At 74.3% G+C, this 112,253-nt stretch carries 107 protein-coding genes, 3 tRNA genes and 1 pseudogene (1 of these 111 running past the window's edge); 46 read left to right on the top strand and 65 right to left on the bottom strand.

The window, feature by feature from the left end:
• The 16 genes and pseudogenes from QP090_RS30325 to QP090_RS30250 all read right to left on the bottom strand — a co-directional run.
• Positions 1–209 carry the 5' portion of a phosphatase PAP2 family protein gene (locus QP090_RS30325; protein WP_285942931.1) on the bottom strand. It extends 616 nt beyond the left edge of the window, so the window shows 209 of its 825 coding nt (coding positions 1–209); its start codon is at positions 207–209; its stop codon lies beyond the left edge, outside the window.
• A gap of 92 nt (positions 210–301) precedes the next feature.
• Positions 302–466, bottom strand: a complete 165-nt coding sequence (locus tag QP090_RS30320) for a hypothetical protein (protein WP_285942930.1) — start codon at positions 464–466, stop codon at positions 302–304.
• Positions 466–633, bottom strand: a complete 168-nt coding sequence (locus tag QP090_RS30315; RefSeq protein ID WP_285942929.1) for a hypothetical protein — start codon at positions 631–633, stop codon at positions 466–468. Before QP090_RS30315 ends, QP090_RS30320 begins: the two co-directional genes overlap by 1 nt.
• 180 nt (positions 634–813) lie before the next feature.
• Entirely contained in the window at positions 814–1,428 is a 615-nt protein-coding gene (locus tag QP090_RS30310; RefSeq protein WP_285942928.1) for a TetR/AcrR family transcriptional regulator, read from the bottom strand.
• A 241-nt stretch (positions 1,429–1,669) separates the two neighbouring features.
• Positions 1,670–2,251, bottom strand: coding sequence for a protein kinase domain-containing protein (locus tag QP090_RS30305; RefSeq protein ID WP_285943824.1), 582 nt, complete (start codon positions 2,249–2,251; stop codon positions 1,670–1,672).
• Complete coding sequence (locus QP090_RS30300) at positions 2,176–2,739, bottom strand: serine/threonine-protein kinase (RefSeq protein ID WP_285942927.1); 564 nt, start codon at positions 2,737–2,739, stop codon at positions 2,176–2,178. Before QP090_RS30300 ends, QP090_RS30305 begins: the two co-directional genes overlap by 76 nt.
• Before the next feature lie 40 nt (positions 2,740–2,779).
• Positions 2,780–3,937: a 4-hydroxybenzoate 3-monooxygenase gene (locus QP090_RS30295; RefSeq protein ID WP_285942926.1), complete on the bottom strand. Its 1,158-nt coding sequence runs from the start codon at positions 3,935–3,937 to the stop codon at positions 2,780–2,782.
• A 76-nt stretch (positions 3,938–4,013) separates the two neighbouring features.
• Positions 4,014–4,826, bottom strand: coding sequence for an IclR family transcriptional regulator (locus QP090_RS30290; RefSeq protein WP_285942925.1), 813 nt, complete (start codon positions 4,824–4,826; stop codon positions 4,014–4,016).
• 14 nt (positions 4,827–4,840) lie between these two features.
• Positions 4,841–5,203, bottom strand: a pseudogene (gene pcaC, locus QP090_RS30285) (4-carboxymuconolactone decarboxylase); the annotation flags it as partial.
• 110 nt (positions 5,204–5,313) lie between these two features.
• Entirely contained in the window at positions 5,314–6,078 is a 765-nt protein-coding gene (locus tag QP090_RS30280) for an alpha/beta fold hydrolase (RefSeq protein ID WP_285942924.1), read from the bottom strand.
• On the bottom strand, positions 6,075–7,256 hold the full coding sequence (gene pcaB / locus QP090_RS30275) for a 3-carboxy-cis,cis-muconate cycloisomerase (protein ID WP_285942923.1): 1,182 nt from the start codon (positions 7,254–7,256) through the stop codon (positions 6,075–6,077). Before pcaB ends, QP090_RS30280 begins: the two co-directional genes overlap by 4 nt.
• Complete coding sequence (pcaG, locus tag QP090_RS30270; RefSeq protein ID WP_285942922.1) at positions 7,246–7,806, bottom strand: protocatechuate 3,4-dioxygenase subunit alpha; 561 nt, start codon at positions 7,804–7,806, stop codon at positions 7,246–7,248. The genes pcaB and pcaG overlap by 11 nt, the downstream gene beginning before the upstream one ends.
• A gap of 1 nt (position 7,807) precedes the next feature.
• Positions 7,808–8,473: a protocatechuate 3,4-dioxygenase subunit beta gene (gene pcaH, locus QP090_RS30265; protein ID WP_285942921.1), complete on the bottom strand. Its 666-nt coding sequence runs from the start codon at positions 8,471–8,473 to the stop codon at positions 7,808–7,810.
• Positions 8,470–9,120, bottom strand: a complete 651-nt coding sequence (locus QP090_RS30260) for a 3-oxoacid CoA-transferase subunit B (protein WP_285942920.1) — start codon at positions 9,118–9,120, stop codon at positions 8,470–8,472. The genes pcaH and QP090_RS30260 overlap by 4 nt, the downstream gene beginning before the upstream one ends.
• Positions 9,120–9,893: a CoA transferase subunit A gene (locus tag QP090_RS30255; protein ID WP_285942919.1), complete on the bottom strand. Its 774-nt coding sequence runs from the start codon at positions 9,891–9,893 to the stop codon at positions 9,120–9,122. Before QP090_RS30255 ends, QP090_RS30260 begins: the two co-directional genes overlap by 1 nt.
• Before the next feature lie 99 nt (positions 9,894–9,992).
• Positions 9,993–10,919 (bottom strand): RNA polymerase subunit sigma-70, encoded by a 927-nt coding sequence (locus tag QP090_RS30250; protein WP_285942918.1) that lies wholly within the window; start codon positions 10,917–10,919, stop codon positions 9,993–9,995.
• A gap of 317 nt (positions 10,920–11,236) precedes the next feature.
• Between QP090_RS30250 and QP090_RS30245 the strand changes: the two genes are divergently transcribed.
• A complete protein-coding gene (locus QP090_RS30245; protein WP_285942917.1) occupies positions 11,237–11,800 on the top strand; it encodes a universal stress protein in 564 nt (187 codons plus the stop codon).
• Positions 11,801–11,826: 26 nt separating this feature from the next.
• On the top strand, positions 11,827–12,474 hold the full coding sequence (locus tag QP090_RS30240; RefSeq protein ID WP_285942916.1) for an adenylate kinase family protein: 648 nt from the start codon (positions 11,827–11,829) through the stop codon (positions 12,472–12,474).
• Positions 12,475–12,511: 37 nt separating this feature from the next.
• On the opposite strand, the gene QP090_RS30235 is transcribed toward QP090_RS30240, so the two are convergent.
• The 4 genes from QP090_RS30235 to QP090_RS30220 form a co-directional block, all read right to left on the bottom strand.
• Entirely contained in the window at positions 12,512–12,844 is a 333-nt protein-coding gene (locus QP090_RS30235) for a cupin domain-containing protein (RefSeq protein WP_285942915.1), read from the bottom strand.
• Positions 12,845–12,975: 131 nt separating this feature from the next.
• Positions 12,976–14,052 carry an acyl-CoA dehydrogenase family protein gene (locus QP090_RS30230; protein ID WP_285942914.1) on the bottom strand — a complete coding sequence of 359 codons (1,077 nt, stop codon included), beginning with the start codon at positions 14,050–14,052 and terminating at the stop codon, positions 12,976–12,978.
• Entirely contained in the window at positions 14,049–15,242 is a 1,194-nt protein-coding gene (locus tag QP090_RS30225; RefSeq protein WP_285942913.1) for an acyl-CoA dehydrogenase family protein, read from the bottom strand. Before QP090_RS30225 ends, QP090_RS30230 begins: the two co-directional genes overlap by 4 nt.
• A 159-nt stretch (positions 15,243–15,401) precedes the next feature.
• A complete protein-coding gene (locus QP090_RS30220; RefSeq protein ID WP_285942912.1) occupies positions 15,402–15,803 on the bottom strand; it encodes a nuclear transport factor 2 family protein in 402 nt (133 codons plus the stop codon).
• A gap of 96 nt (positions 15,804–15,899) precedes the next feature.
• Here QP090_RS30220 and QP090_RS30215 point away from each other — a divergent pair, with 96 nt between their 5' ends.
• Positions 15,900–16,448 carry a TetR/AcrR family transcriptional regulator gene (locus QP090_RS30215; protein ID WP_285942911.1) on the top strand — a complete coding sequence of 183 codons (549 nt, stop codon included), beginning with the start codon at positions 15,900–15,902 and terminating at the stop codon, positions 16,446–16,448.
• 104 nt (positions 16,449–16,552) lie between these two features.
• Here the strand turns inward: QP090_RS30215 and QP090_RS30210 are convergent, their stop codons facing one another.
• The 3 genes from QP090_RS30210 to QP090_RS30200 all read right to left on the bottom strand — a co-directional run bounded on the left by QP090_RS30210 (position 16,553) and on the right by QP090_RS30200 (position 20,890).
• Positions 16,553–17,455, bottom strand: coding sequence for a DNA-3-methyladenine glycosylase family protein (locus QP090_RS30210; protein WP_285942910.1), 903 nt, complete (start codon positions 17,453–17,455; stop codon positions 16,553–16,555).
• Positions 17,456–17,486: 31 nt separating this feature from the next.
• Positions 17,487–19,595 carry a HelD family protein gene (locus tag QP090_RS30205; RefSeq protein WP_285942909.1) on the bottom strand — a complete coding sequence of 703 codons (2,109 nt, stop codon included), beginning with the start codon at positions 19,593–19,595 and terminating at the stop codon, positions 17,487–17,489.
• Positions 19,596–19,849: 254 nt separating this feature from the next.
• On the bottom strand, positions 19,850–20,890 hold the full coding sequence (locus QP090_RS30200; RefSeq protein ID WP_285942908.1) for an NAD(P)-dependent oxidoreductase: 1,041 nt from the start codon (positions 20,888–20,890) through the stop codon (positions 19,850–19,852).
• 78 nt (positions 20,891–20,968) lie between these two features.
• Here QP090_RS30200 and QP090_RS30195 point away from each other — a divergent pair, with 78 nt between their 5' ends.
• The 6 genes from QP090_RS30195 (at position 20,969) to QP090_RS30170 (ending at position 27,514) form a co-directional block, all read left to right on the top strand.
• On the top strand, positions 20,969–22,309 hold the full coding sequence (locus QP090_RS30195; protein ID WP_285942907.1) for a xylulokinase: 1,341 nt from the start codon (positions 20,969–20,971) through the stop codon (positions 22,307–22,309).
• A 150-nt stretch (positions 22,310–22,459) separates the two neighbouring features.
• The gene (locus tag QP090_RS30190; RefSeq protein WP_285942906.1) at positions 22,460–23,314 is read left to right on the top strand and encodes an ATP-binding cassette domain-containing protein; all 855 of its coding nucleotides are present in this window, start codon (positions 22,460–22,462) and stop codon (positions 23,312–23,314) included.
• 102 nt (positions 23,315–23,416) lie between these two features.
• The gene (locus tag QP090_RS30185) at positions 23,417–24,004 is read left to right on the top strand and encodes a TetR/AcrR family transcriptional regulator (RefSeq protein ID WP_285942905.1); all 588 of its coding nucleotides are present in this window, start codon (positions 23,417–23,419) and stop codon (positions 24,002–24,004) included.
• Between the two features lie 170 nt (positions 24,005–24,174).
• Positions 24,175–25,683 (top strand): RtcB family protein, encoded by a 1,509-nt coding sequence (locus QP090_RS30180; protein ID WP_285942904.1) that lies wholly within the window; start codon positions 24,175–24,177, stop codon positions 25,681–25,683.
• A gap of 76 nt (positions 25,684–25,759) precedes the next feature.
• Entirely contained in the window at positions 25,760–26,941 is a 1,182-nt protein-coding gene (locus QP090_RS30175; protein WP_285942903.1) for an acyl-CoA dehydrogenase family protein, read from the top strand.
• A gap of 138 nt (positions 26,942–27,079) precedes the next feature.
• Positions 27,080–27,514 (top strand): SRPBCC family protein, encoded by a 435-nt coding sequence (locus QP090_RS30170; protein WP_285942902.1) that lies wholly within the window; start codon positions 27,080–27,082, stop codon positions 27,512–27,514.
• Between the two features lie 79 nt (positions 27,515–27,593).
• On the opposite strand, the gene QP090_RS30165 is transcribed toward QP090_RS30170, so the two are convergent.
• Genes QP090_RS30165 through QP090_RS30155 form a run of 3 tightly spaced genes read right to left on the bottom strand, consistent with a single transcriptional unit; the run spans position 27,594 to position 30,161 of the window.
• A complete protein-coding gene (locus QP090_RS30165; RefSeq protein WP_285942901.1) occupies positions 27,594–28,400 on the bottom strand; it encodes an enoyl-CoA hydratase/isomerase family protein in 807 nt (268 codons plus the stop codon).
• Positions 28,397–29,395, bottom strand: a complete 999-nt coding sequence (locus tag QP090_RS30160) for an alpha/beta hydrolase (RefSeq protein WP_285942900.1) — start codon at positions 29,393–29,395, stop codon at positions 28,397–28,399. The genes QP090_RS30165 and QP090_RS30160 overlap by 4 nt, the downstream gene beginning before the upstream one ends.
• 13 nt (positions 29,396–29,408) lie before the next feature.
• A complete protein-coding gene (locus tag QP090_RS30155) occupies positions 29,409–30,161 on the bottom strand; it encodes a gamma-glutamyl-gamma-aminobutyrate hydrolase family protein (RefSeq protein WP_285942899.1) in 753 nt (250 codons plus the stop codon).
• A gap of 647 nt (positions 30,162–30,808) precedes the next feature.
• Between QP090_RS30155 and QP090_RS30150 the strand changes: the two genes are divergently transcribed.
• Positions 30,809–31,948: a globin domain-containing protein gene (locus QP090_RS30150; RefSeq protein WP_285942898.1), complete on the top strand. Its 1,140-nt coding sequence runs from the start codon at positions 30,809–30,811 to the stop codon at positions 31,946–31,948.
• Between the two features lie 52 nt (positions 31,949–32,000).
• Here the strand turns inward: QP090_RS30150 and QP090_RS30145 are convergent, their stop codons facing one another.
• Positions 32,001–32,801: a helix-turn-helix domain-containing protein gene (locus QP090_RS30145; protein WP_285943823.1), complete on the bottom strand. Its 801-nt coding sequence runs from the start codon at positions 32,799–32,801 to the stop codon at positions 32,001–32,003.
• Positions 32,802–33,189: 388 nt separating this feature from the next.
• Between QP090_RS30145 and QP090_RS30140 the strand changes: the two genes are divergently transcribed.
• Together QP090_RS30140 and QP090_RS30135 are read left to right on the top strand one after the other, a co-directional pair.
• Entirely contained in the window at positions 33,190–33,747 is a 558-nt protein-coding gene (locus QP090_RS30140; RefSeq protein ID WP_285942897.1) for an SMI1/KNR4 family protein, read from the top strand.
• A 70-nt stretch (positions 33,748–33,817) separates the two neighbouring features.
• Positions 33,818–34,678, top strand: coding sequence for a hypothetical protein (locus tag QP090_RS30135; RefSeq protein ID WP_285942896.1), 861 nt, complete (start codon positions 33,818–33,820; stop codon positions 34,676–34,678).
• Here QP090_RS30135 and QP090_RS30130 read toward each other — a convergent pair.
• Entirely contained in the window at positions 34,656–35,390 is a 735-nt protein-coding gene (locus tag QP090_RS30130; protein ID WP_285942895.1) for a dienelactone hydrolase family protein, read from the bottom strand. The two genes, QP090_RS30135 and QP090_RS30130, sit on opposite strands and share 23 nt — an antisense overlap.
• 304 nt (positions 35,391–35,694) lie before the next feature.
• On the opposite strand from QP090_RS30130, the gene QP090_RS30125 reads away from it, so the two are divergent.
• Complete coding sequence (locus tag QP090_RS30125; protein ID WP_285942894.1) at positions 35,695–37,536, top strand: C69 family dipeptidase; 1,842 nt, start codon at positions 35,695–35,697, stop codon at positions 37,534–37,536.
• An 89-nt stretch (positions 37,537–37,625) separates the two neighbouring features.
• Here QP090_RS30125 and thyX read toward each other — a convergent pair whose 3' ends face one another.
• Together thyX and add are read right to left on the bottom strand one after the other, a co-directional pair.
• The gene (thyX, locus tag QP090_RS30120; RefSeq protein ID WP_285942893.1) at positions 37,626–38,357 is read right to left on the bottom strand and encodes an FAD-dependent thymidylate synthase; all 732 of its coding nucleotides are present in this window, start codon (positions 38,355–38,357) and stop codon (positions 37,626–37,628) included.
• Between the two features lie 100 nt (positions 38,358–38,457).
• On the bottom strand, positions 38,458–39,483 hold the full coding sequence (gene add, locus QP090_RS30115; RefSeq protein WP_285942892.1) for an adenosine deaminase: 1,026 nt from the start codon (positions 39,481–39,483) through the stop codon (positions 38,458–38,460).
• Positions 39,484–39,562: 79 nt separating this feature from the next.
• Between add and QP090_RS30110 the strand changes: the two genes are divergently transcribed.
• A complete protein-coding gene (locus QP090_RS30110) occupies positions 39,563–40,525 on the top strand; it encodes a helix-turn-helix transcriptional regulator (protein WP_285942891.1) in 963 nt (320 codons plus the stop codon).
• Here QP090_RS30110 and QP090_RS30105 read toward each other — a convergent pair.
• Both QP090_RS30105 and QP090_RS30100 read right to left on the bottom strand, forming a co-directional pair.
• Positions 40,516–40,764 carry a hypothetical protein gene (locus tag QP090_RS30105; protein ID WP_432763091.1) on the bottom strand — a complete coding sequence of 83 codons (249 nt, stop codon included), beginning with the start codon at positions 40,762–40,764 and terminating at the stop codon, positions 40,516–40,518. The genes QP090_RS30110 and QP090_RS30105 overlap by 10 nt on opposite strands.
• 260 nt (positions 40,765–41,024) lie before the next feature.
• A complete protein-coding gene (locus QP090_RS30100) occupies positions 41,025–43,220 on the bottom strand; it encodes an anthranilate synthase component I (RefSeq protein ID WP_285942890.1) in 2,196 nt (731 codons plus the stop codon).
• A 285-nt stretch (positions 43,221–43,505) separates the two neighbouring features.
• Between QP090_RS30100 and QP090_RS30095 the strand changes: the two genes are divergently transcribed.
• From QP090_RS30095 to QP090_RS30075, 5 genes are all read left to right on the top strand, one after another.
• Entirely contained in the window at positions 43,506–44,063 is a 558-nt protein-coding gene (locus tag QP090_RS30095) for a VOC family protein (protein ID WP_285942889.1), read from the top strand.
• A gap of 161 nt (positions 44,064–44,224) precedes the next feature.
• Positions 44,225–44,506 (top strand): DUF3311 domain-containing protein, encoded by a 282-nt coding sequence (locus QP090_RS30090; protein WP_285942888.1) that lies wholly within the window; start codon positions 44,225–44,227, stop codon positions 44,504–44,506.
• Between the two features lie 4 nt (positions 44,507–44,510).
• Entirely contained in the window at positions 44,511–46,121 is a 1,611-nt protein-coding gene (gene mctP, locus QP090_RS30085) for a monocarboxylate uptake permease MctP (protein WP_285942887.1), read from the top strand.
• Positions 46,122–46,328: 207 nt separating this feature from the next.
• Positions 46,329–46,820: a hypothetical protein gene (locus tag QP090_RS30080; RefSeq protein WP_285942886.1), complete on the top strand. Its 492-nt coding sequence runs from the start codon at positions 46,329–46,331 to the stop codon at positions 46,818–46,820.
• Entirely contained in the window at positions 46,807–47,424 is a 618-nt protein-coding gene (locus tag QP090_RS30075) for a class F sortase (protein ID WP_285942885.1), read from the top strand. The genes QP090_RS30080 and QP090_RS30075 overlap by 14 nt, the downstream gene beginning before the upstream one ends.
• Before the next feature lie 14 nt (positions 47,425–47,438).
• On the opposite strand, the gene QP090_RS30070 is transcribed toward QP090_RS30075, so the two are convergent.
• Complete coding sequence (locus QP090_RS30070; protein ID WP_285942884.1) at positions 47,439–47,885, bottom strand: phosphomannose isomerase type II C-terminal cupin domain; 447 nt, start codon at positions 47,883–47,885, stop codon at positions 47,439–47,441.
• Entirely contained in the window at positions 47,882–48,523 is a 642-nt protein-coding gene (locus tag QP090_RS30065; protein ID WP_285942883.1) for a TetR family transcriptional regulator, read from the bottom strand. Before QP090_RS30065 ends, QP090_RS30070 begins: the two co-directional genes overlap by 4 nt.
• Positions 48,524–48,756: 233 nt before the next feature.
• On the opposite strand from QP090_RS30065, the gene QP090_RS30060 reads away from it, so the two are divergent.
• The 3 genes from QP090_RS30060 (at position 48,757) to QP090_RS30050 (ending at position 51,381) form a co-directional block, all read left to right on the top strand.
• Complete coding sequence (locus QP090_RS30060) at positions 48,757–49,260, top strand: acyl-CoA thioesterase (RefSeq protein ID WP_285942882.1); 504 nt, start codon at positions 48,757–48,759, stop codon at positions 49,258–49,260.
• Positions 49,261–49,354: 94 nt separating this feature from the next.
• On the top strand, positions 49,355–50,854 hold the full coding sequence (locus QP090_RS30055) for an APC family permease (protein WP_285942881.1): 1,500 nt from the start codon (positions 49,355–49,357) through the stop codon (positions 50,852–50,854).
• 86 nt (positions 50,855–50,940) lie between these two features.
• Entirely contained in the window at positions 50,941–51,381 is a 441-nt protein-coding gene (locus QP090_RS30050) for a DUF4132 domain-containing protein (RefSeq protein ID WP_285942880.1), read from the top strand.
• Between the two features lie 132 nt (positions 51,382–51,513).
• Here the strand turns inward: QP090_RS30050 and QP090_RS30045 are convergent, their stop codons facing one another.
• From QP090_RS30045 to QP090_RS30030, 4 genes are all read right to left on the bottom strand, one after another.
• The gene (locus tag QP090_RS30045) at positions 51,514–54,861 is read right to left on the bottom strand and encodes a DUF4132 domain-containing protein (protein ID WP_285942879.1); all 3,348 of its coding nucleotides are present in this window, start codon (positions 54,859–54,861) and stop codon (positions 51,514–51,516) included.
• Between the two features lie 318 nt (positions 54,862–55,179).
• A complete protein-coding gene (locus QP090_RS30040; RefSeq protein WP_285942878.1) occupies positions 55,180–56,409 on the bottom strand; it encodes an acyl-CoA dehydrogenase family protein in 1,230 nt (409 codons plus the stop codon).
• Between the two features lie 148 nt (positions 56,410–56,557).
• Positions 56,558–57,532 (bottom strand): glucosyl-3-phosphoglycerate synthase, encoded by a 975-nt coding sequence (locus tag QP090_RS30035; RefSeq protein WP_285942877.1) that lies wholly within the window; start codon positions 57,530–57,532, stop codon positions 56,558–56,560.
• Between the two features lie 136 nt (positions 57,533–57,668).
• Entirely contained in the window at positions 57,669–59,105 is a 1,437-nt protein-coding gene (locus QP090_RS30030) for an XRE family transcriptional regulator (protein ID WP_285942876.1), read from the bottom strand.
• 147 nt (positions 59,106–59,252) lie between these two features.
• On the opposite strand from QP090_RS30030, the gene aceA reads away from it, so the two are divergent.
• The 5 genes from aceA to QP090_RS30005 all read left to right on the top strand — a co-directional run bounded on the left by aceA (position 59,253) and on the right by QP090_RS30005 (position 65,150).
• Positions 59,253–60,536 carry an isocitrate lyase gene (aceA, locus tag QP090_RS30025; RefSeq protein WP_285942875.1) on the top strand — a complete coding sequence of 428 codons (1,284 nt, stop codon included), beginning with the start codon at positions 59,253–59,255 and terminating at the stop codon, positions 60,534–60,536.
• Between the two features lie 339 nt (positions 60,537–60,875).
• Positions 60,876–62,378, top strand: a complete 1,503-nt coding sequence (locus QP090_RS30020) for a M1 family metallopeptidase (protein ID WP_285942874.1) — start codon at positions 60,876–60,878, stop codon at positions 62,376–62,378.
• Positions 62,379–62,481: 103 nt separating this feature from the next.
• Positions 62,482–63,270: an ABC transporter permease gene (locus tag QP090_RS30015; RefSeq protein ID WP_285942873.1), complete on the top strand. Its 789-nt coding sequence runs from the start codon at positions 62,482–62,484 to the stop codon at positions 63,268–63,270.
• An 88-nt stretch (positions 63,271–63,358) separates the two neighbouring features.
• Positions 63,359–64,144, top strand: a complete 786-nt coding sequence (locus QP090_RS30010; protein WP_285943822.1) for an ABC transporter permease — start codon at positions 63,359–63,361, stop codon at positions 64,142–64,144.
• A gap of 7 nt (positions 64,145–64,151) precedes the next feature.
• Positions 64,152–65,150: an ABC transporter ATP-binding protein gene (locus QP090_RS30005; RefSeq protein ID WP_432763090.1), complete on the top strand. Its 999-nt coding sequence runs from the start codon at positions 64,152–64,154 to the stop codon at positions 65,148–65,150.
• Here the strand turns inward: QP090_RS30005 and QP090_RS30000 are convergent.
• Both QP090_RS30000 and QP090_RS29995 read right to left on the bottom strand, forming a co-directional pair.
• Positions 65,099–65,764 carry a response regulator gene (locus tag QP090_RS30000; protein WP_285942872.1) on the bottom strand — a complete coding sequence of 222 codons (666 nt, stop codon included), beginning with the start codon at positions 65,762–65,764 and terminating at the stop codon, positions 65,099–65,101. The genes QP090_RS30005 and QP090_RS30000 overlap by 52 nt on opposite strands.
• Positions 65,761–67,404: a sensor histidine kinase gene (locus QP090_RS29995; RefSeq protein WP_285942871.1), complete on the bottom strand. Its 1,644-nt coding sequence runs from the start codon at positions 67,402–67,404 to the stop codon at positions 65,761–65,763. The genes QP090_RS30000 and QP090_RS29995 overlap by 4 nt, the downstream gene beginning before the upstream one ends.
• A 159-nt stretch (positions 67,405–67,563) precedes the next feature.
• Here QP090_RS29995 and QP090_RS29990 point away from each other — a divergent pair, with 159 nt between their 5' ends.
• Genes QP090_RS29990 through QP090_RS29980 form a run of 3 tightly spaced genes read left to right on the top strand, consistent with a single transcriptional unit; the run spans position 67,564 to position 70,450 of the window.
• Positions 67,564–68,388, top strand: a complete 825-nt coding sequence (locus tag QP090_RS29990; protein WP_285942870.1) for an ABC transporter ATP-binding protein — start codon at positions 67,564–67,566, stop codon at positions 68,386–68,388.
• Positions 68,378–69,334, top strand: coding sequence for an ABC transporter permease (locus QP090_RS29985; RefSeq protein WP_285942869.1), 957 nt, complete (start codon positions 68,378–68,380; stop codon positions 69,332–69,334). The genes QP090_RS29990 and QP090_RS29985 overlap by 11 nt, the downstream gene beginning before the upstream one ends.
• A 27-nt stretch (positions 69,335–69,361) precedes the next feature.
• On the top strand, positions 69,362–70,450 hold the full coding sequence (locus tag QP090_RS29980) for an ABC transporter substrate-binding protein (protein WP_285942868.1): 1,089 nt from the start codon (positions 69,362–69,364) through the stop codon (positions 70,448–70,450).
• Between the two features lie 76 nt (positions 70,451–70,526).
• On the opposite strand, the gene QP090_RS29975 is transcribed toward QP090_RS29980, so the two are convergent.
• The gene (locus tag QP090_RS29975) at positions 70,527–70,997 is read right to left on the bottom strand and encodes a hypothetical protein (protein ID WP_285942867.1); all 471 of its coding nucleotides are present in this window, start codon (positions 70,995–70,997) and stop codon (positions 70,527–70,529) included.
• Between the two features lie 209 nt (positions 70,998–71,206).
• Here QP090_RS29975 and QP090_RS29970 point away from each other — a divergent pair, with 209 nt between their 5' ends.
• Positions 71,207–73,297 carry a DUF6077 domain-containing protein gene (locus QP090_RS29970; RefSeq protein ID WP_285942866.1) on the top strand — a complete coding sequence of 697 codons (2,091 nt, stop codon included), beginning with the start codon at positions 71,207–71,209 and terminating at the stop codon, positions 73,295–73,297.
• Between the two features lie 103 nt (positions 73,298–73,400).
• Here the strand turns inward: QP090_RS29970 and QP090_RS29965 are convergent, their stop codons facing one another.
• Complete coding sequence (locus tag QP090_RS29965) at positions 73,401–74,822, bottom strand: alpha/beta fold hydrolase (protein ID WP_285942865.1); 1,422 nt, start codon at positions 74,820–74,822, stop codon at positions 73,401–73,403.
• A 283-nt stretch (positions 74,823–75,105) separates the two neighbouring features.
• On the opposite strand from QP090_RS29965, the gene QP090_RS29960 reads away from it, so the two are divergent.
• Entirely contained in the window at positions 75,106–76,512 is a 1,407-nt protein-coding gene (locus tag QP090_RS29960) for an aldehyde dehydrogenase family protein (protein WP_285942864.1), read from the top strand.
• 227 nt (positions 76,513–76,739) lie between these two features.
• Positions 76,740–77,489 carry a hypothetical protein gene (locus QP090_RS29955; RefSeq protein WP_285942863.1) on the top strand — a complete coding sequence of 250 codons (750 nt, stop codon included), beginning with the start codon at positions 76,740–76,742 and terminating at the stop codon, positions 77,487–77,489.
• Between the two features lie 9 nt (positions 77,490–77,498).
• Here the strand turns inward: QP090_RS29955 and QP090_RS29950 are convergent, their stop codons facing one another.
• From QP090_RS29950 to QP090_RS29935, 4 genes are read right to left on the bottom strand one after another with little or no spacing between them, the layout of a single operon-like run.
• The gene (locus tag QP090_RS29950) at positions 77,499–78,191 is read right to left on the bottom strand and encodes a hypothetical protein (protein WP_285942862.1); all 693 of its coding nucleotides are present in this window, start codon (positions 78,189–78,191) and stop codon (positions 77,499–77,501) included.
• Position 78,192: 1 nt separating this feature from the next.
• Positions 78,193–78,522 carry a DMT family transporter gene (locus QP090_RS29945; protein WP_285942861.1) on the bottom strand — a complete coding sequence of 110 codons (330 nt, stop codon included), beginning with the start codon at positions 78,520–78,522 and terminating at the stop codon, positions 78,193–78,195.
• 10 nt (positions 78,523–78,532) lie between these two features.
• Complete coding sequence (locus QP090_RS29940) at positions 78,533–79,408, bottom strand: LLM class flavin-dependent oxidoreductase (RefSeq protein WP_285942860.1); 876 nt, start codon at positions 79,406–79,408, stop codon at positions 78,533–78,535.
• Positions 79,409–79,458: 50 nt separating this feature from the next.
• Complete coding sequence (locus QP090_RS29935; protein ID WP_285942859.1) at positions 79,459–80,637, bottom strand: helix-turn-helix domain-containing protein; 1,179 nt, start codon at positions 80,635–80,637, stop codon at positions 79,459–79,461.
• A 127-nt stretch (positions 80,638–80,764) separates the two neighbouring features.
• On the opposite strand from QP090_RS29935, the gene QP090_RS29930 reads away from it, so the two are divergent.
• A complete protein-coding gene (locus tag QP090_RS29930; RefSeq protein ID WP_285942858.1) occupies positions 80,765–81,559 on the top strand; it encodes a class II aldolase/adducin family protein in 795 nt (264 codons plus the stop codon).
• Positions 81,560–81,668: 109 nt separating this feature from the next.
• Here QP090_RS29930 and QP090_RS29925 read toward each other — a convergent pair whose 3' ends face one another.
• Together QP090_RS29925 and QP090_RS29920 are read right to left on the bottom strand one after the other, a co-directional pair.
• The gene (locus QP090_RS29925) at positions 81,669–83,144 is read right to left on the bottom strand and encodes an ATP-binding protein (protein WP_285942857.1); all 1,476 of its coding nucleotides are present in this window, start codon (positions 83,142–83,144) and stop codon (positions 81,669–81,671) included.
• Positions 83,141–84,787: an NAD(P)/FAD-dependent oxidoreductase gene (locus tag QP090_RS29920; RefSeq protein ID WP_285942856.1), complete on the bottom strand. Its 1,647-nt coding sequence runs from the start codon at positions 84,785–84,787 to the stop codon at positions 83,141–83,143. Before QP090_RS29920 ends, QP090_RS29925 begins: the two co-directional genes overlap by 4 nt.
• A gap of 117 nt (positions 84,788–84,904) precedes the next feature.
• On the opposite strand from QP090_RS29920, the gene QP090_RS29915 reads away from it, so the two are divergent.
• A complete protein-coding gene (locus tag QP090_RS29915) occupies positions 84,905–85,957 on the top strand; it encodes a Gfo/Idh/MocA family oxidoreductase (protein ID WP_285942855.1) in 1,053 nt (350 codons plus the stop codon).
• Between the two features lie 129 nt (positions 85,958–86,086).
• On the opposite strand, the gene QP090_RS29910 is transcribed toward QP090_RS29915, so the two are convergent.
• From QP090_RS29910 to QP090_RS29865, 10 genes are all read right to left on the bottom strand, one after another.
• On the bottom strand, positions 86,087–87,130 hold the full coding sequence (locus QP090_RS29910; RefSeq protein WP_285942854.1) for a coiled-coil domain-containing protein: 1,044 nt from the start codon (positions 87,128–87,130) through the stop codon (positions 86,087–86,089).
• Positions 87,131–87,332: 202 nt separating this feature from the next.
• Complete coding sequence (locus QP090_RS29905) at positions 87,333–87,773, bottom strand: HNH endonuclease (protein WP_285942853.1); 441 nt, start codon at positions 87,771–87,773, stop codon at positions 87,333–87,335.
• Between the two features lie 26 nt (positions 87,774–87,799).
• Positions 87,800–87,870 (bottom strand) — tRNA-Asn (locus tag QP090_RS29900).
• Positions 87,871–88,018: 148 nt separating this feature from the next.
• Positions 88,019–88,462 carry a hypothetical protein gene (locus QP090_RS29895; RefSeq protein ID WP_285942852.1) on the bottom strand — a complete coding sequence of 148 codons (444 nt, stop codon included), beginning with the start codon at positions 88,460–88,462 and terminating at the stop codon, positions 88,019–88,021.
• A 129-nt stretch (positions 88,463–88,591) separates the two neighbouring features.
• Positions 88,592–89,044: a hypothetical protein gene (locus QP090_RS29890; protein WP_285942851.1), complete on the bottom strand. Its 453-nt coding sequence runs from the start codon at positions 89,042–89,044 to the stop codon at positions 88,592–88,594.
• Positions 89,045–89,217: 173 nt separating this feature from the next.
• Entirely contained in the window at positions 89,218–90,354 is a 1,137-nt protein-coding gene (locus QP090_RS29885; protein ID WP_285942850.1) for a serine/threonine-protein kinase, read from the bottom strand.
• Between the two features lie 32 nt (positions 90,355–90,386).
• Positions 90,387–91,379 carry a GNAT family N-acetyltransferase gene (locus QP090_RS29880; protein ID WP_285942849.1) on the bottom strand — a complete coding sequence of 331 codons (993 nt, stop codon included), beginning with the start codon at positions 91,377–91,379 and terminating at the stop codon, positions 90,387–90,389.
• 79 nt (positions 91,380–91,458) lie between these two features.
• Positions 91,459–92,436 carry a methylmalonyl Co-A mutase-associated GTPase MeaB gene (gene meaB / locus QP090_RS29875; RefSeq protein ID WP_285942848.1) on the bottom strand — a complete coding sequence of 326 codons (978 nt, stop codon included), beginning with the start codon at positions 92,434–92,436 and terminating at the stop codon, positions 91,459–91,461.
• A complete protein-coding gene (scpA, locus tag QP090_RS29870) occupies positions 92,433–94,646 on the bottom strand; it encodes a methylmalonyl-CoA mutase (protein WP_285942847.1) in 2,214 nt (737 codons plus the stop codon). The genes meaB and scpA overlap by 4 nt, the downstream gene beginning before the upstream one ends.
• Positions 94,646–96,463, bottom strand: a complete 1,818-nt coding sequence (locus QP090_RS29865) for a methylmalonyl-CoA mutase subunit beta (RefSeq protein ID WP_285942846.1) — start codon at positions 96,461–96,463, stop codon at positions 94,646–94,648. The genes scpA and QP090_RS29865 overlap by 1 nt, the downstream gene beginning before the upstream one ends.
• A 137-nt stretch (positions 96,464–96,600) precedes the next feature.
• On the opposite strand from QP090_RS29865, the gene QP090_RS29860 reads away from it, so the two are divergent.
• The 5 genes from QP090_RS29860 to QP090_RS29840 all read left to right on the top strand — a co-directional run bounded on the left by QP090_RS29860 (position 96,601) and on the right by QP090_RS29840 (position 100,188).
• A complete protein-coding gene (locus QP090_RS29860) occupies positions 96,601–97,779 on the top strand; it encodes an acyl-CoA dehydrogenase family protein (RefSeq protein ID WP_285942845.1) in 1,179 nt (392 codons plus the stop codon).
• A 138-nt stretch (positions 97,780–97,917) separates the two neighbouring features.
• Complete coding sequence (locus QP090_RS29855) at positions 97,918–98,127, top strand: HGxxPAAW family protein (protein ID WP_285942844.1); 210 nt, start codon at positions 97,918–97,920, stop codon at positions 98,125–98,127.
• Entirely contained in the window at positions 98,127–98,309 is a 183-nt protein-coding gene (locus QP090_RS29850; protein ID WP_285943820.1) for a hypothetical protein, read from the top strand. The genes QP090_RS29855 and QP090_RS29850 overlap by 1 nt, the downstream gene beginning before the upstream one ends.
• A 31-nt stretch (positions 98,310–98,340) precedes the next feature.
• Positions 98,341–98,766: an ester cyclase gene (locus QP090_RS29845; protein WP_285942843.1), complete on the top strand. Its 426-nt coding sequence runs from the start codon at positions 98,341–98,343 to the stop codon at positions 98,764–98,766.
• A gap of 321 nt (positions 98,767–99,087) precedes the next feature.
• Positions 99,088–100,188 (top strand): carboxylate-amine ligase, encoded by a 1,101-nt coding sequence (locus QP090_RS29840; RefSeq protein WP_285942842.1) that lies wholly within the window; start codon positions 99,088–99,090, stop codon positions 100,186–100,188.
• On the opposite strand, the gene QP090_RS29835 is transcribed toward QP090_RS29840, so the two are convergent.
• Entirely contained in the window at positions 100,116–101,129 is a 1,014-nt protein-coding gene (locus QP090_RS29835) for a DMT family transporter (RefSeq protein WP_285942841.1), read from the bottom strand. The genes QP090_RS29840 and QP090_RS29835 overlap by 73 nt on opposite strands.
• 80 nt (positions 101,130–101,209) lie before the next feature.
• On the opposite strand from QP090_RS29835, the gene QP090_RS29830 reads away from it, so the two are divergent.
• Entirely contained in the window at positions 101,210–102,121 is a 912-nt protein-coding gene (locus QP090_RS29830) for a LysR family transcriptional regulator (RefSeq protein WP_285943819.1), read from the top strand.
• Between the two features lie 107 nt (positions 102,122–102,228).
• Entirely contained in the window at positions 102,229–102,684 is a 456-nt protein-coding gene (locus tag QP090_RS29825; protein ID WP_285942840.1) for a protein kinase family protein, read from the top strand.
• Between the two features lie 78 nt (positions 102,685–102,762).
• Here the strand turns inward: QP090_RS29825 and QP090_RS29820 are convergent.
• The 3 genes from QP090_RS29820 to QP090_RS29810 form a co-directional block, all read right to left on the bottom strand.
• Positions 102,763–102,836 (bottom strand) — tRNA-Thr (locus QP090_RS29820).
• Positions 102,837–102,858: 22 nt separating this feature from the next.
• A tRNA-Gln gene (locus QP090_RS29815) sits at positions 102,859–102,929 on the bottom strand.
• A 64-nt stretch (positions 102,930–102,993) separates the two neighbouring features.
• On the bottom strand, positions 102,994–103,542 hold the full coding sequence (locus QP090_RS29810) for a CGNR zinc finger domain-containing protein (protein WP_285942839.1): 549 nt from the start codon (positions 103,540–103,542) through the stop codon (positions 102,994–102,996).
• Between the two features lie 77 nt (positions 103,543–103,619).
• Here QP090_RS29810 and QP090_RS29805 point away from each other — a divergent pair, with 77 nt between their 5' ends.
• Complete coding sequence (locus QP090_RS29805) at positions 103,620–104,855, top strand: MFS transporter (RefSeq protein WP_285942838.1); 1,236 nt, start codon at positions 103,620–103,622, stop codon at positions 104,853–104,855.
• A 61-nt stretch (positions 104,856–104,916) separates the two neighbouring features.
• Here the strand turns inward: QP090_RS29805 and ligA are convergent, their stop codons facing one another.
• The gene (ligA, locus tag QP090_RS29800; RefSeq protein ID WP_285942837.1) at positions 104,917–107,118 is read right to left on the bottom strand and encodes an NAD-dependent DNA ligase LigA; all 2,202 of its coding nucleotides are present in this window, start codon (positions 107,116–107,118) and stop codon (positions 104,917–104,919) included.
• A 139-nt stretch (positions 107,119–107,257) separates the two neighbouring features.
• Between ligA and QP090_RS29795 the strand changes: the two genes are divergently transcribed.
• Both QP090_RS29795 and QP090_RS29790 read left to right on the top strand, forming a co-directional pair.
• Positions 107,258–108,472 (top strand): PucR family transcriptional regulator, encoded by a 1,215-nt coding sequence (locus QP090_RS29795; protein WP_285942836.1) that lies wholly within the window; start codon positions 107,258–107,260, stop codon positions 108,470–108,472.
• Positions 108,473–108,590: 118 nt separating this feature from the next.
• Positions 108,591–109,226: a hypothetical protein gene (locus QP090_RS29790; RefSeq protein WP_285942835.1), complete on the top strand. Its 636-nt coding sequence runs from the start codon at positions 108,591–108,593 to the stop codon at positions 109,224–109,226.
• A 36-nt stretch (positions 109,227–109,262) separates the two neighbouring features.
• Here the strand turns inward: QP090_RS29790 and QP090_RS29785 are convergent, their stop codons facing one another.
• Positions 109,263–111,140, bottom strand: a complete 1,878-nt coding sequence (locus QP090_RS29785; protein ID WP_285942834.1) for a CASTOR/POLLUX-related putative ion channel — start codon at positions 111,138–111,140, stop codon at positions 109,263–109,265.
• Between the two features lie 38 nt (positions 111,141–111,178).
• Here QP090_RS29785 and QP090_RS37575 point away from each other — a divergent pair, with 38 nt between their 5' ends.
• Complete coding sequence (locus QP090_RS37575; protein ID WP_349666520.1) at positions 111,179–111,520, top strand: SDR family oxidoreductase; 342 nt, start codon at positions 111,179–111,181, stop codon at positions 111,518–111,520.
• On the opposite strand, the gene QP090_RS29775 is transcribed toward QP090_RS37575, so the two are convergent.
• Entirely contained in the window at positions 111,489–112,070 is a 582-nt protein-coding gene (locus tag QP090_RS29775; protein ID WP_285942833.1) for a hypothetical protein, read from the bottom strand. The genes QP090_RS37575 and QP090_RS29775 overlap by 32 nt on opposite strands.
• Between the last annotated feature and the right edge of the window lie 183 nt (positions 112,071–112,253).

Below are 112,253 nucleotides of genomic sequence, written 5' to 3'. Positions count from 1 at the left end.
CAGACCCGGTGCGCGTTCCCGAACGCCTCGCCGACCCGTCCGGTCGCCGCCAGCCGGCCCAGCTTGTAGACGCAGAACAGCACGGTGATCAGCAGCAGCTCCCGGACCGGCCGCGGCCGGGGCCGCCGGCCGGGACCGCCGTCCGGCCGCACCGGCCCGGCGGGGCGGCCCGGTCTCCGGAGCCGGGGCGGCTGCTGGAGCAGGTTCATGTGCGGTCCTTCGGGGGGTGGGCACCGCGGGGGGCGGTGCGGAGGGGGGTGGTCCCCGGACCGCCCGTCCTCGGCGGGCGGCCCGGGTTCGTTCAGCGGGCGCGGGTGTCCTCCAGTTCTCGTTCCCCGTCCGGGCGGGGAACGCTCTCGCCGTCGCCGAGCAGATGCCGCAGCCTCTCACCCTCGACGTCGACGTCGGGCAGGATCTTGGCGAGCGGGGACGGCAGCCACCACGCGGCCCGCCCGAAGAGCGCCATCACCGCCGCCCGGGGATGGAGAAGTCGCTGGAGGTCGGGCCCTTGAGCGCGGCGGCGCCGACGCCCATGAGCACCAGCAGCCCCACCCAGAGCAGGGCGACGAGCCTGCGCCGCCGGAAGGAGAACCGGCCGAGCCGGTAGAGGAAGGTGGCCAAGAGAGAACCCATCGATGCAGGGAACGCCGGGAGGCGGCCGGAGCGGTCACTAGGGCGCGCGAGACTCGCCGCGCGACCTGGCGGGTCGCCGGGCTGCGGTCACGGGAGGTCCCGTGAGCCCCGCGGTGGGGGTGGGATGCCGCCTTGGAGGGGCCGGCGCACGGCCGGCGGCGGGCCGGCGCCGGACGCGGGTCAGGCGGGACGCGGATCGGGCGGCGGGAGCCCGGCGCGGAGCTGCGCGAACGCGGAGTCGATCAGCTCGGGCAGGTCGGCGCCGGTCCCGCCGTTCACCCGGGCCTCGGCGACGACGCGCAGCGTCACCGCCACCACCCCGGCGAGCAGGTGCGGGTAGAGGTCCCGCCCGGCGTCGGTGCCGGTGCGGTCCGCGATCACCTCGGCGATCTGCCGCTGGATCTCGCCGAGCCCGCCGAGCTGGCGGGCCAGCAGCGCCGGCTCGTCCTTGATCACGCGCAGCAGCGCGAGGGTCTCCTCGCGGGGGCCGGACGGCAGGCCGGCGCCCAGCACCGCGCGCAGCGACGTCCAGACCGGCTCGGCGGCCGGCCGGGCCCGCAGCGCGTCGATCAGGTCGCGGGCGCCGTCGGTCAGCGGGGAGACGATCGCCTCTTCCTTGCCCGCGAAGTAGTTGTGGAAGGTGCGCGGCGAGACGCCCGCCTCGGCGGCGATGCCCTCGACCGTCACGCCCGCGGCACCGTGCCGGATCGCCAGGCGCAGCGCGGCCCGGCTCAGCGCCTCGCGGGTCGCGGCCTTCTTCCGTTCGCGCAGACCGAGGCCGGTCTCCACGGTCATCGGGGCTCCACGGTCATGAAGACCACCGTAGACCAAACTTGCACAACCCGCAAAATTTCAGGCGCTGCCATATTGGGTGATGTGCATCTCATCCCGGTCCGGGCCCGATGGCCGCCGGCCGGTCAGCAGGCCACCGGCGGGCTCTCCCTCCCGGTGCCCTGGTAGGCGCCCTGGAACTGGAACCCGGGCAGCGCCCGGTACGTGCCGCGCGCGGGCTTGGCCGTCACCTGGTACGTGCAGGTCAGGCTGGCGCAGCGCGATGAGACCCAGCGGCGTTCTGCTGGCCGAGCATCTTGACGGGTGCCGGGGGCGACGGCATGAGGGCCGGACTGGCGGCGGCAGGGGTGTCAGGTGTGGCGGGCGGAGCGAGCGCGGGCGCTGAAGCAGGTGCGGAGGCGGAGGCGGGTACGGGTGCGGACGCCGGTGCGCCGGTCGTGGCGGCCTCCGGCACCACCGGCGGCGGGACGAGCGCGAACGGGGCCGTCCGGGCGGCCGTCGCGATGTCGAGCAGGCGGTGGCCGAGCGCGAGCGCGGCGGGACGGGCGGCGGGGTGCTTGGCGAGGCACTCCTCGATGAGCGGCCACAGCCCGTCCGGGAGGCCGGGCACCGGCTCGGGCTCCGCGCTCAGATGGCCCCGCATCACGGCTCCCGGATGGTCGCCGCGGAAGGGCAGCTCTCCCGCCACCAGCTCGTACAGCGTGACCCCGGCGGCATACACGTCGGCGGCCGGGGTGACCGGCTCTCCGCTCAGCACCTCGGGCGCCAGGAAGGCGGGCGTGCCCGCGATGGCGCCCGCCGCGGTGACGGTGGTCTCGTCGAGGATGCGGGCGACGCCGAAGTCGGCGAGCCGGACCGGCGAGGTGCCGGCCCGGCATGGTCGAGCAGCACGTTGGCGGGCTTGAGGTCGCGGTGCACCGTGTCGGCGGCGTGCACCGCCGCGAGCGCCGTGCACACCTGCGCGACCAGCCAGGCCGCCTCGGCGGCGGGCAGCCGCCCGCCCCGGCGGCGCCGGTAGGCCCGCAGGTCCTCGCCCGGCACCAGGTCCATCACCAGCGCGAGCCGGTCGCCCTCCACGATCATGTCGTGCACCGCGACCACGTTGGCGTGCCTGACCCGCAGCAGCGCGGTCCGCTCCCGGACGAACCGGGTCAGCGCCGCCGGGTTCCCGGCCAGTTCCGGACGGAGCAGCTTGATCGCGTAGGCGGTGCCGGTGCGGGTGTCGCGGCCCCGCCACACCACTCCCATGCCGCCCTCGCCGAGCCGTTCCTCCAGCACGTACCGGCTCCCCAGCGGAAGCCCGTCGTCGGTCATCCGGTGGCCCCTTCTCCCCGTCCGAGGGGAGCCTAGACCACTACGTCAGGGGCAATCCGGTGTAATTCTCGGCCAGTGACGCCGCCGCGGCCGGGGAGGACGCCACGTAGTCCAGGTGCGACCGCTGGAGCCTCCGGGCGAAGTCGTCCGCCTGCGGGTCGGTGTGCAGCAGCGTCGTCATCCAGTACGAGAAGTGCTCGGCGCGCCAGACGCGCCGCAGGCAGGTGGCCGAGTAGGAGTCGAGCAGCGCCTCGGAGCCGGAGGCGTACCGCTCGGTGAGCGCGCGGGCCAGCACGGTCACGTCGGAGACCGCCAGGTTGAGGCCCTTGGCGCCGGTCGGCGGGACGATGTGCGCGGCGTCGCCGGCCAGGAACAGCCGGTCGTGCCGCATCGGCTCGGCGACGAAGCTGCGCATCGGGGTGATCGACCGGTCGGTGATCGGCCCCTCGTCCAGCGTCCAGCCGTCGCCGGTGCCGAGCCGGACCGCCAGCTCGTCCCAGATCCGCGCGTCCGGCCAGGCCGCGATCTCCTCGTCCGGCGCGACCTGGAGGTAGAGCCGGCTCACTGCGGGCGAGCGCAGGCTGTGCAGCGCGAACCCGCGGTCGTGGTGGGCGTAGATCAGCTCGCCCGTGGACGGCGGGACGTCGGCGAGGATCCCCAGCCACGCGAACGGGTACTCGCGCGAGAACGTGCGGACCCCCGGCACCGCCGGGCGGCCCACCCCGTGGAAGCCGTCGCAGCCGGCGATGTAGTCGCAGTCCAGGGTGTGCGTCCGGCCGTCCTGCCGGTAGGTCACGCTCGGGCCGGACGGGTCGATCTCCACCGCCCGCGCCCCGAACCGGACGTCGCCGCCGTCCGCGAGCCGCAGTGCGACCAGGTCCTTGACGATCTCGGTCTGCGCGTAGACGGTCACCGTGCGGCCGGTCAGGTCGGTGAGCGGGATACGGTGCCCGGCGCCGCCGAACCGCAGCTCCAGGCCGTGGTGCACGAGGCCCTCGCGGTCGAGGCGCTCGCCCGCGCCGCAGCCGCGCAGCACGTCGGTCGTGCCCTGCTCCAGCATCCCGGCGCGCTGCCGGTGCTCGACGTAGGCCCGGTCGCGGCCCTCCAGCACCACCGACGCGATCCCCTGCCGGTGCAGCAGCCGGGACAGCAGCAGGCCGGCCGGGCCTCCCCCGACGATCGCGACCTGGGTGCGCATGGCGCCTCCTCCTGCTCGCTCTCCCCCGCCGGCTCCGGCCGGCTCCCGCCGAATCGTCCCGCGCGCCGGCGCGGCCTCAGGAGCCGGTCTTCCGCTCAGCGGAAGGCTCGTCGGGGCGTCCGGCCGAGCCGCCCCGCCAGTGCGCCGCCACGTCGCGGGAGAGGGCGCGCGCGGCGGTGGTCAGGGGCGGCAGCAGCCGCCGCACGTCGGCGCTGCGGGTCCGCGCCACCAGCGACAGCGCGGCGGCCACCCGGCCGGACGCGTCGAACACCGGGGCCGCGACCGAGGCCGCGCCGAGCGTCATTTCGTCGCGGGTCACCGCGAAGCCGGTGCGGCGGACCTGCTCCAGGGAGCGGCGCAGCTCGGCCGGGTCGGTGACGGTGCGGGCCGAGTGCCGGTCCAGACCCCCGGCGAGGACGGCCTCGCGGACCGCCTCGGGCGCGTACGCGAGCAGCACCTTGCCGACGCCGGTGGCGTGCAGCGGCAGCGACGCGCCGACCTGGGTGACGACCGGGACCGAGCGGGTGCCGCGCAGCCGCTCGACGAACAGCGCCCGCCCGTCGCGCAGCACGGCGAGCTGCACGTTGTCGTGCGTCGCCTCGTAGAGGTCCTCCATGTGCGGCAGGGCCAGCTCGCGCAGCCCGGTGACCGCCGGGGCCTGGCTGCCGATCCGCCACAGCCGGGTCCCGATGCGGTACGTACCGTCCGGCACCCGCTCCAGGAAGCCGCCCGCGGCCAGCTCGCCGACCAGCCGGTGCCCGGTCGCGAGCGGCAGCCCGGCCCGGCGGCAGATCTCGCTGAGGTTGAGCCGCACCCCGCCGGCGGCGAAGGCGTCCAGGATCGCCATCACCTTGCCCGCGACGCTGATCGGCCGCGCCCGCTCCGCCATGTTCCTCCCGGTCCTCACTCCTGCTCGGCAAGTACCCGCTGGGCGACGGCGAACGCGGAATTGGCGGCGGGGACCCCGCAGTAGATCGCGGTCTGGAGCAGGACCTCCTTGATCTCGTCCTCGGTGAGGCCGTTGCGGAGCGCGGCGCGCACGTGCATGGCCAGCTCGCCCTCGTGGCCCCCGGCGACCAGGGCGGTGAGCGTGATGCAGCTCCGGGTGCGGCGGTCCAGGCCCGGCCGGGTCCAGATCTCGCCCCACGCGTACCGGGTGATGAGGTCCTGGAAGTCGGCGGTGAACCCGGTGGTGCCCGCCGCGGCCCGGTCGACGTGCGCGCCGCCGAGCACCTCGCGCCGCACCACCAGTCCCGCCGCGTGCCGCCGCCGGTCGCCCTCGGCGAGGGCGTCCGCCCGCCCGGCCGCGTCCACCCGCCCGGCCGCGTCCGCCCGCTCGCCCGTGTCCGCCCGCTCGCCCGTGTCCAGCTCGTCGCTCATCGGTGGAGTCCCTTCCAGGTCAGGTCCAGGTGCCCGGTGATCGCGTCGGTGACCGGGCCGGGGCGCTCGGCGCTCGCCAGGTGGCCCGCGGCGCCGATGACGACCAGCCGGGCGCCGGGGATGCCCGCGGCCAGCACGTCGGCATGGGCTCCGCGCGGCGTCGCGACGTCCTCGGCCCCGGCGACGACCAGCGCCGGCGCGGTGATCTCGCCGAGGCGGGCGGTGACATCGAACCGGGCGAGCGCCTCGCAGCAGCCGGCGTAGCCCTCGGGGTCCACCGCGCGCAGCATCGCGACGTAGGGCCCGGCACCGGTGAAGCCGGGGGTGAACCAGCGCCCGGCGGCCGTGCCGGCGATCGGCCCGAGGCCCTCGCGGCGGACGAGCGCGGCCCGCTCGAGCCAGGGCTCCGGCGGCCCGAAGTGCGAGGACGTGCAGCACAGGACCAGGCTGCCCACCCGGCCGGGCGCGGCCAGGGCGAGGGCCTGGCCCACGGCCCCGCCGAGCGACACCCCGGCGCAGGCGGCCCGGCCGATCCCGTACCGGTCGAGGAGGCCCGCCACCCCGGCGGCGAGGTCCTCGACGGTGAACGGCCCGGCGGGCGGGGGCGCACCTCCGTGGCCGGGCAGCTCGTACCGCAGGGTCCGCCAGCGGGCGAGCGCGGGCAGCTGGGGGTTCCAGAGGGCCGAGGTGGTGCCCAGGGAGGGCCCGAGGACCAGGACGGGCGCGTCCTCGGGGCCGTCGAAACGGTGCTTCAAGATCATGCGCGGATCCTTCGGTACGCCTCGTACGCGGCCAGGGCGCGGTCGGTCATGGCGGGGGCGGCGCCGACGCCGGGGTCGCCGGGCAGGACGTCGAGCAGGGCGCCGAGGTTGGCGGCCATCCGCCCGGCGTCGGCCTCCAGGCCGTCCAGCATCTCGGCGGCGGTCTCGGCGGCGCCGCCGGTGAGGCGCAGGCACTCGCGGAGCGGCTGCCATTCGGCGTGCCATTCGCCCGCGGGCCGCTCGTGCGGCGCGGACATCGAGGCGAACAGGACCTGGGCGTAGGCGGGGACCTGGAGCGCCGCCGACCGGACCATGGTGGCCAGCGCCGGGTTGCGCTTGTGCGGCATCGCCGACGAGCCGCCCCGGCCGGGCGCCGCGGGCTCGGCCACCTCGGCGACCTCGCTCTGCGCGAGCAGCACCACGTCGGTGGCGACCTTGCCGAGCGCGCCCGCGGTCAGCGCGAGCGCCGAGCCCAGCCCGGCGACCGGCGTGCGGCGGGTGTGCCAGGGCAGCACCGGCCGGTCCAGGCCGGTCTCGGCGGCGTACGCGGCGAGCAGGTCCAGGCCGAGGTCGCCGAAGCCGTCCAGGGTGCCGGCGGCGCCGCCGAGCTGGACCGGCAGGGCGAGGCCGGCGAGCGCGTCGCGCGCGTCCAGGACGCCGAGGAGCCACCCGGCGGCCTTCGCGCCGAACGTGGTGGGCAGCGCCTGCCGGCCCAGGGTGCGTCCCGCCATCGGGGTGCCGCGGTGGTGCGCCGCGATCCCGGCCAGCGCGTCCAGTGCCCGGTCGAGCCGGGCGAGGACGACGCGCCTGGTCCGGGCCGCGACGAGCATGGCGCCGGTGTCGACGATGTCCTGGCTGGTGGCGCCCCGGTGCGCGTGCTCGCCCGCCGGGCCGGCCAGCCGCCGCAGGTCGGCCAGCAGCGGGACCACCGGGTTGGCCGCGCCGCGCGCCCGGCGGGCCAGGGCGGGCAGGTCGAAGCGGTCGGCGCGGGCCGCCTCGGTGATCGCCGCGGCGGCGTCCGCGGGGACGATCCCGAGCCGGGCCTGGGCGCGGGCGAGCGCGGCCTCGGCGTCCAGCATCGCCTGGAGCCACGCCAGGTCGCCGGTCGCCGCCTCGGCGCCCGTCCCGGCCCGGACCGGGGACAGCAGCCCCACGTCCGGCGAAGCCTCAGAATCCAAGGAAGACCGTCTCCCCTTCACCCTGGAGGTGGATGTCAAAACGGTACGCCCCGCCGTCCTCACGCTCGGCGACAAGGGTGCCCCGGCGGGCGGCCGGGACCGCCGCGAGCAGCGGGTCGCCCGCGTGGACAGCGCCGTCCTCGGGGAAGTACAGCCGGGTGAAGACCGGCTTGAGCAGGCCCCGGGCGAAGACCAGCACCGCGATGAAGGGGGCCGCGCCGCCCCCGCCGGCGGCGCCGGGCTTGACGGTGTCGAACCAGTAGTGGCCGTCCGGGCTGGTCGCGCACCGGCCGAAGCCGGAGAAGCCGTGCCCGGCGCGGCGCAGCCCGCCGGGGCGGCGCGGGACCTCGCCGTCCTCGTCGGCCTGCCAGATCTCGACGAGCGCGTCCGGGACGGCGGTGCCCGCACCGTCGAGGACGCGGCCGTGCACCCGGATCGCGCCGGGCCGCCAGCCGGGGACGACCTCGGGCCCGGTCTCGTACGGCAGCGCGTGCGCGAAGAAGGGGCCGACGGTCTGCGAGGGCGTGGCCCGCAGGTGCGGAGCGGTCATCTCATGCCTCCGTCGGGGTGTCGCCGAGGACGATGTCCCACTGGTAGCCGAGCGCCCACTCGGGCTCGGTGGCGTCCAGGTCGAACCGCGAGACCAGCAGGTCGCGGTCGTCCTGCTCGGGGATCGACCGGAGGATCGGGTCATGGGCGAAGAGCGGGTCGCCCGGGAAGTACATCTGCGTGACCAGGCGCTGCGCGAACGCGGTGCCGAACACCGAGAAGTGGATGTGCGCCGGGCGCCAGGCGTTGCGGTGGTTGCGCCACGGGTAGGCGCCGGGCTTGATCGTGACGAAGCGGTAGCGGCCCTCGCCGTCGGTGAGGCAGCGCCCCGCGCCGGTGAAGTTCGGGTCGAGCGGCGCGGGGTGCCGGTCGCCGCCGTGCGCGTACCGTCCGGCGGCGTTGGCCTGCCACACCTCGACCAGCGCGCCGCGCACCGGGCGGCCCGAGCCGTCCAGCAGCCGGCCGGTCACGATGATCCGCTCGCCGAGCGGCTCGCCGGGGTGCCGCCCGGTCAGGTCGGCGTCCAGCGCGCCGAGTTCCTCGTGCCCGAAGACCGGGGAGGTCAGCTCGACGCTGTCGGGCCCGAGCACGGGCATCACCGGCTCGTGCGCGGGGGCGCGCAGAACGGTGCTCCGGTAGCCCGGGTACAGGTAGGGCGGGTGGCTCATGCGGGGCCCCCCTCGGCCGGGACGGCCACGGCCGCCCCGGTGGCGGTGCGGACCTCGGCGGCGGTGACGCCGGGCGCGGTCTCGCTCAGGACCAGGCCGTCCGGGGTGACGTCCAGGACGCCGAGGTCGGTGATGATCCGGTCGACGCAGCCGGTCCCGGTCAGCGGCAGCGCGCAGCTCTCGACGATCTTGGGCGAGCCGTCCCGGGCGGTGTGGCCCATCACCACGATCACCCGGCGGGCACCGTGGACCAGGTCCATCGCGCCGCCCATCCCCTTGATCATCTTTCCGGGGACCGACCAGTTGGCCAGGTCGCCGCGGGCCGAGACCTCCATCGCGCCGAGCACCGCGATGTCGATGTGGCCGCCGCGGATCATGCCGAACGACAGCGCGGAGTCGAAGCAGGACGCGCCCGGCAGGACCGTCACCGTCTCCTTCCCCGCGTTGATCAGGTCGGGGTCGACCTCGTCCTCGCCGGGGTAGGGGCCGACGCCCAGCACGCCGTTCTCGGCGTGCAGGACCACGTGCCGGCCCTCGGGCACGTATCCGGGGATCAGCGTCGGGAGCCCGATGCCGAGGTTGACGTAGGCGCCGTCGGGAAGCTCGGCCGCCGCACGGGCCGCGATCTCGTTCCTGGACCAGGCCATCAGGACCGCTCCCCTCCCCGCGCCGTCACCGTGCGCTTCTCGACCGGCTTGTCGGCCGCCTGCGCGGGGGTCAGCTCGACCACGCGCTGGACGAACACGCCCGGCAGGTGCACCGCGTCGGGGTCGATCTCGCCGGGCTCGACCAGCCGCTCGACCTCGGCCAGCGTGACCCGGCCGGCCATCGCGCACAGCGGGTTGAAGTTGCGGGCGGCCCGGTCGAAGACCAGGTTGCCGTGCCGGTCGCCCAGGGCCGCGCGGACCAGGGCGACGTCGGTGGTGATGCCCTCCTCCAGCACGTGGCGGCGCCCGCCGAACTCGCGGACCTCCTTGGCCGGGGACGCGATCGCGACGGTGCCGTCCGGCGCGTACCGCCAGGGCAGCCCGCCGTCGGCGACCATCGTGCCGACGCCGGCGGGGGTGTAGAACGCGGGGATGCCCGCGCCGCCCGCGCGCAGCCGCTCGGCGAGGGTGCCCTGCGGCATCAGCTCGACCTCGATCTCGCCGGCCAGGTACTGCCGGGCGAACTCCTTGTTGTCGCCCACGTACGAGCCCATGGCGCGCGCGATCCGCCCGGCGGCGAGCAGCCGGCCGAGCCCCCGGCCGTCGAGCCCGCAGTTGTTGGAGACCACCCGCAGATCGCCGGTGCCCCGCTCGTACAGGGCGCCGATCAGCACCGCCGGCACCCCGCAGAGCCCGAAGCCCCCGACGGCCAGCGAGGCCCCGTCACCGATACCGGCGACGGCCTCCGCCGCCGAGGCCACGACCTTGTCCATGTGCCTCCCCATCCGCTCCCCGGCGCGCCCCGGTCACCGGGTCCGCCGATGACGCCAGCCTCCCAGCGGATCCGGCCGGCGCCGGGAGCGGGTTTCCGCTCAGTGGAAGGCCGGGCCGGGTTCCCGGGCCCGCTCGGGCCGCCCGGACGGCGCGAACGGCGCGGTGCCGGAGAACGCCGAGATGCGCGCGATGCCGTCGGTGGTGGCCCTGACCACCTGGAACCGGAACGGGCGGTGCACGCCGTCGTCGCCGCGCCGGGTCCGGGCGATCCGGCCGACGTGCGCGGCGCCCGCGTACCACTCGGGAAAGGGTGGCATCTCCCAGACCGCGTCCTTCTTGAACAGCTCGATCAGCGCGCCGATGTCGGCCGCCTCGAAGGCCGCGGCGTACCGGTCGAGGAGCTCGCGGCGGCGCGGGTCGGTGGGCTCGGTCAGCTCGTCGCGGGCCGGGGCGGCCCGCTCGAGCCGGGCGCGGGCCCGCTGCAACGCGCTGTTGACCGAGACGGTGGAGGTCCGCATCAGCCCGGCGACCTCGGCCGCCCGCCATTTGAGCACGTCCCGCAGGATGAGCACGACGCGCTGGTTGGGCGGCAGGAGCTGGAGGGCCGCGGCGAACGCCAGCCGGGTCGACTCGCGGGCGGCGACGATCGAGGCGGGATCGGCCGACTCGGAGGCCGGCACCGCGCCGGGCGCGGGCTCCGGCCAGGGCCCGCCGGGCGAGGCGACCGCGCGCCGCTCTGGCTCCTCGTCTGGCGCGCCGAGCCCGGACGGCAGGGGCCGGTGGCCGCGCTGGTGGATCGCGGTGAGGCACGCGTTGGTCGCGATGCGGTAGAGCCAGGTGCGCAGCGAGGAGCGGCCCTCGAAGCCGCCGTAGGACCGCCAGGCCCGCAGGTAGGTCTCCTGCACCAGGTCCTCGGCGTCGTGGATCGAGCCGAGCATCCGGTGGCAGTGGGCCAGCAGTTCCCGCCGGTAGGGATCGGCGAGGCGCTGGAAGTCATGGTCGCGGTCGATCGTGCTGTTCACCATGATTGATCACCTTCAGTCGCGCCTTTCGCCGAGCGGCGCCGCGGTCCGGAGTCACCCGTCCGACGGTAGGCCGCCCCACCGACAGAACCGGGGACGCATCCCCATCATAGGCTCTGACCTGCGACTCCACCCGATCGGCAGACACGCCGGAGGCGCCGCGGGCCCCGCGCGGACGGCCGTTCGACCGGCGCCGGGCCCCGTCGGAACGCGACCTTCGGGAAACCTGGCGTCCTCCGGCGCGAAAGACTTCCGTAGGAACGGGTATGCCTGCACTCTGGACTGCACATCATCGGTGGCAAGGACCCTCGGGAGGGAATGTGATCGCGAGACCGGAGGGCGGCCCGCGCGTGGTCGTGGGGGTCGACGACTCCGCCGGCGCGCGCTGCGCCCTGTCCTGGGGGATCGGCGAGGCCCGGCTCCGGCGGCTGCCGATGCTGGTGGTGCACGCCGCGCCGCTGCCCCCGCACGTGTCGGCGGCCGGGCAGCTCGGCTGCGGGGTCACCGAGGCGCTGCGCGGCGCGGGCGCCGAGCTGATCGCGCGGCTGCTCGCCGAGGTGTCGGACGGGCCGCCGGACGGCGTCGAGCTGAGCGCGCTCGCCCTGGTCGGCGAGCCGGGCGCCACCCTGGTCCGGCTCGCCGGCGACGACGACCTCCTGGTCGTCGGGCACGGCTCCCGGGGCCCGCTGTCGCGGCTCGTCCGGCCCTCGGTGCGGCTGCACTGCGCGCGGCGCGCCCAGGCCACCCTGGTGTGCGTCCGGCCGCCGTCGCTGGACGCACTGCTGGAATCGCTCGCCGCGCAGGACCGGCCCCCGGATCCGGGGCCCGACCCCGACCGGCCGCGCCTGCGGCGGATCGGGCGGCGGCCGAGGCACTCCCGGTAAGATCGTCCCCTGGCTGGGGGGCGGTCATGCGCAAATACGTCATCGTCGGAGTGCAGGGCAGCGGGAAGGGCACGCAGTCGCTGCTGCTCGCCCGCGACCTGGACCTGGTGCACATCAGCGTGGGCGACGTCTTCCGCTGGCACGTGCAGAACCGCACCAAGCTCGGCGCCCTGGTCCGCCGGACGATGGCGGCGGGCGAGCTGGTCGGCGACGACCTGGCCGAGCGCGTGGTGCGCGAGCGGCTGGACCAGCACGACTGGAACCACGGCTTCGTCATCGACGGCTTCCCGCGCAACCGCAGGCAGGCGGAGTTCTTCCTGGAGAGCTACGACATCGACGGCGTCATCCACCTCGACCTGCCGGACGCGGAGGTGCGCCGCCGCGTGCTGGCCCGGCGGCTGTGCTCGGGCTGCGGCCTCGACTACAACCTCATCGCGCACCGCCCCGAGCGCGAGGGGCGCTGCGACGTGTGCGGCGGCGAGCTGGTCAGCCGCGAGGACGACTCCGAGGAGGTCCTCGCCGAACGCCTCCGGCTGCACCACGAGAAGACCGATCCCGTGCTGGAGCTGTTCCGGGGCAAGGAGTTCGTGGTCACCGTGGACGCGCGGGCGGGCGTCGACCAGGTGCAGCAGGCCATCAGGGAGCGGCTCGGCCTCCCGCCCCACCGCCCCTGACCCCGACCGCCGCCGATCACGGCCACGGGTCACGGGGTCACGGGAGCTTCGCCACGGTGAGCAGGACGGCGGAGTCCTCCAGCGCCTCCAGCGAGTGCCGCGACGCCGGGGCGACGATCAGGTCGCCGGCCCGCCCCTCCCAGGAGTCCTCCCCCGCGTCGAGGCGCACCCGGCCGCGCAGCACGTGGACCGTCGCCTCGCCGGGGTTCTCGTGCTCGGCGAGGCGACGGCCGGACGCCAGCGCGATGACGGTCTGCCTGAGCACGTTCTCGTGCCCCCCGTGGACGGTGCCGGAGCTGCGCCCGGCACCCTCCTCCGCCGCCTTCTTCAGGTGCTCCCGCGCCAGCGCGTCCAGAGATACTTTCCGCATGTCATCGACCATCTCAGAAGCCGTCCGGAGATTCGGCAAAGCGAGCACCAGCGGATGGCCATCCGGCCGCCCCGCCCGCGGGCCCGGGCTCGCGGGCGGGGCCGGCGGACGCGCCGTCGCCCGGACCCGGGTCAGGCCGGGGGCAGGTCCAGCAGCACCGCGAGCGCGGCGCGGTGCCGGTCGGGTGTGCCGAGCGCGATCGCGTCGCTCTTGGCCCGCTTGAGATACAGGTGCGCGGGATGCTCCCAGGTGAAGCCGATCCCGCCGTGCATCTGGACGCACTCCTCCGCGGCCTGCACCGCGACCGCCGAGCAGTGCGCCTGCGCGACGGCCACCGCGACGGCGGTGTCGGGGTCGCCGTCCGCGACGCACGCCACGGCGTAGCGGGCCACGGCGCGGGCCTGGGTGATCGCCGTCCACAGGTCGGCGAGCCGGTGCTTGAGCCCCTGGTACGAGCCGACCGGACGGCCGAACTGGTAGCGGGTCTTGAGGTGGGCGACCGTGAGGTCCAGGCACCGTTCGGCCAGCCCGAGCTGCTCGGAGGCGAGCAGCGCGGCGCCCGTGGTGAGCGCGGCCTCCACCGCGGCCGTGCCGCCGGCCACCCGCCGGGCGGGCGCGGCGGAGAACGTGAGGTCGCACAGCCTGCGCGTCATGTCGAGCGAGATCACCGGCGTGCGCTCGGCGGCGGCGGCGTCGACCGCGTACAGCCCGTCCGGGGCGGGCACCAGCAGCACGTCGGCGGCGGCGCCGTCGGCCACGCTGCCCACCCGCCCGGTCAGCGTCCCGTCCGCGGCCCGGACGGCCCCCGTCGCCGGCCCGCCCGGCGCGGTGCTCAGCGGGACCGCGAGCACCGCGATCCGGTCGCCGGAGGCCACCTCGGCGAGCAGCTCGCGCTCCCCGGCGGCCAGCAGCGCCGCCGTCGCGAGCACCGCGCTGGTCAGGAACGGGACGGGCGCGACGGCCCGGCCGAGCTCCTCCATCACCACGGCGGCCTCCCGCCAGGTGGCGCCCGCGCCGCCGAGCTCCTCGGGCACCGGCAGCCCGGCGCAGCCGAGCCGGACCGCGACCGCGCCCCACAGCGCGGCGTCGTACGGCTCGTCCCGCTCGGTGCCGGCGAGCACCTCGCCCCAGGGAGCCTTGTCGTCGAGCATCCCGCGGACGCCGGCGCGGAGGTCGTCCTCGACCTCGCTGTACAGCAGGTCGCTCATCTGGGGAGGTCCTTCCACGGCACGTCCTTGTCGACCCGGATCTCGCCCGGCAGGCCGAGCACGCGCTCGGCGATGATGTTCCGCAGGATCTCCGAGGTGCCGCCCTCGATGGAGTTGCCCTTGGCCCGCAGGTAGCGGTAGCCGGGCGAACGGTGGGTGAAGTCGACCGCGCTCGGACGGCGCATCGTCCAGTCGTCGTAGCGCAGCCCGTCCTCGCCGAGCAGTTCCAGCTCCAGCCCGGACACCTCCTGGTTGAGCCGGGCGAAGGCGAGCTTGGCGGCCGACCCCTCCGGTCCGGGCTGGCCCGCGGTGAGCGCCTGGCGCAGCCGCTCGCCGGTGAGCCGGGCCGCCTCGGTCTCCACCCACAGCCGCATCAGGTCGCCGTGCAGCCCGGCGGTGCGCAGCTCGGGCCGGTCCCGCCACAGCCCGGCGACGACGCCGATCATGCCGCTCTCGCGCGGGGCGGCGGCGCCGCCGATGGCGACCCGCTCGTTCATCAGCGTGGTGGTGGCGACCCGCCAGCCGTCGCCGACCGCGCCGAGCCGGTGCTCGTCGGGGATCCGCACGTCGGTGAGGAACACCTCGTTGAACTCGGCCTCGCCGGTGGCCTGCCGCAGCGGGCGGACCTCGACGCCGGGCGCGGTCATGTCGCAGACGAAGTAGGTCATGCCGCGGTGCTTGGGCACGTCCGGGTCGGTGCGGGTGACCAGGATCGCCCAGCGCGCCTCGTGGGCCATCGAGGTCCACACCTTCTGCCCGTTGACCGTCCAGCCGTCGCCGTCCGGCACCGCGCGGGTGCCGAGCGCGGCGAGGTCGGACCCGGCGCCGGGCTCGCTGAAGAGCTGGCACCAGATCTCCTCGCCGGTCCACAGCGGGCGCAGGAAGCGCCGCTTCAGCTCCTCGGTGCCGAACGCCAGGATCGTCGGGGCGGCCATGCCGAGCCCGATGCCGTTGCGCTCGGGCCGGTTGGAGGGCGCCCCCGCCTCGGCGAACCGGCGGTCGACGGCGGGCTGGAGCGCGCGCGGGGCGCCGAGCCCACCGAGGCCCTCCGGGTAGTGGACCCAAGCCAGGCCGGCGGCGAACCTGGCCCGCAGGAACTCCAGCGGCTCGGCACCGGCGGGGTCGTGTGCGGCGAGGAACTCGCCGACCCGCCTGCCGAGCTCGTCGGCGTCGGGCGATGCAGTGCTCACAGGGCGGACCTCCGCGCGGGACGAGGGAGCGGCGGCGCGCCGCCGCGATGTTACATACCAACCGGTCGGTATGCGCCCACCCTAGGAACCCGCCGGCGAGCGAGTCAACATCGGCGCGCGCCGGGCCGTACCGGCGTCCCGCGTCGGAGGCACCGCCCGTCAGGCCAGTGCCGCGGCGAACGCCGCGTGGTGGGCGTAGTCGCGGGACTCGACGATCAGGCCGTCGCGGACCCTCATCACGAAGATGTTCGGAACGGTGAACGCGCGGCCGGTGGTGGTGACGCGGCCCGCGTACTCGAACTCGGCGACGATCACCTCCGGGTCGGCGGTCTCGTGCACCACGACGTTGCGCGCCCGGATCTCGATCGGCAGGTCGGGGACCTGCGCGAAGTGCTCGCGCAGCGCCGCGCGTCCGTTGAGGGGCGAGACGGGCTCGGCGAACGGGTGCACGACCACCGCGTCCTCGGCGTACAGGAGGGGCAGTTCGTCGGCGCGCTTCTCCGTGACGCCGTCGAGGAGCCGCTGAAAGACGGCGCGCGGGCTGGATGACGACTCGGACATGGAAGGACCTCCCGGGACTACAATCGGAGCAATCACTCCGGATAGCTCGAAGATACGGAGTGAGCACTCCGGTTGTCAAAAGGGGAGGTCGATCGGATGAACGGCAGGCCGCCGCGCGCGGACGCGCTGAGGAACCGCGCCAGGGTGCTGGAGGCGGCCGGCGCCGTCTTCGCCGAACGGGGCACCGCCGCGTCCACCGAGGAGGTCGCGCGGCGGGCGGGGGTGGGGATCGGCACGGTGTTCCGGCACTTCCCGACCAAGGAGTCGCTGCTGGAGGCGGCTCTGGCCGGGCTGATGGAGGAGCTGGCGGACCGGGCCCGCGCGCTGGAGGACGCCGCCGACCCCGGCGCGGCGTTCTTCGGCTTCTTCAGCGAGGTGGTGCGGCGGTCGGCGACCAAGAACGCGCTGTCCGGCGCGCTGGCCGAGGCCGGCGTCGACGCGCTGCGGGCCGGCGGCGAGGCGGGGCCCGCGCTGAAGCAGTCGCTCGGCACGCTGCTCGAACGCGCCCAGGGGGCCGGGGCGGTCCGGGCCGATGTCGGCGCCGCCGAGGTGATGGCGCTGCTCGCCGCCATGACCCACGCGGCCGGGCTCGGCGGCGGCACCGGGGCCCTGGCGGTCGTGTTCGACGGCCTCAAGGCCCCGTAAGCGGCAAGGCGGGCGCCCGGCGGGCGGGCAGGTCGGCGCCGGTCGGTCGGCGCCGACCGGTCAGCGGGCAGGTCGGCGCCGGTCGGTCAGCGGGCCGGCCGGCGTCAGTCGGCGACGCGCAGGTAGTGGGCCCAGTAGCCCTGCCACTCGCCGTACCCGTCAGCGATCTTCTGCATCTCGGCGTCGCTGAGCGTCCGGCCGTAGGCGTGCGCCGCGGCGGTGCGGAGCTGCTTCTCCAGCGGCATCTCGCGCATCCGGCCGAGACCCCGGATCAGGACGAACGTCGCCGACCACGGCCCGATCCCGGGCAGGCCGAGCAGATAGTCCCTGACCTCGTCGTAGGGGCCGTTCCGGAGGAACTCCTCATCGGAGTCGAGCCAGGCCCGGACGGTGCCGTGCAGGTAGCGGCCCTTGCGCTCGTTGCCGACCAGCTCGGCCATCCGGCCCGAGGACAGCGAGGCGAGCTGCTCGGCATCGGGGAAGGCGCCGTACTCCTCGCCGTCCAGGACGAGCCGGTCGTCGAACGCATCCGACAGGGCCCGCTTCTCCTTGGCCGCGACGGTCAGGGCGGTCCGCTGCGACAGGATCGCCCACACCACGTTCTCCAGCGGGGAGGCGAACTTGACCTGGTGGTAGCCGTACAGCCGGTCGATGACGGGCGCGAAATCCGGGTCGGCGCGGCCGATGGCGTAGAAGTCCTCCAGGTCGTCGTCCAGGCTGAGCTGGAAGCGCAGCCGGTCGGCGGCGGCGGCGATCTCCCCGGCGGTCAGCGGCCCGGACGCGTGCAGCGAGCAGGTCAGGCCGTCGCCCGCCGCGGCGAGGCGGGCGACGACGGTGCGCCCGCCGGCGCGCAGCGCCTTGGTGAGGGTCTCCCCCACCACGGTCTGCTCGCCGGCACTCGGCGCGAAGCCGTGCAGGAACCGCAGTGAGGCGCCGAAGTCGAACGGCGCGGTCGCGGGGAGCACGACGGGCTCGGTGAACCGGGCCTCGGCGACGGTGGCGGTCATGACGGCCTCCTCGGTAGCGGATCCGATCCTGTCAGGACGCGAGCTCGGTGGGCAGGTCGGCGTGGTGCAGCACGGTCAGGGCGGTGACGGCGCGGGTCAGCACGACGTACAGGCGGGCGAGGCCGCGCGCCTCCGCCGCGGCGATCGCGGCGGGCTCGGCGACGATCACCTGGTCGTACTCCAGGCCCTTGGCCAGGGTCGCCGGGACGACGAGCAGCCGCCCGGCGCCGTCGGACTCGGGCCCGAGCACCGCGTGCTCCAGCCCGGCGGCGGCCAGCGCCGCGGCGTAGGCCGCGGCCTCGGCGTCGGGCACGATCAGGCCGATCGAGCCCGGCCGCGCCAGTGCCTCGCGGGCGGCGCCGGCGGCGGCGCCGGCGAGGTCGGGGACGCGCCGCACGGTCAGGGCGCCCGTCCCGGCGCGCAGCGACCGGGGCGCCTCCAGCTCGGGCGCGACGTGCGGGAGCAGCCGGGCGGCGTAGTCGAGGACCGGGCCGGGCACGCGGAACCCCAGGGTCAGCTCGGTGACCTCGCCCTCCTGGCCGAGATGGCCGAGCACCTCGGTCCACGACCGCGCCGACCAGGGCGTGGTGCCCTGCGCGAGGTCGCCGAGGACGGTGGCCGAGCCGGTGCCGCAGCGGCGGCCGAGGGCGCGCAGCTGCATCGCCGACAGGTCCTGCGCCTCGTCCACGACGAGGTGCCCGAGGGACGGGGTGCGCTCGATGAGGTCGTTCAGCTCGTCGAGCAGGGCCCGGTCGGCGGCGGTCCAGCGGGCCGAGCGGTGCGAGCGGGGCGGCTTGGCCCACAGGAGCGCGGCCTGCTCGTCCTCGTCCAAGACGCCCCGGGCCGCGGCGCCCATCAGCTCCGGATCCGACAGCAGCCGGAAGAGCACCTGCTCGGCGGTGACCTTCGGCCACACCTGGTCGACCAGCGCCTTGACCGGCTTGGAGCGGACGACCTGGTCCTGGATCCGGTCGTCGGGCGCCCCGCCGCGCTGTTCCATCCGGACCAGGATCTGGTGCGCCAGCCGCTGCGCGAACGCGGCGCGGCCGTTGCCGTACCGGCCGCCGTTCTGGAGCGCGGCGGCGATCTCCCGCACCTCGTAGTCGGCGAGCCGGTAGCGGGCCGCGCCCCGGGCGACGACCAGGCCCTCCTCGGGCTTGCCGATCTGCCGCCACAGCGCCTTGCGGAGCACCTCTGCCATCCGCGCCCCGCCCTTGAGGGCGCCGAGTGCGGCGGGCTCGTCGGCGGCGGGCGCGCCGAGCAGGTCGTCGATGGTGGCCTGGTCGACGCGGACCTCGCCGAGCGCGGGCAGTACCGCGGAGATGTAGGCCAGGAACGCCCGGTTGGGGCCGACGATCAGCACGCCGGAGCGGGCCAGCCGCTCCCGGTGGGTGAACAGCAGGTACGCGGCGCGGTGCAGGCCGACCGCCGTCTTCCCGGTGCCGGGGGCGCCCTGTACGCAGACGGTGCGGGGCAGGTCGGCGCGGACGAGCTCGTCCTGCTCGGGCTGGATGGTGGCCACGATGTCGCGCATCGGCCCGGTGCGGGGCCGCTCGATCTCCTCGGTGAGGATGGCGGACGGGCCGAGCGCGCGGCCGTCGAGCGGCTCGTCCTCGAACGCGGTCAGCTCGCCGCCCTGGAAGCCGAACCGGCGGCGCCGCCGCCAGCCCATCGGGTCGGCCGGGCCCGCCTGGTAGAAGGCCCGCGACACCGGGGCGCGCCAGTCGAGCACGAGCGGGCGGCCCTCGTCGCCGTCGTGGACGTGCCGCCGCCCCACGTACATCGTCGGCGGCAGTTCGGCGTCATCGCCGGAGCCGGTGCCCATGCCGGCGCCCGTCCCGGTGCCGTCCTGGTCCATCCGGCCGAAGAACAGCGGGGTGCCGGGGTGGTCGGCGAGCGCCTCGATCCGCTGGTTCAGCAGCGACTCCAGGAACCGCCGGGAGACCCAGTCGGCCGCGGCGTCGGCGGACATGCCCTCGGCGTTCTCGCGCATCCGGCGCAGCGCGGCGCGGGACTCGGCCAGGTGCGCGCACTCCGCGGCGAGCGTGGCCGCGTCGTCGCCGGCCGTCTCGAGGACGGGATCGAGGGTGGGGGCGGGACCGGCCTCGGGCGGGGCGAGGGGCGGTGGTTCGGCGGGCATGCTCGCGGTCCTCCGGACGTGGTCGGTGGCGGCCAACCCGTCAGCTTAGCCCTTCTCCGCCGGTGGCGAGCGATCACCGCGATCGGGGCGGCGAGCACGGCCGGTACCGGGGGCGGACCGGCCGGGTGATCATCCGGTCACCGGGGGCCGCGCCTTGCCCGCCGTCCGCCCGCCATGCCAAGTTGTACGGATGGTGATGTTGAAAGCACGTTCCGCGACGTCCGCCGGCGCCGCTGCCCGGAGGCGGCCGTCACTCACGGGGCGATCACCTGGGCGGCGGGGACGGCCGTCGGGACGGAGCGTCCCCGGTCCTGGTCCAGCACCTCGGGATTGACGCAGTGGGCGGGCCTTTCGCCGCGCAGCAGCCGTTCCACGCCGTCCGCGACCATCGCGGCGTGGTTGGCCTCGACGTCGAACGCCGCGCCGCCGATGTGCGGGGTGAGCACCGCGCCGGGCAGCGCGGCCAGCGGGCCGGCCGGGTCGAGCCACTCCCCCTCGAAGTGGTCCAGGCCGGCTCCGGCGAGCCGTCCCGACTCCAGGACGGCGACCAGCGCGGCGGCGTCGTGCAGCTCGGCCCGCGCGGTGTTGAGGTACAGCGCGCCCTCCCGCATCGCCGCGAACTCCCGCTCGCCGATCATCCCGAGCGTCCCGGCGGTCAGCGCGGCGTGCATCGACACCACGTCGGCCACCGCGAGCAGCTCGTCCAGCCCGCAGGTCGCGTCCGCGGCGAACGGGTCGCAGGCCACCACCCGCATCCCGAGGCCCTCCATCCGCCACCGCACCGCCCGGCCGACCGCGCCCAGGCCGACGATGCCGAACGTCCGGCCCACGAGCTGCCAGCCGCGGTGCCGCTGGTACGGCAGCACGCCGCCGGCGTAGGCCGTCCCGGCGCGGACCTCCCGGTCGGCCGCGACGACCCCGCGCGCGGCGGCGAACAGCAGCCCCACGGTCAGCTCGGCGACGGCGTCGGCGTTGCGGCCCGGGGCGTGCAACACCGGGACGCCCCGGGCGGTGGCCGCGGCGACGTCCACGTTGCCGGGCGTGCCGCGGGTCGCGGCGATCACCCGCAGCGGGTGGTCGAGCACCGGCCCGGCGACCTCATCGGCCTCGGTCACCAGGATGCTCGCGCCGGTCTCGGCGAGCCTGCGGGCCAGGTCGGCGGCGGAGTACAGCCGGAAGGGCCGGTGCGCCGTCGCCGGGTCGTACACCACGTCGGCGATGCCCCGCAGCCGGTCCCAGCCCGGCCCCCGCATCGGTGCGAGCACCAGCGCCCGCGGCCTGTCCCGTCCGTTCACGCGCCCTCCCCGAGTCACCACCGGCGCCGCCGGCACCGCCGGCCCCCGGACCGATGATCACCTACCCCGGAGCAGCCGATGGCAACCGAGCTCACGGTCGGACTCGACGTCGGCACCACGGCCGTCAAGGCCGTGGCGGTCGACGCGGAGGGCATCGTGCGGGCCCGCGCGCGGGTGCCGCACGACCTCCTCGTCACCGCCGCGGGCACCTTCGAGCACGATCCGGCCGGGGCGTGGGGCGAGGGCCCGCGCGCCGCGCTGCGGGCGCTCGGCGAGCCGGGACGGACCGCGCGCGGCCTCGGGATCGCGGCGATGCTCCCCTCGATCGTGGCGGTGGACGACCGGCTGCGCCCGCTGTCGCCCGCGCCGCTGTACGGCGACCACCGCGCGATGAGCGGCGCCCGCGCACTCACCCCGCTCGCCTCCCGCGAGGGCGAGACGCTGCTGGCCTGGGTCGCGCGCGGCTGGCCGGACGCGTACGCCTACCTGCCCGCGCAGGCGTACGCGATGGCCGCGCTCGGCGCCGAGCCGGTGCTGGACGTGTTCGCGGCGATGGCCTTCTACCCGGCCTTCGACGGCGTGCGGTGGGATCCGGAGCGGCTGGCGCGGTTCGGCGCCGACGAGAAGCGGCTCCCGCCCGTCTCCGCGCAGCCCGGCCGCGCCGTGGGCCGGATCGGCGAGACGGTGGTGACGGCCGCGGGGGCCGACGTCCTGGCCGAGCAGCTCGCGGTGGACGTGGCGGAGCCCGGCGACGCGTTCGTCGCCTGCGGGACCACGCTGGTCACCTGGGCGGTCGCCGCCGCGCCGCACCCGGGAGCCCCCGGCCTGTGGACGCTGCCGCACCACCGGCCCGACCGCTGCCTGGTGGGCGGTCCGAGCAACGCGGGCGGCCTGTTCCTCGACTGGGCCGGGCGGCACCTGGCCGCGCCGCCGGAGGCGGAGCCCGATCCGGGGCGGGTCCCGGTGTGGCTGCCCTACGTCCGGGGCGAGCGGAGCCCGCTGCACCGTCCGGGGCTGCGCGCGTCCCTGCACGACCTCGACCTCACCCACGACGCCGGGGCGCTGCGCCGCGCCGCCTACGAGGCCAGCGGATTCGTCGTCCGGCACCATCTCGACCTGGCCGGGTGCACGCCGCGCCGCATCGTCGTCACCGGCGGCGGCGCCCGCGACCCCGCGTGGGCGCAGGCGCTCGCCGACTGCACGGACGCGGTGGTCGAGCGCGCGGCGGTGCCGGAGGGCGCCGCGCACGGGATGGCGTGGCTGGCGCGGATGGCGGCCGACCTGGAGACGTCGGTGGCCGACGCCCGCCACTGGTACCGGCCGGGCGGCCGGGTGGCCCCGCGTCCGGCCTGGGTCGACGCGTGCGCGGCCCGCTACGCCCGGTTCCGCGAGCTCAGCCGGGAGTGCGACCCCGGCTGATCCGCGCCGCACGGCGCTCGGCGGCGGCGCCGGGGCGGAGTGCCCGCGCTTGTTGATCGGCGATCCGCGCGTCAGTATCGTGAGGCCCCGCAGTGATCCACATCACAGCGGACCACGGGGGCCCCGCGCCGCCGGCGGAGGTGATGGACGGTGCCCGGCGATGAGCCCGCCCCAGGCCAGGGCCTGGTGGCCTCCGGAGTCACGGTCCGGTTCGGCGGCGTGACGGTCCTCGACGGCGCCGGGCTGGACGCGCCGCCCGCCACGGTCACCGGCCTGATCGGCCCCGACGGCGCGGGCAAGTCGACGTTCCTCGACGTCCTCGCCGGGCTGCGCCGCCCGTCCGGCGGCACCGTGCACCTCGGCGGCGCCGACGTGACCTCGGACTCCGCCGGCGAGCGCGCCCGCCGCGGCCTCGTCCGCACCCTCCCCCGGCCCGGGACGTTCGCGGAGTCCGGGGCGCTGACCGTGCGGGAGAGCGTTCAGGTCGCGGTGGAGATCCACGCGATGGCGCGCGGGACCCGGCGCCGGTGGCGCCGCACCGCGCGCCGCGAGTCGGGCGCGGGCACGGGCGCGGCGGCCGACGAGCTCCTCGCCCGCGTCGGGATCGCCGAGCACGCCGGGCGGCGGGCCGGCACCGTGCCCGCCGGGGTCGCGCGGCTCCTCGGGCTCGCCCGCGCCCTGGCCGCCGAGCCCGCCGTGCTGCTCCTGGACGAGCCGCTGGCGGGCCTGCCGGTGCCCGAGTCCCGGTCCCTGGAGGTGCTGCTCCGCGACCTGGCCGCCGAGGGGCCGGCCGTGCTGCTCGCCGAGCCCGACCTCGAACCGGTCATGGGCGTGTGCGACGTCCTCCACGTCCTGGACCACGGCAGGGTCGTCGTGTCGGGTCCCCCCGCGCTGGTCCGGTCCGATCCGCGCGCCGGGGACGCCCGTCCGGGAGCGGCGGCGCGGTCGCTGCCGGACCGGGGCGGCGCGCGCTCGCCCGACGGCGCCCGGTCTGGCGTTCGATAGTCGTCGCCGTGCCCGGTCCCGATGATAATGAGGTCCCGTGCTTGACAGGGGGTGCCCTCCCATGAGGCCATGCCCCCAGATGACCACCCGGAAGGACGACCCATGGGCACCGCGCACCGCACCCTGCGCGACACTCTGCTGGACGCCGCGTCCGAACTGATCGTCGAACGGGGCTACCGGGGCGTGCGGATGGTGGACGTCGCGCGGGCGGCGCGGGTGAGCAGGCAGACCGTCTACAACGAGTTCGGCGACAAGTGGGGGCTGGCGCAGGCCGTCGTGCTCCGCCACAACGAGCGCTACCTCGACGGCATCGACCGGGTGCTGTGCGAGCACCACGACCTCTTCTCGGCGGTGTCGGCGGCGGTGCTGTTCACGCTGGAGACCTCCGCCGACGACGCGCTCACCAAGATGGTGCTGACCGGCGCCGGCGGCGACGAGATGCTCCCGCTGCTGACCACCCGGGCCGAGCCGGTGCTGTTCACCGCCAGCGCCCGCATCGCCGAGCACGCCCTCGGCCAGTGGCCGGATCTGGATCCGGCGGCGTTCACCGAGATGGCCGACGCGGCGGTGCGGCTGACGATGAGCCATCTGATCCTGCCGGCGGGGCCGCCGGAGCAGATCGCGGCGTTCATCGCCCGGATGGTCACCCGCTATCTGGACATCCCGGAGAAATCCGATGGCGGCGGGTGAGCGCGCCCCGCTAAGCTGGAGATCACCTCGCGGCTGCTGAACCGGAGGTACCGCGGCGGGGCCGGGCCCCGCCGCCCCGTCCCGCCCGCCTCCCGCGGGCCGGGACCGTTTCGCCACGCCCCGTCCGGGCGCGCCCCGCCGTGCCCGCAGCAGCCACGAAGGACCCCCTCATGCCCGCACGCCAAGACCGCCGCCTGGTCCGTCTCGACGACCACTGGCTCTCCCTCCCCAACCCCTGGAACGTCCCCGTGGAGCTGTGCGCGGGCGAGGACGTCCCGCTGGAACCGGCCGCCGTGAGCGAGGCGCTGTCGGTCCTGGAGACCGCCGGCACGCTCGAACGGCTCGCCGAGGCCACCCCCGGCTACGACGGGCCGGCGCCGCGCCTCACCCGGGTCGCGCTCACGCCCGACTTCCACAAGGGCGCCGGCATTCCGATCGGCACGGTCGTGGAGACCGAGCACGCGCTGCTCCCGCAGGCCGTCGGCAACGACGTCAACTGCGGGATGCGGCTGGAGGTCACCTCCCTGACCGCCGACCGGGTCCGGCCCCGGCTGGACGCGCTCGAACGGCGGCTGCGGCACCTGTTCTTCGAGGGCGGCCGGCGGATCGCGCTCACCCCCGTCCAGCGCGAGGCGCTGCTCCGCGACGGGCTGCCGGGCCTGCTGCTCACGGGCGAGGCGTCCTGGCCGGGCCTCGGCCCGCACGACGCCGACGACGGCGTCGACCGCGTCCACGCGCCGTCGCATCCGGCCGGGAACGCCGACGCCTTCGCCGACTGGATCGGCAGTGCGGGCGGCGCGAGCCACGACAGCGTCATCGGCGGCATCGGCGGCGGCAACCACTTCGCCGAGCTCCAGTACGTCTCGCGGGTCCACGACGCCGCGGCGGCCCACGCCTGGGGGCTGGCCCCGGGGACGGTGGTGCTGATGGCCCACAGCGGCTCGCTGTCGCTCGGCCACCAGGCCAACGCCACCGCCCTGGACCGGCTGCGCGCGGGCTGGCCGGCCGGGCTGCCCCGGCCGCGCAACGGCATCCTGCCGTTCCTGTTCGACGAGCGTTCGGCGCGGGACCGCCGGGCCTACCTGGACGCGTTCGGCAACGCCGCCAACTTCGCCGTCGGCAACCGGTTCTTCCTCGCGCTCACGATGCGGGCCGGGCTCGCGGCCGAGTGCGGCGACCTGGCGTCGCGGCTGCTGTACGACGCCCCGCACAACCTGTTCTGGCGGGACGGCGACCGCGTGGTGCACCGCAAGGGCGCCACCCCGGCGGGCGGCCACGCGCGAATGGCGGACGGCCCGTACGCGATGTGGGGCGAGCCGGTCATCGTGCCCGGCTCCATGGGCGCGGCGAGCTTCGTGCTGCGCGGCCACGGCGACCCGCGCACCCTCTCCAGCGCCTGCCACGGCGCCGGGCGCCGGATCCCCCGGGGCGCGTCGGCGCGCGGCGGCGACGCCGAGCTGGACGCGTTCCTGCGGGAGTTCCGGGTGGTGACCCCGCTCGACCACCGCGACCCGATGACGGTCCGGCGGTCCGACGTCATGGCGGCGTGGCGCCGCGACCTCAAGCAGGAGGCGCCCTGGGCCTACAAGGACATCGGCCCGGTGGTGTCCAGCCTGCACGGCGGCGGGGTCGCCGCCCCGGTCGCGGAGCTGCGCCCCCTGCTGACGGTCAAGGGCTGACGGCGCGGCGGCGCGTGTCAGTGTCCACTTACTTCATCGGCTACGGTGGTCCGGACGACGTACGGAGGAGGCGCGGATGGACTTCGACCTGCCCGAGGGCGCGATCGCGGTGCGCGAGGGCGTGCGGGCGATCGCCGGGAAGTACGACCAGGACTACTGGAACCGGTGCGACGCCGAGAAGCGGTGGCCCGAGGAGGTCTGGCGCGAGCTGGTCCAGGGCGGCTGGCACAGCCTGGCCGTCCCCGAGGAGTACGGCGGCGCCGGCCAGGGGCTGCTGGAGCTGTCGGTGGCGCTGGAGGCGCTCGCGGCCGGCGGGGCGGGCGGCGCCGCCTCGTTCATGTACCTGCTCACCCCCGCGTTCGGCGGGCTGACCATCGCCCGGCACGGCACCGCCGAGCAGAAGCGCGCGTTCCTGCCCGGCATCGCCTCGGGAGAGATCGAGACCTGCTTCGCCGTCACCGAGCCGGACGCGGGCAGCAACGCCATCGACATCACCACCCGGGCCCGCCGGGACGGCGACGGGTTCGTGGTGGACGGCCAGAAGATCTGGATCTCCGGGGTGGAGCGCGCCGACCACCTGGTGCTGGTCGCCCGGACGGTCCCGGCCGCCGAGGCCCGCCCCCGCACCTCCGGGTTCACCGTGCTGCTGGTCGACGTCAAGGCGGCGGTCGCGGACGGCACGCTGGCCTACCGGCCGATCCCCAAGCTCGGCACCAACACCGTGGCCTCCAGCATGGTGTTCCTGGACGGCGTCCGGGTGCCCGCGGACCGGGTGCTCGGCGAGGTCGACCAGGGGTTCGCCGTCCTGTGGGACATCCTCAACCCCGAGCGGATCCTCGCGGCGGCCGGCGGCGTCGGGTTCGGCGAGCTGGCCCTGGACGTGGCGTGCGGGTACGCCCGCGAGCGCGCCCCGTTCGGCACGCCCATCGGCGCCAACCAGGCGGTCGCGTTCCCGCTCGCCAAGGCCAAGGCGCAGGTGGAGCTGGCCAGGCTGATGACCTACAAGGCCGCGTGGCTGTGGGACCGGGGCCGGCCGTGCGGATCGGAGGCCAATATCGCCAAGCTCACCGCGGCGGACGCGGCCTGGCAGGCCGCCGACCGCGCGTTCCAGACGCACGGCGGCATGGCCTACTCGCTGGAGTACCCGGTGGCGCGGATGTTCCGGGACGCGCGCATCGCCAAGAACATCCCGGTCGCCGAGGAGCTGGTGCTCGCGCACATCGCCCAGCACGAGCTGGGCCTGCCGCGGTCGTACTGAGCGGCGGCGGCGGAGGCACGGGCGCGGCCCGCCCACCCCGGCGCGGTCCACATCGTGATCATCCGGCTGTTGCCCGGACCGCCTCCCGGGGCCCAGCATGGAGCCGACACCGCCGCCCCGCAGCGCCGAGGAGAGCCCATGCCGAGGTCGTACGCCAGTACCGTGCTCGACGCCAGCGCCGAGGAGGTGTGGGCCTACCTGCGCGACTTCGGGAACCTCGCCGAGTGGGCGCCGGGCGTGCAGACCGGGCTGATCGAGGACGGCGGCCCGTCCGACCGGGTCGGGTGCGTGCGCAGGATCATCGGGCCGGGCGACTCGGTGTTCCGGGAACGGCTGAGCGGCATGGACGACGCCGACCGCTCCTACGCCTACGAGATCCTGGAATGCCCGCTGCCCGTCCGCGGCGCCCACGGGCGGCTCAGGGTCGCGCCCGTGACCGCCACCGGGCAGGCGTTCGTGGAGTGGTCGGCCGAGTTCTCCGCCGACGCGGGCGACGAGGAGGCGATGGGCAAGACGTTCACCCGCGGCATCTACGCCACCGGCCTGGAGGCGCTGCGCAAGCGCTTCGGCTGAACGCCCGCGCCCACGGCGACCGGGAACGACGCGCCCGCGGCCGGGGAAGGCCGCGGGCCCGCACGGCCCCGCGGCCGGCTCAGCCGAAGTCGGGGGCGCGCTTCTCGCGGATCGCGGCGACGCCCTCGCGCACGTCGGGCCCGGTGAACCCGAAGAACTCCATCGCCAGCGAGGCGTCGAAGGACGGGCCCGCCAGGCGCAGCCAGTTGTTGAGGGCGTGCTTGGTGAAGGAGATCGCCTCGGCGGCCCCGGCGGCGAGCCGTCCCGCGATCTCCAGTGCCCGCGCGTGCACCTCGTCGTCGTCCACGCACACGCTGACCAGGCCGATCCGTTCGGCCTCCGCACCGGTCAGGGCGTCGCAGAGCAGCAGGTAGTACTTGGCCTTGGCGAGGCCGCACAGCAGCGGCCACACGATCGCGGCGTGGTCGCCGGCGGCGACGCCCAGGCGGGTGTGCCCGTCGATGATCTTGGCGGTGCGGCCCGCCACCGAGATGTCGGCCAGCAGCGCGACCGCGAGCCCGGCGCCGACCGCCGGGCCCTGGATCGCGCTCACCACCGGCTTGGAGCACTCCAGCACGTTCATCACGATCGCGCGGGCCTCGCGCAGGATCCGGGCCCGGACCGCGTGGTCGGACATCATCTCCTCGATCATGGACAGGTCGCCGCCCGCGCTGAACGCGGCGCCCTCACCGCGCACCACCACGGCGCGCACCCGCGGGTCGGCGTCGGCGTCGCGCCAGATCTCGGCCAGCTCCCGGTGCCCGGTGGTGTCGACGGCGTTGAGCCGTCCCGGCGTGCTGATCGTGACGCGCAGCACCCGGGGCGCCGCGAAGTCGATCCTCAGCCGCTCGTACGCGTCGTACCGCGGGTCGCCGGTCTCGTTCATGCCGCGCCGCCCTCCTGGATGGGGGTTCCGAATGCCGTGCGCAATCGTCGCACGGCGAACCGCATCGCCTCGGCGCCGGCGTCGAAGATCTCCGGGAGCAGGAAGAACGAGTGCACCACCCCGTCGAAGCGGCGCAGCCGGACCGGGACCCCGGCGTCCGCCAGCCGCCGCGCGTACGCCTCGCCCTCGTCGCGCAGGATGTCGTACTCGGCGGTCACGACGGTGGCGGGCGCGAGGCCGGACAGGTCGGCCGCGCGCAGCGGGGCCAGCCGGGGGTCGGCCGGGTCGGCGGCACCCCGGTACAGGCCCATGAACCGCGCCATCGCGTCGGCGTCCAGTCCGTAGCCGGAGCCGAACGCGGACCAGCTCGCGGTGTCCATCGCGGTGTCGGTCACCGGGTACACCAGGAGCTGGTGCGCCAGCGCCACTCCCCGGTCGCGCGCCATCAGCGCGGCGGCGGCGGCCAGGTTGCCGCCCGCGCTGTCGCCCGCGACCGCCAGCGCCCCGGGGACGGCGCCGTAGCGCCCGGGGTCGGCCGCGACGGCCGCGAGGGCCGTCCACGCGTCGTCGACGGCTGCGGGGAACGGGTGCTCGGGGGCCAGCCGGTAGCCGACGTTCAGCACGGCGCAGCCGGCGCCCGCGGCGAGCTCGCGGCAGGCGGCGTCGACGTTGTCGACCCCGCCGAGCACCCAGCCGCCGCCGTGCAGGTAGACCAGCAGCGGGAGCGGCCCGGCCGCGGGGGGCTCGGGCCGGTAGAGACGGGCCGGGACGGCGGCGCCGTCCTCGCCCCGCACGCTCAGGTCGCGGACGCGCGGGAGCTCGCGCCGGTCCACCGGGAACACCGCGCCGATCCGGCGGCGCATCTCGTCGATCGAGGGCTCGGCGCCGGAGGCCGTCCCGGCCGCGCGGGCCCCGCCGGCGCCGCCGCCGTCCCCCAGGGCCGTCCACGAGCCGATCAGGTCCAGGAAGCGCGCGGCCTGCGGGTGCAGGGGCACGGCGGTCCCCCGGTCAGCGTCCGGCCGCTTCGGCCACCAGGGCCTCGAAGAGCCGCTTGTCCTCGCCCTCCTCGGGGTGCCACTGGACGCCCAGCCCGAACCGGTGCCCCTCGAGCTCCACCGCCTCGACGACCTGGTCGTCGGCCCAGGCCACGGGCGTCAGGCCCTTGCCGAGCCGGGTGACGGCCTGGTGGTGGTAGGTGGGCACCTCCGCCTCCGCGCCGAGGATCTTGCCGATCGCGCTGGTCGGGACGATCCGGACCGGGTGCGAGCCGATCATGCCGACGGCGGGCGCGTGCGCCTCGTGCCCGACCGTCTCGGGCAGGTGCTGGACGAGCGAGCCGCCGCGGGCCACGTTGAGCACCTGCATGCCCCGGCAGACCGCCAGGAACGGCAGGCCGGCCTCGACGACGGCGCGGACGAGCGCCAGCTCGAACCGGTCGCGCTGCGGCTGCGGCGGGCCGGTCTCAGGGTGCCGCTCGGCGCCGTACAGCTCGGGGTCGACGTCGCCGCCGCCGGCGAACAGGATGCCGTCCAGCCCGTTGACGAGCGCCGACAGCCCGCGCAGCCCGCCGGTCGGCGGCAGCATGACCGGGACGCCGCCCGCCCTCTCGACCGACCGTATGTACGGTGCTGGCAGGAGCGCGGCCTCGCGCACCCACGCCCCCCAGCGGGCCGGCTCCAGATACGTGGTGATGCCGATGAGCGGCGGCGCGTTCGTCGCGGCGGCGTGGGGGCCCGGAGCCCCGTGGTTCGCCTCTGGCATGCGTGGTTTCCCCTCTGCTGAGCACTGGCCACGGCTCGGTACCCGATGTGCGGTGATTCGCCACCTTTGCGGGGTCATCATTGCGCATGACCCGGCCCTTCCGACCGCCTCGCCCCTGGCCTCCCACCGGCCAGCCTGCCGCACGGGCCGGATCTCCGCAGGCCGAAGCCGGTGGACGGCGCCGCGCCGGATCCAAGCGATCAGGCGAATTCGCCTGACCATGAAGGGGGGCGGCCCCGGACCGGCCCGCGGCGGGCGGCCGGGCCGGGCGGCGGAGCCGGGACACGGAACATCCTCCGGGGTTGAGATTCCTCCTCCACCCCTGACCGGTGACGAACCGTTCCGTCAAGGCGGCCGAAACACCCCACCCGGCGCACCTGACCGGTGCAATTCCAATGTCGTGCTCGGGACGCACTCCCACCCTTCCCCAATACCGATCAGTATCCTAGCGCTTCGCGGCCGTTCTCATGATTACCGAGAATAATCGCCGATCACAGTCCGTGTCCACAACGGGGTGGATGTCGTGAATCGCTTGAGGACCAGCGGCTTTGGATGCGAGAATCTCACCGAGCCGGGCACTTCGCGGGCGTCACAAGGCGCCGGGGAACCTCAGTGTCGGCGACAAAAAGCCAGGGGGAGCTTGGCAAATGTCATTGGAACCCCGGATCGTCAAAGAGAGTCTCAGCCGTATCCAACCCGTCCAGGCGAAGGCGGCCCGCTATTTCTACGGCCGCCTGTTCGCGGAGAATCCGCGAATGCGCGCACTGTTCCCACCCGGGATGGACGTGCACCATGACCGGCTCTTCCAGGCGATCGGCGAGATCGTGGGGAGCCAGGACAGCCCCGAGACGCTCGCGGCCCACCTCGGGCGGCTCGGCCGGGCCCACCGCAGGTTCGGCGTCCAGCGCGAGCACTACGCGGCGTTCGGCACCGCGCTCGTCGCGACGCTGCGCGCGTTCAGCGACGAGTGGAGCACCGAGATCGAGACCGCCTGGACCGAGCTCTGCCGGTCCGCCGCCGACACGATGTCCACCGCGGCCGAACGCGACGCCGAGCGCGCCCCGCCCTGGTGGGTCGCCGAGGTCGTGGGGCACGACCGGCGCGCGCACGACCTGGCCGTGCTCACCCTGCGGCCCGGCTGCCCGCTGCCGTTCGTCGCGGGCCAGCACGTCACGGTGCAGACCTCCCGCTGGCCCCGGGTGTGGCGGCCCTACTCGATCGCCAACGCGCCCCGCCCCGACGGGACGCTCCGGCTGCACGTGCGGGCCGTCCCCGCGGGCTGGGTGAGCGGCGCGCTGGTCCGGCACACCCGGCCCGGCGACACCGTGCTGCTCGGCCCGGCGGCGGGCGGCATGACGCTCGACCCCGGCTCCGGCCGCGATCTGCTGCTGGTCGCGGGCGGCACCGGGCTGGCGCCGGCCAGGGCCCTGGCCGAGCAGGCCGCCCGGTCCGGAGCGGCGCGCGCGGTGCGCCTGCTGGTCGGCGCGCGCACCGGCGCCGGCCTGTACGACCTCCCCGGCCTGCGGGCGCTGGAGTCGGAGTGCCCGCGGCTGCGGGTGACCCCGGTGGTCTCCGGCGAGCCCGGCTACCCGGGCCTGCGCGGCGCCCTCCCGGACGTCCTGGACCGCTTCCCGGACCTGGCCGGGCACGACGTCCATGTGGCCGGGCCCGCCCCGATGGTCCGCGAGACGGTGACCGCCCTGCAACGGCTCGGGGTGCCGCTGGACCAGATCAGGCACGACCTCCTGGAGGCCGAGAGGAGGGCGGTGCCCGTCCTCTCGGCCTGACCGGCCCCGGTGGCGCCGCCGCGCGCGCGGCGCGCGGCGCCACCGGCCGGGGTCACCAGCCCGCGCGCTCGCGCAGGAAGGCGGTGGTCGCCGGGTCGGCCGGGTAGAACGACTCGATCGCCAGCTCCGCCAGCGTGATGTCGACCGGCGTCCCGAACGTCGCGATGGTACTGAAGAAGGACAGCTCCCGCCCGTCCAGCAGCATCCGCAGCGGCACGAAAACCTGGCCGCCCGGCGGGGGCACCGCCGCCTCACCGTCGGGACCGGGGTAGTCGCGCAGCTCCCGGTAGAGCTGCGCGAGCGCGGCATCGGCCGTCAGCGCCACGTGCCGCCGCACCCAGCTGATCATGTGCGCCCGCCACTCGCCCAGGTTCAGGATGTTCTTGGCCATCCCGTCCGGGTGCATGCTCAGCCGCAGCACGTTGAGCGGCGGCTCCAGCAGCTCGGCCGGGGCGCCCTCGATGAACAGCCCCGCCGCCGCGTTGCTGTCGACCAGGTTCCAGAACCGGTCCACCACCAGCGCCGGATAGGGCTCGTGCCCCTCCAGGACCTGCCGCAGCGCCGCGCGGACCGAGTCCATCCGCGGCTCCTCGATCGGCGTCTCGTCGTACACCGGCGCGAACCCGGCCGACACCAGCAGCAGGTTGCGGTCGCGCAGCGGCACCTCCAGGTGCTCGGCCAGCCGCAGCACCATCTCGCGGCTCGGCGCCGACCGCCCGGTCTCCACGAAGCTCAGGTGCCGGGTGGACACGTCGGCGTCCGAGGCCAGGTCGAGCTGGCTCAGCCTGCGCCGCTGCCGCCAGGCGCGGAGCTGGTCGCCGACGGGTCGAACATCGCTCAACGCGCTCGTCATGGTCGTCACCCGGCCGAAGCTACCCGAACCGACATCATGGCCACGATTACCTCACAGGTCATGACCGTCCACCCCGCATTATCCCGGAGGTCATGGACACCGAGCCTCGCGGTCGGCGGGGTGGGCCGGCCGCACCACCCGACGAGGTCCAAGACCAACTGCTTCCGGGGCTACGCGGCGGGGCAGGTCCGCGCAGCCTCCCGCCCTGCGCGTCGGACGCTCGTCGATCGTCGTCCAGACCGACCTGTTTCGCTGACCGGGACCGCAGGATCGCGCAGGTCACGCAGACGCAGGCGGACCTGCACCCTGAGCGGCGGCGCCGCTGTCGGACGCGGCTGGCATCATGCGGCCTTCTCGGCGGGCTGATCCGACAGGGGCGAGGTGGCGTATGGACCGCGACGAGTGGCGGCCGTTCCTCAAGCGCTGGAGCGAGGAGTGGATCGCCGGGCACGACCCCGAGCGCGACGCGCCGCTCGAGGCGGAGGTGGTGCGGGACGGGTGGCTCGGGTTCGCGCCCGCCCGGCCGGAGGAGATCGCTGCGGCCGAGGCCCGGCTCGGGCAGATGCTGCCGCCCTCGCTGCGGACGTTCCTGCTGGCGACCAACGGGTGGCGGAACGCCGGCAACTTCATCTACCGGCTCGCCGGCACCGCCGAGCTCGGCTGGCTCCGCGACATGGACGAGCACTGGATCGACGCCTACGGCGGCTACGAGGCGGGTGATGTCACCGACCATTTGGAGCGGTGCCTTCAGATCTCCCTGGCGGGCGACGCCTGCGTCCTGTTCCTCGATCCGGGCGACGTGGACGGGGACGGCGAGTGGGCGGCCTATAGGCTCGCCTCGTGGAGTGGGGAGGGGCCCTCGCGGCACGCGTCGTTCGGCGACCTCATGGGCGACCTCCACGCAGGCTTCCACGCCCTCTGCAAAACCGCCCGGGCGGACCCGTGACGAGTGGGACGTGCATGATCACGCCGGAGCGCGGCCGGGAGATCCTCGCGATGCCGCGGGGTGACCGCTGATGCCGTACCGGCCCGTCCCCCGGCCGACCCGCGAGGAGGCCGCGGCCGACGCGATCGTCCGCGAGTGCGAGGCCCGCGGGCACGCCTTCCCCCAGAAGGCGCCGCGCGTGGACGAGACCTCCATCGACCCCGCGGGCCGTACCGTCGACATCACGCGGACACCGTGCCCCGGATGCGGAACGGTCAGGTCGACCACCCGGCCCGTGCCCCGACCGGGCACGACCCTCGTCGCCGCCGTCGGGATCTTCGAGCGGCCCTCGCCCGGCGACGTCCCAGGCGTCGCCGAACGGGCGGCGCGGATCACCGACGAGGAACCGGCCGACGCCGCCGAGCGGGCCGGCCTCGGCCGGTCCGTGCCGGCGGGCTTCGCGCCCGACCGGCGCGGCACCGCGCGGCCCGAGACCCTCACGTTCTCCGTCGGCGTCCCGGCCCGCCAGTTCTACCTGCTGGACCAGCACGCCGGGGTGGACGCCATCGTCCCCGTCCCGGCCGACGCCGAGGGCGCGGGCGCGGACGGCAGGCCGACGCCGTTCCCGGCGCGGCGGTGCTCTGGACGGCCCGGCGCGCCGCGGCGGTCCCGGTCACCGTGGTCATCGCGCCGAACGACCCCGGTGCCGAGCTCGACGGCTACGACGATGTCGTGGAGCTGGCCTACCGGGCGCACACCGGGCACGTCCGGATCGAGGAGCTCGGTGGCGCGACATGGCCTGCCGCCGCTGCACGCCGGTTACGGCCCCTACCGGCTGCGCCACCACCTGCGGACACCAGCGGACACCGGCGAAGGTGAAGCGTGCCTGCTCCAGATCTGGCCGGAGGTGTACCGGCGGCCCTCGGTGCTCAAGGGGCGTCCGGCGGGCTAGGGGGGCCGCCGACGTGCTCGGCGAAGAAGGCGAAGACGCGCTCCCAAGCGTCGGCGGCGTTCTCCCGGCCCTTCCCGATACCGAGTGCGACCCGGGCGACCGGGCCGAGCGGCCCGGGGACGGTGGCGTCGGTGAGGAAGCTGTGCCCCGTCCCCGGGTACTCCTTCACGTCGTGCGGGACGTCCGCGACGGTGAGGGCCCGTTCGAGCCTGGCCGCCGCGCCGCGCAGGGTGCGGTCGGCGCCGCCGTAGCTCGCGACGACCGGACACGCCCCGGCGAGGGCGTCCTCCGGGTGGCGCGGCAGGATGCCGTAGTTGACCGCGGCGGCCTGGAAGCCGTACCGGGCCGCGGCGACGAGCGCGAACCCGCCGCCCATGCAGAACCCGGCGACGCCGACGGCGCCGGTGCAATCGTCCCGTCCGGCCAGCCATGACCGGGCGGCCTCGATGCCGTCGTAGATGGGGCCGCGCTGGCTCCGCATGTCCGTCATCGCCTTGCGGACGCAGCGCACCCAGGGCGCGCCGTCGTAGAAGTCGGGCAGGACGGCGAGGTAGCCGCGGGACGCGAAGCGGTCGGCCTGGGCCCGCATGTCCGCGACGGCACCGAATGCCTCGAACAGGATCACGACGGCGGGCCAGGGTCCCGTCCCTTCGGGGACGGCGAGGTAACCGGGCAGCTCCCGCGGTCCGGCGGGGATGGTGATGTCGGGCATGGTCCCCCACCCTGGCGCATTCGGCGCCGCGGGCACAGGCCCAAGCGCTCCGGGACGATCGGTCAACGTGCTGCACGCCCGCCCCGGGCGAGCGGGACCAACGGCGCCGACGTCCCGGTGGACGGCGTCCAGGACCACCCGAGCGCCCACCGCTTCTTCCCCTAAAGTGACGACTGGCAGTTTTGTCTACTTAGTCACAAAAATGGGCTAATTATCCCATGGTGCCGCAATTGTCAATGCGGGATACGGTCGCGTGGCCGTGGCAGCGCCCCGGCGCAGAAGGAGAAACCAGAACGGAGAGTCCGTGCAGCGAACGCGCCACCCACGCAGCCTCCCCCGCAGGACGGCGGCCTTCTCGGCGGCCCTCGTAGCGGCGTCCACGCTGCTCAGCCCGATGGCGTCGGCGGGCGAGCGGCCCTCGTCCCGGCCGCGGAGTTCGGCGCAGAAGCCGGCCGGGAACGACAAGAGCTTCGCCGTCTACATCGGCAAGAACCTCACGAAGAACAAGCGCCCGTTCATGGGCGGGTTCGGGCACGAGCCGTCCAGCCACTGGATCGACATCGTGCCCCGGCAGAGCCACCCCGAGGGCGCCACCATCGAGGTCGGCGCGACCGGCGAGGCGGACATGGCGGGCAAGCTCACCAAGATCCCGCAGGCCCGCGAGACGGCCCGGTACATCACCTCGAACTACTCGGAGTTCGTCGGCTTCCCCGCCCCGCTGACCAACGGCGGGCTCAACGAGTACGGCGTCGCCGCCCGGGACGTGTGGTCGGACTCGCGGCCCGAGCTGGTGGAGTCGACCAGGACGCCGCAGACCGGTCCGACCTACAGCGACCTGTCCCGCATCGCGATGGAGCGCGCGCACAGCGCCCGCGAGGCGGTGCAGATCGTCGGCGACCTGATCAACAAGTACGGGTACACCGACTACGGCGGCAACTCGCACATGTTCGCCGACAAGAACGAGGGCTGGGTCCTGATCCAGCTCTCCGGCGGCAAGGGGCTGTGGGCCGCCGAGCGGCTCGGTCCCGACGACGTCCGGGTGTCCTACCCCGGCTACATCAACGACTTCCCGACCACCGGGAAGGACGATGCCGACCACATGGGCTCGCCCAACCTGCTGAGCGTCGCCGAGGAGCGCGGCTGGTGGAAGAAGGGGCAGCCGTTCGACCTCCAGAAGGTCTACGGCACTCCGTTCCCCGGCAAGCCGGTGGCGGTCGGCGCCAAGGTCGACCCCGCGGACCCGGCGCCGTACCGGAACCCGCCGTCGTTGGAGGCCGAGTTCCGCAGGCTCGCCCCGGTGCGGCTGGAGGACGTGATGCGGATCGTCCGCGACCCGCGCTGGTCCGACGACCGCTCCGGGTACGGGCACGTGGCCGAGCTCGGCTCCGGCGGCGGCAACGGCGAGATGGGGACGCTGTGGACCGCGGTCACCGCGTCGGTCACCGCGCCCTACATCCCGTTCCACGTCGGCGACCAGGAGGTCCCGCCGGAGTACCGGCAGCACCGCTACCTCACGCACAACGGGTCGTCGAAGTACCTGGAGCCGCAGTTCGCCGAGCAGGAGGCCACCGAGTACGCGACGCAGACGTTCAAGCGGCTGATGTACGCGACCTGCTCCCGCCGCGACGGCTACCTCGCCACCGTGACCCGGGCCCTGGAGGGCTACGAGGCCACGCTGATCGACGACCTGCCCGGCGTGGAGCGGCAGGCCCGCGAGGCCTACGACTCGGGTGACCCCGCCCGGGCCCGCGAGGTGCTCACCCGGGCCAGCACGAAGTGGGCCTCCAACGGCCTCAAGCTCGGCGACCACCTGCTGGCCGAGCGGCTGGAGGACCTCAAGGCGGACGGCGGGATCCGCACGCCGGAGGTCGACAAGCCCGCCGGCACCACCGCCAACACCCAGAGCCTGGACATGTCGCTGCGCGGCCCGGTCTCCTCGCACGACCGGATGAACTGCGACCAGGGCGGCGGCTGGGCCGAGGGCGGCACGCTCGCCCGCAAGGGCCACTACGGCGACCCGGACGACGTCCCGGACTACGAGAACGCCGCCGCCGGCACCAGCGGCTGGTGGTTCGCCCTCACCGGCCTGGCCGGCCTGATCGCCGGCGGGGCCGTCGTCCTGCTGGCCCGCCGCCGCAAGGCCTGACCGGACACCTCCGCAGGGCGGCGGCGGCCGGGCCCGGTCCCGAAGACCGGGCCCGGCCGCCGCGCGGACCGGCGCCCGGCGGGCCGCCCCTACGGGCAGACGCGGCCGTTGGCCTCGAAGGCGGCGTGGGTGAGCGGCATCAGCGCCGCCCACTGCTCCTCCATCTGCTCGGCGACCATCTCGATCTCGCGCTGCGGGAACGAGGGGAACGTGGAGTCCTCGCGCTTGGTGCGCAGGGACAGGAAGTTCATCAGGGCGCGCGCGTTGCAGGTGGCGTACATCGAGGAGTACAGCCCGACCGGCAGCACCGTGCGCGCCACCTCGCGGGCGACCCCGGCCTCCAGCATCTCGGTGTAGGCGCGGTAGGACTGCCGGTAGCTGTCCTTGGCCGCCTCGGTGACGATCTTGTGCTGCTCGGGCGTGCCGTCCACGAAGACGTACTTGCCGGGCCGGCCCTCCTGGACCAGCTTGCGCTCGGGCCCCGGCACGTAGAACACCGGCTCGAGGCGGCGGTAGCGCCCGCTCTCCTCGTTGTAGGAGAACGTGCGGTGCCGCATGAACTCGCGGAACACGAAGATCGGCGCCTTCACGTAGAAGGTCATCGACGAGTGCTCGAAGGGCGTACCGTGCCGGTCCCGCATCAGGAAGTTGATGAGGCCCTTGGACCGCGCGGGGTCCGCGTCGGCCTCCGCGAGCGAGTTCTCGCCCTTGGTCGACACCCGTGCCGCCCACAGCACGTCGGCGTCGGACGCCGCGGACTTGATCAGCTCCACCGTCACGTCACCGCGGAACTCGATATCGACCGCTTCCTCGCCTGCCATGGGGCCTCCTCACATCGTTCTCTTCGCCGCCTCCGCAACTGTAGTAGCGGCCACCAGCGGCGACGACGCGGCGGGACGGTCAGGTGGACCACAGGGGTGCTCAGGCCAGCGCGTCGATGTCGCGCAGGATCTCGCCCTGCCCGGCGGCGTCGAGTGAGGAGGCGGTGACCGCGTTGCGGGCGAGGGCGGCCAGCTCGGCGCGGCCGAGCCCGAACGTCCCGGCGGCAATCCGGTACTCGTTGGTCAGGGTGGTGTCGAACATCGGCGGGTCGTCGCTGTTGAGGGTGACGAACAGCCCCTCCTCCAGCATCCGGGGCAGCGGGTGCGAGGCGAGGTCGGGCACCTGGCCGGTGCACACGTTGGACGTGGGGCACACCTCCAGGGGGATCTGCTCCTCCCGCAGGCGGCCGACCAGCCGGGGGTCGACCAGGCAGTTGGTGCCGTGCCCGATGCGCTCGGCGCCGAGCTCGTCCAGCGCCTCCCAGATCGTCTCCGGGCCGGTCATCTCACCGGCGTGCGGGAGGCTGCGCAGCCCGGCGGCGCGGGCCGCGCGGAACGCGTCGCGGATGGCGGCCACGTGCGGCGCGCGGGCCTGCTCGATACCGCCGATCCCGAAGCCGACCAGCGCCTCGGGCGGGTGCGCCAGCGCCTGGTCGAGGGTGCCGCCGACCGCGTCCGCGCCGAGGTCGCCGGGGATGTCGAAGATGTAGGCGACGCGGATGCCGTACCGCTCGCGGGCCTGCCGCGCGGCCGTGTCGAGGGCCTCGGTGATCGCGGCGGGCGGCATCCCGACCAGCCGGTGGGCGTAGGGGGTGACGGTGATCTCGACGTAGCGGGCGTTCTGCGCCGCCAGGTCGCGGGCGGTGCCGAGCACCAGCCCGGCGACGTCCTCGGGCTCGCGGACCAGGCCGTTGACGGCCAGGTAGACCTCGGCGAAGTGGGGGAAGTCGCGGAACTCGAAGAAGCGCCGCAGCTCCCGCTCGTCGGTCGGGACGGAGCCGCCGGGGCGGCGGCGGGCGAGCTCCAGCACGGTCGGCACCGAGGCCGAGCCGACCAGGTGGACGTGGAGCTCGACCTTCGGGAGGGCGTCGATGAACGCGTCGAGAGGCGTGGTTTCGATGGGCACGCGGCGAAGCTAACAGCCGGTCCCGCGTCCGTGACAGGTGAACGGCCCGAACCTGACGCAAGAATGTCAATATAGGGGGATGCGTGCCTCCCGCCTGATCTCTCTGGTGCTGCTGCTGCAATCACGCGAGACGATGACCGCCGCCGAGCTCGCCGCCGAGCTCGAGGTCTCCGAGCGGACGATCTACCGCGACGTGGAGGCGCTGTCGGCGGCGGGCGTTCCGGTCTACGCCGACCAGGGGCGCAACGGCGGCTACCGGCTCGTCGGCGGGTACCGGACGCGGCTGACCGGGCTCAGCCGCGAGGAGGCCGAGGCGCTGTTCCTGTCCGGGCTGCCCGGGCCGGCCGGCGACATGGGCCTCGCCGACCTGGTGGCGGCGGCCGGGCTGAAGGTCCTCGCCGCGCTGCCGGCGTCCCTGCGGGACGCGCCCGCCCGCGCCGAGCAGCGCTTCCACCTCGACGCGCCCGGCTGGTTCGGCGACGCCGAGCCGCCGCCGCTGCTGCGCGACCTGGCCCGCGCGGTGTGGGACGACCAGGCCGTGGAGCTGCGGTACCGCAAGAACCGCGAGGTCTCCCGCACCGCCGAGCCGTACGGCCTGGTCCTCAAGAGCGGCGTCTGGTACCTGGTCGCGCGCGCCGGCGGCGAGGCCCGCACCTACCGGGTCGACCGGGTGCTCTCCGTCCGGCCCACCGGCGAGCGGTTCGAACGCGACGACGCCTTCGACCTCCCGGCGTACTGGCGCGGCCAGGCGGCGGCGTTCCCCCGGTCGCTGCTGCGCGAGGAGGTCGCCGTGCGGCTCAGCCCGGCCGGGATGCGCGGCCTCCGGTACGCCGTCGAGCCGTACGCGGCCGAGCGGGCCGCCGCGGCGGCCGGGGAGCCCGACGAGCACGGGTGGGTGGCCACCGCGCTGCCCGTGGAGTCCCCCGAGGTCGCCTTCACCCAGCTCCTCCGGCTCGGCCCGGAGGCCGAGGTCGTCGGCCCGTCCGAGCTGCGCGCCCGGATGGCCGAGGCGGCGGAACGCCTCGCCGCGCTCTACCGGTAGCCGGTGGTGTCGGCGGGCTTGCCCGCGCCCATCACCTCGACGAGGTTGCGCCAGCAGTCGAGCCTGCTGCCGTCGGCGTCATCGAACCCGTAGACCTGGGCCAGGCCGCCGCTCGACAGCGACGCGCCGTTCCAGCGGGCGCGGCGATCGGGCCGTTCCACCGCTGCCGGGCCGGTCGCGCGGGCTGTGGTCGGGGTGCGGGCCGTGGTCGGTGCGGGCATGGTCGGTTCTGGGTCCATGCGCTCGATGCTGGCAGCAAAACCCGACAGAGAGCGTCACCCTTTTCCGGGTGGTTCCGGACGGCCGTTGCCCCGTTCCACACAAAGGGGGGAGTGCCGTGAGCACTCCCCCCCTTGCTGGGATAACGGCGGGTACACCCGCATTACGCGGAAACGTGGCCCAAGTGCCGATGCGGTGAGTCTGCCGCAACCACCGGGCCCATGACAGGGCCCTGGGACCTCATTTCAGATGGCCGTAATAGTGGCCGAGCCGGGTTCGATCACGGCTTCCGGCACAGCCGCAGCACGTTGCCGACGAGCCGGAGCCCGGCCCCGCCGGACGCGGTGAGGATCGACTCGGGGTGGAACTGCACGGCCCAGCGCCGCCGCGCCGGGTCCTCGACGGCCATCACCACGTCCCCGGTCAGCGCGGTGACCTGGAAGCCCTTCACCCGGTCCGGGGTGGCGTGCAGCGAGTGGTAGCGGGCCGCGGTGAACTCGTCGGGCATCCCCGCGAACAGGGTGCCGCCGGACACCTTCACCCGGCCGGGCTTGCCGTGCGAGGGCTCGGGCAGCAGCGCCAGCTCGCCGCCCGCGTGCTCGACCAGCGCCTGGAGTCCGAGGCAGACGCCGAACACCGGCAGGCCGCGCCCGTCCAGCGCGTCCAGCAGGGCCGCCGTGGCGAAGTCGTCCGGACGCCCCGGGCCGGGCGACAGCACCACCAGGTCGGGGGCGTGCTCGTCGAGCATCCGCACCGGGAACCCGTGCCGCAGCGTGACCACGTCGGCGCCGTGCTGCCGGAAGTAGTCGGCCAGGGTGTTGACGAACGAGTCCTCGTGGTCGACCAGCAGCACCTTCATCCCGTCGCCGGCCGGCGGGGCCTCCGGCGCCGCCTCCGCCACCGGGGCGGGCGGGGCGCCGCGCCCGGCAGCGGCCTCCGCCTCCACCTCGGCCTGGGCCGCGGCCAGCGCCCCGAGCAGCGCGCTCGCCTTCAGGTGGGTCTCCCGCTCCTCCTCCTCGGGGTCGGAGTCGTACAGCAGCGTCGCCCCGGCGCGGACGGTGGCGATCCCGTCGCGGATCTGCGCGGTGCGCAGCGTGAGGCCGGTGTTCATCGACCCGTCGAACCCGATGCCGCCGACCGCCCCGCCGTACCAGCGGCGCGGCTCCTCCTCGTGGTCCTCGATGAACTGCATCGCCCAGGCCTTGGGGGCGCCGGTGACGGTGACGGCCCACATGTGGGTGAGGAAGGCGTCCAGGGCGTCGAACCCGGGCCGCAGCCGGCCCTCGATGTGGTCGACGGTGTGGATCAGCCGGGAGTACAGCTCGATCTGCCTGCGGCCGAGCACCTTCACGCTGCCCGGCACGCAGACCCGCGACTTGTCGTTGCGGTCGACGTCGGTGCACATGGTCAGCTCGGACTCGTCCTTGGCCGAGGCCAGGATGGTGCGGATCTGCTCGGCGTCCTCCATCGCGTCGCCGCCGCGCCGGATCGTCCCGGCGATCGGGCAGGTCTCCACCCGGTCGCCGCCCACCCGGACGAACATCTCCGGGGACGCCCCGACCAGGTACTCCCCCTCGCCGAGGTTGAACAGGAACTCGTACGGCGCCGGGTTGGTCTCGCGGAGCCGCTCGAAGAACACCGCCGGCGAGTCGCACCGCCCGTACATCGCGTGCCCCGGCGTCACCTCGAACAGGTCGCCGCGGACGAACTTGTCCTTGGCCTCGCGCACCATCTGCGCGTACACGCCCGGCACCGGCTGCGCCGGCGTCTCGGCCGCGACCGGCACCGGAGTGGGCTCGGTGGCGCGCGGCAGCCCCGCGGTGGCCGCGCCGCCGACCTCGAAGTCGTAGGACATCCGGTGCGAGGTCTCGCGCTTGCGGTCGACGACGACCATCTCGTCGGGCAGGTGCAGCACCAGGTCGCGCTGCCCCTCCGGCCGCTCCAGCCGCGTCCGGAGCGGCTCGAACTGGAGCGACAGGTCGTATCCGAACGCGCCGTACAGGCCGAGGTGCGGGTCGTCGCAGCCGAACAGGGCCACGATGCCGCGCAGCGCGGTGAAGACGGTCGGCCGGCGGCTGCGCTCCTCCTCGGGAAAGAACCCGTCGGCGGGCGGGACGAACACCTCGATCAGGTCCGGCCCGTCGGCGCGGGTCTCGCCCGCCTCGCGCAGCGCCGGGGCGAGCGCGGGCAGCAGCACCCGGCCGCGCTCGTTGAGGGCGCGCGCGGAGATGGTCCGGCCGCGCGCGACGACTTCCACGCAGGGGTCGACGTAGGCCATGTGCCAGCGGCTGTAGCGGCCGGGATACTCCATCCCCGAGCTGAGCACCCCGCCGCGGCGCCGCCCCACCGAGGCGACGAGGGCGTTGAGCGCGCCGGACTTGCGCTCGGAGTCGACCGGTGTCGCGGTACGGGTGACCCGTACGCCTCCGGCGGTGACGAACTCGCTGGTCAGCGAGGTATGTGAGACGGACTCCACCGCGGTGGCCCCTTGTGGTCGGGCCCTCTCACCGGACGGAGACGCGAAGACGACCGCCGGGAGGGGGCGATCGCCTGGTGTCGGACATGCACGAACCGGCGCCGCCTCAGCGGCGCCACCACCACGCGTGGGTCCCGGTTCGCATGGGGCGAGACTACCGGCTCGCGCGGGCCGGGGCGACTCGCGGCACGGGCAGCTCGCCGTGTCGCGCTCCGGGGTTCTCAAAGCCCGGACGGCTTGCGATGATGGGGCGCAAGGACCTGCTTACTGCACGGGAGCGTCCGGATGACCGGTAAGAACACCCAGTTCGAGCTGCGCGGCGTCAACCACCTGGCGCTGGTCTGCCGCGACATGCGGCGGACGGTGGACTTCTACCAGGGCGTGCTCGGCATGCCGCTGATCAAGACCATCGAGCTGCCGATGGGCTGGGGCCAGCACTTCTTCTTCGACTGCGGCGGCGGGAACGCCCTGGCCTTCTTCTGGTTCCCCGACGCCCCCGAGGCGGTGCCCGGGGTGTCCGCGCCGAAGGGCCTGCCCGACCGGGGCGAGCTGCTCTCGGCCGCCGGCTCGATGAACCACATCGCCTTCGACGTCCCGCCCGAGCGGATCGAGGAGTACCGCGACCGGCTGATCGCCAAGGGCGTCGACGTCGGCACGCTGCTCAACCACGACGACAGCGAGTTCGGCGTCGCCGAGGACGTGCACGACGGCGTGTTCGTGCGGTCCATCTACTTCAAGGACCCCGACGGGATCCTGGTGGAGTTCGCGGCGTGGACCCGCGAGCTGAACCTGCCCTCTGACGTCCGGCACGACCCGAAGACGGCCGCCGAACGTACCGTCTGACCTGGGCTTTCACCGGCCGGATCGATCCCGCCAAGTCGTGCCGCGTCCGAGATCGGCCCGTGACCGGGCGAGGGGTAGGCTCGCGCAGCCTCACACCCCCCTGGCACGGGCCGGCCCCGCTCGCGGACGGGCCTCGTGCCGACGCGCGACGAGGAGGACCCTTGGCCTCGCAGGACCCGTCGAAGCAGCCCCCGCCGGAGCCCCCGCCCGAGTCCCCGCCCGAGTCCTCCGGGGCCCCGCCCGAGCCCCGGCGCTCCGACGGCAGCCCGTGGAACTGGCTCCTGGTCGTTCCCGTGGTGGTGCCGCTGCTGACCCTGCTGTTCAACTCCGAGAAGCCCCGGCTGGCCGGCTTCCCGGCCTTCTACTGGCTCCAGTTCGCCTTCATCCCGCTCGGCGTGGCCTGCACGGTGCTGGTCTACCGGATGACCAGGAAGCGGGGCTGAGCCGGTGAGCACCGATCACCTGACCGAAATGATCGTCTTCGGGGTGCTGTTCCTGCTGGTCAGCGGGATGGGGTTCGTGGCCGCGCGATGGCGGCGGCCCACCACCATGGACAGCCTGGACGAGTGGGGCCTCGGGGGGCGCAGCTTCGGGAGCTGGGTCACCTGGTTCCTCATCGGCGGCGACCTCTACACCGCCTACACCTTCGTCGCCGTCCCGGCGCTGGTGTTCGGCGCGGGCGCCGCGGGGTTCTACGCCGTCCCGTACACGATCGTGGTCTACCCGCTGGTGTTCCTCGTGCTGATCCGGCTCTGGTCGGTCTCGCACGTGCACGGGTTCGTCACCCCGGCCGACTTCGTCCGGGCCCGGTTCGGCTCGCCGACGCTGGCGCTGGTCATCGCGATCACCGGCATCGTCGCGACGATGCCCTACATCGCGCTGCAACTGGTCGGCATCGAGGCGGTGCTGAAGGCGATGGGGGTGAACGGGCACCTGCCGATCATCATCGCGTTCGCCGTCCTGGCCGCCTACACCTACCAGTCGGGCCTGCGGGCGCCCGCGCTGATCGCGTTCGCCAAGGACGGGCTGATCTACCTGGTCATCATCGTCGCGGTGCTGTACATCCCCGGCAAGGTCGGCGGGTGGGGGCACGTCTTCGACGCGGCGCAGGCCAAGTTCGACAAGACCCCGGCCCCGTCCGACGGGATCCTGCTGGACGGCTCCAACCAGCTCAACTACGCGATGCTCGCGCTCGGCTCGGCGCTGGCGCTGTTCCTGTACCCGCACAGCATCACCGGCGTGCTGGCCGGCAAGAACCGCGACGTGATCAAGCGGAACATGGCGGCGCTGCCCGCCTACAGCTTCGTGCTCGGCCTGATCGCGCTGCTCGGCTTCATGGCCATCGCGGCCGGCGTCAAGCCGGTCAGCACCGACGGCAAGCCCGACACCAACACCGTGGTGCCGCTGCTGTTCGACCACATGTTCCCGAGCTGGTTCGCGGGCGTGGCGTACGCGGCGATCGGGATCGGCGCGCTGGTGCCGGCGGCGATCATGTCGATCGCGGCGGCCAACCTGTTCACCCGCAACATCTACAAGGAGTACATCCGGCCAGACGCCACCGAGAAGCAGGAGGCCACGGTCAGCAAGCTGGTCTCGCTGGTGGTCAAGGTCGGCGCGGTCGCCTGCATCCTGCTGCTGGACCCCGAGTTCTCCATCGACCTCCAGCTGATCGGCGGGGTGATCATCCTCCAGACGCTGCCGGCGGTGGCACTCGGCCTGATCACCCGCTGGTTCCACCGCGGCGCCCTGGTCGCGGGCTGGGCCGCGGGCATGCTGGCCGGGCTGTGGATGCTGTACGAGATCCCGAACCCGGCCAAGCACAAGGTGCACTTCGGCGGCTCCGCCTACCGGCTCAGCGAGCTGGGGCTGGACACCACGATGACGGTGTACGTCGGCATGCTCGCCCTCGCGGTCAACCTCGTGGTGGCCGTCGCGGTCACCGTGGCGCTGCGGCTGGCCAGGGTCGCCGACGGCGTCGACGCCACCAGGGCGGCCGACTACCTCGCCGACGAGAACGACCCGAAGGTCAAGGACCTGGACCTCGCTGGCTCCACCTGAGCCTCCGGCACACCCCCGAACGGCCCGGCCGCCCTCTTCCCCTCCCGGCGGACGGGCCGTTCGGCGTCCCGGCGGCCACCTCCCGGCGTAGCGGCAAGAGTCGGTAAAATCACTCTCCGTGACATCTTGGTCGCCGTGCGTGCGGGCATCACGTGGGGAGGCGGGGAGGCCGCCGCCTCGCAGCGCCACGGAACTCTGGGGGAATCGGTGCGCACGAAGACCATCGTCCGCGCGGGACTCGCGTCCGGCACCGTCCTGGCGGGCGTCCTGCTGGCGGGCCCGCCGGCGCTCGCCGACGATCTCGACGTCTCACCCTCGCGGGTGCCGCCCAACGGCAGCGTCACCGTGTCGGGGGGCTGCCAGGCCGAGGACCGCTACGTCAGCATCTCCGGAGGCGCGCAGGGCAAGGGCGTGGTCAACGACGGCTGGTTCAGCGTCCAGGCGAGCGTGGTGCGGTCCGAGCCCGGCCGGTACACGGTGACGGCCAAGTGCATCACGTCCGACTACGCGCAGGACGGGAGGTTCACCGTGCGCGGCACCCGGCACGGGGCCGTCCCGCACGGCGGGGCGATGACGGGCGGCGGCGGGACGCAGGGGCCGGACCTGCCGTGGACCCCGGTGGGCCTGGCGCTCGCCGCGGGCGCCGCCTGCGTCGGCGGGACGGCGCTGATCCGCTCCCGGGCCCGTGGGCGAGTCTAACCGCGGATACCTGCTGGCGGCCGGGCTGGCCGTGCTCGGCGCACTGGCGATGGGCCAGGGGATGCGGAGCCCCGACCCCGGCCCCCGGTACCGCGACCTCGGCGGCCCGAGCGCACTGTGGACCGTCCCGGACGGCGACGCGCTGCCGCCCTCGCCGCCGATGCGGATCCGGATCCCCGACATCGGCCTGGACGCCGCAACGATGAACCTCGGCCAGAACGACGACGGCACAGTGCAGGTGCCGCCGTTCGCCAGGGCCGGGCTCGCCGGCTGGTACGAGCGCGGCCCGGCGCCCGGCGCGCGGGGCTCGTCGGTGCTGCTCGGGCACTACGACGACCGGGAGGGCCCAGCGGTCTTCTACCGGCTGCGCGAGCTGAAGCCGGGCGCCACGGTGCGGGTCACCCGCCGGGACCGGCGCACGGCGGTGTTCCGGGTGGACGCGGCCGAGCGCGTCCGCAAGCGGGAGTTCCCGCGCGGCCGGGTGTACGGCGAGGTGCGCTACGCCGGACTCCGGCTGGTGACCTGCGGCGGCGCCTACGACCGGGACGAGCGCTCCTACCGCGACAACGTGATCGTCTACGCGCACCTGATCGGTGGGCGCTGAGCCTCTCCCCGCCGTCAGGACCGGCCGTAGGAGTCCTCCAGCCGCTCGATGTCGTCCTCGTCGAAGTGCCCGAACGCGATCTCCATCACCCGCACCGGCGGGCCGTCGGAGCTGAGCCGGTGCGTGTCGCCGGCGCGGATCAGCACCCGCTCGCCCACCTCCGGCAGGATGCGCCGGCCGGCCACCTCGAACACCGCGCCGGGGTCGAGCGCCACCCACAGCTCGTCGCGGTCGCGGTGCCGCTGGAGACTGAGCCGCTGGCCCGGCCGGACGTGGATCAGCTTCACCGTGGACGGCTCGTTCAGCGTGAAGCGCTCGAAGCTCCCCCACGGCCGTCGCTCGGTCTCGACGGCGGGCTCGGGCCGCCGGTCGCCGGCGGGCTGCGGGGCGCCGGCTGCCCGCCGGTCGCCGGCGGGTTCGGGCCGCAGGTCGGTCTGCACGTTCACCTCGGGTCTCGTCATTCTCGGAACAGCTCATGGACGCGGTCGGGAGCGGCCGCGGCGGGCAGCCCGCCGAGAACCAGGTCGGCCAGGGCGTCGACCACTTCCGCGCGGGGCACCTCGTCGGCGTGGTCCAGCCACCAGTCCCCGGCGGTCTGCACCATGCCGACGATGGCGTGGCCCCACACGTAGGCGCGGGTCCGGTCGGCCGCGCCGGCCTCGGCGGCCATCACCTCGGCCAGCTCCCGGCTCACCCCGCCGATCATGGTGCTCATCGCACCGTGCGTGGCCGCGTCCTCGGCGCTCGCGCGGTGCATGAGGAACCGGTAGAGGTGCAGGTTCGCCGAGATCGTGGCCAGGTAGGTGTCGATCGTCGAGCGGGTGCGCGCGCGGATCGAGCCGGCCCGGGAGAACTCGGCCCGGATCCCCTCGATCAGCTTGCGCGTGTGCCGCTCGGCCAGCGCCTGGTACAGGCCGCTCTTGTCGCCGAAGTGGCGGTAGAGGATCGGCTTGCTGATCCCCGCCTCGGCGGCGATGGCGGCCATCGACGCCTCCGGGCCCTCCCGCTGGATCACCCGGTCGGCGGCCTCCAGCAGCGCGCGGCGCCGACCGGGGTCGCGCCGCGGCGCCGCCGTCTGCGTGCTCGTCCCGCCGTTCATGATCCGCTCACCGTACGCGGGGCGGGGCCGGGTGCGCGGAGTCGGGGGGCCGTGGCCGGTCGAGGGTGGCTCGCATAGCCGAACGCTATCCGGGGTGTTACCCGGTGACAACACCGGCGACCGGGGCGCGACACGCGCCACGCAGAGTTACCGATTCCTTGCTCTCCGGATACGAACAGTTCAGAATTCAACTCGTTCACCCCATCCCCTGCCGAAAACACGAGGTGAGTCCCATGTCCGGGGAACCGGCGAGCGTCCGCGTCCTGCAACGGATCGAGCTGTGCGACACCGACGTCACCGGCCACTATCACCACTCGACGGTCATCCGCTGGGTCGAGTCGGCCGAGCAGACGCTGCTGCACCGGGTCGGCCTCGACCACCTGCCGGTGATGCCGCGGGTGCAGTACACGGCCGGCTACCACCGGCGGCTGTGGCGGCACGAGGTGGTCGAGACCCGCCTCCTCGTCGAGGCCGTCGGCCGGACGTCCATGCGCTACCGCTTCGAGGTCGCCGCGGGCAGCACCGAGGCGGTGCGGGGCGTCCTGACCGTGGTGAACGTCGATCCCGGCAACGGCGACGCCCGCCCGTGGAACGACCACGAGCGCAAGCTGCTGCTGGAGTCGGGCGCGCAGGACGGCGACTTCCTCCGTCCCGGGCTGCCGCCGGTCCCGCGCGATCCGAGTACCGTCCCGATGGCGCGGCCGTCCCGCGACTCCTGGGGCCTCGGCTACGGCTGAGCGCCGGCCCTCCCCGGGCCCGGGGCCCGGCGGACCGTCACTTCGGTCCGCCGGGGCCCGCCGGGCCCGCCCCCCGGATCGAAGGAGAGCAGCCTTGGCACCACAGCCGGCAGCAGGCACGGGAACCGAGCCCGGCGGCGTTCTGCGCAAGAGTCTGGGCCGCTTCGATCTGGTGTTCCTGACCATCAGCGCGGTGATCGGTATCGACACCATCGCGCAGATCGCCGGTACCGGCGGTGCGCAGGCGTTCACCTGGTCCGTCGTGATCGCGATCGGGTTCCTCTTCCCCTACGCGCTGGTGATGGCCGAACTCGGCAGCACCTTCCGCGACGAGGGCGGCCCCTACGTGTGGGTGCGCCTGGCGTTCGGGAGGTTCCCCGCCGCGGTGTCCACCCTCTTCTACTGGATCACCAACCCGATCTGGCTCGGCGGCTCACTGGCGTTCATCTCGGCGACCACCTGGAGCACCTACCTCCACCCGCTCGCCGAGGGGAGCGCCGGCGACTACATCTTCAAGATCGTGTTCATCTGGCTCGCCATCGCGGCCGCCGTCGTCGGGCTCCAGTACGGCAAGTGGGTCGTCAACGTCGGCGCCGTCGTCAAGATCGCGCTCGTCCTGGTCTTCGTCGTCACCGTCGCGGTCTACGCGGTCAAGAGCGGGGTCCACGGTCACGCCGCCGGTGACTTCACTCCCACCACGGCCGGGTTCCTGGGCGTCGTCCCGGTGCTGCTGTTCGCGCTCGTGGGCTTCGAAGCGCCGAGCGGCGCCGCGGAGGAGATGCGCAACCCCGAGCGTGATGTGCCGGCCGCGATCGCCTCCTCCGGCTCGGTCGCCGTGGCCTGCTACCTGGTTCCGATCTTCGCGATCCTCGCCGTGGTCCCGGCCGGCGAGATCTCCGGAGCCGGCGGCTTCCTCGACGCCGTCACGACTGTGTTCAGCGTCTACGGCCCGGCGGCCCCGACCCTGCTGCGGATCGCGGCCGGGGTGTTCATCCTCGTGGTGCTGACACAGGGCAGCGCCTGGATGATCGCCTCCGACCGCGTCCAGGCGGTCGCCGGGGCCGACGGCGCCTTCCCCCGGTGGTTCGGCGTCTTCCACCCCCGCCTGGGCACACCCCTGCGCGTGAACCTGCTGTCCGGGGTCGTGGCGACCGTGTTCACCGTCGCGGCGACCGCTCTGGTCGAAGGTGACTCGGCGGCGGTCTTCCAGGTCGTGCTGTCCATCGCCGTCACCACCCTGCTGCTCAGCTATCTGCTGATCTTTCCCACCGCCATCCGGCTCCGCGCACGCCACGCCGGCATCGAGCGCCCTTACCGCGTCCCGGGTGGCCGCGCCGGCCTCTGGGCCTGCACCGTGCTGATCTACCTGTGGGTCCTGCTCGGCTCGTGGGCCGCCGTGTTCCCCGGAACCATCGAGCGCGCCCTCGGCGTCCCCTACGACTTCGAGGAGACCTGGAGCGTCGACCGCCCAACCTTCGAGATCTTCACACTGGGAACCCTGGCAGCGATCACCGTCATCGCCGCAGCCGGCTACCTGTGGGCCCGCCGCCATGACCAGAGCCCGCAGACGGCCCCGACACCCGTGCTCGAATGAGCCACCCCTGATGACCGGCAGGCCCCGAGGCCCGGGTCGACCGATTCCAGGCGGGCCTGTCGGTGATCTCCCCCATGGTCATCTTCATGATCGATGACATGGGGGCCGACGAGGACGCGTTCGTCATGCCGGACGCCTGGTGGCGGGCCCGCCACCCGCGCCGCGACCGCCCGGACGTCCCGCCCGCGACCGCGCCGGACGAGGCCGCCGTCGAACGCCCGCGCTCGTGGACGCCGTCCGCGTCCGGGACGCTCACGCTCGATTACGGTCCGCGCCGGTTCGTCATAGGGTTCGACGAGATGCTCAGGCCGACGGTCGCCGACGAGGGCGGCCCGGGCCGCAAGTCCCTGCCCAAGCCGGGGGCCAAGGACGCTCCCGAGCTCGCCCGCGCCGCCCACAAGCAGTTCGCGGGCCTCAGGAAGGACGTCCGGACGGTCGCGGCCGACCAGCTCGCCCGCTTCGAGTCCGCCATGGTCACGGGCCGCCGCTGGCCGGTGGCCCGCCGCGCCTTCCACGCGTTCGACTGACCCCGCCCCTCGCGGCCCCGCACAGCCCCGCCGACAGGGGCTGACCGAAGACGACCGAAGACGGCTGACGAGCCCGCGGCTTCCCCGGGGCACGGCGCTGTCGTCAGTCCGCCGATTCGGGCCATAAGTGCTTCACTCGGCCGAGGCGGCCAGGTGGATCAGGTCGTAGAGGAGTTCGGAGGCGACGATCGGGGCGAGGTCGCCGAACCGCAGGGACGTGGGCTCGTCCCTGCGGTGGAAGTTGGGGTGCTCAGCGAGGCGGACGTCGACGAGGGTCTGGTCGCCGCTCTCGACGGGCATGCCCGTGTTCATGCCGGGATCGAGGGTGATGACCAGGTGCCGGTCGTCGGCGACGCGGCGGGAGATCCAGTGCTCGATGCCCGCGTCCATCGGCCCCCCGCGCTCCCAGCCGCGCCGGACAAGGCCGAGGAGGGCGCCGGCCGGGACTTCGAGGCTCTCGAACCGGGTCAGGCGTCCCGCGTCGCGCTCGTCCTCGGTGAGGGTGTGGACCGGGTGCTCCAGCTGCGGGAACGGCTGCAAGATCTCGTAGTCGGCGAACAGTCCCGCCCAGGCGGGGAGGGCGTCGCCGAGGTCGACGGGGTGGGCGACGCCGATCCGTTCCGTCTCGGGGAGAGGGACGGTGTCGTCGTCGGCGTTCGCGTAAGTGCCGTCCTCGGCCACGCGGAAGGCCTCCACGCGGTAGGCATCGGTGGCCCCCTCGCGGGTCTCGGCGACCCAGACCAGGCGGCGGACGAGGTGTCCGACCAGCGGGTGCGCGACGAGGAACCCGCGGAACTCGCCGCCTTGCCAGCGGCGGCCGGTGACCATGGCGGTCCTGAAGCGGGTGAGCTGGTCGGCGGCGGCCGTGCGGACGTCCTTCTTGAGATCCGAGAACCGCTTGTAGGCGGCGGGGGCCAGCTCCGGGTCGTCGCTCTTTCCCGGCTTCGGGAGCGCCTTGCGGGGGCTGCCGTCCTCGTCGGCGACGGTCGGCCGGAGCGACTCGTCGAACCCGATCACGAAGCGGCGCGGGCCGTAGTCCAGGACCATCGTGCCGGACGCGTTCAGGCCGAGGTCGGGAACGAGGCGGTCGGCGAGCTGCTCGGCGGTGAGTTCGAGCCCGGCCGCGACCTCCTCGATCTTCTCCTGGGCGCGGGCCTTGAGGCCCTTGAACTTCACCCGCTGGGAGATCGAGTACAGGTGGATCAGGGCGCTGTCGGTGCCGATCGCGGCGAGGACGTCCAGCCCCGCCACCGCCTTGGCGTGGCCGCCGTCGCCCGGCCACGCCCGGATCAGCGGGGTCAGACGGCGGACGGTCTCGTCGTCGCCGGTCAACGCCAGCTGGGTGAACGCCCACTTCTCCGTCGGATCCGCGCCGCAGATCTCCCACCAGCGGAACAGCGCCCACCCGAACTCGGCGAGCGACGCCGGGTCGCATAGTTCCCGGACGACCCGCACCCCCGCGTACACGTCCCGCGACTTCGACATCGCCAGCATGGTGAGGACGTGTCCGACGGCGTCGTTCGGGAGGATCTCCGCGCGGTCGCCCAGGAGGATCTGCGGAAGCATGTGCGGTTTGACCCAGTCGACGGCCGGGACCATCGAGGGCACGCTGTCCAGCAGGCCGTCGGGGAGCATGGCCTCGATCGCGTCGGCGGACTCTTCGCCGTGGACGCGGGCGGCCTCGGCGATCGGGGCTCTGCCGTGCCGCTCGGCGAGCAGGCGCAGGGCCCCCTCGGCCGCGCGGCGAGCCTTGCCGGCCTTGCCGAGCGCGTCCGGTATGAGCGCAGGGGCGGCGGCGAGGCCGTGCCTGGCGAACCAGGCGCGGGCGGTCTCGTCCAGCTTCTTCCGGTGGACGAGCCAGTCCGCCATCGTCCGCACGATCTCGTCGGTGAGCAGCGGCATCAGGGCCGCTCCCGCCGAGGCCCTGTCGCGGCGGGCGATGAACAGCGCGCATTCGGCGGCGTCGGCCTCGAAGCGGGCGACGATGGCCAGGATGAACTTGTCCACCCGCCAGACGGCGCCGGGCTTCCAGCCCGCGAGCAGCGGGCGGACGAGCTCATCTGGCCCGTTCATCAGGACGGCGGCCTGATGGAAGGACGAGATGTTGTCGAACTCCCCAGCCCACTCCTCGATGAGGTGGTCGGGTTTGTTGTCGGCTTCCGCCGCCCACGTCTCCCGCTCGCCCGGCTCCCAGACGGCCGCACGGAGGCCGGGCATGGGCAGACCCTTGATCACGACGGGCTCGGGCTTGGCGCGGGTCCACGGCGGCTCGATGAGCAGGGGCGGCAGGTCGGCGGCCCGCGGAAAGCGGGTCATGTCGTCCAGGATCTCCCGGACTCCCTCTCGGGCCTCGGCGGGAAGGGTGGGAAGCACCTTCTCGGCGAGCGCCGGGTGGGCGCGGACGTGCGCGGGAAGGAGGACGGCGGCCCGCGGGGCCTTCGACAACGGCAGCAGCCGCATCGCACGGCCGGGGTAACGGCGGGCGGCGGCCACGAGAGCGGGTCCGGTGTCCAGGTCGCCGCCCCGCTCGTTGAGGGCCTGGAACGCCTCGTCGAGGGGGAAGGTGAGGAGGATGTCCTGCGGGGCCGGGGCGTCGTAGCCGACGGACGCCCGGTCCACGGCATCGGCGAGGAGCGGCACGGTGGCCCCGGGGCCGAGTCCGTCGATCAGCGAGGCGATGACGTCGATGCCCTGCGCGGCGCTGAGCCGCAGTCCGAGCTCGGCGGGCTGGTGCGGCCGGCCGAGCGCGCAGAACGCCATCCACCGCTGGAACGGCTCGGTCGCCGACGGCTCGGTGTTCGCGCACAGCTCGTCGGCCCAGTCGTCCCTGGTCGGCGCCAGGTAGGCGGTGATGAGCCGCTGCAACTGGTGCCCGCGCCGCAGCTCAAGGAGCTCGACGGCCGCGGAGTGGACATCGTCGGGCGCGGCGGCGAGGAGGGTGCGCAGCCACTTCACGGCCTCGCGGGTCAGCCACCAGCCGGACCGATGCTCCCTCGCGTCCCGATGCCGCACGCCCGACCATTGGAACACCTCGCGAAACGACTCACCCGGCGCCAGGTCCCTGACGGTCTGGCCGTCGGCCCAGATGCCGGCGAAGTCCGCGAACGCGGCGGCGGCGAACGCGATGCCGTGGTCGGTGACCCAGGCGTCCGGGAACACGAACGGGACACCCCTGTGGTCCATGGGGCGCGCCGGGAAGGAGGCGACGAAGGCGACCGTCGCGGCACCGAGCGGGGTCGGGGCGCCCCGCAGATGAGCGCGGGCGGCGTCGGCGAGCTCGGGCACGGTGCCAGGGAGCGCGAGGACCTCCTCGATGCGGTCCCGGGCATCGTCCACGAGGGACCGCGCCTGTTCGGCGGCTGCCTCGTCCGGCGCGGCCGGCTGCGGAACGTCCGGACGGTCGCGCCGAGGGTGGCGCGCGCCGCGCCAGGCGTCCGGCATCACGAATGTGCTCTCATCGATCTCCGAGATCTTGACCACAGTGAAGACCGTAGAGGAGATCACCGATAGACCGCCGGAAACCGGTCCGAAGCCGGGCGATGACCGCCCGGCGCTCGCCGGCGTGAGATGGGGAAGGTGAGGTGAACCGTGGACCGGAGGGACGCGCTTGGTCCCACCTCGTCAGTACCGTTGCTCAACGAGTTGCTGACCGCCCGACGGGCTGAACGAAAAGGTTCCCCCTAATCGTCTCCCGAACGTCTCCCAATCTCAGGAAAGCCTGTCTCCCGAGCCCCCTCGCGAGGACTTCGCCGGAAGATGAACGGCGCACCAACCTCGGACAGATTCGCAGGTCAGGGCCTATCGGACGGGGAGGCCGGTGATGGTACGGCCGATGACCAGGCGCTGGATCTCACTGGTGCCCTCGAAGATGGTGAAGATCTTGGAGTCGCGGTGCATCCGCTCCACCGGGTACTCGCGGGTGTAGCCGTTGCCGCCGAGGATCTGGATGGCCTCCTCGGTGACCCGCACCGCCGCCTCGCTGGCCATGAGCTTGGCCATCGACCCCTCGGCGCTCTGGAAGTCCTTGCCGTTGCGGGCCATCCAGGCGGCCCGCCACACCATCAGCCGCGCGGCGTCGACCTGGCACTTCATGTCGGCCAGCTTGAACGCGACGGCCTGGAAGTCGCCGATCTTCTTGCCGAACTGCTCGCGCTCGCGGGCGTACTCCAGCGCGTAGTCGTAGCCGGCGCGGGCGACGCCGAGGGCCATCGCGCCGACGCTCGGCCGGGTGGTCTCGAAGGTCTTCATCGCGGCCTGGCCCTTGGCGCGCTTGCCCTCGCGTACCCGGGCGATCCGCTCGTCGAACCTGTCCTTGCCGCCCACGATCAGGCCGGCCGGGATCCGGACGTCGTCCAGGACCACCTCGGCGGTGTGCGAGGCGCGAATGCCGTGCTTCTTGAACTTCTGCCCCTGCTTCAGCCCGGGGGTGTTCGGCGGGACGATGAAGCTGGCCTGCCCGCGGCTGCCGAGGTCGGGGTGGACGGAGGCGACCACGACGTGCACGTCGGCGATACCGCCGTTGGTGGCCCAGGTCTTGGTGCCGTTCAGCACCCACTCGTCCTTGGCCTCGTCGAAGGCGGCGCGGGCCCGGATGGAGCCGACGTCGCTGCCCGCGTCGGGCTCGGAGGCGCAGAACGCGCCGAGCTTGATGTCGCCCGCGGTGCCGAACATCTGCGGCACCCACTCGGCGATCTGGTCGGGGGTGCCGACCGCGGCGACCGAGGCGGCGGCCAGGCCGGTGCCGACGATGGACAGGCCGATGCCGGCGTCACCCCAGAACAGCTCCTCGAAGGCCACCGGGATGCCGAGGCCGGTCGGCTCCATCCACTGCGTGGCGAAGAAGTCGAGCGAGTAGATGCCGACCTTCGACGCCTCCTGGATCAGCGGCCAGGGCGTCTCCTCGCGCTCGTCCCACTCCGCGGCGGCGGGACGGATGACGTCCTTGGCGAACTGGTGGACCCAGTCCCGGACCTCGCGGACGTCCTCGCTGAGCTCCAGCGAGAAGGGGGTCGTGTCGGCGCTCGTCATGATTATTGACCCTTTCTCCAATATCAAGTGTTACCAACGGTAGCACCATCCGGCGCCACACCGGGCGGACCGGTGGCCGGAGTCACCCGCGGATGCGGGCCCGGGCGGGCCGGGGGCCGTGAACAGCGGGAGGCGGGAGGTGACGACCCTAGGCGCGCAGCGTGCGGCGGGCGGCGTACTCGGGGATCTCGATCATCGGCGGGCGCTCCCCCACCCGGGCGTCGCTGACCCGCACGTCGTAGCCGTCGGCACCGCGACGGAACTGGGCGAGGTCGGTGGCCGGCTCCTCGAGCGGCAGCATCCGGCCGTGCCGCTCCAGGCGCGACCAGGCGGTCAGCAGGATCTGGCTGGACATCACGCCGAGCGCCTCGGTGGACTGGTGCGAGTGCAGCCGCCGACCGAGGTCGACCTGGGCGATCGCGTCGAGGCCGCCGTCCTCGAACACGTCCAGCAGCAGGGCGATCTCCACGCCGTAACCGGTGACGAAGGGCAGCCGCTCCAGCAGGTCGCGGCGCCCGGCGTACTCGCCGCCGAGGGGCTGCATGACCCCGGCCAGCCGCGGCCAGTGCAAGTTGATCATCGGGCGGGCGACCAGCTCGGTGACCCGGCCGCCGCCGCCCTCCACCGGGCGCTCCCCGGCGACCAGCGGCCGGTCGTAGCAGCCCTTGACGTAGCCCACCGCGGGGTCGTCCAGCAGCGGGCCGAGCAGCCCGGTCACGTAGGACGGGGAGAACCCGCGCAGGTCGGCGTCGACGAAGACGATCAGGTCGCCGGACGTGGCGGCCAGCGACTTCCACAGCGCCTCGCCCTTGCCCGACATCCGGCCGTGCCCGGGCAGCACCGCGTCCTGGGAGACCACCTCGGCCCCGGCGGCCGAGGCCGCGGCGGCGGTGCCATCGGTCGAGCGCGAGTCGACCACCACCACCTCGTCCACCAGCGGGGCCCGTTCGACCAGCTCGGCGCGGATGGCGCCGACGATGGCGCCGACCGTCTCCTCCTCGTCGCGCGCGGGGAGCACGACGCTGATCCGGGCGTCCCCCTTGGCGGCCAGCAGTGCGTCCAGCGGCCAGTCCGCCGCCGCGCTCGTGCGGCGGCGCAACCACGAAGCGACCTCAGGCAGCACGCGCTCTCCCTCTTCTGCGACCGTCCCGGACCAGGGCGTCTACCAACAGCAAACGCCACCGGGCCTCAGATCATTCACCGGCGGTACGAAATGGGAAGCGCCGACCCGCAGAGTTAACACCGGCACAACACGCCGGTCATCCGGCGGCGTGCCTGTCGAGGAAGGCGTACACGTCGGCCTCGTCGACGCCGGGGAACGCCCCGGGCGGCAGCACCGACAGCACGTGCGAGTGCGCCCGCGCCGACGGCCACGCCATGCCCTCCCAGCGTTCGGCCAGCTCCTTGGGCGGACGCTGGCAGCAGTCGCCGTCGGGGCAGGCCGACTTGACCCGGCGGGTCGTCTCGCGCCCGCGGAACCAGCGGGAGTCCTCGAACCGGACGCCGAGCGTGATGGCGAAGTCGCGCTCGTGGCTCGGGTCGATGTGCGACAGGCACCAGTAGGTGCCGGTGGGCGTGTCGGTGTACTGGTGGTAGACCGAGAAGCGGTCCTCGGCGCCGAACACGTGCCGGCCCGCCCACTGCCGGCACATCCGCTGGCCCTCGATCGCCCCGGCCTCGTCCTGCGGGAAGAGCAGGCCGTCGTTGGCGTAGGCCTTGTAGATCGTGCCGTTCTCGTCGTTCTTGGTGAAGTGGAGCTGGAGGCCGAGGTGGTGGGTGGCGATGTTGGTGAAGCGGTGCGCGGCCATCTCGTACGACACCGAGAACACGTCGGCGAGGTCCTCCACCGACAGCTCCCGCGCGGCCTTGGCCTCTTGCAGGTACGGGACGACGGCGCGCTCGGGCATCAGCATCGCGGCGCCGAAGTAGTTGGCCTCGACGCGCTGGCGCAGGAAGTCGGCGAAATCGCGGGGGACGTCGTGGTCGAGCGCCATGTGCCCGAGGGTCTGGAGCAGGATGGTGCGCGGCGTGTGCATGCCGAGCTGCTCGCGCTCCAGGTAGATCCGCCGGTTGCGGTTGTCGGCGATCGACCGCACCGAGCGGGGCAGGTCCTGCACGTATTGCAGGCTGAAGCCGAAGTGGCCCACCAGGGTCATCAGCATGCCCTGCGACACCGCGCCGCCCCGGTAGCCGACCGAGTCGAGGGTCTGCGCGGCGATCTTCTCGATCTCGGCGAAGTGGTTGCCGCGCTCGTGCATCTGGCGGCGCAGCTCGGCGTTGGCCTTGCGCGCCTCCTCCGGGCTCGCGGTGGGCTTGGTGCGGCTGCGCTTCAGCTCGCCGTACAGCGCGAGGAGGTGCTCGATCACCTCGTTGGGCATCCGCTTGCCGACCTTGAGGTGGGACATCCCGAGGGTGCGGTACAGCGGGTCGCGCTGCGCCTCCTCCAGCGCGATCTCCAGCTGCGCGCGGCGGCTGGGCGGCTGCCTGCGCAGCAGCTCCTCCACCGGCACCTCCAGCGCGGACGCCAGGGACTGGAGCAGCGAGAGCTTGGGCTCGCGCCGCCCGTTCTCCAGCAGGGAGAGCTGCGAGGGCGCCCGGCCGACGCGCGCGCCGAGGTCCGACAACGTCAGGCCGCGGCCGCGGCGCAGGTGGCGGAGCCGCTGTCCGAAGGTGACGAGGTCTACATCACTCGTCAAGTTGAGGGGTTCTTCTGGCCGCAATGTCGTCACGGCTTCATCCTAGCGGAATATTCGACGTTCTTCTGCTACTCGTGAGTTCACTAGGGCTTGCGGTCGGGGGATAGTCGAGGCAAGCACCCAGGGGACGACAGGAAGGGCGGAACCATGAACGACAGTCGCCTCAAGGGCGCAGCGGACGAACTGCGGCGTCAGTGGAACACCGACCAGCGCTGGAACGGCATCGAGCGGACCTACACGGCCGAGGACGTCGTCAGGATCCGCGGGTCGGTCCAGGAGGAGTTCACCCTCGCCCGCCTGGGCGCGGAGCGGCTCTGGAAGCTGCTGAACGAGCAGGACTACGTGCACGCGCTCGGCGCGCTGACCGGCAACCAGGCCGTCCAGCAGGTCAAGGCGGGCCTCAAGGCCATCTACCTGTCGGGCTGGCAGGTCGCCGCCGACGCCAACCTGGCCGGCCAGACCTACCCGGACCAGAGCATCTACCCGGCCAACTCGGTCCCGGCGGTCGTGCGGCGGATCAACAACGCGCTGCTGCGCGCCGACCAGGTGCAGTGGTCCGAGGGCTCGGGCGACACCCACTTCATGGCCCCGATCGTGGCCGACGCCGAGGCCGGCTTCGGCGGCGTGCTGAACGCCTTCGAGCTGATGAAGGGCATGATCGCGGCCGGTGCCGCGGGGGTGCACTGGGAGGACCAGCTCGCCTCCGAGAAGAAGTGCGGCCACCTGGGCGGCAAGGTCCTCATCCCGACCTCGCAGCACATCAAGACGCTGAACACCGCCCGCCTGGCGGCCGACATCTCCAACGTGCCGTCCCTGATCATCGCGCGGACCGACGCCGAGGCCGCGACCCTGATCACGACGGACGTGGACGAGCGCGACCGCGAGTTCATCACCGGCGAGCGCACCGCCGAGGGCTTCTACCGGGCCCGCAACGGCATCGAGCCCTGCATCGCCCGCGCCAAGGCCTACGCCCCCTACTCCGACCTGATCTGGATGGAGACCGGCACCCCCGACCTGGAGGTGGCGCGCAAGTTCGCCGAGGCGGTCAAGGCCGAGCACCCCGACCAGATGCTGGCCTACAACTGCTCGCCCTCGTTCAACTGGAAGAAGCACCTGGACGACGCGACCATCGCCAAGTTCCAGCGCGAGCTCGGCCACATGGGCTTCACCTTCCAGTTCATCACGCTGGCCGGGTTCCACTCGCTCAACCACGGCATGTTCGACCTGGCCCACGGCTACGCCCGCGACGGCATGACCGCCTACGTCGAGCTCCAGGAGAAGGAGTTCGCGTCGGTGGAGCGCGGCTTCACCGCCGTCAAGCACCAGCGCGAGGCCGGCACCGGCTACTTCGACCTGGTCAGCACAGCGATCTCGCCCGACTCCTCCACCACCGCCCTGAGCGGCTCCACCGAGGAGGCGCAGTTCCACTGAGTGTTCAGTCCCGGCCCGGCTTCCTCGCCTGGCGGCTCGGGGCGCTGACCGTGCTTGGGCGAGCGCTGAGGACTTGAGACACACCATAGGCAGCCAGTCCCACGCCTCCTCAACGGCTCATTGAGGAGGTCGGGCCCGCCCCTTGGGCCCGCCCCTTGGGCCCGCCCGCAGAAGGCCCCCTCCGCTCCTACACGGAGGGGGCCTTCTGGCGTCCCCGCACGGATCGCGCCCTTCGGCGCACGCCTCCCAGACGGCCGGTTTCGGCACAACTCTCGACATCCTCCGTTGACCGGGGCAATGTGGGCTCGCTGTCGATCACTCAACGGAGAGGACCCTCCGATGGCGTTGCGACACCCCCGGTCCCGTCTGCCCCGGACCCCCGGACGGATGGTCCCGCTCGCGCTGGCCGCCGTGACCATGGTCGCCCTGGCGCCGGCGGCCTCGGCCGCCGGCCAGGCCCGCTTCACCCCCGGTGCGGCGGGCGTCGGCGATCCCTACTTCCCCTTGGAGGGCAACGGCGGGTACGACGTCCGCCACTACTCGCTGGACCTGGCCTACGACCCCGACTACGACCAGCTCGACGGCGTTGTGACGATCACCGCGAAGGCCACCCAGAACCTGTCCAGCTTCGATCTGGACCTGTCCGGGATGGACGTGGAGCGGGTCAAGGTCGACCGGCACAAGGCCGACTTCAAGCGGCGCGGCCAGGAGCTGGTCATCACGCCCCGCAAGGGGCTGCGCAAGGGCGCGACGTTCACCGCGGTCGTCACCTACGGCGGCGTGCCACAGACCATCGTGGGCTCGCCGATCGTGTTCGGCTCCCCGTACGGGTTCCTGCACACCCCGGACGGGGCGTTCGTCGGCGGCGAGCCGAACGGCGCGTCCACCTGGTTCCCCGTCAACGACCATCCGAGCGACAAGGCCACCTACGACTACACCATCACGGTGCCGAAGGGCCTGAAGGCGGTCTCCAACGGCGTGCTGACCGGCCACACGAACCGCGCGGCGGCGTTCAGCAAGCGCCGCTCGGCGACGCAGGCCGGCGTGTTCAAGTGGCGTGAGAACAGCCCGATGGCGTCGTACCTGACCACCATCGACATCGGCAAGTGGGACGTCAAGGACGGGCGCACGCCCGGCGGGCTGCGCAACTACGTGGCCGTCGACCCCGAGCTGCTCGCCGCGCAGCCGGACGCGGTGAACTTCTTCTTCGGCACCACCTCGGCGGTCACCGACCTGTGGGCCAAGACGTTCGGCCCGTACCCGTTCCAGACGACGGGCGCGATCGCCGACGACGCCCGCTTCAACGGCCAGCCGCTCGGCTTCTCGCTGGAGACGCAGAGCAAGCCGGTCTACTCGGCCGTCCGCGACACCTCGACGATCGCGCACGAACTGGCGCACCAGTGGTTCGGCGACAGCGTGTCGCCGGCCCAGTGGAAGGACGTCTGGATGAACGAGGGCTTCGCCACCTGGGCGGCGTGGTGGTGGGCCGAGAAGCAGGGCGGTACCAGCGTCCACGACGCGGCTCGCACGGCCTACGCGGCCCGGCCGTTCCCCGACCCGTCGGGCCGCCCGTTCTGGTCGGTGGTGACCGCCGACCCGCAGCGCGACACGATGTTCAACCAGCGGGTCTACAACGGCGGCGGGATGGCGCTCCAGTTCCTGCGCGAGAAGATCGGTGACGAGAAGTTCTTCACGCTGCTGCGCACCTGGGTCGCGCAGCACCGGCACGGCAACGGCTCGACCGAGCAGTTCACCGCGCTGGCCGGGAAGGTCTCCGGCCAGGACCTGAGCGGCTTCTTCAAGGACTGGCTCTACAGCCCGACCAAGCCCGCCCTCCCCTAGCGGGCGGCGCACGCGCGAAGGCCGGTCCCGGCACGCCGCCGGGGCCGGCCTTTGTGTGAAATTACCTGGACGTTCCGCACCGCCTTGCTTACTCTTCGGACGAGTGGGCGTATATCCGTGGGTGGCATGGTTCGCGTTCCGCCGTTACACCGCGTACCCGCTCGGCTCGGGCGCGGAGGCCCTGACCAACACCGTCTTCGGCTTCATCCGCGCCTCGGTCCTCATCGCGCTCTGGCGGGCCCGGCCCGGCCTCGGCGGCTACGACACCGCCGACGCGGTCACCTTCTGCTTCCTCACCCAGGCCCTGATCGGCCCGGTGCAGGTGTTCGGCGGGATGGAGCTGACCGAGCGGATCCGCAACGGCGACGTCGCCATCGACCTCTACCGCCCGACCGCGCTCCAGGGCTGGTGGCTGGCCGACGACCTCGGGCGCGCGGCGGGCTCGCTGCTACTGCGCGGCGTGCTGCCGCTGGTGGCCGGGGCGCTGGTGTTCCCCTTCCACTGGCCGGGGCCGGCCGGGGCCGCCGCGTTCACCGTCGCGGTGACGCTCGGCGTGCTGGTGAGCTTCGGGCTGCGCTACCTGGTGACGCTGTGCTCGTTCTGGCTGCACGACGGGCGGGGCATGGACGCGGTCGCGCTGGTGCTGTCGCTGTTCTTCTCCGGCATGACCGTGCCGCTGGTGGTCTTCCCCGGCCTGCTCGGCACCGTCGCGCGGGGGCTGCCGTGGGCCGCGCAGATCCAGGTGCCCGCCGACGTCTACCTCGGCAAGCACACCGGGACGGGCCTGCTGGGCGCGCTGGCGTTCCAGGCCGTGTGGGCGATGGCGCTGCTCGCCGCCGGCCACGTCCTCACCGGGATGGCGCGGCGGAAGCTGGTGATCCATGGCGGTTGAGACGGCGGCCGAACCGGCACCGGGGGGCCGCGCCCGCGCGGCCCGCGCGGAGCCCGGCACGCTCGGGCGTCCCGGGCGCGCGGTCACGATGTACGTCCTGCTGGCATGGACGTGGGTGCGCGCGGCGGCGCAGTACCCGGTGTCGATGGTGCTGCTGGGCCTCGCCACGGCGCTGGTCAGCGGGCTCGACGCGGTCGGCATCGCGCTGCTGTTCGCGCACACCCCGCGGATCGCCGGGTTCACCGCGCCCGAAGTGCTGTTCCTGTACGGGACGAGCGCGCTGGCGTTCGCGCTCTCCGACATCCTGCTCGGCACCACCGAGCTGCTCGGCCGGCACGTCCGGCTGGGCACGCTGGACGCCATGCTGGTCCGGCCGGTCGGCCTGCTGGTCCAGATCGCGACGGAGGACTTCTCCCCGCGCCGCCTCGGCAAGCTGATCCCCTCGGCGCTGGTGCTGGCCCTGGCCCTCCCCCGGCTGGACGCCCACTGGACCGCGGGGCGGGTGGCGATGATCCCGCTGATGGTGGCGTCCGGTCTGGCGATCTTCGCGGGGATCTGGGTGCTGACCGCCTCGGTGCAGTTCGTGCTGGTCGACAGCCACGGCGCCACCAAGTCGCTGACCTACGGGGGCGCGTTCCTGACGCAGTACCCGATGAGCCTGTTCGCGCGGGACTTCGTGCGCGGGGTGACGTTCGTCGTGCCGCTCGCGTTCATCAACTGGCAGCCCGCGCTGTACGTGCTGGGCCGGGCCGACCCGCTGGGGCTGCCCGGCGCGGCGCGGTTCGCCTCGCCCGCGGTCGCGGCCGTACTGTGCGGCCTGGCGGCGGTCGCGTGGCGCACCGGGCTGCGGCACTACCGGTCGACGGGGAGCTGAGGAGCCGATGCGAGCGGAGCCGGGCATGATCGAGGCCGAGGACGTCGCCAAGTCGTTCACCGTGCGCAAGCGGTCGGGGCGGCTGCGTCGCACCCGCACCACGCTGGACGCGGTGGACGGCGTCTCCTTCACCGTCCGGCGCGGCGAGTTCGTCGGGTACCTCGGCCCGAACGGGGCGGGCAAGAGCACCACCATCAAGATGCTGACCGGCATCCTGACCCCGTCGTCGGGGTCGCTGCGGGTCTGCGGGCTGGACCCCGCGCGCCGGCGCACCGAACTGGCGCGGCGGATCGGCGTGGTGTTCGGGCAGCGCACCACGCTGTGGTGGGACCTGCCGCTGCGCGACAGCCTCACCCTGATCCGCCGCCTCTACCGGGTGGACGCCGCGGCGCACCGGACGCGGCTGGCCGAGCTGACCGCGCTGCTGGAGCTGGAGCCGTTCCTCGACACCCCCGTCCGGCAGCTCAGCCTGGGGCAGCGGATGCGCGGCGACCTCGCCGCGGCGCTGCTGCACGGTCCCGAGCTGCTGGTGCTGGACGAGCCGACGATCGGGCTGGACGTGGTGAGCAAGGCGACCGTGCGGGGGTTCCTGGAACGGTTGAACACCGAGCGCGGCACCACCATCCTGCTGACCACGCACGACCTCGGCGACATCGAGCGGCTCTGCCGCCGGGTGATGATCATCGATCACGGCCGGCTGGCCTTCGACGGCGGGCTGGACCGGCTGCGCGCCACCGTCGGCGCCGACCGGATGCTGGTGGTGGAGCTGGCCCGGCCGGGCCCGCCGGTCGTCCTGGACGGCATCGAGGTACTGCGCACCGAGGGGCCGCGGCAGTGGCTGCGGCTGCCGAACGCGGTCAACGCCGCCGCGGTGGTGTCGGCGCTGGCCGAACGGCACGAGGTCCGCGACATCTCGCTCCGCGAGGCCGACATCGAGGAGGTCCTCGCCGGGCTCTACCGGGGCGACCACGCGTACTGGTGCTCGGGCCGCCCGGTGGCGCCGTAGCGCAGCGTGACCTTGACCCGGCCGCCCTGCGCGAGCGCGGCCAGGTAGCGCTGCGCGGTGGCGCGGGAGATCCCGACCCGGTCCGCGATCTCGGTCGCCGAGCGCGGTTCCTCGGCCCGCTGGAGCGCCTCGGCGATCAGCCGGGCCGTCACCGGCGACTGGCCCTTGGGCGCGGGCGGCTCGGCGTGCAGCGGCGCGTACAGGGCCCGGACGGCGCCGTCCAGGGCGGCCTGGCTCAGCTCGCCGCCCGCGCCGAGCGCGCCCCGGTAGCGGGCGTAGGCGGTCAGCCGGGCGGCGAGCGCGCCGGCGGTGAACGGCTTGATCAGGTAGTGCAGCGCGCCGTGCCGCAGCGCGGTCCGGACCGAGACCGGGTCGGCCGCCGCCGTCGCCATGATCACGTCGGCGTCCAGCTCGGGCAGCAGCGCCAGCCCGGACTCGTCGGGCAGGTAGACGTCGAGCAGCACCAGCGCGGGCGCCCGCTCGGCGGCGAGCGCGCGGGCCTCGGCGGCGGTGTGCGCGAGCCCGGCCACGGTGAACCCGCGCAGCGCCGCCACGAAGCCCGCGTGGATCTGCGCGACCCGGAAGTCGTCGTCCACCACCAGCACGCCGATCACCGCGCCGCCTCCGCCCCGAGCACGCCGGGCAGCCGGGCGACCACGACGGCGCCGGCTTCGGCCCCGGCGCCGTCCGCGCCGCCGGGCGCGTCCGGTCCCGCGAGGGTGACGTCGCCGCCGCGGGCCCGCGCGGTGCGCCGGGCCAGCCCGAGGCCGAGGCCGCGCGGACGGCCCGCCGCGCCGTCGCGGGTCGACACCCCGTCGGTGAAGACGGCCTCGCGCAGGCCGTCCGGCACGCCGTCGCCGGAGTCGGTGACGGTGACGTGCAGGTCGCGGCCGTCGCCGAGGAGCTCGACCTCGGCCCGCGCGGGCCGCCGCGCGCCCAGCCGGGCGGCCTCGACGGCGTTGTCGACCAGGTTCCCGACGACGGTGGTGACGTCCAGGGGCTCGGCGACGCGGCCGGGCACGTAGCTGCCCGCGCCGATGACGAGCCGCACCCCCTTCTCCGCCGCCACCGCCGCCTTGGCCGACAGGAACGCCTGGAGGTAGGGGTCGGGCAGCGGGTCGGGCAGGCTCACCGACTCGGGCGGACGGCCGCCGGAGTCCTCCATCAGCGTCCCCATGTAGGCGGCGGCCTCCTCGTGGTGGCCGAGCTGGATCAGCCCGGACAGGGTGTGCAGCCGGTTGGCGTACTCGTGCCGCTGCGCGCGCAGCGCGTCGAAGAGGGTGCGCACCGAGTCCAGCTCGCGGGCGAGCGTCTCCAGGTCGGTGCGGTCGCGCAGCGTGATGACGGCGCCGAGGTCGCGGCCGTCGTGCCGCACCTCGCGGCGGTTGACCACCAGCACCCGCTCCCCCGCCGTGACGAACAGGTCGCCGGCCGCGCGCCGTCCGGTCAGCACCTCGCGGAGGGCGCCGTCGCCGGCCAGCCCCGCCGCCGGCGCGCCGCGCTCGGGCGCGACGCCGAGCAGCCGCGCCGCCTCCACGTTGCAGACCGCGACCCGGCCGGCCGGGTCGACCGCCAGCACGCCCTCGCCGACCCCGTGCAGCACCGCCTCCCGCTCCTGGACGAGCTCCACCAGCTCGTACGGTTCCAGGCCGAGCGTCTGCCGCTTGAGCCGGCGCCCGATGGCGGCCGAGGCGAGCACGCCGAGCAGCAGCGCGCCCGCGATGAACAGCCCGAGGTCGCGCAGCGCGCGGCTCAGCTCGCGGTCGATCGAGCGGGCGTCGAACCCGACGCTGACCTCGCCGAGGACCGCGCCGCCCGGCCCGTACAGCGGGACCTTCCCGCGCGCCGACAGGCCGAGGGTGCCGCGCTCGACCCGGACCACCTCGCGGCCCGCCAGCGCCTCGGACGGGTCGGTGCTGACCCGGCGGCCGAGCTCGCCCGGCGTGGGGTGGGAGTACCGCATGCCGTGCTCGTCGGTCACCACGACGAACAGGGCGCCGGTGCGGGCCCGGACCCGCTCGGCCCGCGGCTGCACCGTCCGGCCGGGATCGCCGGCCTCCACCGCGGCGGCGACCGCGGGGTCGGCGGCGACGCTGCGCGCCACCGTCAGGGCGCGCTGCCCGTACTGGTCGCGCAGCTCGTCGTCGAGCATCCAGGCGACCAGCCCGTAGCCGAGGGAGGCGACGACCACGACCACGCCGACCTGGAGGACCAGCACCTGCCGGACGAAGGGGATGCGGGGGCGGACCGCCATGGCGTGACACCGTAATCGATGCCCGGCGCGCTGCCCAGCCCCCCGGTGAGCAGAACGAGCAGAACCCGGGGGAACGCGCTCAACGCGGCCTAACGCGGCTTGCGAGCACATCGCGGGGAAGGGTTCCGGTGACCCGGCTCACCTTCGTACGGTGCGCGCATGCCCAACCAACCACCCCCCGGCGGTCCCGTGATCGAGCTGAGCGGGGCCACCAAGCGCTTCCGGTCGGCGCGCGGCGCCGTGCACACCGCCGTCCGCGACCTGGACCTCACCGTGGCGGCCGGCGAGTTCGTGGCCGTGGTCGGCCCCACCGGCTGCGGCAAGTCGACCACGCTCTCACTGGTCTCCGGCCTCGAACCGCCCTCGCGCGGCCGGGTCCTGGTGCACGGCGAGCCGGTCGCCGGGATCCCCGGCGGCGTCGGCTACATGTTCCAACACGACGCCGTCCTGCCGTGGCGGACCGTGCTGGACAACGTCGCGACCGGACCGCGCTACCGCGGCGCGTCCAAGCGGGAGGCTCGCGAGCGGGCCCGCGACTGGGTCGCGCGGGTCGGCCTGGACGGTTTCGAGGGCTACTACCCGCACCAGCTCTCCGGCGGCATGCGCAAGCGCGTCGCGCTCGCCCAGACGCTGGTGAACGAGCCGACGGTGCTGCTCATGGACGAGCCGTTCTCCGCCCTGGACGTGCAGACCCGCGGGCTCATGCAGGACGAGCTGCTGCGGCTGTGGTCGGGGTCGGGCGCGGCGGTCGTCTTCGTCACCCACGACCTGGAGGAGGCGGTGGTCCTCGCCGACCGGGTCGTGGTGATGACGGCGGGTCCGGCCACCATCAAGGGCTCGTTCCCGGTGCCGCTCGACCGGCCGCGCGACGCCGAGGAGGTCCGCCTCACCGCCGGGTTCCTGGACATCTACCGCGAGGTCTGGGACTCGCTGCGCGAGGAAGTGCAGATCACCCGTCAGCGGGGGGCCGGCCGTGCCGCGTGACGCGAGGGCGACCGAGGCCGCCGGGACCACCGGGACCGGCAAGATGGTCGAGGCCGCCGGGACCGCGGGGCCGGGCGGCGCGGGCGGGGCTCCGGAAGAGGCGCCGGACGGCCGGGACGAGCAGGACGCGGTCGCGCGGCTGCGCAGCGCCGGCCTTCGCCGCGGCGCGGGCATCAACGCGGTGCGGATGCTGATGGTGGCCGCCTGGCTCGGCCTGTGGGAGCTGTCGGCCACCCACTGGATCGACCCGTTCTACTACTCCAGGCCGTCCAAGATCTGGGAACGGCTGGTCGGCTGGTTCACCGACGGCACCTCGCAGGGCTCGATCTGGGAGCAGATCTCCTACACGCTCCAGGAGGCGGTGGCGGGCTTCGCGCTCGGCGCCGCCGGCGGCGTGCTGCTCGGCATCGTGCTCGGCCGCAGCCGGTTCCTGTCGGAGGTGTGCGCGCCGTTCATCAAGGCGGCCAACGCCATCCCGCGGATCATCCTGGCCTCGCTGTTCGTGATCTGGTTCGGGCTCGGCATGCAGTCCAAGATCGCGACGGCGTTCGTGCTGGTGTTCTTCGCGGTGTTCTTCAACGCCTTCCAGGGCGCCCGCGAGGTGGACCGCAGCCTCGTCGACAACGCCCGGATCCTCGGCGCGGGACGCCTTCAGGTGCTGACCACGATCGTGGTGCCGAGCGCCACCTCGTGGATCCTGGCCTCGCTCCACTCCGCCTTCGGCTTCGCCATCATCGGCGCGGTGGTCGGCGAGTACAGCGGCGCCGACAAGGGCCTCGGCCTGCTCATCAACCACTCCCAGGGCACGTTCGACTCGGCCGGCATCTACGCCGGAATGATCATCATCACGGTGCTCGCGCTGCTCGCCGAGTGGCTGCTCACGCTGCTGGAGGGCCGGCTGCTGCGCTGGCGCCCGCCGGCGGCCGGCCACGACGCCCAGATCTGATCGGCATCGATCATGCAGGAGGCACCCATGCGCACCCCCCGCACCCCCCGCTCGCCCCGCCCCGGCCGTCCGCACGCCCGCACCCGGGCCGCCGCGGCGGCGCTCGCCGCGCTCACCGCGCTGTCGCTGTCAGCGTGCCGCGACTCGCGCGGCACGTCCGGCGGCTCCGGTGGGTCCGGCGGCACCGTGAAGATCATGGTCGGCGGGATCGACAAGGTGATCTACCTGCCCGCCAAGCTCACCGAGCGGCTCGGCTATTTCAAGGAGCAGGGCCTGACGGTGCAGCTGCTCACCGAGCCCGCTGGCGCGCAGGCCGAGAACGTGCTGATCTCCGGCGACGTGCAGGCCGTGGTCGGGTTCTACGACCACACCATCGACCTCCAGACCAAGGGCAAGTGCGTGCAGAGCGTGGTGCAGATGGCGGACGTGCCCGGCGAGGCCGAGATGGTCGCGGCCGGGAAGGCGGGCCGGATCGGCTCACCCGCCGCGTTCAAGGGCGCCAGGCTCGGCGTGACCAGCCCCGGCTCGTCCACCGACTTCATCACCCGGGCGCTCGCGGTGCGGAACGGGGTGAAGACCTCCGACTACACCACGGTCAAGGCGGGCGCCGGCCCCACGTTCATCTCCAGCCTGGACAACGGCGGCATCGACGCCGGCATGACCACCGACCCGACCATCGCCAAGCTGACCGCCACCGGCAAGGCCAAGGTGATGGTGGAGATGCGCACCGTGGAGGGCACCCGCGCGGCGCTCGGCGGGCTCTATCCCTCCAGCTCGCTGTACATGGACTGCGCCTACGTCGACGCGAACGCCGGGACGGTGGGCAAGCTCGCCGCCGCGTTCGTCAAGACGCTCGGCTGGATCAAGGCGCACAAGCCGGCCGAGATCGCCGCGCAGATGCCCGCCGACTACGCCGGGGGCGACCCGAAGCTGTACGAGAAGGCGGTCAGCGACTCGATCAGCATGTTCAACGGCGACGGCGTCATGCCCGCTGAGGGCGCCGCGAACGTGCTGGAGGTGCTGGCCCAGTTCTCGCCCAACGTGCAGGGCAAGAAGGACCAGATCGACCTGTCCAAGACCTACACCACACGGTTCGTGACGAAGACGGGCCAGTAGGGGACGCGGGGAAGGGGGACAGCGCCAGGACTGACGGGGGCTGACAGGGCCGGCCCCGGCATGTGGGCCCGGCCGCTCAGCGCCCCGACGCCGAGTAGTACCCCGCGGAGGCGGGCTCGTCGTCCTTCCCCGATCCCCAGCGGCGCGGCGCCCAGGCCGGCACCAGCAGCGCGAAGCCCATCAGCGCGTAGACGCCGGAGCCCATCAGCACGCGCAGGCCGGTGTCGAGGTCGCCCGCAGGGGGCACCTTTCCGGGCAGGTCCAGGACGCGGTCCGGGTCGACCAGGAAGCAGGCCGACAGGCCGAGCAGGGCCAGCGCCGGGACCAGCGACACCAGCGGCGAGGCCCAGCGGGCCACGATGACCACGCCCATCACCAGGCCGACCGCGGCGAGCAGGGCGAACGCCCCGTACATGCGGGTCCGGTCGGTGATCTCGTGGCCGGCCCCGTCGAAGGAGTGCGCGGCCTGGACGAACCCCCAGGCGGCGCCGTACAGCAGGGCGGGGGCCAGCAGCACGCCCAGGAGGAAGCCGAACGCATGGCGCACCGCGCATCACATCCCATCGGAGACGTCCGCGCCGGGGTGCGCGGACTCCCGTTCGCGGCCCATCACAGCATGGGTCTCCGGCACGACGCACTATTTCCCGACTTATGGCATTGAGATGTGATCTTCTGGGCATAGCGCGGCTCATCCGGTGAACTCCGCTCCCCCCTCGGACGTCCCAACGGTAGTAAAAAAGAACATCGGGGGTAAGCATGACGCGCGTGACCGACCGGGTGGCCGACGCCGCATTGCTGCTGCTCGCGGGATGGACGCTCGTCTACCATCTGGGCCTGCTGTTCCGGCCGCCCACCTGGACGCTGCTGGCCGTCTGGCTCGCCCTGGCGGCCGTGTGCGCCGCACTGCTCACGCGGGGGGTGCTGAAGGACCGCCCGCTCTGGAACGGCTCTCCCTCCGCCATCCCCCGTCCGGCCGGACGGGGCGTGCAGGGGCGCGGCGCGCGTCCGCTGACGGCGGTGGCCGCCGCCGTCGCCGTCGTCACCGGGATCGTTGCCGGGACGTCCGCCGGGCTGCACGGGTCGGGCGTGCCCTGGTGGTGCACGTGGGCGCCGGGTCTGGTGAGCGTCTGCGCGAGCGCGTTCGCGCTGCTCCGCGTCCGGACGCCGGCCGAGCCGGGCCGGGCGTCGAAGCCGTCCATGACGGGCGAGGCGTCGGAGGCGTCCCCATCAGACGCGGAGGCGGGCGAACCGGGTGAGCGGACCGGGGGGCGGTGGGGGACGCCCGTCGCGCTCGCCACCGGGGCCGGGTTCGCCGCCGCGTCCCTGTTCATCGTGAACTCCGACGGCGACGACGCCTACTTCGTCTCCCGTTCGGTCGCGACCGCCGACAGCGGGCGGATCCCGTTCCGGGACGTCATCTTCACCCAGGGCGCGACCGGCCCGGTGGCCGGGGAGCCGCCCGTCTCCTCGATCGAGGTGCTCGCCGGGGCGATCGCGCGAGTGCTCGGCGTCCCCGCGCCGTCCTTCCTCTGGTACGTGCTCCTGCCCGTGGTCACGTTCCTGGCCGTCTGGTCGCTGTGGCGGCTGGCCCGCTCCTGGGCGCCGCGGCGCGCGGCGGCCTGCTTCGCCGTGGCGGCCCTCTACCTGCTGTGGTCCGGCACCGGGCCCGCCTCGCTCGGCTCGTTCCACCTGCTGCGGATGTGGCAGGGCAAGGCCGTCCTGGTGTCGGCGCTGATCCCGGTGCTGTACGTGTACCTGACCCGGTTCGCCCAGCGGCCGACCCGGTCGGGGCTGCTGCTGCTCGCCGCCGCCGGGGTCGCCGCGATCGGCCTCACCTCGACCGCGGCGATCATCATCCCGCTGGTCACCGTCGCCGCCGCCGCCCCGCTGGTCGCGTCGGGGCGGGTCCGGACCGGGCTGGCGGCGTGCGCGGCGATGGCCTACCCGCTCGGCGCCGGGCTGGCGGTCGCGCTCTTCCATGGGAACACCAGCGTCGTCGGCCACGTCGCGGGCGCGCCCCGCAGCTTCTCGTGGGTGCTGCTGGACGGGGTGCTGGGGGTGCTCGCCGGATGCGCGCTGTGGGCGGCCCCCTGGTGCGCTCGGCGGGCCGTCCCCTCGCTGATCGCGCTCGGCGGCGCGGCGGTGGTGACGCTGGCGCTCCTGCCGGGCGTGATGGGCGCGGTGGGCGACGCGGCCGGCACCGCCCAGGTGATGTGGCGGACGCTGTGGGTGGCGCCCGCGCCCGTGCTGATCGGGCTGCTGGCCACCGTCTCGCCGCCCGCCGGCCTGCGCGAACGCCTGGGCGCGGCGGCCTCGCGGGCCGGGGTCCCACTCGTCCTCGCCCCGCTCGCCCCGTTCGTCCCGGCCGCCGCGCTCGCGGTCGCCATCGTCGCCGCCGGGACGCCGGTCTGGTCGGAGGCGAACGGCTCATGGACGACCGGGCGGCCCGCCTGGAAGTTCCCGGCGGTGGAGGTCGGGACGGCGCGCGCGGTGATCGGCGCCGCCGGACCGGACGGCACGGTGCTGATGCCGAAGAACTACATGCGCGCGGTGCCGCTGCTGTCGACGCGCGTGCACGCCGTCAACGCCAACGACCACTATCTGGAGATGGTGCCCGCCCCGCCCCCGTTCGCAGCCGACCGCCTCCTGCTGACCGAGGTCGTCCGCGCGGCCGGCGGGGACAAGCCCAGTGCCGCGGAGGTGCGGGAGGCCCTGCGGCGCGTCGGCGTCACCGCCGCCTGCGCGGCGCCCCGGGACAAGGCGGGGCTGGTGCGGCTCGAGGAGGCCGGCTACGGCGGGCGCAGGCGCATCGGCTCGCTCCTGTGCGTCTTCCCAGCGAAGAACTGACCGGCGGCCGTCCGATACCCGCACCCGGGACGTCCCCGAGGGACCTGAGCCGGCCGGCGCGGGCCGGACCGGGCCGGGCGGTGGACGCCCGGCCCGGCCTGGCTCATCCGTTGAGGAAGCGGTAGACCGCCTGGCGGCCCTGGGTGCCGCGCTCCTGGTTCTGGACCGAGTGCGCGGCGCCCTTCACCACCACCAGCTCGCCGCGCGGCGCGTACCGGACGGCCTCCCGCGCCCATTCGAGCGGCGTCGACAGGTCGTGGTCCCCGTTGACCAGCAGGAAGGGGATGTCCGGCAGCCGTCCGGGCTCGGCGCCGTGGCGGGCCGCCGGCCAGTTGAGGCAGCTCTGGACGAAGCCGTTGCCGACCGCGGTGTCCGCGGTGAACGGCCAGGTGGCGCCGGCGGGCAGCCGCGCGCGGGTCCGCTCCAGGAGCTCGGCGCGCTTCGCCACCGGGGTCTCGGAGGTGCCCCAGGGGAAAGCGCCGTCACCGCAGATCGTCGCGACGTGCGATCCGGAACTGTAGGACGCGTGGTCGTCGTCGCCGGAGTTCATCAGCTCGAGCAGCCTGTCCAGGCGGGCGGGCTCGCCGCGGCGCGCCTCGTGGATCGCGCGCACGGCGTCCCCGGACCCGGCGGGCAGGCCCCCCGGGTCCGGGGAGCGGTAGGTGGGGTCGCGGAACTCGTAGCTGACGAGCATGTCCCAGATCAGTACGGCGTCCTTGCGGTGCCGGGCGAGCCAGGCCAGGTCCCGGGCCGGGTCGTAGCCGCAGGCCGGAGCGGTCGCGCACGCGGCGCGGAGCACGCGGCCGGTGGCCCGGAGCCCGGTCAGGTAGAGCATGTCGTCGCCCTGCGGGTCGGTGTAGGGCAGGACGGAGTCGAGCACGACCCTGCTGACGTTGCGCGGGTGCGCGGCGGCGTAGCGGGCGGCGACGAACGAGCCGTACGAGACGCCGTCCACCGCCATCTTCCGCGTGCCGAGCGCCTGGCGCAGCAGGTCCAGGTCGCCGACGGTCTGCTCGGTGGTGTAGTACTGCCGCTCGCCGCCGAGGATGCCCGCGCACTCGCTCACCGCCTCGGGCGGGGCGGGCTCGATGTCGGAGCCGCCGACGGCGGCCTGGAGCCGCGGGCAGTCGATCCCGCCGAACTCGCCGGTGCCGCGCTGGTCGATCATCACGAACCGGTGGGTCTTGGCCAGCTCGGGCAGCCGGCCGCCGGTGAGCGAGGAGATGTAGGGGACGCCGGGCTGTCCCGGACCGCCGGTCAGGAACAGCAGGACGCCCTTGGGTGCGTCGGTGTTCCCCGCGGTCGCGACCTGGAGGTCCAGCTCGCCCCCCGCCCGGCCGCGGTGGTCGAGCGGCACGGTGAGGGTCGAGCAGGTGAAGCCCGGCTGGCCCGCGCAGGGATGCGCGCCGGCCAGCCTCGGGGGCGGCTTGGCGATGGACGGTGTGGGTGCTGCCGCCGCGGTCGCCCCGCCGGATGCGGCGAGGGCGAGGGTGAGGGCGAACACCGCGCTGAGACGTGATCGCATGGAGAGATCATCCACACTGCGGGCCGCGCCGTGGGCGGCGCAGCCGGAAGCGGCCACGGCCCGGTCCGGACGCGGTGGCCGGGGACGCGGTGTCACCGCCCGGGACGCCGCGTTCGCCCCCAGGCCCGCAGGCCGCTGGCCGAGCTGCGTGACGGGAAGGCCGCGGGCGGCTAACGTCGCGGCTCCGGGACGAGCGCGTCCGGCCCTGGGCAGGGCTGGTCCGGACGCTCCCCCGGGTGGATAGTGAACGACGTTCGGTATGCGCGTCGAAGTGGAGGATCGAGTGTCCGACTACACGATGACCATCGGCGGCCAGGCCGTCGCCGCGCCCGGCACGTTCGGCGTGGTCGACCCCGCGACCGGGGAGGTCGCCGAGCGGGCACCCGACGCCTCGCGCGAGCAGCTCGACGCGGCGATGGCCGCCGCCCAGGCCGCCCTCCCCGGTTGGCGCGGGGACGAGGCGGCCCGGCGCAAGGCGCTGCACGCGGCGGCCGACCTGATGTTCGCCCGGTCGGAGGAGATCGGCCGGATCCTCACCCTGGAGCAGGGCAAGCCGCTCGCCGACGCCACCACGGAGGTGATGGGGGCCGGGGTCTGGCTGAAGTACTTCGCCGACCTGGAGCTGCCCCGCGAGGTGATCCAGGACGACGGCGCCGCCCGCGTCGAGGTGGTCCGCCGCCCGATGGGCGTGGTCGCGGCCATCACGCCGTGGAACTTCCCGCTGCTGCTGGGGATATGGAAGCTCGCGCCGGCGCTGCGGGCCGGGAACACCATGGTGCTCAAGCCGTCGCCGTACACCCCGCTGTCCACCCTCAAGCTCGGCGAGGTGCTGCGCGAGGTGCTGCCGCCCGGCGTCCTCAACGTGGTCAGCGGCGGCGACCGGCTCGGCGCCTGGATGACCTCGCACGAGGTCCCCCGCAAGATCAGCTTCACCGGCAGCGTCGCGACCGGCAAGCGGGTCGCCGCCGCCGCCGCGCCCGACCTCAAGCGGGTCACCCTGGAGCTCGGCGGCAACGACCCGGCGATCCTGCTCGACGACGCCGACCCCGCGGCCGTCGCCGGGAGGCTGTTCGGCGCCGCGTTCCACAACAACGGCCAGGTCTGCTCGGCGATCAAGCGGGTGTATGTGCCCGAGGCGCTCTACTCCGACGTCGTCGACGCGCTCGCCGAGCTCGCCCGCGCCGCCAGGGTCGGCAACGGCCTGGACGAGGGCGTCCAGTACGGGCCGGTCAACAACCGGGCGCAGTTCGAGCGGGTCGGCGAGCTGGTCGCCGACGCGCTCGCGGGCGGCGCCCGCGCGGCGGCCGGCGGCCGGCCGATCGACGGCCCCGGCTACTTCTTCGAGCCGACCATCCTCGCCGACGTCGCCGACGGCGCCCGGATCGTGGACGAGGAGCAGTTCGGCCCGGCGCTGCCGATCGTCAGGTACCGCGACCTGGACGAGGCGATCGCCCGCGCCAACGGCACCCACTTCGGCCTGTCCGGCTCGGTGTGGGGCGCCGACGCCGAACGGGCCGGCGAGGTCGCCGGCCGGCTGGAGTGCGGCACCGCGTGGGTCAACACGCACCTGGCGCTGGCCCCGCACCAGCCGTTCGGCGGGTTCAAGTGGAGCGGCATCGGCGTCGAGAACGGGCCGTGGGGACTGTACGGATTCACCGACATGCAGGTCATCCACCACTCCAAGCTGTGACCGCGCCTTCCTCTCGCACCTCGCCGTCCCGTCCCGCGCCCCCGTCCCGCGCCGCCGCCCCGGTCTCCCCGCGCCCGGCTCCGGCACCTCACCGGAGCCCGGCATATGCGGAAGGTCACGACTTCGAAGCCCGAAAGTGACATGGCACCTACTAGTAGTCCAGACCGGAATAGGAGACTCTCTCCGCGGGATGCCGAGATCCGCATCACCGACCGTGGAGGGGCCGGATGGACACGTGGAACGTCATGCGCCAGGACGACCTCGGCAACGAGTTCACGATGGCCGCCCACGACTCCAGGGTCGCGGCGCTCGCCCAGGTCCTGTCCCTGGAGAGCGGCGTCCCGCACAAGCAGGCGTACTGGGTGGCCGGGCCGCCGGGACCGGCCGTCCAGACCAACCGCGACCTCTACCTGCACTTCCTGCACCTCGGGCAGGAGGCGAGGGCGGCGTCGTGGTCCCTGTCGGCGTTCCTGCGCGCGCTCTGGAAGGTCAGCGCCCCGCTGAGCGACCGCGAGCGGCTCGAACCCGACGACGTCGCCGCGATGTTCGCCGCGGCCTCCACCACCCCGCCCGCCGGCTACGACCCGGAGTGGAGCGGCAAGGACCTGGCGCTCCCCGGCGACGAGCCGGACGGGTACGCCGACTGGGAACGGGTGATCCTCTCCCAGCTCGCCGACCTGGAGGACTTCCTGGCCGCGCCGCCCGGCCCGCAGGCGCGCTTCGGCGTGGACGCGCCGCGTCCTCCCGGCACCGGCGCCCGCGCCACCCCCGGCCGCTGGTACAACTTCGACCCCGCCACCTACCTGGAGTGCGCGGTCGCCGGGAGCCTCGGCGGCTGGGACGCCGACGACGGCGCCCGGGTGCCGCTGCCCCCGAAGCCGGGCGAGTCCCCGTCCCGCTCGTACGTGCGCGCCATCACCACCATGACCTGGGCCGACCTGGCGCGGATCGCGGTGTGCGGGCAGATGTACGAGTGAGGCCCGGGGTCAGCCCGCGAGGCCGCCCCGGTGGCCGAGGAGCACGGCGATGCGCTCCAGGTTCTGGAGGCGGCGCCCGATCTCCGCGGGCTCGAGGACGCCGTCCTCGACGACGATCAGGGTGCCCCGCTCCAGCCGCCACGGGGTGATCTCGTCCCGCAGGTGCGCCTGGACGAGCTCGGGCGACAGGAACGGGCGGGCCGCGTCCGGGTCGCCGCTCTCCAGCCGGTACCGCCGGTCGAACTCGTCGTCCCCGCTCTCCACCTCGGCCCTCTTGCCGAGGGCGCGTGCCATCCGGGACCCGAGGCCGCGCCGGTGCACCTCCATGCCGGGCCGCCCGCCGCCGAGCTCGGCGGCGGCCACCACGATGTCGTGCACGGTCGTGGTGGAGTGGGTCCATCCGGAGCCGGTGCCGCTGTTGCCGCGGGTCTCGTAGGTGCAGTGGCACACATCGGCCCAGAGCGCGCCGGACCGCCCGTGCAGGAGGCGGCGGACGCGGAACGACGAAAGGCCCATCAGATCGTGCCAGGGCACTCGGATCGTGCCGTGGCAGTAGTACCAGCCATGCTCACGGGCCCAGGCGCTGAGGCCGTGCGAGCCGTCCCGCCGCCGCGACAGCGCGCCCCAGACGTTGCCGCCGACCACCACCACGAAGACGGCGGCGATCAGGGCGGGGACCGCGAGGCCGAGGAAGGAGTCCATGTCAGCTGTGCCCGATGCCGCCGCCGAAGTTCATCACGACCACGCCGACCACGATGATCGCGGCTCCGGCGACGGCTGCCGGGCGGACCGGCTCGCCGAACAGCAGCACGCCCCCGGCGAACGCGCCGATGGTGCCGAGCGCCGACCAGATCGCGTAGACCGGGCCGACGTTCAGCGCGGTGAGCGCCCTGGCCATCAGGAAGAAGGAGACCAGGTAGCCGACCACCACCACGCTCGACGGGCCCAGCCTGCTCAGCCCCTCGGACGCGCGCAGCGCCAGGGTCGCGGTGACCTCGAAGAGGACGGCCAGGACGAGCAGCACGTACGGCATGGGGGTCCCGTCAGCGTTCGGTCGCGTGGGCCGCCCCGACGGCCTCGAAGACCTTCATGTCGGCCTCCCAGGGGGTGCCGGGCCGGGGCCAGTGCAGCGCGATGTCGGTGATGCCGAGCTCAGCGTAGCGCCCGGCCAGGTCGTCGAAGGCGTCCGCCGACTCGATCCACGGCTCATCGGTGAAGCCGGTCAGGAACAGGTGCCGCAGGTCGCCCGGGTCGCGGCCCTCGGCCTCGCACGCCTCGCGCAGCGCGGCGAGCTGGTCCCGGACGGCGTCCTCGGGCGCCGCGCCGTCCTTGCTGCCGTTGGTGACCCAGACGGTGCCGTACCGGGCCGCCAGCCGCATCCCGCGCGGGCCGTTGCCGGCGATCACGAACGGGACCCGCGGGCGCTGCACGCAGCCGGGCTCCGAGACGACCTCGCGGGCGCAGTAGTGGGCGCCCTCGAACGTCGTCTCCGGGCCGCGCAGCACCAGGTCGAGCAGCTCCACCCACTCGGCGAAGCGGTCGGCGCGCTCCCGGGCCGTCCACTCCGGGCCGCCGAGGATGCCCGCGTCGGAGGTGCGGGCGGTGCCGCCCGCGCCGATGCCGACGGTCAGCCGGCCGCCGCTGATGTGGTCGACCGTCTTGATCGCGTGGGCGGTCGGGACGGGGTGCCGGAAGTTGGGCGAGGTGACCAGCGTGCCGAGCCGGACCCGCGAGGTGACCGCCGCGGCGGCGGCGAGCGTGGTGAAGGCGTCGTACCAGGGCGTGGTGCCCCGCCAGGCGGTGTGGTCGTAGACCCAGGCGGTGTCGAAGCCGCACTCCTCGGCGCGCCGCCAGGTCTCCCCGGCCTCCGGCCAGGACTGCATGGGCCACATCACCGTGCCGATCCGCGGTGCCGTCACGGGCTCCCCTCTCATCCGTGCGCGCCCGCCTCCGGACGCCGTCCTGTCAATCATCCTGGCCCGGTGGAGCGGTCACGACCAGCGCCGGGACCGGTTCCGGCGAGCCAGCTCCGGAGCGCCCACCACCAGTGCGCGGCCAGCGCGACCGCCGCGCCGCCCTCCGGGTCGGTCAGCGGGCGGCCGGTGAGCTCCTGGAGGCGGCGCACCCGGTACTTGACGGTGTTGCCGTGCACGTGGAGGGCGGCGGCCGTCGGCTCGATCCGCCCGCCGTGGTCGAGGTAGGCGAGCGCGGTCCCGGCGAGCTGCCGGTGGAAGGGGTCGTCGCCGTCGAGCCCGCCGAGCAGCCCGCCGGCCAGCAGCCGCCCGAGTTCCGGCTCGGCCGCGGTCACGGTGAGCAGGGACAGGTCGGTGAGCCGCCGCAGCCCGGTGAGCCCGGCCGCGCCGCCCGCCCGCAGCACCCGGTGGCCGAGCCCGTAGAGGGGCGCGACGTCGGCGGGCCGGGCGGGCGGCGCGGCCACCAGCAGCGGCCCGTCCGGCGCGGGCTCCGGCAGCCGGGCGACCAGCGCGGCGAACCGCCCGTCGACCAGGCCGCAGAGCCCCGGGCCGGCGGCGGTGAGGACGGTCTCCAGCCGGGCGGCGACGGCCGGGTCGCTGACGTCGGAGACCACGCAGTGGTAGGACGCGGCGGGATCCAGCGGCGCGAGCACCGGCGCCGGCTCGCCGCGCAGGAGGCGCCGCAGCATCTGCGCGCGGCCCTCCCGGGTGGTGCGGGCCATCTCCAGCTCGGCGACCCGGTGGGCGTGCACCATGCGGTGCACCAGCACCGTGGTGATCTCGTCGATCCGGGTGACGCCGTCGAGCAGGGCGCCCGCGGGCACCTCCAGTCGGCGGCCCTCGGCGATCAGCGCCCGGACCAGGTGCGCGCGGCCCGCCTGGAAGCCGTCCAGGAAGTCGGCGACGGGCACGCCCTGCCGCGCCCGGTCCGAACCGAGCCGCCCGGCCGCGGCCAGCACCTCGGCGCCGGGCTCGCCCCCGTTCTCCAGGGCGGCCAGCACCCCGTGCAGCAGCGCCCGGGTGTGCCGCCGCGTCTCCTCCTCGGGGAGCGCGGCGACCAGGTCGGACTCGCCGCGCGCGACGCGCACCGTGGACTCCACCAGCCCCGGGTCGCCGCCGCGCTCGAGCAGCAGCCGCAGGAACCGGTCGCGGTCGCTCGTCACCATGGTCGTCATCTCTCCGCCGCGGGCAGCCGGTTGTCCCAGCCGGACAACCGACCTCACCAGGATTGGATGTGGCCAGCCTAGGCCACCCGTGCCGGGATGTGCTTTGGTGGTAGCAGACAACGCCTAGGAGCCGTCCATGTCCGATGAGGAGAAGTTCCTCGACAAGCTGGCGACCGACCTGATCTACCGGTTCCCACCGTCGTTCGACTCGCTCGAGGACGAGCGCCGGCACCGCAAGGAGCGCCTCGCCGCAGCGTTCCGGATCTTCGGCAAGTTCGGCTTCGAGGAGGGCGTGGCCGGGCACATCACCGCCCGTGACCCCGAGCACACCGACCATTTCTGGGTCAACCCGTTCGGCATGTCGTTCAAGCACATCAGGGTCAGCGACCTGATCCTGGTGAACCACGCGGGCCAGGTCGTCGAGGGCCGCTACCCGGTCAACGAGGCCGCGTTCGCGATCCACTCCCAGGTGCACCAGGCCCGGCCGGACGTGGTGGCCGCCGCGCACAGCCACTCCACCCACGGGCGGGCCGTCTCGGCGCTCGGCCAGAAGCTGGAGCCGATCACCCAGGACGTGTGCGCGTTCTACCAGGACCACGGCCTGTTCGACGACTACACCGGCGTGGTCACCGACCTGGAGGAGGGCAAGCGGATCGCGGCCGCCCTCGGCGGCCACAAAGCCCTCATCCTGCGCAACCACGGCCTGCTCACCGTCGGCGACACCGTGGACGCCGCGGCCTGGTGGTTCATCACCATGGAGCGCTCGTGCCAGGTGCAGCTACTGGCCAAGGCCGCCGGGCAGGTGGTGCCGATCGAGCACGAGAACGCCGAGCTCACCCATCGGCAGATCGGCAACGACCTGGTCGGCTGGATCAACTACCAGCCGCTGTACGACCAGATCACCCGCGAGCAGCCCGACCTGTTCGAGTAGGCGCCCGCCCCCGCTGGACGCCCTCACACCCGGGCCCGGCACCGGCTCCCAGCCGGCGGCCGGGCCTCGGCCGTCTCCGCGCTACCAGCCGTCTCCGCCGTCTTCGCCGTCATTCGCCCAGGCCGTCGGCACCGCTGGCCTCCCCGCCGCCGGCGGGCCCCTTCAGCGGCAGCACGACCTGGAAGCGGGTGTCGCCGGGACGGGACTCCACCCGGATGTCGCCGTTGTGGCGGTCGGCAATGATGCGCCAGGAGATATCCAGGCCGAGCCCGGTGCCCTGCCCGACCGGCTTGGTGGTGAAGAACGGCGTGAAGATCCGTCCGAGGTCGTCCTCGGGGATGCCGTGGCCGGTGTCGGCGATCTCCACCACCGCGTTGCCGTTCTCGCGGCCGGTGCGGACGGTGAGGGTGCCGGTGCCGCCCATCGCATGCAGCGCGTTCACGATGAGGTTGGTCCACACCTGGTTGAGCTCGGCGGCGAAGACCGGCACCGGCGGCAGGTCCGGGGCGTAGTCGGTGCGCAGCTCCACGCCGGGGCCGATCTTGCGGCGGAGCATGGTGAGCGTGCTGTCGAGCAGCTCGCGCAGGTCGGCCCGGTGGTACTCGGCGCGGTCGAGCTGGGAGTACTGCCGGGCCGAGTCGAGCAGCGCGGTGATCCGGCTCATCGCCTCGGAGATCTCGGACTGCAACTGGGCGACCTCCAGCACCTCGGCCAGCCAGCGGGTGGCGGCGGGGAGCTGGTCGCCCGCGGCGGCGGCGACCTCCTCGGCGTCCGCCACCCCGATCCCGGCGGCGACCAGGCCGGGCGCCAGGTCCCACGCGTCCCCGACGCCGTGCTCCTCCAGCCAGTCGCCGAGCTCGTCCTCGGCGTCGCTGACCTCCATGGGACCGCGGGCGGCCGGCGTCGCGCCCGGCGTCGCGCCCGGCGTCGCGCCCGGCTCCTTGAGGCGCTCGCGCAGCCGGACCAGCGTGCCGAGGTGGCCGCAGTCGACACCCGCGGCGGCCAGCTCGGCCAGCCGCCGCTGCGCGCCCAGCAGCCGGTCGCCGAGCTCGGCGCTCGCCCGCGCCGCCGCCGCGGCCGGGTTGTTGAGCTCGTGGGTGAGCCCGGCGGTGATCGTGCCGAGCGCGGTGAGCCGCTCGCGCTGGTCGACGGCGCGGCGGCTGTTGCTCATCCCGACGAAGTTGCCCTCGAGCAGGTGCGTGGCCATCGGGAACCACTCGCGCACCGCCTTGGCGAACTTGCGGGCCGGCAGCGCGAAGATCCGGGACGGCGCGAGGGCGCGCAGCGTGTGCTGGTACTTCTGCACGACCCGGTCGTCCAGGTAGGCCTGGACGGCGCCGCCGTACACGCCCGGACGGGAGGTGCGGCTGACCTCGACGCTGTGCCCCCGCACCAGCTGGGTCATCAGGACCTCGCCGTCCAGCAGGACGTACAGGAACTCGGCGGGGTCGCCCTGGGCGCAGACGACCGAGTCGGCGGGGTGCTCCCGCGCCGTGCCGTGCGAGGACAGCCACGCCAGCTTCGCGTCGTCGAGGGCCTCGAACAGGAAGAGCCCGCGCAGCTCGCCGGGCGGCACCGTCGTCATGACTGCTCCAGGTATCGGTGGACGAGGGCGACGGCCATGGCGCCGTCGCCCACCGCCGAGGCGACCCGCTTCATCGACTCCGACCGTACGTCGCCCGCCGCGAACACGCCGGGGACGCTGGTCTCCAGATGGTACGGCTGGCGCTGCAACGGCCAGCCCGCCGGGCGGCGGCCCCCGGCGACCAGGTCGGGGCCGGTGACCACGTAGCCGCGGTCGTCGCACTCGACGTAGCCGTCCAGCCAGCCGGTGAACGGCTGCGCGCCGATGAACACGAACAGCCAGTGCGCGTCGATCGTCCTGGTCCCGCCCGGCGTGTCGACGACGAGCCGTTCCAGCCGGTCGGAGCCTTCCGCGTCGGCCACCGTCGTGCCGGTGTGCACCTCGATGTTGGGGGTGGCGGCGATCTGCTCGACCAGGTAGTGCGACATGGACTTCTCCAGGCCGCCGGCGCGGACCACCAGGTGGACCCGCTCGGCGTACCGGGCCAGGTGCACCGCCGCCTGCCCAGCCGAGTTGGCGCCGCCGATGACGGCGACCTCCTCGTTCGCGCAGGCCGGCGCCTCGGTCACCGCCGCGCCGTAGAACACGCCGCGGCCGACCAGGCCGTCCACTCCCGGGGCGTCCAGCCGCCGGTACGACACCCCGGTCGCGACGATCACGGCGTGCGCGGCGATCTCGGTGCCGTCGCTCAGCCGCGCCACCCGGGTCGCGCCGCGCGACTCCAGCGCGACGACCTCGCCGGTGGCCAGCAGCTCCACGCCGAACCGGTCGGCCTGCCGGCGGGCCCGGTCGGCGAGCTGCTGCCCGGACACCCCGTCGGGGAAGCCCAGGTAGTTCTCGATGCGGGAGCTCTGCCCGGCCTGGCCGCCGAGCGCGTGCCGCTCGACCACCACCGTGTCGAGCCCCTCGGACGCGCCGTACACCGCCGCGCCCAGCCCGGACGGCCCGCCGCCGATCACGATCAGGTCGTAGAACCCGGTGGACGGCGCCGTCGGCAGCCCCACCGCCGCGGCCAGTTCGGCGTCGCTCGGCGCGGCCAGCGCGGTGCCGTCGGCGGTGACCACCAGCGGCAGCTCCGGCGCCCCCGCCGCCGCGACCAGCTCCGCGCCCTCGGGGTCGCCGTCCATCAGCCAGGTGTAGGGCACCTGGTGCCGGGCCAGGAAGTCGCGGACCTCGTAGGAGCGGGCGGACCAGCGGTGCCCGACCACCCGCAGCTCCCCGGGGCCGCGCCGGTCGGTGCGCTTCCACGCGTCGAGCTGCGCGTCGATCACCGGGTAGAACTTCTCCTCCGGCGGGTTCCACGGCTTGAGCAGGTAGTGGTCGAGGTCCACCACGTTGATCGCGCGGATCGCGGCGTCGGTGTCGGCGTAGGCGGTCAGCAGCACCCGGCGGGCGTAGGGGAACACGTCCATCGCCCGCTCCAGGAACTCCACCCCGTTCATCTCGGGCATCCGGTGGTCGGCCAGCAGCATCGCGGTGTCGTCGCCCCGCAGCCGCAGCTCCCCCAGCGCCTCCAGGGCCTGGCCGCCCGACTCGGCGCGCACGACCCGGTACGACCCGGCGTACCTGCGGCGCAGGTCCCGGGCCACGGCGCGGGACACCCCGGGGTCGTCGTCGACCGTGAGCAGCACTGGCTTGGACAACGGCCATCTCCCTCGACTCGCCCTGATTTCCCGCAAGGAGCCTACGACGGGCCGTCACCGGTTCCGTCCGCCGACCCCGCGCCCCAGGTCGATCGGGCGATCGGACATCATCGGGGCATGGAGCTGCGCGTCGCACTGATCGGTTACGGCACCGGCGGGGCGATCTTCCACGCCCCGCTGATCTCCTCGGTCCCCGGGCTGCGGCTGGCCGCGGTCGTGACGGGGGACCCGGCGCGGCAGGACGCCGTGCGCGCCCGCCACCCCGAGGCGAAGGTGCTGGCCGGCACCGACCGGCTGTGGGAGGCCACCGGCGCGTACGACCTGGTGGTGGTCACGGCGCCGAACCGGCAGCACGTGCCGCTCGCCCGGACGGCGCTGACCTCCGGCCTGCCCGTGGTGCTCGACAAGCCGGTCGCGGCGACCGCGGCCGACGCCCGGTCCCTCGCCGCGCTGAGCGCCGTCCGCGGGCTGCCGGTGATCCCGTTCCACAACCGGCGCTGGGACGGCGACTTCCGCACCGTCCGGCGGCTGGCCGGCGACGGCTCGCTCGGCGGCGTGCTGCGCCTGGAGTCGCGGTTCGAGCGGTGGCGGCCCGAGGTCAGGCCCGGCTGGAAGGAGACCGCCGATCCGCGCGCCGCCGGCGGCGTCCTCTACGACCTCGGCCCCCATCTCATCGACCAGGCGATCACGCTGTTCGGCCGTCCCGAACGGGTGTACGCCGAGATCGACGCCCGCCGCCCCGGCGCCGCGGCGGCCGACGACGTGTTCGTCGCGCTCGCGCATCCCGGCGGGACCCGCTCCCACCTCTGGATGAGCGCGACCGCCTCCCACCCCGGCCCGAGGTTCCGGGTGCTCGGCGACGCCGCCGCCTACACCGTCCAGGGGATGGACGGCCAGGAGGAGGCGCTGCGCGCGGGCGGGACGCCCAAGGACCCCGGCTGGGGCATCGCGCGGCCCGAGTCGCACGGCCGTCTGGGCGTTCCGGGCGCCGAACGGCCCGAACCGACCGACCCGGGCGCCTACCAGGACTTCTACGCGGGCGTGGCGCGAACACTGCGCGGCGAGGCGGACCCCCCGGTGGACCTGGCCGACGCCATCACCGGTCTGGAGGTCATCGAGGCCGCCCTCCGGTCGGCCCGAACCCACGAGGTGACCACCCTCGCCCGCTGACCGACGGCCCGCAAGGCGGACCCGTCACATTGGACGCCCAGCCGACAGCCAGGCCGGGCCGGGCCGGGCGGCTCGGCCCGGCCCAGCCCAGCCCGGCCCGGCCCGGCCCGGCCTACGAGTGTTCGCCGGTCAGAGGACCGAGACGTGGACGTGGTCGAAGTGGTTCTGGGTGACGCTGCCGCGGTCCTCCATCGCCTTCCAGGCGCCGCTGCCGCGCATGTCGTAGATGCGCTGGCGCCAGATGACGTACTTGATGCCCAGGCGGGAGGCGTTGGCGATCACGTAGTTGGCGACGGCGTCACCGTGCGCCTTGGCGGATGCGCTGGGCATGTTGCCGCCGGTGCTCTCCATGAAGTCGCAGGCCGTGCCGGTGCCGTGGTCCTGCGGGTCGCCGGGACGGGAGCAGCCGATGGTGGGAAACGGGCCGAACTTGCCGTCGATGGCCAGCATCGCGGTCCGCATCCGGGGGGTCATGCTGGTGCCGACGAGGGGCGACTTGGCGCCGCTGACGTCGTCGGGCTTGCCGCCCCCGCCGCCCCCGCCGCCGGGGGCCGACGGCGCGGCCGGCGTCTCGGGCTTGTACTTGACCAGGAGCTTGCGGACCTTGGACCGCTGGCCCTCCAGGTCGTCGATCTCCTTGCGCACCGCCTCGAGCTTGGTCTTGGCGGACTCCCTCGACCGGGACGCCTCGGCGGTGAGGGCGCGCAGGCTGGTGACGCGCCGGTCGTTCTTGCCGGCCAGGTGCTCGACCATGGTCGCGGCGCGGATCGCGGCGGCCGGGTCGTCGGCGGTCACGATCGGGATCGTGTCGAGCCGGCCAGTCATGTAGGTGGACGCGGCGATGCGCCGGACGTCCGCGCGCGCCGTCTCGTACTCGCGGCCGACCCGTTCGGCGTCGGCGCCCGCGCGCTGCGCGGCGCGCTTGGCCTCCTCCAGGCTGATCAGCTCGCCGCGGTACTCCTTGGACAGCGCGTCCGCCCGCTTCTTCAGCTTGGCGTACTCCGCCTTGAGGTCCTTCTTGGGTTCCGCGGGCGCGCTCGCCGCGGTCGCGGCGCTCCCCGGGACGGACGGCAGCAGCGCCGCGACGCCGAGCACCAGGGCCAGCGCCGCACGGCGCTTGGGTACCGGACGCCGGGCGCGCGGGGGGCTGTCGTCGGGATAGAAGGCCGCCACAGATCTCTCCTCAATAACATCCTGAAGATTGGCGGCACGCTACCACAATCGGCCATTTAGCCTCACATACTCGGATAAACACACAGAGTCACCCAAGGGCTACCGAAACCGGGACAGGCGAGAAACGGGGCCGGGCCGCCGGTCGCGGCCCGGCCACGCCGGGAGGCCGCAGGCCCGTGCGCCATGGCTCTGCGGCCGTGCGTCAAAAACCGACCAGCTCCTCCCACCGCGGGACGCGGAGCCGCACCCGCAGGCGCAGACCCGCCTCGGCGGGCGTGCGGTTCCCTTTGCGGTTGTTGCACTTCCCACACGCGAGCACGGTGTTGTCCCAGGTGTCGGCGCCGCCGCGCGACTGCGGGAACACGTGGTCGATGGTGTGGCCGCGCTGCCCGCAGTAGCCGCAGCGGCCCTGGTCGCGCAGGTACACGCCGCGTTTGCTCCACGGCGGGCGCTTGCCGTGCCGCCACCGCATCGCGACGTACCTGACCAGCCTGAGCACCCGCGGCACAGGGAAGGGACCGATGGTGCGGCCCTCCTCCGCCTCCTCCACGACGGCCACCTGCCGCACCAGCATGCGGACCGCGTGCCGCAGATCCACCTTCTGCAACGGCTCGTAGGACGCGTTCAGGACGAGCACGTTCACCGGGTCACCTCCTAGCCCGAGTGCCGCTCCCCCGCCAAGATTCGAACTTGGACTTCCGCATTAACGGTGCGGCGTTCTGCCGTTGAACTACGAAGGAATGGTCCGGAAATTCTCCGGATTCCGGGCATTTCCCGGAAGCCCTCATCAGAGTGCCGATCTCCCCGAACGAGGGCAAGGCATTTTCTTCCCGGAACGGGGGTCGGCGAAGCCCCCGCCCTGGGAAGAGTACGTGACCGGACACCGGATCAGTTCGAGGGACCCGGCGCCGGGTCGGCGCGCGCCAGTGTGGGCAGCGCCGGCCCGGCCCACTCGTCCCACCAGTCCCGGCCGCCGTGCCCCGGCAGCGGAAGGGCCTCCAGCGCGACGGCACGTTCGGGGCGCTCGGGGTACTCGGGGCATTCGGCGACGCCCCGCGCGAGCCGGACCGGCACGCTCCCGCCCCCATCGGGCCGTGCGCCCCAGAAACGCAGAACGTCATCGCCGTCGAGGATGCGGCGCGCGAGGATCTCCCGCTCCCCCGCCCGCCGTCCCCCGCCGAGCCACTCTCGCTGCTCGGCGAACAGCCGGTACGAGAGCCCCCGGAGCAGATTGGCCGCGGTCAGCATGTGCCCGTACGGAACGCCGCGCACCACCAGTTCCGGTAATCCGAACCGATGCAGCCCCGCCGTCTCGGCCCGCACCCGTGTCAAGCCGGCGCCGTCCTCCGCCTCCCTCTCCCGTCCCGGCGCGTCGCCCGATGTGCTTCCCGCCTGCCGGATGGGCGGCGCGGGCGGGGACGGTCGGCCGGGACGGTTTTCGAGGGAGAGGAAGACGCCCACCTATTCCTGCCCGAGGACGAAGCGTTCGGGTTCGGCGGGGGACCCGCGGTCGCGGACGAGCACCTGGTTGGCGGCCAGGTCGACGGCCACGCCGCCGGTCGCGGCGGCGAGGGTGCGGGCGGCCAGCCGGGCCGCCTGGGCGTGTCGGGGCTGCGCGGCGGGGGCGGCGACCGAGGTCACGACGATGTGCCGGGTGGCGCCGAGCACGCGTTCCAGGCTGTCGGCCGGGCCGCCGAGCGCGTGCAGGCGGTCGCTCCACCGGGTGGGGGCGTCGTGGCCGCCGTCGACGGTGAGCAGGGGCGAGCCGAGCAGGTCGCGGGCGGTGTGGGCCGGGCCGGTGCGGCCGAGGACGTCGCGGAGGTACGCGGCGTCCGGCGTGGCGGGCTCGCCGGTGGCCACCAGGAATCGGGTGGTGACCGATGCGGGGACGTGCAGGGTGAGCCGTGCGCTCATGAGCGGCCTCCTCGGTTCCGCGGGCCTTCGGGGCCCGCGGAACCAGGCTCGCCCCCCGGACGGCCGCCGAACACTAGAACCGAGTTCTGTGGATAACTTCGCTCAGCCGGGCGGCCCGCGCACGACGGCCGGAACGCCCACCGGCCGCCCTGAAGGGACGGCGGCGGGGAGGATCAGGCGCCCGCCCCAGGAGTCCGGGCGAATCCCCTGGCCCGGGTCGCGGCCCCGTCGGAGCGCCGTTCGGCGATCGCCGCGGGACGTCCGCCCGGGACGGCCCGTCCCGCCTCCTGCGACGACCGAACACCGACGTCGTCGCGGTCGGACGTCATCGTCGTGCCGGATCCGACCTCCACCCCGGTCTCCGCGTCTTCGGGGTCGTCGCCCGAACGGAGCCACAGGCCGCCTGCCAGGGCCGCCGCGAGCAGGACGGCGGCGACCATCGCGGCGACCACCCACGGCCTCACCCCGCGCCTGCGCTGCGGGGGCACCGCCCACGTGGGCATCGTGGGCTGTGAGGGCGCCTCCGGCTCCCCCGCCTCCGGCACGTCGGTGACCTCGGGGATGTCGGGGACCTCGCCGGTGAGGCGCAGCAGCAGGTCGGCCGCCGAGGGCCGCCGGTCGGGGTCCTGGGCGAGGGCCCGCCGCACCAGTTCCTTGAGCGCGCCCTCGTCGAGCCCGGTGAGGTCGGGGGCGCCGTACGACTCGTCCGCGCCGAACGGCACCTGTCCGGACACCGCGAACAGGAGCGTGGCGCCCCAGGCGAAGACGTCGGGAGCGGGCCCGAGGTCGCCCGCGCGGGCCTGCTCGGGTGCCATGAACCCCGACACGCCGGAGTCGCCGCCGGTCAGGCTCGCGAGCCCGAAACCGATGACGCACGGCCCGTCCGGCCCGAGGACCACGTTCCCGGGACGCAGGTCGCCGTGCGCGACGCCCGCCCGGTGGATCGCCGCCAGCGCCCGCGCGGTGCCGACCGCCAGCCGCGCCAGCTCGGTGCCCCGCAGCGGGCCCTCCTCGCGGACCGCGCGCCGCAGCGACGGGCCAGGCACGTACTCGCTGACGATGTAGGGACGGTCGCCGGCGGGTTCGGCGTCCAGCACCCGTGCCGTGCAGAACCGCGCCACCCGCCGGGCGTCGCGGGCCCTCCGCTCGAACCGCTCCGCGGCGACCGCGTCCTCGGGTTCGGGCAGTACGCGCACGGCGACCTCGGCGCCTCCCGGGGAGATCCCGAGGAAGACCGGGCCCTCGCCCAGCCGTCCCCGGAGCCGGTAGGGGCCGAGGCGCGCGGGATCGTCACCGCGCAACGGTCGCATGGACGGCAGTTCCTCTCGTTCGTTATCGGATGTCAACGGGGGCGCGGCCCCGCGCCGGGCAGGTCGGCGGCGCCGGCCTGGAACTCCAGCGACTCGCGCTCGCGCCGGTAGCCGAGCTCGGCGTTCACCGCGAGCATGTGCTCGTTGTCGCCCGCGTTGTCGGTCTCGATCTCGCGGACCTCGGGGCGCTCCACCGCGAGCCACTCCAGCATCGCGGCCTTGACCCAGATGCCCAGCCTGCGCCCGCGGTGCTCGGGCACGACCGCGGTGTCGTACTGGGCGGCCCGGCCGGTGGCGCCGAGCGGCACCACGACTTCGGTGAACCCGGCGATCGAGCCCTGGTGCAGGGCCGCCACGGTGTACAGGTCGTCGCCGCGCTTGGCGACCACCTGGGCCATCTCGCGGACCCGGTGGGCGTCCCATGGCGCCCCCTCGTACTCGGCCAGGTCGGCCATGGCGTGCTTGGCGCGGGCGAGCGCCCCGGCGTGCTCGCCCGGCACCACGCCCCGCCACCGGACGAGCCCGTACCCCTGCGGGCCGGCGGCGACCAGCCCGGCCACCCGCCCGGCGGGCACGTCGTCGAGGCGGAGCAGCAGCCCGCGCAGCGTCAACACGCACTCGAACCCGTGCGACTCCAGGAACGGGACGGCCGGGGTCCCGGCCAGGACCTGCGCGATCACGCTGGACCGGCCGTCGGCGCGCAGCCCCTCGGCCGCCACCGCCAGCAGCCGGCCGCCGAGGCCGCGCCTGCGGTGCCCGGGCCGCACCTTGATGTCGATCTCGGCGGGACGGTCGGCGCCGGGCTCGCCGGGCAGCCGCAGCGTCGCCACCGCGACGATGCCGCCGTCGACGACCGCCCACAGCCGCTGCCGGGACGCCGGCTCGGCGCCCAGCAGCCGCGCCGCCGTCTGGTCCGGCTCGGGCGCGGGCTCCCCGGCGGGATCCGCGGCGTGCACGGCGGTGAGCACGGCGTGCCACTGCCGGATCTGCGCGTCCGTCGGATCATCGAGCGCGATGACGTCCATCCGACTTTTCTACAGGACGCGGGGCCGCGCCGAAGGCCACCCCGGGCAACCCGTGGCCGGGAAACCGGCGGCCTCCCGGTCAGCGGGAGAAGGCGTTCAGGATGCGCTCGGCGGCGAGCGCCGGAGGCAGCGTCCCGCCGGCCACCTCCGCCTCCAGCCCCGGGGCGAGGTCGCGCACCGCCGGATGCTCGCGCAGCTCGGTCAGCAGGCGGTCGCGGACCATCGCCCACGTCCACCCGACCTGCTGCCGGCGCCGCCGCGCCTCCAGCTCGCCCGACTCCCGGAGCCGGTCCTGGTGCTCGACCAGGTGCCGCCAGACGGTGTCGAGCCCGGTGTTCTCCAGGGCGCTGCACGTCAGCACGGGGGTGTCGTGGACGCGCTCGTCGCTCCGCAGCATCCGCAGCGCCCCGGCCAGCTCCCGGGCGGCCTTCCGGGCGTCCATCTCGTGCGGCCCGTCGGCCTTGTTGACCGCGATCACGTCGGCCAGCTCCAGGACGCCCTTCTTGATGCCCTGGAGCTGGTCGCCGGTCCGGGCGAGGGTGAGGAACAGGAACGAGTCGACCATCTCGGCGACGGTCGTCTCGGACTGCCCCACCCCCACCGTCTCGACCAGCACCACGTCGTACCCGGCGGCCTCCATGACCACCATCGCCTCGCGGGTGGCCTTGGCGACGCCGCCGAGCGTGCCCGCGGTGGGCGACGGCCGGATGAACGCGTCCGGGTCGACGGCCAGGCGCTGCATGCGCGTCTTGTCGCCCAGGATGCTGCCGCCGCTGCGCGTCGAGGACGGATCGACGGCCAGCACCGCCACCCGGTGCCCGGCCGCGGTGAGGTCGCTGCCGAGCGCGTCGACGAAGGTGGACTTGCCGACCCCGGGCACGCCGGTGATCCCGACCCGGCGGGCGCCGCCGGCGTGCGGGGTCAGCTCGACCAGCAGCCGCTGCGCCAGCTCCCGGTGGTCGGGCCGGGACGACTCCACCAGCGTGATCGCGCGCGCGATCCACGCGCGCGACCCGTCCAGGACCCCCTTGACGTAGTCGTCGAGTCCCTTGCTCACGCGGCGGAGTGGCCCAGGCCCCGGGCCAGGTCGTGGAGGAGGCCGAGGGCGGCGTCGGCCAGGACGGTGCCGGGCGGGAAGATCGCGGCGGCGCCGGCGGCGTGCAGCTCGTCGAAGTCCTGCGGCGGGATCACCCCGCCGACGACGATCATGATGTCGTCGCGGCCCAGCCCGGCCAGCTCGGCGCGGAGCGCCGGCACCAGGGTGAGGTGCCCGGCGGCGAGCGAGTTGACGCCGACCACGTGCACGTCGGCCTCGACGGCCTGCCGGGCGACCTCGCCGGGGGTCTGGAACAGCGGGCCGACGTCGACGTCGAAGCCGAGGTCGGCGAAGCCGGTGGCGATCACCTTCTGGCCCCGGTCGTGGCCGTCCTGGCCCATCTTGGCGACCAGGATGCGGGGCCGCCGCCCCTCGGCCGCCTCGAACGCGGCGGTCGCCGCGCGGGCCTTCTCGATCGCCGACATCCTGCCCGCCTCCTCCCGGTACACCCCGGAGATGGTACGGATCTGCGCGGCGTGCCGCCCGTACGACCGCTCCAGCGCGTCGGAGATCTCGCCGACGGTGGCCTTGGCCCTGGCCGCGGTGATGGCGAGCGCGAGCAGGTTCTGGTCGAGGCCGGGCGCGCGGGTCCCCTTCTCGGCGTCCTCGGCGGCCCGGGTGAGCGCGCCGAGGGCGGCGGCGGTCGCGTTCTCGTCGCGCTCCTCGCGGAGCCGGCGCAGCTTGTCGATCTGCTGGGCGCGGACCGAGGCGTTGTCCACCTTGAGGACGTCGATGTTCTCGGGGGCGTCCGGGCGGTACTTGTTGACGCCGATGACCGGCTGCCGGCCGGAGTCGATGCGCGCCTGCGTGCGGGCGGCGGCCTCCTCGATGCGCAGCTTGGGCAGCCCCTCGTCGATGGCCTTGGCCATCCCGCCGGCCTCCTCGACCTCGCCGATGTGCGCCCAGGCGCGGCGGGCCAGGTCGTAGGTGAGCCGCTCGACGTAGTTGCTGCCGCCCCACGGGTCGATCGCGCGGGTGGTGCCCGACTCCTGCTGGAGCAGCAGCTGGGTGTTCCGGGCGATGCGGGCCGAGAAATCGGTCGGCAGGGCGAGGGCCTCGTCCAGCGCGTTGGTGTGCAGCGACTGGGTGTGCCCCTGGGTCGCGGCCATGGCCTCGATGCAGGTGCGCGCCACGTTGTTGAAGACGTCCTGGGCGGTCAGCGACCAGCCGGAGGTCTGCGAGTGGGTGCGCAGCGACAGCGACTTGGCGTTCTGCGGGTCGAACTGCCTGACCAGCTTGGCCCACAGCAGCCGGGCGGCGCGGAGCTTGGCGACCTCCATGAAGAAGTTCATGCCGATCGCCCAGAAGAACGACAGCCGCGGCGCGAACGCGTCGATGTCGAGGCCCGCCTCGCGTCCGGCCCGGATGTACTCCACGCCGTCGGCGAGGGTGTAGGCCAGCTCCAGGTCGGCGGTGGCCCCGGCCTCCTGGATGTGGTACCCGGAGATCGAGATCGAGTTGTACTTGGGCATCCGCTGCGAGGTGAACGCGAAGATGTCGGAGATGATCCGCATCGACGGCGCCGGCGGGTAGATGTAGGTGTTGCGGACCATGAACTCCTTGAGGATGTCGTTCTGGATGGTCCCGGCGAGCCGCTCGGGCTCGACGCCCTGCTCCTGCGCGGCGGCGATGTAGAGCGCGAGGACGGGCAGCACCGCGCCGTTCATGGTCATCGACACGCTCATCCGGTCGAGCGGGATGCCGTCGAAGAGCTGCCGCATGTCGTAGATCGAGTCGATCGCCACGCCGGCCATCCCGACGTCGCCCGCCACGCGCGGGTGGTCGGAGTCGTAGCCGCGGTGGGTGGCCAGGTCGAACGCGACCGACAGGCCCTTCTGCCCGGCGGCGAGGTTGCGGCGGTAGAAGGCGTTGGACTCCTCGGCGGTGGAGAACCCGGCGTACTGCCGGATCGTCCACGGCTGGGTGGCGTACATGGCGGGGTAGGGGCCGCGCAGGTACGGGGCGATGCCCGGGTAGGTGCCGAGGAAGTCGAGCCCGGCCAGGTCGTCGCCGGTGTAGAGGGGGCGGACGCCGATGCCCTCGGGGGTGTCCCAGGTCAGCGCGTCGGGGTCCTTGCCGGTCGTCTCGGTGACGGCGGCGCGCCACCGCTTGGCGGCCTCGTCCGCGGGGGCCGCCGGTCCGAGGCCGATCTCGGAGAAGTCGGGGATCATCAGTTCACTCCCAGGTCGCCGAGGGTGGTCTCCAGCACCGCGATCGCGTCGCATCCGGCGAAGACGTGTCCGTCCACTCCATCGTAGGAACCCCTGCCCGCGAGCCACACCCGTGCGGCGCCCGCGTCCTTGAGGGTGCGGGCGGCGCTCGCGGCCCCCTCCTCGTAGATCCTGTCGCCGGAGCACAGGCAGGCGACGGCCGCGCCGGACGCCGCGAACTCCTCGGGCGGCCCGCCGACCGTCTCGATCCCGCCCGCCTGGAACAGGTTCGCGGCGAACGAGGCGCGCGCGGTGTGCGCGGCGATCGGGCCGAGGGTGGCGAGGAAGACCCTGGGGCGGGTCCCGGTGTCCGCCTCGTGCGCGTCCGAGCGGTCGCGGAGCGCCTCGAAGTCCTGCGCGTACCGGACGACGGGCAGGCCGCCGCCCGGGGCCCGCGGGGCGGGGTCGCGCTCGGGCAGCGTCTCGGCGAGGTTGGGGAACTCGCTGACGCCGGTCAGCGGCGCCTTGCGGCGGGCGATGTCGGTGCGGCGCCGCGCCCACGTCTCGGCGAGGCGCCCCCCGACGAGCCCGGAGCCGAGGGCCTCGGCCAGGCCGCCGGCGCCCTCGATCTCGGTGAACCAGTCCCAGGCGGCCTGCGCGAGGTCCTCGCTGAGGCGCTCGACGTACCAGGAGCCGCCGGCCGGGTCGACCACGCGGGCGAGGCTCGACTCCTCCAGCAGCAGCGTCTGGGTGTTGCGGGCGATCCGGCGGGCGGAGTCGTCCGGCAGCCCGAGCCGGGCGTCGAACGGCTGGACGGTGACCGCGTCGGCCCCGCCCACGCCGGCCGCGAAGGTCGCGACGGTGGTGCGCAGCATGTTCACCCAGGGGTCGCGGCGGGTCATCATCGCCGACGAGGTCACCGCGTGGATCCGCGCCTCGGCGCCCTCGGCGCCGCTCACGCCGGCGACCCGCGCCCACAGCCGCCGCGCCGCGCGGAGCTTGGCGATGGACAGGAACTGGTCGGCGTTCACCGCGAGCCGGAACTCGATCTGCGCGAACGCCTCCTCGACGGTCAGCCCGGCCCCGGTGAGCGCCCGCAGGTAGGCGACCCCGGCCGCGACCGCGCCGCCGAGCTCCTCGGCGTCGCCGCCGCCCGCGTCGTGGTGGACGGTGGCGTCGACGGTGACGGCGCGCAGTCCCGGGAACTCGCGGGCGCACCGGACGGCCAGCGCGGCGGCGGGCTCCAGCGGCACGGCCGTGCCCGTCCGGGCGGCCAGGCCGAGGGGGTCGGCGCCGAGGTTCCCGGCCGCCTCCGCGGCGTTCCCGCGCTCGGTGACCAGCGCGAGGAACGCCTCGGCGGCCTCGGCGGTCAGCGCGCCGGCGTCGAGCACGACGGGCGCGAGGTCGAGGTGGACGCCGCGCAGCGCCTCGGGCAGGGCCCGCACCGGCAGCCCGGCGTCGCCGAGCGCGAGCCACACCGAGGTGGCCCCGTTCTCCAGGTCGGCGAGGATCGCCTCGCGGGTCACCGCCGGGTCGGGGTGCGCGTGCCGCTGCCGGACGTCCCAGCCGGCCAGGCCCTCGCCGTCGGGCCGCACCTCGCGCACGTACGGCGCGAGGCCGGGCCGTCCCGGCGGGGCGTCCCCGGCGGTGGAGAGCGCCGGGATCGGGACGCCGTCGTACGACGCGCCGGCCAGCAGGCCCTCGACCTCCTCCAGAGGGGTGTCGTCGGTGGCCGCGCCGGATTTGCGCAGCACCCCCTTCACCATCTCCCGCCACCGGTCCCGCTCGGCCGGGGGGAAGGCGGCGGCCAATTCGAGTTCTTCAGGCGGCACCGTCATGTCCTGGATCGTAAGCGAGCGCGTACGGGACGCCCGGAACCGGGGTCCCCTGACCAGGCGGTCCATGGCCCGCGCGGGGTCTCCGGCAGGGCCGGCGGACGGTGGTTCACCTCCGTCTCGACGGGAAAGGGGAGCCCATGGACCTTGACCCGATTCCCGGTGACCTTTATCACATGCAGGACCTGCTCGGTGCCCGTGAGCAGGAGATCCTCGGCCGCGTGCGCGCGTTCCTGAAGGCCGAGATCGCCCCCATCGCCGACGACTGCTGGGCCCGGGCCGAGTTCCCCTTCGGCGTGATCGCCGGGTTCGGCGAGCTGGAGATCGCCGGGCTGGCCTACGACGAGTGCCCGGGAGAGACGCCGAGCAACCTGCTCACCGGATTCCTCGCGCTGGAGATGGCCCGCGCCGACCCCTCGATGTCGACGTTCTTCGGCGTGCACACCGGCCTGGCGATGGGCAGCGTGGCCCGCTGCGGGTCGGCGGAGCAGCGCGAGCGGTGGCTGCCCTCGATGGGCCGGATGGAGCGGATCGGCGCGTTCGCGCTCACCGAGCCCGCCGGCGGCTCGGACGTGGCGCTCGGCCTGCGCACCACCGCCCGCCGGGACGGCGACCACTGGGTGCTGAACGGCGCCAAGCGCTGGATCGGCAACGGCACGTTCGCCGACCTGATCGTGGTGTGGGCCCGGGACGAGGCCGACGACCGGGTCAAGGGGTTCGTGGTGGAGGCGGGCACGCCCGGCCTCAGCGCCACCCGGATCGAGCACAAGATCGCGCTGCGCACCGTCCAGAACGCCGACCTGGTCCTGGCGGACTGCCGCGTCCCGGAGGAGAACCGGCTCGCCCGCGCCGAAGGCTTCCGCGACACCGCGGCCATCCTGCGCCAGACCCGCGGCGGCGTCGCCTGGCAGGCCGTCGGGGTCATGCTGGCCGCCTACGAGATCGCCCGCGACTACGCGGTGGAGCGGGAGCAGTTCGGCCGCCCGATCGCCAGGTTCCAGCTCGTCCAGGACCTGCTGGTGAAGATGCTCGGCGACGCCACCGCCTCGCTCGGCATGGTGGTGCGCCTCGCGCAGCTCCAGGACGAGGGCCAGTACCGCGACGAGCACTCCGCGCTCGCCAAGGCGTACTGCACCACCCGGATGCGCGAGACGGTCGGCTGGGGCCGCGAGCTCATGGCGGGCAACGGGATCGTGCTGGACTACGGCATCGGCCGGTACGTCGCCGACGCCGAGGCCCTGTACTCCTACGAGGGCACCCGGGAGATCAACACCTTGATCGTCGGCCGCGCCGCGACCGGGATGGGGGCCTTCGTGTGATCCCCGGCGCCCGCGTCCGGCGTGCCCGCGCGCGGGCGCGCGCCGCGCCCGCGTCAAGAGGTACCCCGGAACGCCCCATGCGAAGGTCGATGCTAGGTTTCAGGCACAACGCCGGAACGAGGGTAAGAGGGAAGACGCATGTCGAGTGGCAGCCACGCGGGACGGCCGAAGTCGTGGGTCGCCGTGGTCGTGATCGCCGTCGGGTTCATCATCGGCGGCGTCGCGCTCTGCATCGGCCCGAGCTGGCCGATGTTCTGGGCGGGTGCGGGTGTCATCGTGCTCGGCGGCGTGGTCGCGTTCGCGGTCGACATCATGAGCGACGTCATCGTCGACGATCCGAGGCAGTGATGTTCAACCGGCCGCCCCTGGAAGAGCGCATCGCGCAGCGCCAGCGCGAGCGCGGCCCGCTCAAGCGCGGCACCACCTTCGAGCACGGCCCGGCCAAGGCGCTCTTCTTCTTCGGGTTCGGCGTGGTCGTGGTCACCCACCTGATCGCGCTCTCCATGTACTTCTTCGACTCCGGTCCCTGACCGTCATCAGATCAGACAGAGGTATGGCCGCGTGACGGACGACAACAAGAAGGCGGTCCTGGGCTTCTTCGAGGCGCTGAGCACCCGCCGGTTGAAGGACCTGCCCCAGTTCGTGGCGCACGATGTCGTCGACCACAACAAGATCATCCATGGTGAGGCCGACGAGCCGGGAGCCGCGTTCGACGGTCTGCGGCAGCAACTGGCCGCGTTCGACCCGCTCACCGTTCACGTGGACGAGCTGATCGGCGAGGGCGACCGGGTGGTCGCCCGGATCACCCAGCGCGGTGTGCACGGTGGCGCCCATCCGCGCATGCCGGAGCCGACCGGCCGGAGCTTCGAGAACGAGGCGATCTGGATCTTCACCCTCGCCGGGGGAAGGATCAGCGAGATGCGGGCGGTCAGTGACCGCCTCGGCCTCTTCCTCCAACTCGGCTGGCAGTGGCCGCAGGCGGACTGAGTGCCATCGGATCGCCCGGTCTCCCGACGGACCGTGCCCCCGGCGGTCCGAGACGTGGAGACCCCCGCCCGGACGCAGCCGGACAGTCCAGGAATGTACGTGTTCGGCTCTGGTCCCTGACCGGGCCCGGTAAACGCGGTTCTTGAAGATCTCCTGCCACGATGCCCGTCTTCGGGACTTCGGGCCCCGTCGGCGGTGCCCTGACCAGCGGCTCGGTGCCGTCCCCGGGTCCGCGGCCGGACTCGGCCGGTGCGAACCGGTCCTCCGCCGCGTAACGTCGTCATCGCGTGGCCGCCTCCGTCCCCGACCCGAGGTGGTGGGATGGCCCTCAGATTCGGCATCGAAGAAGAGTACTTCGTCATCGATCCCGGCTCCCGCGAGGTCGTCCCCCGCGCCACCGACGTGGTGCGGCGCGCGGCGGAGACGCTCGGGGAGCGCGCCTCGACCGAGCTTGTCACCTTCCTCGCCGAGGCCAAGACCCCGCCCTGCGACGACCTCGACAAGCTCCGCGAGCAGATCCGCGCGATGCGGGCGGCGATGGCGTCCGCGGCGGCGGCCGAGGGGGTGCGGCTCGCCGCGACCGGCACGCCGGTACTGGGCGACCTGGTCCCGGCGCCGATCTGCGCCGGCCCGCGTTACGCCGAGAGCCTGGCGACCTACCGGGCGCTGGACGACGAGCAGTGCATCTGCTCCTGCCACGTGCACGTCGAGATGCCCGACCGCGCCCGCGCCGTCCAGGTGAGCAACCATCTGCGGCCCTGGCTGCCGACCCTGCTCGCCCTCGCGGCCAACTCGCCCTACTGGGCGGGCCGCGACACCGGGCACGCCTGCTGGCGGGTGATGACGTGGGCGCGCTGGCCGGTCGCCGGCCCCCCGCCCTACTTCGAGTCGCTCGGCCACTACGAGGAGCTGGTGGGGACCCTGCTCGGCTGCGGGGCCCTGATGGACACCGGCACGATCTTCTGGGACGTGCGGCCGTCCGCGCGGCTGCCCACCATCGAGGTCCGGCTGGCCGACGTGGCGCTGACCACCGACGAGGCGGCGCTGTTCGCCTCGCTCATCAGGGCGCTGGTGCAGGTGTCCCTCACCGCCGTCGAGGCGGGCGAGACGGCGCCCAACCCGTCCCCGGAGCTGCTGCGGGCCGCCTACTGGCTCGCCGCCCGCAACGGACTGTCCGGCGACGGGATCGACACCTCCACCGGACGGCCGGTGCCGTTCCCCGCGCTCACCGCCGAACTGCTGGCGCACGTGCTGCCCGCGCTCCGGGACAGCGGCGACCTCGACCGCACCGCCGGGGGCGTGCGCGACCTGCTGGCGGGAGGGACGGGCGCCGACCGGCAGCGCGCCGTCTACCGCAGGCGGGGACGGCTGACCGACGTGGTCGACTCGGCCGTGCTCGCCGGGCTGCCCGCCCGCGGCTGATCCGGCACGTTGGCGGACACGTTGGCGGGCGCAGTGGCCGGCGCAGTGGCCGGCGGCCTCGGCAGGGCCGGGGACCGGGTCCGCCGCCGCCCGCCGGTCAGCCGGACGGCCGCGACGACCAGGGCGCAGCCCGCGATCTGCCACGGCGTCGGCCGCTCGCCGAGGAGGACGACGCCGAACAGGACGGCCAGGATCGGCTGGAGCAGCAGCAGCGTCCCGCCGGTCTCGGCCCGCACCCGGGAGAGCCCGGCGCCGATGAGCAGCCACCCGCAGACCTGGCCGCTCATCGCCAGCGCCGCCAGCCAGCCGAACGGCGCCCACCCGGGGGTGAGGTCCACGCCGTTCCACGGCACCCCGATGACTACCGAGACGGCGCCCGCCGTGAGGGTGGACATGAACACCGGGGAGAAGCGGCGGCCCCCGTCCCGCCCGGCCAAGCGCGTCAGGAACAGGTACCCGGCGTACATCACGCCCGCGCCCGCCCCGTACAGCAGGCCGCGGGCGGGGTCGGTCCCCCCGGCGCCGGCGCCGGCGAGGCCGCCGGCGAGCGCGACGCCGCCGAGCATGATCGGGACGGCGAGCACGAACCGCCTCGACGGACGCTCCCCGAACGCGGCCAGCGCCAGCAGCGGCAGGACGATCACCTGAACGTTCACCAGCACCGTCGCGATGCCCGCGCCCACGAGCGTGATGGACGCGCCCCACAGCACCAGGTCCGCGCCGAGCAGCAGGCCGGCGAGCAGGTCGGCCCCGTGCCGGCGGCCCCGCTCGGACCGTCGCCGCTCCCACAGGAACAGCGGCAGGAGCACCGGCAGCGCCAGCGCGCAGCGGAAGAGCGCCGCGGTTCCGGCGGAGACGCCGGAGAGGCTGACGAAGATCGCCGAAACCGATAGGCACGCCGCCCCGGCGACCAGGAGAATGCGAGGGTCGATCCGTTCCATGCGGTCCAGGCTGCCGGATCCCATTCATTAGAACAAGCGAATGTTCGTCAGTAGAACCAGGTAGCATCGCTACCGTGACCATGAATCTCGACCGGCTCCGGGCCCTGCACGCGGTCTCCGTGCACGGCTCGGTCGCAGGCGCGGCCGACGCCCTGCACGTGACCCCGTCCGGGGTGTCGCAGCAGCTCGCCAAGCTCGAACGCGAGACCGGGCACCGGCTGCTGGAGCCGCAGGGCCGCGGGGTGCGCCTCACCCGGGCCGGGCACGTGCTGGCCGAGCACGCCGCCCGCGTCCTCGAGCAGCTCTCGGCCGCCCGCGCCGACCTGGACGGGCTGCGGGAGGAGATCGTCGGCCCGGTCCGGCTCGGGGCGTTCATGACCGCCGCGCGGGCCGTGCTGCCGCCCGCGCTCACCGTGCTGCGCGACCGGTACCCGGGCCTGACCCCCACGCTGGACGGCGAGGCCGAATGCGTCCTGCCCGCCCTCGTCCGCGGCGATCTCGACGTCGCGGTGGTGGAGAGCTGGGACACCCTGCCCACGCCGATCCCCGGCGCGGTGTCGCACACGCTGCTGTTCTCCGATGTGATCGACCTGGCGCTGCCGGCCGGGCACCCCCTCGCCCGGCGCCGCGCGGCCGACCTCGGCGAGCTCGGCGGCACGGCCTGGGCGAGCTGGAGCGCGGGCACCCGGTGCGAGGAGCAGCTCGTCCAGACGCTGCGGGAGCACCACGTCGAGCCGGTCTTCGCGTGCCGCGTCGCCGACTACTCCACCCAGCTGGCGTTCGTCGCCGCCGGGCTGGCCGCCGCACTGCTCCCCCGGCTGGGCCGCGACCCGGTCCCGGCGGGGGTCCGCATCCTCGGCACCCGGCCGGTGGTGCGGCGCAAGGTGTACGCCGCGTGGCGCGCCGGCGCCGCGAGCCCGGCCGTCGGCGCCTGCGTCGAGGCGCTCAAGTCGGTCGCCGAGCGGATGACGGGCGAGGCGCACGCGGGCTGACCGCGGCGAAACGGGGAACACCCAACCTTGACGCTCCCTTCAAGATGGCGAGGGGCCCCGCCGGGAATGACGTCTAAGCCCGTCTCCGTCGACCGATGTGGGGAACGATGCGGTTTCCGATCCGCGCTCACCAGCTTCCGTCAAGGCTCATCGTGGGCGCCTTCATGCTGAACTCGGGGCTCTCGAAGCTCAAGGCGGGCGACGAGACCGCGGCCGGGGTCCACGGCATGGCCTCGGGCGCCTACCCGTTCATGCAGGACCAGGAGCCCGTGGCGTTCACCCGGCGGGTCGGCCGGGCGGAGGTCGCGCTCGGCGCGGCGCTGCTCATCCCGGCCGTGCCCTCGCTGGTGGCGGGCGCCGCGCTCACCGCCTTCGCCGGCGGCCTGACCGGGCTCTACCTGCGGCTCCCGGGCATGCGTGAGGAGGGCGGCCTGCGCCCCACCCCGCAGGGCATCCCGCTGGCCAAGGACTTCTGGCTGGTGGGCATCGGCGCCGGCCTGGTCATGGAGGAACTCGGCCGGCTCCGCCACTGCCATCACCACCGGGGCTGCCACCACCGCTAGACCGGGCCCGGCCCGCGAAGGACCGGGATTCCGAGGCCGTCGTCCTTCTCATTCCTCGGGATCGCCGCGGCCGGGCTGAGCCCTCGGCCGGAATCGAACCGGCGGCCTTCCCTTTACGAGAGGGATGCTCTGGCCGTCTGAGCTACGAAGGCGATAACCCTTGAAAGGGCCTTGCTGAGGAACCAGGATTCGAACCTGGATCGCCGCGGCCAGAACGCGGTGTGCTGCCGTTGCACCATTCCCCATCGGCTTGCGCTCCCTGAGTGAACCGCGAATCCGGACGGCGGGCAAAGGGTTTTCCGGCGGTGTTCAGCACCCGGCGCGCTTCCGGCGGCGGTGGGCCGCGACGCGCTCGCGGGACGCGCAGGCGGAGGAGCAGAACCGGCGCGCCGTCCCGGGGCCGGTGCCCAGGTAGAGCCGGGCGCAGCCGGTGGCCGCGCACTCGCCCCACGCCGGACGGCCCGTCTCGCTGATGATCTGCGCGAGCGCGAGGGCGCTGGAGGCGAGGAGCCAGTCGGCCCAGCCCGCGTCGTCGCCCCGGTCGACGTGCAGGTGCCAGGCGTGCCCGTCGTGGCGGGACAGCCGCGGGCGGGCCCCGGACTCGGCGAGGAGCGCGTTGAGGGCCATGGCGGCCCGGTCCGGGTCGGTCTCGGTGAGGACGCCGGTGAGGCGGACGAGCGCGGCGCGCAGGCTTCCGGCGTCCGCCTCGGTGAACGCCTCCCCGGCCACGTCGGCCAGGGTCTCCCCGTGCCGCAGGAGCAGCGCGGCCAGCGCGTCGCGGCCGAGGCCCGGGTCGGCGCGGACGGCGTTGGCCAGCTCGATCAGCCGGACGGCCGGGCGGAACCCCTGTTCGGTCATCGCCGTCCTCCTCTCCCGTGGTCGCCCGCACTACTGTAACGTCTTTTTCTCCTAAGACGTTACAGAAGGGAGGGCGCGTGCGCCCCGCCACCGGCCTGCGGCTGTACCTCGCCACCTCGTTCCCGGCCCGGCTGGCCGAGGAGGGCATGGCGGTCGCAGTGGTCCTGCTCGCCGTCGAGCGCACCGGGGACGCCGCGCAGGGCGCGTTCACGCTCACCGCGTGGATGGCGCCGCACGTGCTCGCCGCGCCCCTGACCGGCGGCCTCGCCGCCCGGGTGCGCAGGCCCCGCCTGTTCTACCTGTGCGCGCTCGGCGGGTTCGCCCTGGCGATCGCGGCGGTCGGGCTGCTCATGGGCCGGGCGCCCGCGGGCGTGACGCTCGCCGTCGCGCTGGCGGGCGGCACCTGCGGGCCGATCGTCTCGGGCGGGCTGTCCAGTCTGGTGCCCGTGCTGGCGCCCGGGGCGAAGGACCGCGACCGGGCGTACGCGCTGGACGCGGCGGGCTACAACGCCGCCTCGGTCGCCGGGCCCGCCGTCGTGAGCGTCGCGGCCGGCCTTCTGACGCCCGGTGCGGCCACCGGGCTGCTCGCGGGGGCCGCCGGGTGCGCGGCGCTGCTGAGCACCGCCCTGCCGCTGCGGCACACGCCCGTCCAGGACGGTGCCCGGCAGCCGCTGCGCGCCGACCTGCTGGCCGGGCTCGCCGCCGTATGGCGCGTCCGCGAGCTCCGGGCGATCACCGCCGCCACCTGTCTCGGGCACCTCGGCGTGGGCGCCCTGACCAGCACCGCGGTCCTCCTCGCGGCGGACCGCGGGCACCTCGGCGGCGGCGGCGTCCTGATGACGGCCTTCGCCGTCGGGGCGCTCGTCGGCGCCCTCGCGGTCGCCCGCCTGCCGCCGCTGCCCGCGCAGCGGATGGCCGGTCTCAGCCTGCTCGGCACCGGGGCGGCGCTCGGCGCGGCGGCGCTGGTGCCCTGGTTCGGCGCGGGCGTCGCCCTGTTCGCGGTGGCCGGGCTGGCCGACGGGCCGCTGCTCGCCGCCACCCTGCAGATCAGGGCGGGCCACGCGCCGGAGGGCGCGCGGACGCAGGTCTTCACCCTGGGCGCCGGGCTGAAGATCACCGCGGCGGCCTCCGGCGCGGCGCTGGCCGGGGCGGGCGCCGGGCTCGACCCCGCGCTCCTGCTGCTGGCCGTCGCCGCCGTGCAGCTCGCCGCGGCGGCGCTCTACGCCGCCGCCCGCGCGGAGCGCCGGACCGTCCGGGCGGCGCCGGGCCCTGCGGTACCGGCGCCGCCGGACCCCGCCCGGAAGGCGTCATGAGCCCGCACCGCCGTACCGCCGGCCCACCCGGAGGCCCGCCCGGCGGCGGCGCGACCGGCGGTCACAGGAAGTCGGCGACCTTGGCGGCGAACTCCTCCGGGGTGGCGACGTCGATGCCGAGCTTGTCGGCCTTGGCCTTCTTGGAGCCGGCCTTCTCGCCGGCCACCAGCAGCGCGGTGCGGGCCGACACCGAGGAGGACGCCTTGCCGCCCGCGCGCTCGATGAGCTCGTTGACCTGGTTGCGGGACAGGTCGGCGAGCGGGCCGGTCATGGTCCCAGTGACCACGATCGACAGGCCCGCCAGCGGGAGGGCCGCCGCGTCGCCGCCCGTGGTGCCGTCCGTCGTACCGCCCGTGGCGCCGGGCTCCGCGTCCGTGCCGCCGCCCGCTGGTGGTGCCGCGGGGCCGGTCGCGCCCGGCTCGGTCATGCCGACCCCGGCGGCGACCAGCTTGTCGATCAGCGGGGCCAGCTCGGCGATCTCGGCGACCAGCACGGCGGCGCGCTCGGGGCCGACCCCGTCGACCTGCTGGAACGCCTCGTCGTCCGCGCCGCGGATGGCCTCCATCGTGGCGAAGTGCCGGGCGATGCGCCGCGACATCGACCGCCCGGTGCCGCGCACGCCGAGCGCGCAGAAGACCTTGTTGAGCGGCTTGGCCTTGGCCGCCTCGATCGCGGCCAGCAGGTTGTCGGTGCTGGTCTCCCCCATCCGCTCCAGGCCCAGCAGCCCCTCGCGGGTCAACGCGAACAGGTCGGCGAAGTCGGCGATCAGCCCGGCCACCACCATCTGGTCGATGCGGTTCTCGCCGAGCCCCTCGATGTCGAGCTGGTCGCGGCCGACGGCGTAGCGGACCGAGGCGATGGCGTGGCACGAGCGGCCCCGGACGCACCGCCACCGCTGCTGGGACGCGTCGATCGCGTCGCCGCAGCGCGGGCACACCTCGGGGATCGGGATCGGCGTCTCCGAGCCCGTCCGCAGGTGCGCCACCGGCGCCTCGACCCGCGGGATCACGTCGCCGGCCTTGTAGACCGTGACGTGGTCGCCGATCCGCAGGTCACGGCGGCCGATGTCGGCGGCGTTGTGCAGCGTCGCGTAGGTGATCACCGAGCCGTCCACCTCGACCGGCTCGAGCACCGCGCGCGGCGCGATGATCCCGGTGCGGCCGACGTTCCACTCCACCCCGACCAGCCGAGTGATCTTCTCGACCGCGGGCAGCTTGTAGGCGATCGCCCACCGGGGCGACCGCGAGGAGAACCCGGCCTCGGCCTGGTCGGCGGCGGCGTCGGCCTTGATCACGATGCCGTCGATGCCGAACTCCAGCTCGGCGCGGAGCGCGGCGATCTCCTCCACCCGCGCCTGGATCCCGGCGAGGTCGGCACGGGTGACCGCTGCGACCGGCGTGCCCGCGCTGGTGCTCGCGCCGAGCCCGGCGACCAGCTCCATGACCCGGCTGTGCGGCAGCTCCCGCAGCCGTCCCGCCAGCTCCGCGCCCGTACCCGTGCCCGCCTCGGCACCCGTGCCCGTGCCCATCTCGGCACCCGTGCCGCCGTCCGCGCCCGTGCCGGTGTCGTCCGGAAGGGGGAGGGCGCCGTAGGCGAAGAAGGTCATTTCGACCTGGTAGGCGCGGTCGCGGGCCCGCAGCGACCCGGCCGCCGCGCTGCGCGGGTTGGCGAACGCCGCGCCGCCCGCCCCGGTGCGCGCGGCGTTGGCCGCCTCGAACTGCTCGCGGGTCATCAGCACCTCGCCGCGCAGCTCGACGGTCACCGGCTCGGCGAGCCGCGCGGGCAGCCCGGCGATCATGCCCATCCCGTGCGAGACGTCCTCGCCCGCGACGCCGTCGCCCCGGGTCACCAGCTGGACCAGCGCGCCGTCGCGGTAGCGGGCCGAGATCGCCAGACCGTCCAGCTTGGGCTCCACGCTCCAGGCCCCCACCGGACGGCCGAGGCGGCGCTCCAGCCCGGCCGCCCACCCCGCCAGCCCCTCGGCGGAGAAGACGTTGTCGAGGCTCAGCATCGGGACGGTGTGCGGCACGTCGCCCACCACCGCGCCCCCGGCGACCTTGCCGGTCGGGCTGCCCGGCAGGACGTCGCCGGGGTGGGCCTGCTCGTAGGCGGCGATGCCCCGCACCAGCCGGTCGAACGCGTCGTCGTCGATCGGCGAGTCGCCCTCGCCGTAGTAGGCGGCGGACGCCGCGACGGCGGCCTCCACGGCGGCGGCGTACGCGGCCTGATCGCCGATCTCAGTGAGGGCAGGGGCTTCGCTCATGCCCTCATCCTGCACCGTCCCTCGGACATTTCCGGGGGGCCGGTCCGGCGCCGGAGCTTGACGTTGTCTCGGGGAGTTGGATATCACCAAGGGGTTACTTCCCAGTAGTTCCCTTGGGATGCAGGCCAGGGAGGCGACCTTGAGCGAACGGTCAGGATTCGGCGTCACGGAGGTTCCGGGCGTTCCGTGGGGGACGCTGCCGGCCGCCGTGGTCGACCCCCTGATCCCACACATCGACACCGTCGCCCGCGAGATGATCGAGTGGATCCAGCAGCGCATCCCTGAGTACGCGCGCCCGATCGACAGCAACTACGGGCGCAAGATGTGGCGGGCCGTGAGCCGCGCCGTGTCCGACTTCCTGGTGCTGCTCACCAGCCCAGACGCGTCATGGGGCCCGGTGCGCGAGATCTACGCCGAGATCGGCGCGTACGAGGCGCGCAAGGGCCGCAGCCTCCAGAGCCTCCAGACGGCGACGCGGCTGTGCGGCCAGGTCGCCGCCCGCCGCTTCACCAAGGACGCGACCCGGCTGAACTGGTCGCACGAGACGCTGGGCCGGCTCACCGAGTCGCTGTTCGCCTATCTGGAGGCGATCTCCGAGGCCGCCGCCGAGGGCTACGCGCGCGCGGGCGACCGGCCCGAGATCCAGCGCGAGCAGCTGCGCGCCCGGCTGCACGCCTTGCTGACCGGCGACGGGCTCGTCGACCGGGTGGAGCTCACCCGGCTGGCGCGGTCGGCCGGGTGGGACACGCCGAGCACGATCGCCGTGGTGGCCGTGCGGAGCCAGGGCGACGTCCCGCCGCCGCTGCTGCCCCCGACCGTGCTGGCCGACTGGCGCGGCCAGGCCCCGTCGCTCGTCGTCCCCGATCCGGACGGTCCCGGGCAGCGGCACCTGCTCGCCGGGCTCGGCGCCGTCCCGGCCGCGATCGGGCCGACCGTCGACCTGTCGCGCGGGCCCGTGTCGCTGCGCTGGGCCCGGCAGGCGCTGGAGCTGGCCGAGGCGGGGCGGATCCGCGCGACCGGCGTGGTGCGCTGCCTGGACCACCTGCCGACGCTGATCGCCTCGGCCGGTCTCGACCTGATCGAGTCGGCGCTGCCGCAGCGCCTGGCGCCCCTGATGGACCTCACGCCGAGCCAGCGGGAGCGGCTCGTCCCGACGCTGCTCGCCTACCTCCAGAACGGGCGCAACGCGGCGGCGGCGGCGCAGCACCTGAACGTCCACAAGCAGACCGTGCGCTACCGGCTGGCCGGTCTGGAAGAGCTGTTCACCCAGGATCTGAACGACCCCGACCGGCATCTGGAGATCCTGCTCCTACTGCACAGCTGGCAGCACCTGGTCGAGCGCTCGGACGGCTGAGCGGGCCGCCGCGCCATCTCTACTACTGGTGTAATAGTATCTCTCAACGCGCACCCCCCTGGGCGGTCACCGGCGGTGAGTCCCGATCACCGTGCACGCCTGCGACGAGGACTGGGACATGACTGATCGAGGTGCCGGGCCCGGCCCGCACACCGGCCCCCCGGAAGGCCGGGACGCCCCGGCGACCGAGCCGCGCGGCGGCATCCGGCGCACGCTCGACCTCGGCGACTGGCGGGCCCTGATGTGGTGGCCCGCGGACGCGGGCGGCGGGCCGGCGGAGATCACCATCGAGGCCAACCCCGGCGGCGACCCCGGCCGGATCAGCCGCGGCATCAACAGCACCGTGCTGCGGTCCGTCCCGCTCGCCCAGGCGACCGAGGAGGTGCGCCGGCTCCAGCGCTCGGCACAGGAGTCGGAGGAGGGCTTCTCCGACTCCAGGAAGGCCGTGGAGGAGCTGACCGCCTTCATCCGGGACGTACTGGGCAGCGACCCCCGGCCAGGCCGCAGAGGCCGTTCTGACCGGTTCTTCGCGACCGTCGCGGCCGTCCACTCCTGGTACGTCGACCTCCAGTACCCCAACCCGGTCCAGCAGATCGCGACCGCGTGCGGGTCGGGCTGGACCGCCACGGCGAACTGGGTCCGGACGGCGCGCGAGAAGGGGTTCCTCACCGAGGCCGACCGGGAGCATCCGCACGGCACCCTGACGGACGAGGCCAGGTCCCTCCTCGCGTCAGCGGGTGACCCGGGCCGCTGACCGGCCCCGGCCCCGGCACCCGCGGGCCCGCCGCGGTCAGTCCTCAGCGAGGACGATCACCCGGTCGTCGGCGGTGAGGCTGAGCGGGACGGCCTTGCCCGGGTTCAGCACCACCCCGTAGTCGGGCGGCTCGTGGAACCGGTCGCGCAGGCGGTAGCCGAGCGCGGTCTCGCCGCGCCGCGCCGCCGCCGCGATGACGGTGGCGAAGTTGGCCGTGGCGCCCGGACGCAGGTAGGCGGCGGCCGGCTTGAGGTAGATCTCCGAGCCCTCGGGGTCGAGCAGGTCGGCGAACACGTCGTACAGGTGCCGGTTCTCGCTGAGCTGGGTCAGCATCAGGCTGATCAGCTTGTCGCTGACCACGAAGTCGTCGGCCTTGGTGACCTGCGCGACCTCGCGGTTGGCGTCGTCGTTGATCTCGCTGACGATGGAGTAGGGGTCGCCGAGGCTCTCCTCCATGTCGCGCAGGTGCAGCAGCGTGACCAGGGTGCGGGCGTCGGCGTGCTGGGGGTCGTGCCCGGCCTGGCCGAGCACGATGACGTGCTGGTAGGAGCCGACGTCCAGGGCCTCGAGCCGGGTCCGGTCGGTGGGGTCGCACCGGGTGAAGTCGAGCTTGAGGTTGGCCAGCCCGCCAAGCGCCTCGCACGGGTCGGCGCACTGCGCGGCGACGGTCAGCGCCGAGCCGGGCTCGACGAACTCGTCCAGCAGCCGGACGATCTTCGGGGCCCGCTGGTTCCAGCCGAGCAGCAGGGTGCGGCCGGGCTCGGGCCGGGTCGGCTTCGCGCCGGTGATCGCCTCCTCCACGATCGGCGCGCGCCGGGACCCGGCCAGCTTGATGATCAGATCGTCCTCGGCCAGCAGGATCATCTCGTCGTCGGCGCGGATCACCGTGTCGCCGGGCGGGTTGACCGCGACCGTGCCGTCGGCGCGGCGCAGCCCGACCGGGATGCCGAGCTCGTAGGCGCTCAGCGACTCCCCGTAGGTGCGCCCGGTCAGCGCCGGCTCGGGGCGCATGTAGAACTCGTGGCCCTCGTAGTTGAGCAGGTCGGTGCAGACGGTGGACAGCCCGGCCTGGCGGTGCGACTGCACGATGAGCTGGATCGCAATGTCGTCGGCGTCGATCACGTGCGCGGCGGGGCCGCCGGCCAGCCGCGCGGCGCGCAGGTTGGCCGAGTCGTGCACGGCCGCGACCACGTGCGGACGGCGGCCCTCCCAGCGGCGGGCGCCGAGGGACAGCAGCACCTTGATCACGTGGTTGTCGGCGTCCTCGACCGGCGGTGAGAGCACCATCACCGAGCGGGCCGTGCCGGGGCTGACCAGCTCGAGGTCGGCGACCTTGAGCGGGTTGCCGCGACGGCACACCACCCGGGTGCGGCCGGTGTCGCCGACCCGGGACCTGATCACCTCCTCCATGTCGACCTTGTCGTGGTCGGCCAGGATCGCGACGCAGGACCGGCGCTCGCTCTGGTTGGCCTCCACCAGCTCGGCGATGACGGTGAACACCTGGTCGGACCAGCCGAGCACCACGGTGTGGTCGCGCTCGACGATCCGCGAGCGGCCCTTGCGCAGCTCGGCGATCTTCCCCTCGAGCCCGGTGGTGAGCACGCCGATCAGGGCGCTGACGATGAAGATCCCGCCGATCGTCGAGGTGAGCATCAGGCCGAGGAACGGCGCGGTGCCCTCGTCGCCGCCCATCGTCCCGGGGTCCAGGGTGCGCAGCAGGCTCCGCCAGACCACGCCGGGCCAGTGCCCGTTCTCGTCGGCGTCGTGCGGCGTGATCACCACCGCGAGCGTGGCCACCACCAGGATCAGCGCACCGGACGCGAGCGCCAGCCAGCCGATCAGCGCGGGCGTGCCCTTCGCCATGGTGTTGTCGAACCAGTAGCGGAGCCGTTCGCGTCTGCTGACCCGCGCCAAGCGGACCTCCCCCGGGTCGATCGGAATCGAATTATTACATGAGTAGTAATTCTTCCGGACGGGCTTCACCGAGATCGGCCGAGGCCGAGACGCACCGCCTCCTGCCGGAGGTGCTCGGACGGTGCGCGTCCGCGGGAGGGCTGAAGGTCTCGACGGAGAATTCGACCTCGCCGAGAGTCCTCGTCGACGTCTCCGGCTCGGTGATCGGCCTGGCGCTGCCCGGGGACGGCGCGTCCGCGGCGGCCAAGGGCGCCGCGGAGTCACTCACGCTGATCCTGGCCCGCGAGATGCGCGGCCGGGGCGTCACCGTGAACGCGGTCGCGCCCGGCCCGACCGCCACCCCGCCGTTCAGGACGGCGGGCGCTCCAACTGGGCGATGATCGGCGCGAGCAGCTCGTTCAGCTCCCCGACCAGGACGACCAGGGCCCGGTGCGCGGTCTCCTCCAGGGTGCCGTCGAGGCCGTCCGGGGCGGCCGGGAGCCGGCCGAGCGGCACCGGGGCGTCCATCTCCAGGGACGCCCGCAGGTGCGGAGCCTTGGCGAGGTCCTGCTCGGCCGGCTCGACGAACTGGCCGAAGACCTCGGGCCAGCCCTGCCAGCCCCGGTCGCGCCACCAGGTCCGGGACACGGTGAGCGGGGCCGGCGGCGGCGAGACCAGCCGCACCCGCGCGGTCAGCGAGCCGTCCCAGGTGTTGCGCACGCACGTCGCGGACAGGACCCGGCGGTGCCAGCGCACGTACCCGGGCGAGGTGAGCGGCGGCGTCGCCACCCGCCACGCGGCGCAGGCGAACTCGACCGGCGCGATGTCGCCCCACGCCGCGCCGAACTCGCCGACGTTGTCGCGCAGCCGCTCGGCGTAGCGGCCCGCGCCGCCGCGGGCGCGCTCCCGGTCGTACCGGTCGTCGGTCCAGAACGCGCGCTGCCCGTTCACCGTGCGGACCTCCCTCTGAGGCGGGCCGCCACCGGGTCAGGCAGAGGTGATCCCCGCCGCGGGCGGCGGGCTGTCGGGGACGCTGTCGGGCTTGGGAACACCCTTGAAGGTGAACTTGGCGTTCTCGCCCTCACCCTCGACACCCACGATCACGATCTGCCCGGACCGGACCTCGTTGTACAA

Source organism: Actinomadura xylanilytica (assembly GCF_030283145.1).
Lineage (GTDB): Bacteria > Actinomycetota > Actinomycetes > Streptosporangiales > Streptosporangiaceae > Spirillospora > Spirillospora xylanilytica.
This window is presented reverse-complemented; position numbering and strand designations above follow the sequence as displayed.

Coding starts and splice junctions, on each gene's coding strand:
- QP090_RS30005 (WP_432763090.1), top strand. CDS start 64,152: ATGCGAGCGGAGCCGGGCATGATCGAGGCCGAGGACGTCGCCAAGTCG.
- QP090_RS29930 (WP_285942858.1), top strand. CDS start 80,765: ATGTCCGATGAGGAGAAGTTCCTCGACAAGCTGGCGACCGACCTGATC.
- QP090_RS29830 (WP_285943819.1), top strand. CDS start 101,210: ATGAATCTCGACCGGCTCCGGGCCCTGCACGCGGTCTCCGTGCACGGC.
- QP090_RS37575 (WP_349666520.1), top strand. CDS start 111,179: ATGAGTAGTAATTCTTCCGGACGGGCTTCACCGAGATCGGCCGAGGCC.
- QP090_RS30065 (WP_285942883.1), bottom strand. CDS start 48,523: ATGAACGGCGGGACGAGCACGCAGACGGCGGCGCCGCGGCGCGACCCC.
- pcaG (WP_285942922.1), bottom strand. CDS start 7,806: ATGACCGCTCCGCACCTGCGGGCCACGCCCTCGCAGACCGTCGGCCCC.
- QP090_RS30215 (WP_285942911.1), top strand. CDS start 15,900: ATGAACGGCAGGCCGCCGCGCGCGGACGCGCTGAGGAACCGCGCCAGG.
- QP090_RS29990 (WP_285942870.1), top strand. CDS start 67,564: ATGCCCAACCAACCACCCCCCGGCGGTCCCGTGATCGAGCTGAGCGGG.
- QP090_RS30130 (WP_285942895.1), bottom strand. CDS start 35,390: ATGCCCGACATCACCATCCCCGCCGGACCGCGGGAGCTGCCCGGTTAC.
- QP090_RS29850 (WP_285943820.1), top strand. CDS start 98,127: ATGTTCAACCGGCCGCCCCTGGAAGAGCGCATCGCGCAGCGCCAGCGC.
- scpA (WP_285942847.1), bottom strand. CDS start 94,646: ATGATCCCCGACTTCTCCGAGATCGGCCTCGGACCGGCGGCCCCCGCG.
- QP090_RS29825 (WP_285942840.1), top strand. CDS start 102,229: ATGCGGTTTCCGATCCGCGCTCACCAGCTTCCGTCAAGGCTCATCGTG.
- ligA (WP_285942837.1), bottom strand. CDS start 107,118: ATGAGCGAAGCCCCTGCCCTCACTGAGATCGGCGATCAGGCCGCGTAC.
- QP090_RS30020 (WP_285942874.1), top strand. CDS start 60,876: ATGGCGTTGCGACACCCCCGGTCCCGTCTGCCCCGGACCCCCGGACGG.
- QP090_RS30235 (WP_285942915.1), bottom strand. CDS start 12,844: ATGCGGAAAGTATCTCTGGACGCGCTGGCGCGGGAGCACCTGAAGAAG.
- QP090_RS29880 (WP_285942849.1), bottom strand. CDS start 91,379: ATGGACGTCATCGCGCTCGATGATCCGACGGACGCGCAGATCCGGCAG.
- QP090_RS30165 (WP_285942901.1), bottom strand. CDS start 28,400: ATGAACGAGACCGGCGACCCGCGGTACGACGCGTACGAGCGGCTGAGG.
- QP090_RS30095 (WP_285942889.1), top strand. CDS start 43,506: ATGACCGGTAAGAACACCCAGTTCGAGCTGCGCGGCGTCAACCACCTG.
- QP090_RS30260 (WP_285942920.1), bottom strand. CDS start 9,120: ATGGCCTGGTCCAGGAACGAGATCGCGGCCCGTGCGGCGGCCGAGCTT.
- QP090_RS30220 (WP_285942912.1), bottom strand. CDS start 15,803: ATGTCCGAGTCGTCATCCAGCCCGCGCGCCGTCTTTCAGCGGCTCCTC.
- QP090_RS30280 (WP_285942924.1), bottom strand. CDS start 6,078: ATGATCTTGAAGCACCGTTTCGACGGCCCCGAGGACGCGCCCGTCCTG.
- QP090_RS29885 (WP_285942850.1), bottom strand. CDS start 90,354: ATGCGACCGTTGCGCGGTGACGATCCCGCGCGCCTCGGCCCCTACCGG.
- aceA (WP_285942875.1), top strand. CDS start 59,253: ATGAACGACAGTCGCCTCAAGGGCGCAGCGGACGAACTGCGGCGTCAG.
- QP090_RS29915 (WP_285942855.1), top strand. CDS start 84,905: ATGGAGCTGCGCGTCGCACTGATCGGTTACGGCACCGGCGGGGCGATC.
- QP090_RS30135 (WP_285942896.1), top strand. CDS start 33,818: ATGCCGTACCGGCCCGTCCCCCGGCCGACCCGCGAGGAGGCCGCGGCC.
- QP090_RS30150 (WP_285942898.1), top strand. CDS start 30,809: ATGTCATTGGAACCCCGGATCGTCAAAGAGAGTCTCAGCCGTATCCAA.
- QP090_RS29890 (WP_285942851.1), bottom strand. CDS start 89,044: ATGAGCGCACGGCTCACCCTGCACGTCCCCGCATCGGTCACCACCCGA.
- QP090_RS30145 (WP_285943823.1), bottom strand. CDS start 32,801: ATGACGAGCGCGTTGAGCGATGTTCGACCCGTCGGCGACCAGCTCCGC.
- pcaH (WP_285942921.1), bottom strand. CDS start 8,473: ATGAGCCACCCGCCCTACCTGTACCCGGGCTACCGGAGCACCGTTCTG.
- QP090_RS30195 (WP_285942907.1), top strand. CDS start 20,969: ATGGCAACCGAGCTCACGGTCGGACTCGACGTCGGCACCACGGCCGTC.
- QP090_RS30175 (WP_285942903.1), top strand. CDS start 25,760: ATGGACTTCGACCTGCCCGAGGGCGCGATCGCGGTGCGCGAGGGCGTG.
- QP090_RS30060 (WP_285942882.1), top strand. CDS start 48,757: ATGTCCGGGGAACCGGCGAGCGTCCGCGTCCTGCAACGGATCGAGCTG.
- QP090_RS30070 (WP_285942884.1), bottom strand. CDS start 47,885: ATGACGAGACCCGAGGTGAACGTGCAGACCGACCTGCGGCCCGAACCC.
- QP090_RS30180 (WP_285942904.1), top strand. CDS start 24,175: ATGCCCGCACGCCAAGACCGCCGCCTGGTCCGTCTCGACGACCACTGG.
- QP090_RS30320 (WP_285942930.1), bottom strand. CDS start 466: ATGGCGCTCTTCGGGCGGGCCGCGTGGTGGCTGCCGTCCCCGCTCGCC.
- QP090_RS30295 (WP_285942926.1), bottom strand. CDS start 3,937: ATGCGCACCCAGGTCGCGATCGTCGGGGGAGGCCCGGCCGGCCTGCTG.
- QP090_RS30255 (WP_285942919.1), bottom strand. CDS start 9,893: ATGGACAAGGTCGTGGCCTCGGCGGCGGAGGCCGTCGCCGGTATCGGT.
- QP090_RS30140 (WP_285942897.1), top strand. CDS start 33,190: ATGGACCGCGACGAGTGGCGGCCGTTCCTCAAGCGCTGGAGCGAGGAG.
- QP090_RS29925 (WP_285942857.1), bottom strand. CDS start 83,144: ATGACGACGGTGCCGCCCGGCGAGCTGCGCGGGCTCTTCCTGTTCGAG.
- QP090_RS30250 (WP_285942918.1), bottom strand. CDS start 10,919: ATGGTGAACAGCACGATCGACCGCGACCATGACTTCCAGCGCCTCGCC.
- QP090_RS29945 (WP_285942861.1), bottom strand. CDS start 78,522: ATGCCGTACGTGCTGCTCGTCCTGGCCGTCCTCTTCGAGGTCACCGCG.
- QP090_RS29855 (WP_285942844.1), top strand. CDS start 97,918: ATGTCGAGTGGCAGCCACGCGGGACGGCCGAAGTCGTGGGTCGCCGTG.
- QP090_RS29810 (WP_285942839.1), bottom strand. CDS start 103,542: ATGACCGAACAGGGGTTCCGCCCGGCCGTCCGGCTGATCGAGCTGGCC.
- QP090_RS30110 (WP_285942891.1), top strand. CDS start 39,563: ATGCGTGCCTCCCGCCTGATCTCTCTGGTGCTGCTGCTGCAATCACGC.
- QP090_RS30155 (WP_285942899.1), bottom strand. CDS start 30,161: ATGCCAGAGGCGAACCACGGGGCTCCGGGCCCCCACGCCGCCGCGACG.
- QP090_RS30310 (WP_285942928.1), bottom strand. CDS start 1,428: ATGACCGTGGAGACCGGCCTCGGTCTGCGCGAACGGAAGAAGGCCGCG.
- QP090_RS30230 (WP_285942914.1), bottom strand. CDS start 14,052: ATGAGCGACCTGCTGTACAGCGAGGTCGAGGACGACCTCCGCGCCGGC.
- QP090_RS29980 (WP_285942868.1), top strand. CDS start 69,362: ATGCGCACCCCCCGCACCCCCCGCTCGCCCCGCCCCGGCCGTCCGCAC.
- QP090_RS29860 (WP_285942845.1), top strand. CDS start 96,601: ATGGACCTTGACCCGATTCCCGGTGACCTTTATCACATGCAGGACCTG.
- QP090_RS29955 (WP_285942863.1), top strand. CDS start 76,740: ATGGACACGTGGAACGTCATGCGCCAGGACGACCTCGGCAACGAGTTC.
- thyX (WP_285942893.1), bottom strand. CDS start 38,357: ATGGCAGGCGAGGAAGCGGTCGATATCGAGTTCCGCGGTGACGTGACG.
- QP090_RS30050 (WP_285942880.1), top strand. CDS start 50,941: ATGATCGATGACATGGGGGCCGACGAGGACGCGTTCGTCATGCCGGAC.
- QP090_RS29935 (WP_285942859.1), bottom strand. CDS start 80,637: ATGACGACCATGGTGACGAGCGACCGCGACCGGTTCCTGCGGCTGCTG.
- QP090_RS29835 (WP_285942841.1), bottom strand. CDS start 101,129: ATGGAACGGATCGACCCTCGCATTCTCCTGGTCGCCGGGGCGGCGTGC.
- QP090_RS29995 (WP_285942871.1), bottom strand. CDS start 67,404: ATGGCGGTCCGCCCCCGCATCCCCTTCGTCCGGCAGGTGCTGGTCCTC.
- QP090_RS30170 (WP_285942902.1), top strand. CDS start 27,080: ATGCCGAGGTCGTACGCCAGTACCGTGCTCGACGCCAGCGCCGAGGAG.
- QP090_RS29950 (WP_285942862.1), bottom strand. CDS start 78,191: ATGGACTCCTTCCTCGGCCTCGCGGTCCCCGCCCTGATCGCCGCCGTC.
- QP090_RS30210 (WP_285942910.1), bottom strand. CDS start 17,455: ATGACCGCCACCGTCGCCGAGGCCCGGTTCACCGAGCCCGTCGTGCTC.
- QP090_RS29965 (WP_285942865.1), bottom strand. CDS start 74,822: ATGCGATCACGTCTCAGCGCGGTGTTCGCCCTCACCCTCGCCCTCGCC.
- QP090_RS30300 (WP_285942927.1), bottom strand. CDS start 2,739: ATGACCGACGACGGGCTTCCGCTGGGGAGCCGGTACGTGCTGGAGGAA.
- QP090_RS30040 (WP_285942878.1), bottom strand. CDS start 56,409: ATGACGAGCGCCGACACGACCCCCTTCTCGCTGGAGCTCAGCGAGGAC.
- QP090_RS30010 (WP_285943822.1), top strand. CDS start 63,359: ATGTACGTCCTGCTGGCATGGACGTGGGTGCGCGCGGCGGCGCAGTAC.
- QP090_RS30105 (WP_432763091.1), bottom strand. CDS start 40,764: ATGGACCCAGAACCGACCATGCCCGCACCGACCACGGCCCGCACCCCG.
- QP090_RS29865 (WP_285942846.1), bottom strand. CDS start 96,463: ATGACGGTGCCGCCTGAAGAACTCGAATTGGCCGCCGCCTTCCCCCCG.
- QP090_RS30185 (WP_285942905.1), top strand. CDS start 23,417: ATGGGCACCGCGCACCGCACCCTGCGCGACACTCTGCTGGACGCCGCG.
- QP090_RS30290 (WP_285942925.1), bottom strand. CDS start 4,826: ATGGCGGAGCGGGCGCGGCCGATCAGCGTCGCGGGCAAGGTGATGGCG.
- QP090_RS29840 (WP_285942842.1), top strand. CDS start 99,088: ATGGCCCTCAGATTCGGCATCGAAGAAGAGTACTTCGTCATCGATCCC.
- QP090_RS30240 (WP_285942916.1), top strand. CDS start 11,827: ATGCGCAAATACGTCATCGTCGGAGTGCAGGGCAGCGGGAAGGGCACG.
- QP090_RS30205 (WP_285942909.1), bottom strand. CDS start 19,595: ATGCCCGCCGAACCACCGCCCCTCGCCCCGCCCGAGGCCGGTCCCGCC.
- QP090_RS30315 (WP_285942929.1), bottom strand. CDS start 633: ATGGGTTCTCTCTTGGCCACCTTCCTCTACCGGCTCGGCCGGTTCTCC.
- QP090_RS29970 (WP_285942866.1), top strand. CDS start 71,207: ATGACGCGCGTGACCGACCGGGTGGCCGACGCCGCATTGCTGCTGCTC.
- QP090_RS29790 (WP_285942835.1), top strand. CDS start 108,591: ATGACTGATCGAGGTGCCGGGCCCGGCCCGCACACCGGCCCCCCGGAA.